Genomic DNA, 103,787 nt, shown 5'->3' with positions numbered 1-103,787 from the left:
GTCCTGACGGGCCTGACCGTGGTGGCGAACCTGGTGGCCTGCTCGCTGGCCGCCTACGCCTTCGCCCGGCTGAACTTCCCGTTGAAGAAGCTGTGGTTCGCGCTCATGCTCGGCTCGATCATGCTGCCCTACCACGTGACGGTCGTGCCGCAGTACATCGTGTTCTCCAAGCTCGACTGGATCAACACGATCTGGCCGCTGATCGTGCCGAAGTTCCTGGCCACGGACGCGTTCTTCATCTTCCTCATGGTGCAGTTCATCCGCACCCTGCCCAGGGAGCTGGACGAGGCCGCCTCCATCGACGGCGCGGGCTACTGGCGGATCTTCCTGCAGGTGATCCTTCCGCTCTGCACCCCGGCCCTCGCCACGACCGGCATCTTCACTTTTATCTGGACATGGAATGACTTCTTCAGTCAGAACCTTTACCTGACAAATTCCGACAATCTAACGGTGGCAGTAGCCCTCCGCTCCTTCCTAGACTCCAGTGGCGAGTCGTCGTGGGGCCCCATGTTCGCGATGTCGATCGTGTCACTGGGGCCGATCTTCGGCTTTTTTCTAGCCGGTCAGAAGTACCTGATCCGTGGTGTAGCGACCACAGGCCTGAAATAACACCCCCCGCAACTCTTGACCAGGAGGTAGAGCTGTGAAGCCTAGGAAGATGTGGACGGTCGCCTTGCTCTCGGCAACCGTGATGACGGCCGCGGCCGGCTGTGGCGGCGGCAAGGCGGGCGACGACAAGGTTCATCTCCGCTTCTCCTACTGGGGCAGCGACTCCCGGCAGAAGCTCACCGAGCAGGTGATCAAGAAGTTCGAGGAGAAGAACCCGACCATCGACGTCGAAGGCGACTTCTCCAACTGGGAGAGCTACTACGAGAAGCTCGCCACCAAGGTGGCCGCCAACGACGCGCCCGACGTGATCAGCATCGAGATCCGCGGCCTGAGCGAGTACGCGGGCCGCAGTGCCCTGGCCGACCTGTCGGGCAAGGTGCCCACGGCCGACCTCGACCAGCAGGTGCTCACCAGTGGCCAGATCGACGGCAAGCAGTACGCCATCCCGACCGGCGTCAACACCTTCTCGATGCTCGTCAACTCGGCGGCGCTGGAGAAGGCCAAGCAGAAGGTGCCCGACGACAAGTCCTGGACCTGGGACGACTGGGTGAACATGGCCAAGCAGGTCACCGTGGCCGGCGGCGGCCTAGTCGGAGCCGAGTACAACTACAACCCCGCCTGGCTGCAGATCTTCGCGGCCCAGCGTGGCGAGAAGTTCTACGACGGCAACAAGATCGGGATCACTGCCGACACGCTGAAGGCGTGGTGGGCCATCCACCAGCAGCTCATCCAGACGAAGGGGGCCAGGGACGCGGCGAAGAGCGCCGAGCTGATCTCCTTGGGGCCTGAGCAGTCGCTGCTGGCCACCAACGCGGGCGCGATGGGCATGTGGTGGAGCAACCAGCTCAACGCCCTGTCCAAGGCGTCGGGCCAGGAGATGACCCTGCTGCGGATGCCCAAGGCGCAGGGCGCGACCACCGGCGGCATGTTCCTGCAGCCCGCGATGTTCTACACGACCTCCGCCAAGTCCGAGCACGCCACGGAAGCCGGCAAGTTCATCGACTTCATGGTCAACGACCCGGACGCGGCCTCGATCCTGCTGAGCGACCGCGGCCTGCCGACCAACACCAAGGTGCTCGCCGCCGTCAAGGGCAAGCTGCCGCCGGTCGACCAGAAGACGCTGACCTTCATCGGTGACGTCAAGAGCGAGTTGAGCCCGATCAGCGCCCCGCCGAAGGGCGCGCTCCAGATGGAGGACATCCTCAAGCGCAGCAGCGAGGAGGTCCTCTTCGGCAAGACGACGCCGGACGCCGGCGCGCAGAAGTTCCTGACCGAGGCCAACGCCGCCATCGCCGGCTGAGGCCTGATCCAGGCTGGGGGCCTGACAGCCCCCAGCCGCCACTCCACGACTCGGGGAGAGAAGTTGAGCACCAGGTACGCCTTCGTCGGCCTCGGCCATCGCGCGCAGATGTACGTCGACGCCCTGCTGGGCGACTGGCGAGACACCGGTACGATCGCCGGCCTCTGTGACGTCAACCAGACGCGCATGGACTACTACGTCGAGCGGATCGGCCACCAGGTGCCGTGCTTCGGCCCCGACGAGTTCGGCAAGCTGCTGGAGCTGGCCGACGCCGTCGTGGTCACCACGGTGGACGCGACGCACGCCCGCTACGTCGTCGCCGCCCTCGACGCGGGGCTCGACGTCATCGTGGAGAAGCCCCTCACCATCGACGCCGCAGGGTGCGAGGCCATCGCCGCCGCCGCAGAGCGCAACCCGGGCAAACTGGTGGTGACCTTCAACTACCGCTACTCGCCGCGCAACTCGGCGGTCAAGAAGCTCATCAGCGAAGGCGCGATCGGCGACATCACCTCGGTCCACTTCGACTGGGCGCTCGACACCATCCACGGCGCCGACTACTTCCGCCGCTGGCACCGCGACAAGGTCAACTCGGGCGGCCTGCTCGTCCACAAGTCCACCCACCACTTCGACCTGGTCAACTGGTGGCTCGCGGCGGCGCCCGAACTCGTCTTCGCCCAGACCGACCTGCGCTTCTACGGCCAGGCCCTGCCCCGGGGCCCGCGCCCGTCCCGCGGCCAGGGCGCGCCGGGCCTGGGCACCGACCCGTTCATCCTGGACATCTCCACCGACGAGCGGCTCAAGCGCCTCTACCTGGACGCCGAGCACGAGGACGGCTACATCCGCGACCAGGACGTCTTCGGGCCGGGCGTGACGATCGACGACAACATGTCGGTCCTCGTCCGCTACGCGAACCGGGCCATGCTCACCTACTCCCTCACCGCGCACGCTCCGTACGAGGGCTACCGCGTGGTGTTCAACGGCACGGAGGGCCGGATCGAGCTGGACGTCGTCGAGCGGCCCTGGACCCCGGAGCACGCCGCGATCGACCCCAGCGCCGCGGGCAAGGAGCACATGGCCGGCGCCGGGGAGAAGCTCATCCTGCACCGGCACTGGCAGGAGCGCGAGGAGATCCCGATCGAACAGGGAGAGGGCGGCCACGGCGGCGGCGACCGGCTGCTGCTGAACGACGTCTTCCGCGGCCCCGGCGACGACCCGCTGGGCCGTCCTGCCGGGTACCGCGACGGCCTGCGCAGCGTGCTGGTCGGCGTGGCCGCCACCCGCTCGGCCGCCACGGGCACCCCCGTCCGCCTCGCCGCCGACGGCACCCGCCTCGTCGGCGCCTGAGCGGGGGTTGACCGGTGCGTGAGCTGCGCCATCTCGGGGCGTTCTCCGGGCTGGTAGAGCTCGCCGAGGGCCGGCGCGGACTGTTTCCCGACGCCGCGCCGGGCCCCGCGCTCAGGAAGGCCGCCCGCGAGGCGATCGGGACGCTCGACCTGGCGGTACGAGAGGTCCGGGTCGAGCGCTCGTGGACGACGCGGGACCTCAGCGGCGAGGAGCTCTCCTGGTCGGTGGGCTTCGGCCCGCGTACCCATGCCTACCTGCTCAAGCCTCGCGAGGCGGAGGGAAGGCTGCCCGGCGTGCTCGCGCTGCACTGCCACGCGGGCATGAAGTGGGCGGGCAAGGAGAAGATCGCGGACGGTCCCGAGCCGCCCACGCCCGAGGTGCGGCGGCTGCGCGAGCAGATCTACGGCGGCCGCGCCTACGCGGGCGAGCTCGCCAGGCGCGGCTTCGCCGTGCTCGTCCCTGACGTGATCGGCTGGGGCAGCCGCCGGTTCGACCGGGCGGACATGCCCGAGCGGGTGCTCGCCGAGGCGGACGACCCCGGCATGTCCGAGGCGGACCGCTATGACGTCGCGGCCGGGCACCACGAGCACGTCCTGGAGAAGTACTGCACGCTGCTCGGCACGTCGCTGGCCGGCGTGGTGGCGGGCGAGGACCTCGCCGCCGCGGCCTACCTGCGTTCTCGTCCCGATATCGGACAGGTCGGATGCGTGGGGTTGTCAGGGGGCGGGCTGCGCGCCGCGCTGCTCGGCGCCTTCGACCCCGGCGTCGCCGCGGTCGCCGTCGCCGCGATGGTCTCCGGCTACCGCGAACTCCTGGACGGCTACGTCTCCGGGCACACCTGGATGTTCTTCCCGCCCGGCCTGTCGCGCGTCTGCGACTGGCCGGCGCTGGTCGCCGCCCGCGCACCCGAACCGCTCCTGGTCCTGTACGGCGAGCGGGACCAGCTGTTCCCGCCGGCCGGCATGCGCGCGGCGCACGAGGCCATCGCGCGCCACCACCCGCACGGCGGCTACGAGGGCGCCTTCTTCGACGCCCCGCACGCCTTCGACGTCCCCATGCAGGAGCACGCCTTCACCTGGCTGGCCACCCACCTCAAGCGCTAGCGGCTAGCCGTCCGCCTCCAGCGCCAGCTCGGCCGCCTCGGAGGCGGACAGGCGGCCGTCGGCCACCACCACGGACACGTGCCGGATCAGCTCGTCCTCGAAGACCAGCGGCGTGTCCCAGGCCAGCGCGGTGCCCACACCGGGATATTCCGCCACCCGGACGAACCACGGATCGTCCCCCGCCCGGGCGAACACCAGCGTCCAGTCCTCGCCCGCCAGCGCCAGCCACGGCGCCCGGGAGCCGTGGACCAGCTCCTCACCCTCGGCCGCATCGGTGAACACCCGCAACCCCCGCGAGGCCGCCGGCGCCCGCCAGAAGAACCCGCCGTAGCCCGCCCCGGCCCGGCCCTTGGTGGCCGAGCTCTGGATCGTCAGCGGCGCGCCCGTGAGGTTGCGCAGCGTGAAGCCGAAGTCCAGCGCCCAGCCCCGCGACAGCGGGACGGCCCGCACGGACCGCTCCTCACGCACCACCGGCTCCTCGCCGGGCCGCTGCCACAGCAGCGTCTCGGCGAAGCCCGAGGAGTCGCGCCCGGTGAAGGACACATGCCGCTGTGTCCCGTGGTCGTCCAGCCACCGCGGCCCCTGGTCCCTGACGAACGTGCGCCCGCCCCAGAAGTTGCGCCCGCCGACGTCCGTGACGGCCACCCCGGCGCCGAGGTGGTGCGGATGGTCCGCGGGTTGTACCTCGGTCACCACCGTGCCGCCCAGCGTGCGCACCGGGTGGAGGTAGGGCCGCGGAGCCGCGGTGATCGGCAGGTCGGGCCGCGTGACGTACTCGGCCACCACCCGGTCCGCCACCATGAGCGGCACGGCCCAGCTCACGCCCAGCTCGGAGAAGAGCTCCAGCCGGTCCGCGCAGGTCTCGACCAAGTGGGCGATGCCGGGCAGCGCCGGGCCTTCGCCCGAAAGGTCCTGGTGGTCCTCGGCGATCGGCAGCGGGTCGGGCGCGACCCTGATGGCCTCCAGGACCTCCATGAACGCGCCGGTCCGGTGGATCGGCACGATCAGCGGGGCTCCGGAGCGTACGTGCTCGACGAGGTTCTCCAGCAGGTCGGCGCGGGGGAAGCGGTGCGTGGGGCCGTCGCCGACGCGGACCTCGTCCACCGTGTACGTGAACGTGATCTTGCCGCGTTCGCCGTGGACGACCACGTACGGCTCGTCGCGGCCGGTGGCGCAGAGCGTCACGGCGGCCACGATCGGCGGCCCGTCCGCCAGGTGGATCCGGATGGCCGAGGTGTCGTCGGACTCGATGGCGTTGGCGTGGAACAGCTCCGCCTCGACCGAGGTGACCGCGCCGCGTTCCTCGGCGCCCACCACGGCGAGGGCGGTGGCGACGGCGTGCGCGAACGGATTGGTGAGCGCGCCGTCCACGATGTCCACGCCGTCGAGCCGGCGCCGCCCCGACCAGGAGCTGCGGGTGAAGTAGGAGGCGGGCCGCGGCCACGCCCCCGCCACTCCGATGCCGGTCACGCGCCCGATCGTGTCCTCGGCGATCAGCCGGCGCACCTCCGGCAGGGCCGCTGACGCGAGGCTCTGGAAGCCCACCTGGCAGGCGAGACCGGCCTCGGCGGCGGCCCGCTCCATCCGCTCGAAGTCGGCGAGCGTGGCCGCCGTCGGCTTCTCCACCAGCACGTGCGCGCCCGCCGCCAGCGCCGCCAGCGCCAGGTCCGCGTGCGTCGGGATCGGGGTGGCCAGGATCGCGATCCGCGCCCCGGTCCGCTTGATCAGCTCGGGCAGGTCGGTGGAGAACTCCGGCGTGCCGAGCCCGTCGAGGTCTTCGGGGGAGACCGGCCGCACGTCGCAGATGCCGGCCAGCTCGACCTGGCCGGCGAGGCGCCGCAGCCGGTTCAGATAGTGGGCGCCGAATCCGTGCGCTCCGGCGAGTACGACTCGCATGATCATCTCCAGTGGAGGCCGAGCCCCCGGTGCTCACCGACGCGTACTTTCGCGTCACTCACATGGACGGGGTACGGCTCGGCCAGCAGCCCCAGCGCGGCGAAGGAGGCGTCCTCGACCTCCTCGGCCATGCACGGCAGCGGCAGGGCCAGCGCGAGCTGCGCCGACAGGTCGGGCAGCAGGTGCGGATAGACCGGCACGTCGAAGGCCCGTGCCAGCTCGGTGATGCGCAGGAACGGGGTGATGCCGCCCACCCTGACCACGTTGGGCTGCACGATGTCGCAGGCCCCGGCGGTCAGCAGGTCACGGAAGCCGTAGACGGTGTAGACGTTCTCGCCGACCGCGATGGGCACGTCCATGGACCGCCTCAGCTCCACGTGCGCCGCGACGTCGTCGGCGGGTAGCGGCTCCTCCAGCCAGTGCAGGTCGTACGGGGCCAGCGCCTCGACCGCGCGGCGGGCCCGATGCAGGTCCCAGCGCTGGTTGGCGTCGATCATCAGCAGCGTGCCGGGGCCGACGACCTCGCGGACCGCGGCCACCCGCTCGACGTCCTCGGCGAGGTCGGGCCGGCCCACCTTCATCTTGACCCCGGGATAGCCCGCGGCCTTCCACCGCCCGGCCTGGGCGACCAGCTCCTCCAGCGAGTAGTGCAGGTTCACGCCGCTGCCGTAGACCGGCACCGTGTCCCTGCGCCGCCCCAGCACGTCGGCCAGGCCGCGCTCGCCGCAGCGCAGATCCCACAGCGCCAGGTCCACTCCGGCCAGCGCGACCGTGGTGATCCCGCCGGGCCCCGCCTCGCGCAGGTGCCGCCAGAGCCGGTCCCACACGACTTCGGGGTGCGGGTCCAGGCCGATGACGGCTTCGCGGATGTCGTGCTCCAGCAGCGCCTGTACGGCCCGCGCGCCGATCTGCGGCGTCCAGGAGAACCCGGTGCCCGTCCGGCCGTCGGCCAGCGTGATCTCCACGACCATGACGTGGTTGGCGGGCACGTCGGGCCCCCACGGCCTGGGCAGTGGGGCCGTGTGAGCGCTCACTTTCAGGTCCTGGATCATGAGCTGCCCGCCAGCGACCGTCCGTGTTCGATCAGGGCCTTCAGCTCGGCCACGTGCTCGGGCGAGGCGTCGACCAGCGGCGGTCGCACCGAGCCCGCGTCCAGGCCGCCGAGGCGTACCCCGGCCTTGACCAGGGAGACGGCGTAGCCGGGGACCTTGGAGCGGAGCCGTACGAGCGGTTCGTAGAACTCGGTGAGCAGGTGGTCGGCGCCGTTCATGAACGCGGTGGCGATCTCCGGCGCGAAGGCGAAGACGGCGGAGGAGTAGAGCTCCACGCCGATCCCGCGGTAGGCGCCCATCGTCAGCTCGGCCGTCGGCAGCCCGTTGAAGAACCGGAAGTCGTCGCCGATCTCCCTGCGCACGGCCAGTACGGTGCGCTGGATGAGGTCGATGTCGCCCAGGCCGTCCTTCAGGCCGATCACGCCCGGGATCCTGGCCAGCGCCACGACCTGCTCGGGGGTCGGCGCCACCGTGCCGCGCTGGTAGATGATGACCGGCAGGATCGCCGCGACAGCGCGTACGTAGGCGGCGAAGCCCTCGACGGTACCCGTGGCCAGGTAAGGGGGCATGAGCAGGAGGCCGTCGGCGCCCGCGTCGCGGGCCGCGCGGGCCTGGCTGAGCGCCGATCCGAGCGGGCCGCCGGCGCCAGCGAACACCGGCACCTGGCCGGCCGTGGTCTCGACGGCCACCCGGACGGCCGCGGCGTGCTCCGACTCCGACAGCGCGGGGAACTCACCCGTGCCGCAGGCCGCGAACACCGCGCCGGGCCGGTGTTCGAGCCCGCGCCTGATGTGCTCGGCCAGCACCTCCTCGGCCAGCCCATGGGCGGGGTCGAAGGGGGTGACGGGGAAGAAGAGGACTCCGCTGAGGTTCATCCGGTCTCCAGTTCGGTATGCCAGGAACGCTTGGGGGTCCAGCCCAGCATCCGGCCGGCTTTGGCGGAGGTGAAGGCGGGAGAGGTCCCGGTCAGGTTCGCGGCCGCGGCGGCGGTCGAGGGCATGACGGCGGGGAGCACCTCCGCCAGTGGCTCGCGGGCCAGCGCGTCGGCCGCCCCCGCGAAGAACACCTCGCCGTTGGGCAGGTCGGGCAGGCGTTCGAGGAGCACGGCGATCAGGTCGGAGGCGTCCCGGGCGTCGAGGTAGTTGAACAGCGAGACCCCGGCGATGTCCGGCCGGTCCAGCCGTTCGACGATCGTGTGGCCCGACTGGGTCGGAGCGCCCGCCCAGTCCTCGGGGGCCACCACGAAGCACGGCCGCACCGCCGCGAACCGCGTCTTCGAGCCGCCGCGCGCGAACGCCGCCATCGTCTGCTCGGCCACGAGCTTGGACAGGTTGTAGGCGTTCCACGGCGCGACGGGGTGTTCTTCGTCGATGGGCAGGTAGCTGGGCGCCCAGCCGCCGGGCGAGCCGTAGCCGATGACGGTCGGGCTGCTGGCCACCACCACCTTGCCGACGCCGGTGCTGCTCGCGGCCTGGCACACGTTGAAGGCGAGCTGGGTGTTGGTACGGAAGGTCACGCCGTCGGTACGGCTGAACGGGGTCGCGATCGCGGCCAGGTGGATCACCGCGTCGGGCCGGAAGCGGGCCATGACGTCATACGCCTCACCCAGGTTCGTCAGGTCGGCGGGCAGGGTGACCGCTGCCTCGGCGGGAGTGCCCGGGACGGCGTCGACGCCGATCACCTCATGACCGGCCTGGGCCAAGGAGACGACCACGCTGCGCCCTAGCCGACCGGCGCTGCCGGTCACCAGTGTTCGTGTCATCGGTCGTTCACCACTCCTGCGTTGGATACGGCAACCGGTTGCAGAAAGTATCGAGGCGAGGCCGGGAGAACGTCAAGCGGCCGGTCCTCTTCCGGCCAGGCGGTCTGCCCATATGAAGAGATATGGTGGGGATTTAGCGGAAAAATCCGGCGACGATGGTTGATTGACAGCGATACAAACGATTGCACTAAAGTACTAAGCACGGTCGGAGGAGGCCAAGCGTGGCGGTGACGATTCGTGACGTGGCTGAGGCGTCGGGCGTGCATGTGTCCACGGTGTCCCGGGCGTTCTCCGCGCCCCACCTGGTCAATCCTGAGACACGCACCCGCGTGCTCGCCATCGCCGAGGATCTCGGCTACCGGCCCAACCGCGCCGCGCGGGCGCTGACCACGGGCCGCACCCACAACATCGGCCTCATCGTGGCCGACATCGCCAACCCCTTCTTCCCGCCGCTGATCAAGGCGGCCCAGGCGCAGGCCAGGCTCCGCGACTACCACGTGTTCGTGGCCGACACCGACGAGGACCCGCAGGTGGAGGAGGATCTGATCCAGACCCTCACCAAGCAGGTCGACGGCGTGCTGCTGTGCAGCCCGCGCCTGACGAACCGGACGATAGAGCGCCTGCGCGAGGAGGTGCCCTTCGTCGTGGTGAACCGCCGGGCCAAGGGCCTGCCGACCGTGCTCATGGACGTGGGCCGCGGCGCCAGGCTGGCCGTCGAGCACCTCACCGCGCTCGGGCATCGCCGCATCGCGCTGGTCACCGGGCCCAGCGGGTCGTGGACCAGTAAGGAAATGCAGGAGGCGGCGGCCACGATGAGCGACGTGGACGTCGTCTTCCTCGGCCCCAACCCGCCCACGGAGCTGGGCGGCCTGGCGGCGGCCACCGACGTCGTCGCCTCCGGCGCGACGGGCGTGCTGGCCTACAACGACCTGGTCGCCATCGGCCTCATCGAGGGACTCGCCGAGCGGGGGAAGAACGTCCCCGGCGACGTCAGCGTGATAGGTGTGGATGACATCGTGCCGGGCCGGCTGAGCCGCCCGAAGCTGACGACGATCGCCATGCCCACCGCCGCCGCCGGCCGGATCGCCGTCGACCTGCTGCTCCAGTCGGTCGACTCGGCGGCCACCGCCGCCGCCACGATGCTGGAGACCGCCCTGATCGTCCGCGAGTCCACGGGAAAGGCACACAGATGATCTTCGGAACGCTGCCGTCTGGTGAACAGGTCGAGCGTGTCGAGCTGTCCTCGGGACGGCTGCGCGCGAGCGTGCTCAGTTACGGCGCCATCCTGCAGTCGCTGGAGGTGTCGGGCGTCAATGTGGTGCTCGGGCTGACCACGCTGGAGGATTACCTGACCCGCAGCCGCTACTTCGGCGCCGTCGTCGGCAGGTACGGCAACCGCATCGCCGGCGGCCGCTTCACCCTCGACGGAGTCGAGCACCGCCTGCCGCTCAACAATGAGCCCAACAGCCTGCACGGCGGTGACCACGGCTTCGACCGCAAGGTGTGGACGATCTCCGAGGCCACCGGCTCCTCCGTGACGCTCACGGTGATCAGCCCCGACGGCGACCAGGGCTACCCGGGCACGCTGACCGCCTCGGTCACCTACACGCTCGAAGACGACGCCATCCGCCTCGACTACACAGCCGAGACCGACGCGCCGACCGTCGTCAACCTCACCAACCACTCCTACTTCAACCTCGCGGGCGGCGGCGACGTGCTCGGGCACGTGATCCAGATCGACGCCGAGCACTACCTGCCCGTCGACGAGCACAAGATCCCCACCGGCGAGCCGGCGCCGGTCAAGGGCACGGCGTTCGACTTCACCACGCCGCACGCGGTGGGCGACCGCTTCGACGGCGGCTACGACCACTGCTACGTGCTCGACGGCGGCATCCGGGTGACCGAGCCGGGCGGTGGCCTGACCATGGAGGTCACGACCACCGAGCCGGGCGTCCAGTTCTACGCGGGTGGCATGCTCGACGGCGTCGCCACGCCGTACGGGCCGCACGCGGGTCTGTGCCTGGAGACGCAGCACTTCCCCGACTCGCCCAACCAGCCGCAGTTCCCCTCGACCGTGCTCAGGCCGGGCGAGAGCCGCACCTCCACCACCGCCTACCGGTTCACCACCTGACCCGCGCGCAGCGCGGTCGTGGCCCGGAGTACCAGCAGCGCCACGTCGTCATGTGACGGCTCGGAGGCGAACGACTCGACCGCCTGCCGGATCCGCTCGGCCACGGCGTGCGCGCTCAGCCCCGAGCAGCCCGACAGGATCGCGGTCAGCCCGTCGTCGTCATCGAGCAGCCGGTTGCCGTCGCGCCGCTCGGTGACGCCGTCGGTGACGCACAGCAGCAACTCCTCGGGCAGCAGCTCGAACGACTCGGTGTAGAACCGCGCGCCGCCGTCGACGCCCAGCAGCAACTGCGAGGTGGCGACGGGCACCACCTCGCCGTTCGCGCGCAGCAGCAGGGGCACGGGATGGCCCGCGGAGGCCAGCGTGCACAGCGCGCCGCCCTGGGGCAGCGGCGTCAGCTGGCCGCAGAGCAGGCTGAGGAAGCGGCCGTCCTCGCCCTCGTCGAGCAGCGTCCGGTTGAGCCGGTCGAGGATGTCGGCCACCGTGTAGTGCTCCTTGGCCAGCAGCCGTACGGCGTGGCGGGCCAGCCCGGTCACCGCCGCGGCCTCCGGGCCGCTGCCGCACACGTCGCCGAGGGCGAAGCACCAGTGGTCGCCGACGGCGAACAGGTCGTAGAAGTCGCCGCCGACGTCCGCGCCCTCTTCCGCGGGCTCGTAGACGACCGCCGACTCCAGCCCCGGCATCGGCGCCGTCCGCATGGGCAGCAGGCTGCGCTGCAGCACCCGCGACGTGGTCGCCTGCCGCGAGTAGAGCATGGCCGTGTGGAGGTTGAGCGCCACCAGGCGGCACAGGTCGGCGAGCAGGTCGGCCAGCTCCAGGGGCAAGGTCGGCTCGATGCGCCCGATCACCAGCGCGCCGTGCGAGCGGCCCTGGGTCATCAGCGGGAACGACAGCACGCTCTCCGGCCCGACCGGCCAGGTCGCCTCGCCCAGCGTCGAACGCGGGATGACGGGCAGGGCCTTGCGCAGGTCGGCGTTGTGGTGCTCCTCGCTGTGCCACACGTGCGCGAGCCTGGTCATGCCCGCCAGGTCGGTCAGGTAGACCGCCGCCCAGGTGGCGATCTTGGGCACCACCAGCTGGGCCGTCAGAGCCGCGATCAGCTCCTCGTCGTGCACGCCCGCGAGCAGCTCGCCTGCCTCCGCGAGGAACGACAGCCGGCCCCGATGGGCCCGGTCCTGCTCGGCCGATCGCTCGCGTTGCACGGTCGCCGCCACCTGGTCCGCGATGTGCTGCAGGCTCGCGGTGAGCGCCTGGTCGAACCGGCCGGGCTCGGCGGCCGTCACCACGAGGTAGCCCGTCACCTCGCCCGCCACGATGAGCGGCGCGCACGCCAGCGACCGGGCCTGGAGCCGCTGGGCCAGCTCGACGTCGGCGGCCAGCAGGTCGACGACCATCGCGGGGGCCTTCTGCTCCGTGCTGAACACGCCGGCGGCCACCACGCCCACCAGCCCCGCCGTCGCCCCCGCGCCCGCCACGACGCCGAACCGGTTGCCGCCCTCGGCCCGCACCAGGACGTAGGCGGCGTCGCCCCCGCTGGACAGCTGGACGATCTGCGCGATCGTGTCGAGCAGTTCGTCGAGCGGCATCTCGCGGTCGAGCAGGTCCTTGATCCGCCCGCCCGGCTCTCGCTTGAACGAGGCGGGCGGGGCGGCCAGTACATACCGGTGGTCGTTCGACACCACCATCCAGATCGACCGGCGGTCCTGTGCGCGGCCGTCGGTGCGTAGGTGGGAGATGTAGACCGGGAGCAGGCCGCCGTCGAGGTGCCGCATCCTGGACTCGCCGCGCCAGCGGCCGAGGCCGAGCGTGTCCGACAGGGACAGCGCGCACGGGCCGTGCCTGCGCCAGGCGACCAGCTCCGCCAGCGGTCTGCCGGTGACCTCGGCGGCGGGCCAGCCGAGCAGCGCCTCGGCCTCGGCGTTCCAGGTGACGATCCGGCCCTCGGGGTCGCTCACGACGACCGCGACGTGCAGGCTCTCCGTGGACGTCGCGATCGCGGCGGGCGCCGGGGCGGGGATCCTGGAGGCGGTCTCGTGCCCGCACGCCTTGTCGAGCTCCATGCGGACCCAGACCCGCTTGGCGGTGCCCGTGTACGTGACGCCCCAGGCGTCGGCGAGCATGCCCGCCAGCACGAGGCCACGCCCCGAGGTGGCCATGCCGTCGGGCGGCGGCGACTCGGCGGCCGGCACGATCCGGGCCGGGTGGTGGTCGTCGACCTCGATCTCCAGCCTGGTCGGGATGGCGTTCGGGTCCAGCCGGCAGGTCAGCTCCAGCCCCGTGCCCGCATGGACCACGGCATTGGTGACCAGTTCGCTGGTCAGCAGCACGGCGTCTTCGGCCAGGTGGGTCAGTTGCCATTCGCCCAGCACCTGGCGTACGAAGCGTCGTGCGGCCGCGGGGGCCTGGGGGGTGCCGTCGAAGGCTGTGCTCGACACGCGGGTCGTGTCCACTGTGCGTCCTAGAACATCACTCGATGTGGCAGTTCGGTCACTCTCAGAGTGGCAGACTATGGGGCTCCATTACCCCCAGTTGCGAAGAAGGCCGCCATGGTCGCGCTGTTGGGCCCCGGAGGGCGCTGATGAATCGCCAGGTAAAGATCCTTTTGGTGGACGACAAAGACGAGAGCCTCGTCGCGCTGGAGGCGGTCTTACGCCCGCTCCAGCAGCAGCTGTTCAAGGCCAGGTCGGGGCAGGAGGCCATGAAGCTGATGCTCCGTCACGACTTCGCCGTGGTGCTGCTGGACGTGCTCATGCCCGGCATGGACGGCTTCGAGACGGCGACCCACATCAAGCGGTTCGACCAGGCGCGTGACGTGCCCATCATCTTCCTGACCAGCGCCGAGCCGGGATCCGACGTCGCCTTCCGCGGCTATGCCGTGGGGGCGGTCGACTACATCACCAAGCCGTTCGATCCGTGGGTGGTGCGCTCCAAGGTCGCGGTCTTCATCGAACTGTTCCGCAAGAACGCGATGCTGCGGGAGCGGACGGCCCTGCTGAGCGATCTCCTGCCGAACGACACGGCGCTGTCGAGGAACGCGCAGGCGCTGTCCGGCTTCGCCGACCGCCTCGGCGCCGTCGAGGCGCGGCTCGACGCGCTGGCGGACTCCTGCTCCGACGACGAGGGCTTGAGAGGCACCGTCCAGGATCTGGTCGACCTGGTGGCCGACATGCAGGCGGCCTTCGACTCGGTTCGGCTGTGACCGGCTTGGGGTAGGGGAGCTTTCGCGCACCTCGGCGAGCCTGTGTGCGTTGCGCGGTGTCTCCGTCGTACCTTTGGCATCATGGCCACCCGTACGCCGAAAAGCGCATCGAAGGGGCCGGCGAAGCGGTCGACCTCCGCCCGCTCGACCCCCGCCAAGCGCGGATCCAGCTCGACCGGGCGGCCGAGGGCGAAGGGGGCCACGTCGGCTCGCAAGCCGTCCTTGACTCACCCGGACCCGATCAGCTGGGTCTTCACGATGATCGGCAAATTGATCGTCGGACTCTGGATGCTGCTCGCCAACGGCATCGGCAGCACGGCGCGGGCACTCGGCAAGAACGCGCGCGACCTCGATCCCGCGCACCGGCGCGACGGGGTGGGTCTGTCCGTGCTCGCCGGCGCCATCGTGATGGCGGCGATGACCTGGCGCAGGGCCGACAGCGCGGTCTCCGGTGTGGTCAACGTCACCGTACACAGTGTGTTCGGGTCGCTGGCGTGGGCGATCCCGCTGCTGCTCGGCCTGCTCGCCTGGCGCTACCTGCGTCACCCCGACCAGAACGCCGACACCGGGCGCATGGTGATCGGGTGGAGCGCGCTGCTCATCGGCGTGCTCGGCGTCATCCACGTGGCCAACGACACGCCCTACCCGGCGGGCACCGCCAACGACGGCATGGACCGGGTGTCGCAGGCGGGCGGCATCATCGGGTTCATCGTGTCGGCGCCGCCGATGAGCATCCTGCCGGCCTGGATCACGATCCCGCTGCTGCTGATCATGTCGGGCTTCGGCGTGCTGGTCATCACGGCCACTCCCGTCCACCGCATCCCGGAGCGGCTGTCCGAGCTCAAGCACCTGCTGTTCGAACGGCACGCGCCCGCCGAGCAGGCGGCGGCGCCCGTCAGGAAGCGGCCCAGGCCCAAGAAGGGCGAGGTGGACGCGAACGGCGAGCTGGTCAAGCCGTTCGACACGCCGGTGCTCTCCGAGCAGGACAAGCGCGCCGACCACTCGCCCGAGATCGTGCCCGGGCTGGTGGACGAGGAGGAGCCGCCCGCGGCGGTCAGGAAGCCCGAGCCACCGGATCCCACCCCCGCGCCCCGCAAGGTCGAGCAGCTCGTGCTGTCCCCGCAGGCCGGGCCGTACAGCCTGCCTGATCTGCACTTCCTCAAGCCGGGCAGCGCGCCCAAGCCGCAGACCAAGGCCAACACCATCGTCGTCAACGCGCTGACCAGCGTCCTTGAGCAGTTCATCATCGACGCGCAGGTGATCGGGTTCACCCGCGGCCCGACCGTGACCCGCTATGAGATCGAGCTGGGGCCCGCGGTCAAGGTGGAGAAGGTCACGGCGCTCACCAAGAACATCGCTTATGCCGTTAAATCGGCAGATGTCAGGATCTTGTCGCCGATTCCGGGGAAGTCGGCGATCGGGGTGGAGATCCCGAACGCGGACAAGGACCTGGTCTCACTGGGTGACGTGCTGAACTCCAAGGTGGCCCAGAGCGACCACCACCCGATGATCGTGGGACTGGGCAAGGACGTCGAGGGCCGCACGATCGTGGCGAACCTCGCCAAGATGCCCCACCTGCTCATCGCGGGCGCCACCGGCGCCGGCAAGTCGGTCTGCGTCAACGGCCTGATCACCTCCATCCTGATGCGCGCCACGCCCGACGAGGTACGCATGGTGCTCGTCGACCCCAAGCGGGTGGAACTGTCGGTCTACGAAGGCATCCCGCACCTGATCACGCCCATCATCACCAACCCGAAGAAGGCCGCCGAAGCCCTCGAATGGGTGGTGGGGGAGATGGACCGCCGCTACGACGACCTGGCCGCCAGCGGGTTCCGGCACGTCGACGAGTTCAACAACGCCGTACGGGCCGGCAAGCTGCAGCCGCCGCCGGGCAGCGAGCGGGTCTACCAGCCCTACCCGTACCTCCTGGTGATCGTCGACGAGCTGGCCGACCTGATGATGGTCGCCCCGCGTGACGTCGAGGACTCCATCGTGCGCATCACGCAGCTCGCCCGCGCGGCCGGCATCCACCTGGTCATCGCCACGCAGCGGCCGTCCGTCGACGTGGTCACCGGCCTGATCAAGGCGAATGTGCCCTCGCGGCTGGCGTTCGCGGTGTCGAGCCTCACCGACTCGCGGGTCATCCTCGACCAGCCCGGCGCCGACAAGCTCATCGGCCAGGGTGACGCGCTGTTCCTGCCGATGGGCGCCAGCAAGCCCATCCGCATCCAGAACGCGTTCGTGTCGGAGAAGGAGATCGCCGGGATCGTCGCGCACTGCAAGACGCAGATGCAGGCCGAGTACCGCGAGGACGTCGCCGCGGCGCCGGCCAAGCGGGAGATCGACGGTGACATCGGTGACGACCTCGACCTGCTCGTCCAGGCGGCCGAGCTGATCGTGACGACGCAGTTCGGCTCGACCTCGATGCTGCAGCGCAAGCTCCGCGTCGGCTTCGCCAAGGCTGGCCGGCTCATGGACCTGCTGGAGAGCCGCAACGTGGTCGGCCCCAGCGAGGGTTCGAAGGCTCGCGAAGTGATCGTGAAGCCCGACGAGCTGCCCGGTTTGCTCGCCGACTTGCGTGGCGAATGACCCCAATGCAGGTTCGCCCGACGACTACTGATTGAATGTGAATCATTACAGAACGTCGTGGGGCGGAAGGCGCTTGCCATGCCGGAACAGAGCACAGGGGCCATGCTTGCTGAGGCCCGGCGGTCCGCCGGGCTGACAGTCACGCAACTGAGCGAGGCCACCCGCATTCGTGAGGCGATCATCTACGCGATCGAGCGTGACGACTTCTCGCAGTGCGGTGGCGACTTCTACGCGCGGGGACACGTCCGGGCCGTAGCCAAGGCGGTCGGACTCGATCCCGTGGCCACCGTCCACTTCTATGACGAAGAACACAGCGGGACGGCCACGCCCATCCGGGCGGCCGCCGTCTTCCAGGCCGAACGCAAGATCAGGATCAACGAGCGGCGCGGCCTCAACTGGACGATGGCGCTGGGCGTCGCGCTGGCCATCGTGATGGTGTTCGGGGCGGTCAGGGTGCTCGGCGGCGCGACGTCGGACGAGGTGCGCACCGCCGACTCGCGCCTCGTGCCGCCGAACGCCCCGATCGCCGAGCACGCTCCCAAGGCGTCGCACGCCAAGGGGAAGACGGCCAAGGACCAAAAGAGCAAAATGGTCGTCGTCAAGGTGAAGGCCAAGCGCGCGTCCTACCTGAACGTCCGCGACGGCAAGGGGCTCAACCTCTTCTCGGGAACGTTGGCGGCGGGCAAGAGCTCGACCTGGAAGTCCGAGACCGGCGTCCATCTCGTGATCGGTGACGCGGGCGCCGTGTCGTTGCAGGTCAACGGCAAGGATCTGGGTCGTGCGGGGGCTCGCGGGGAGATGGTGACCCGCTCGTTCGTGCCTTCGGAAGCCAGACCGAGGTAGCCCGTGCGCTCGGTGGTGGCCAACTCCCGATACCGTAGTGTTCACCATGTCATCCCGCCGAACCGCATCGCTGATCACTCTGGGCTGCGCGCGCAACGAGGTCGACTCCGAGGAGCTCGCCGCGCGTCTTGAGGCTGCCGGCTGGCAGCTAGGCGACGACGACCCCGATGTCGTCGTCGTCAACACGTGTGGCTTCATCGACTCGGCGAAGAAGGACTCCATCGACACGCTGCTGGCCGCGGCCGACACCGGCGCCAAGGTGGTCGCCGCGGGCTGCATGGCCGAGCGCTACGGCAACGAGCTCGCCGACGCTCTGCCCGAGGCCAGCGCGGTCATCTCCTTCGACGACTACACCGAGATCGGTGGCCGCCTCGACGACGTGCTCGCCGGCCGACCGCTCAAGCCGCACACACCGCGAGACCGCCGCACCCTGCTGCCCATCTCGCCGGTGGATCGTGCCAGCGCGCCCAAGACCGCCATCCCCGGCCACGGCGACCTGCCCGACGGGCTGGCACCCGCCAGCGGGCCGCGTGTGCTGCGCAAACGGCTCGACGAGAGCCCGGTGGCCTCGCTCAAGCTGGCCTCCGGCTGCGACCGGCGCTGTACGTTCTGCGCCATTCCGGCCTTCCGTGGCGCCTACGTCTCGCGCGATCCCGAGGAGCTCCTGGCCGAGGCCGACTGGCTGGGCCACCGGGGCGTGCGCGAGCTCGTCCTCGTCAGTGAAAACTCCACGTCCTACGGCAAGGACCTGGGCGACCTGCGGGCGCTGGAGAAGCTGCTGCCGCGGCTGGCGGCCGTCGAGGGCATCGAGCGGGTGCGGGCCAGCTACCTGCAGCCGGCCGAGCTGCGCCCGGGGCTGATCGACGTGCTGGCCGGCACCGAGGGCATCGCCCCCTACTTCGACCTGTCCTTCCAGCACGCCAGCGGCACCGTCCTGCGCCGGATGCGCCGCTTCGGCGACCCTGAGCGCTTCCTGGGGCTGCTGGAGACCATCCGCGCGGGCGCGCCGGAGGCAGGCGTGCGCTCCAACTTCATCGTCGGCTTCCCCGGTGAGACCGAGGAGGAGTTCGGCGAGCTGGTCGGGTTCCTGGAGCAGGCCAGGCTCGACGTGATCGGCGTGTTCGGCTACTCCGACGAGGACGGCACCGAGGCGGCCGGCTTCGCGGACAAGCTCGACCAGGACGTCGTCGACGAGCGCGTGCGTGTCCTGACCGAGCTCGCGGAGGAGCTGACCGCGCAGCGCGCGGAGGAGCGCATCGGCACGGAGGTGGACGTGCTCATCGACGACGACCTGGGCGACGGCGGCTATGAGGGCAGGGCCGCCCACCAGGGTCCCGAGGTCGACGGGTCCGTCACGGTCCAGGGCATCGGCCTGGTCCGCGGTCAGATCGTGCGTGCGGTGGTGGTCGACGCCGAGGGGGTTGACCTGATCGCGCGCATCAAGGCCGGTCCATGACCAAGGACGAGCGCCGCGTGGTGAGCCCGTGGAACATCGCCAACGTCCTCACGGTCCTGCGGTTGGTGCTCGTCCCCTTCTTCGTCATCTGCCTCTTCCTGCCCGGCATGGGCTGGCGCCTGGGCGCGCTGGCGGTGTTCGGCGTGGCCTCGCTCACCGACCATCTGGACGGTGAGCTGGCCAGGCGCTACGGGCTGATCACCGACTTCGGGAAGATCGCCGACCCGATCGCCGACAAGGCGCTGACCGGCGCGGCCCTGGTGTCCCTGTCGATCCTCGGCGAGCTGCCGTGGTGGGTGACGGGCACCATCGTGGGCCGCGAGGTGGGCATCACCGCGCTGCGGTTCGTCCTGCTCAGGCACGCGGTCATCCCGGCCAGCTATGGCGGCAAGGTCAAGACCGTGCTGCAGATCGCGGCCATCGTTCTCTACATCCTGCCCGGTGAGTTCGACCCGGTCCGCTGGGTGGTGATGGGCGCGGCCCTGGTCGTCACGGTGGCCACGGGCGTCGACTACGTGGTGCGCGCGATCAAGCTACGGCAGGTGGCCAGGCGGGCGCGCGGGGAGTGATCATGGTTGGGGCTGCTGAGGTTCTCTCCTTGCTCGTACGGCAGGCCGCCACGGTCGCCGTGGCCGAGTCGTTGACCGGGGGGCTCATCGGGGCGACGTTCACCTCGGTCTCGGGGGCTTCCCAGTCGTTCAGGGGCGGGGTCATCTCCTACGCCACTGATTTGAAGCACCGATTGCTGGCCGTGCCGGAGGATTTGCTGCGGCGTGAAGGGGCCGTGCACCCGGAGGTGGCGGCGGCGATGGCGGCGGGGGTCGCGCGGCTGTGTGAGGCGACATATGGCCTGGCGGTGACCGGTGTGGCCGGTCCCGAGCCGCAGGACGGAAAGCCCGTCGGCACCGTGCATGTGGCCGTCAGCGGACCAGGAAACCAGATTTGGCAGAGACGGTTGAGGCTTGAGGGGTCTCGCGAACGTATCAGGGTAGAGACGGTGGACGAGGCTATCGATCTACTGGCAAGTGTGCTGAAGGGGAACAATGGGGAACATACCGGGTGATTACCGTGTTACGTCCCGAGCGAACATCCAAGGCACGGTCTGACGCGGTGTCGGTTGATACGGGTACGGTGGAGCTGTGAGTGAGGTCCGTGAGCCATCTGCAAGCACCGAGCGCCCGGCAGGCGGGCCTAACGAGTCACGTGACGAACCTTCACGTAATGGGCTTTCGCGAAGTGAGTCTTCGCGAAGTGAGCCATTGCGTAATGAAGCGGCGGGGCAGGGGCGGAGACGCCCGATGATGACGGCGAGGAGCATGTACGAGCCGAAGAAGAAAACTGGACGGCACGATCCGACCGCGCGGGGCGTGGTGAAGCCATCCACGCCGGGGAGGGAGCGACAGATGATTCTGCTGCGTCAGCTGCTCGGCGACGTGCTGAGGCGGTTGAGGGTGCGGCAGGGACGCACTCTTCGTGAGGTGTCCACGCTGGCGCGTGTCTCGCTCGGCTACTTGTCCGAGGTTGAGCGTGGTCAGAAGGAGGCGTCATCGGAGCTGCTGGCGTCCATCTGTGGCGCCCTCGGGGTTCCGTTGTCGCAGGTGTTGCGTGAGGTGTCCGACCAGTTCGCGCTGGCGGAGCTCCAGGCCACTCCTGTGCTGGCCGACGCGCCGGAGCACGAGCGCATCCCCCTTGCCGAGACGGTGCCCGGGTCGATCTCCGACTCCGTGTTCCCCGAAGTCAAGGACATGGTGGCCGCCTAACGCGGTTGGCAGTCACCACACCACAGGACGAGTCGTTCCTGTGGCTGTGCTCCCATCTCCCCGCGACTGATGCGCGTTCCGCATCGGCGGCAGGGGCGGCCTGCCCTGCCGTACACCCACGTCTGGCCGCCCGGACGGCGGTCGCCGGTGGTCACTGTGGCAGCGTGTGTCTTGTTCGCTGCCAGGAGCCGCTGGGCGAGCCTGACGAGCCCGTCCAGGTCCTCGATGTCGCCGACCTTCCGCCATGGCCAGAGGCCGCGCAGGAAGAGTGTCTCGGCGCGATAGATGGTGCCGAGGCCCGCGAGATTGCGCTGATCGAGCAGCGCCTCCCCGATCGTCCGGTCCGGCGCCTCACGCAGGCGGCGCACGGCCTCGTCCGGATCCCAGTCGTCGCCGAGCAGGTCGGGCCCCAGGTGTCCCACGACGCGGTCCTCGTCGGCGGTCTTCAGCAGGTCCACCACCCCCAGCCGCACGCCTACCGCCTGCCACTGTTCGTTGGCCAGCACCAGCCGCACCTGGTCGCCGGGGGCGGTGCGACGGCCCGCGGGCAGCACCCGCCAGCTCCCGTCCATCCGCAGGTGCGTGTGCACGGTCAGGCCGCCCTCTACGCGGGTGAGCAGGTGCTTGCCGCGTGACAGGCTCGCAAGGACCGTCCGGCCGCTGAGATCGGCCGTGGCGTGCCGGGGCACGCGGAAGTCCGAACGGGTGAGAACCCGGCCGTCGAGGGCGCCCCGGAGTCGCGCGGCCGTACGGTAGACGGCATCTCCTTCGGGCATGCCCCCAGTCTAGGAACCGGGCGCGTCGCGCGTCGGGTCAGTCCCAGGCGGCGGGGTCGGCGGCGAGCTGGCGGACGCGGTCGGGGAGCGCGCCGCTGGCCACCTGGTCCAGCGTGACCTCCTCGAGGATGGCGCGTTCGGTGGCCCGCAGGGCGATCCACACCTGCTGCAGCGACTCCGCCGGTCCCCGGTAGCCCACGTGCTCGGGACGCTCGCCGCGGACGTTCGCCAGGGGCCCGTCCACGGCTCTGATGACGTCGGCGAGTGAGATCTCGGCGGCGGCCCTGGCCAGGACGTAGCCGCCTTCCGGGCCGCGCTGACCACGGACGAGACCGGCGCGGCGCATCTGCAGCAGAATGTTCTCTAGGTATTTGGGGGGCATGTCCTGCTCTTTGGCGAGCTCGCCCACGGTGGTCGGGCCGGCGCCGGCCGCGGCGAGTTCGGCGGCAGCACGGAGGGCGTAGTCGACACGAGCGGAAAGGCGCATGTAGTTGATTATCCCTCCTGGTCAACAGTGGTTATGCGCAAGGTCGCCAGAATGGGCAGGTCATCCGAGCGCGGCAGGCGCGGTGCCTGCGCGGACACCACAGACAGTCCTTTACCGTTTCAGTACGTGATCACTCCGCCCGACCGGCGCTGTCGTGAGGCATCCTCGGGTTCACCTGCGGTGATAAGCAAGGTCCAGGGCGCTAAACTTCCAACAACCTTTTCGATTTGACGGTGGGATTCAGCGTGGAGCGACGCCCTGGTGTGCCCAGACTGCTCAGGGAGATCAACGACCGGGCCGCGTTGGAGTTGTTGCTGGCCACCGGTCCGATGACGCGGGGACAGATCGGCGATCGGACCGGGTTGTCCAAGGTCACCGCCTCCCAGACGCTGTCCAGGCTGGAGGAGCGCGGGCTGGTCGAGGTCGTCGGCACGCAGGCCGGCGGGCGCGGCCCCAACGCGGCGCTCTACTCCGTGATCCCCTCCAGCGCGTACGTGGCCGGGCTCGAAGTGGGGCCCGAGCTGATCTCCGCGGCCGTCGCCGACATCCACGGCCAGACGATCGCCGAGGTCACGGTCGATCCTGCCGATCTCGACGACCCGGTCTCGGTGGTGCACGGCGCCATCATGAAGGCCTGCCGCAGCGCCAAGATCAGCATCGGCCGGCTGCGCGGCGTGGTCATCGGCACCCCCGGCGTGGTCGATCCGCGCAGCGGCGACGTGCGCTTCTCGTTCGACCTGCCCGGCTGGCACGAGGGCATCCACGAGGCACTGGCCGGTGACCTCAAACGCGAGGTGACGATCGAGAACGACGTCAACCTGGCCGCGATCGCCGAACGTGCCGACGGCGCCGCCCAGGGGCTCGACGACTTCGTGCTGCTCTGGTCCAGCCGTGGCCTCGGTCTCGCGGTGATGCTCGGCGGCAAGCTGCACCGGGGGCGTGCGGGCAGCGCGGGTGAGATCGGCTATCTGCCGGTGCCCGGCGTGCCGCTGCCCGAGGACATCCGCACCGAGCCGGGCCGGCTGCCCTCGCTCGCGGGCGGTCTGCAGTCGCTCGTCAGCGCCGAGGCCGTGTGCGAGCTCGCGAGGGGCTACGGGTTCGCGGCCGAGAGCGCCGGGCAGTGCGTGAAGCTCGCCGTGGCGGCCGGAGCCGAGGGCGAGCCGTTGCTCGACGAGGTCGCGCACCGGCTCGCGCTCGGCGTGGCCGCGGTCTGCGTGATCCTCGACCCCGGCCTGGTCGTGCTGGCGGGCGAGGTGGGCCAGGCCGGCGGCACCGCGCTCACCACCCGGGTGGAGGAGGCCGTGGCCCGCATCTGCCCGGTCCGCCCCCAGGTCGTCACCACCACGATCACGGACAAGAACCCGGTGCTGCGCGGCGCCGTCCTCGCGGCCCTGGACCAGGCCCGCGAGGCACTCCTCAAGCCGTGAGCAGCTCGATGGCCGCCTGGGCGTTCGCCCGGGCCGCGCCGTACGTCGCGATGTAGGCGGCGCTGTCGGGCCGCCAGATCGGCAGCCCCATCTCGATCACCGTCGTGTCGGGCCGGGCCGTCACCAGGGCCGAGACCAGCTCGCGGCTGGCCTCGTTGCGGTGCGCGTCCTTGACCACCACGACCAGCGACCGGTCCGTGGCCTTGGCCAGCAGCACCGGCACGTCCGCGTCCGCGGGCTTCACCCGGATGATCTCGGCCTGGGGCAGCCACGGCCCCACGCCCCAGGGCACGTCGCCGACGGCGATCGTCGGCGGGGTGTCCACCTCGATCACCAGCGGCTCGACCAGCGGCTCCATCGCGCCCGTGAGCCGCACCGCGCGCCTGGCGGCGTGCAGGCCGACCCCGTTCTGCTCGACCGAGGGCGAAGCGGCCGAGCCGAACCACGCGCGCAGCGCCGCCAGCCTGGCCGCCGCCTCCTCCAGCCGGGCCGCGGGCAGCCGCCCATCCCGTACGGCGGCGACGATCTCGTCGATGATGTGCCGCACGTCGTCGTAGGTGGGCAGCGGCCCGAGGCAGATCAGGTCCGAGCCCGCGGCCAGCGAGAGCACGGCGCCACCGGCCAGCCCGACGCTCTTGGTGATCGCGTGCATGTCCATCGCGTCGGTGATGACCGCGCCGTCGTACCCGAGCTCGCCCCTGAGCAGCTCGGTCAGCGCGGCGGGCGACAGCGTGGCCGGCGTCCGGCCGGTCAGGGAGGGCACGGCCACGTGCGCGGTCATGATCGACTTGGTCCCCGCGCCGATCGCCGCCCGGAACGGCACCAGCTCGCGAGCGCGCAGCACGTCGAGCGTGACGTCCACGACGGGTATGGCCAGGTGCGAGTCGACCCGGGTGGCGCCGTGGCCGGGGAAGTGCTTGACGCAGGCGGCCACGTTCACCGACTGCAGGCCCTGAACGGCGGCCACCGTGTGCCTGGCCACCAGCGCGGGGTCGTCGCCGAACGACCTGGTGCCGATAACCGGGTTGTCGGCCTCGGTGTTGACGTCGGCGTCGGGCGCCATGTCCAGGTTGATGCCGCAGGCGGCCAGCTCCGAGCCGATCGCCCGGTAGACCCGGTGCGTCAGCTCGGCGTCGTCCACCGCGCCCAGCGCCGCGTTGCCCGGGTACGGGCTGCCGACGTGGTAGGCCAGGCGGGTCACGTCGCCGCCCTCCTCATCCAGCGAGATGACCGGCTCGCCGGCCGCGCGGAGGGAGGCGGTCAGCGACCGCAACCGGTCAGGGTCAGCGACGTTGAAGCCGAAGAAGGTGACACCTCCCAGGCCGTTCTCGAGCTCGCGCAGCACCCAGTCGGGCGCGGTGGTGCCCTGGAAGGCGACGAGCAGCGTGCCGGCCGCGAGGCGGCGCAGCCCCCGATCACTCTGACTCATGGCTCCTCATCACAGAAAAGTTGGGCACGGTCAGGACGGCACGCGCCTACGCGAGCCGTACGAGATCCGTGGTCGTCAGCCCTTCACGGCCCCGGCCACCAGGCCGGAGACCATGCGGCGCTGAACCAGCAGGAAGAAGACGACGACCGGGATGGTCATCATCGTGGAGCTGGCCATGATGGCGCCCCAGTCGGTGCCCTTCTGCCCGAAGAAGTACTGCAGGGCGACGGGCATCGTGTAGCCGGCCGAGCTGTTCATCAGGACCAGTGCGAAGATCAGCTCGTTCCACGCGGTGATGAACGAGAAGATGCTGGTGGCCACCAGACCGGGCGCGACCAGGGGGAAGAGCACCTTCCAGAACGTGGTCAACCGCCCGGCGCCGTCGATCCAGGCCGCCTCCTCCAGCGACTTGGGCACGGCGGCGACGAACGTACGCAGCATCCAGATGCCGAACGGCAGCGTGAGACCCACGTTCACCACGATCAGACCGGCGAGCTGGTCGTACAGGCCCAGCCGCTTGACGCTCAGGAACAGCGGGATGAGCAGCGCCTCCGACGGGATCATCTGCACGATGAGCAGCAGGATCAGGAACGTGTTGCGCCCCTTGAACCGGAAGCGGGCCACCGCGGTCGCCGCGAGCAGCGAGAACACCGCCCCGATGAGCACCGTGCCGATTGCCACGATCGCGCTGTTGCGCATGTAGAGCCAGATCGAGTGCCCGGCCACCCCCTCGCTCAGCACCCGGTCGACGTGCTCGAAGGTGAAATGGGTGGGGAACGGGATGAAGTCGGTGGTGAAGATCTGGTCGTTGGCCTTGAACGAGGTCGAGGCCATCCAGTACACCGGGAAGATCGCGAACAGGAACACCAGGAGTCCGGCCGCGTTCAGCGCGATCTTACCGAGCCGCTTGCGCGCGAGCGGGGTCACATGTCCTCCTGCTTGACGAGCTGCCTGACGTACACCGCGGTGATGGCCAGCAGGATCACGGTCAGCACCAGGGCGATCGCCGCGCCGGACCCCATCTTGGGCGGCGGGCGGAACGCTTCGGCGTAGGAGTAGATCGACAGGTTGAACGCCTCACGGTTCGACGGTCCGCCCATGAGCACGTACAGCTGGGAGAAGACCTTGAAGTCCCAGATGATCGACAGTACGGTCAGCACCGCGAAGACCGGCTTGAGCAGCGGGAAGGTGATCTTCCTGAACGTGCGCCAGGCCGACGACCCGTCCACTCTCGCGGCCTCGTACAACTCCGCCGGGATGCCCTTGAGCCCCGCCAGCACCGAGACGGCCACGAACGGGAAGCTCGCCCAGACGACGCAGATGATCAGCACCATGTAGATGGACCACGCGTCGTTCAGCCAGGGCTCGCCGGTCCAGTCGGCCCGGCCGAAGAGCAGGTTCGACAGCCAGTCGGGCAGCATGTTCAGCGCCCAGTTGATGACGCCCGCCTCGGCGTCGAACAGCCACCGCCAGATGATGCCCTGCGCCACCGGAGGCACGGCCCAGGCGAACATGATGCCGACCACCACGAACGTGGACATCTTCCGGCCGAGCTTGTTGAGCAGGGTGCCCACGGCCGTTCCGACGATCAGCGTCAGCGACACCGCGATGACGGCGAAGAGGAGCGTGTTGCGGAGTGAGGACCAGAAGATGTCGTTGGCGAAGATGCGGGTGAAGTTCTCCCAGCCCACCCAGGTGGCCGGCTTCTTGCCGCTGATCTGGACCAGGCCCACCTTCTGGAAGGCGATGACCCCGACCTGGAACAGCGGGTAGAGCAGCAGCGCCCCGATCACCAGCAGGCCGGGGATCAGCAGTACGTACGGCACCGACCAGGCGGGCAGCCCGCTGGCCCGGGCCGGGCGGTGAGAGTTCGGCCGGCGCGGGGTGGCGGACTGGCCGTCACCCCGGGCGAGCGTCGAGATGTTCGTCATAAGGCTAGGAGGTGGCGTTGAGGATGTCTTCGAGTTCCTTGTTGGCCTTGGCCAGCGCGTCGTCGGCCGACGACTTGCCCTCGATGACGGTGCGGGCCGCGTTCTGCAGCACCGCCTTGGTCTCGTTGGCCTCGGTCCAGTGCGGGCTGGCCGGGAAGGCCTTGGCCTTGGCGAAGGCGGCGGCGAACGGCGCCTGGGCGGGGTCGCTGGACAGCGCGGCCAGGGCGTCGGGGTAGACGGGGAGCAGGCCGCCGTCCTTGGCGTACTTGTCGCCCCACTCCTTGCCGGAGGCCAGCTTCACGAACTCCTTGGCCGCGTCCTTCTCCTTGGCGGAGCCCCAGACGGCGATGTCGTTGCCGCCGAGGAAGGACTGCGCCTCGCCGCCGTCCTTGGACGGGAGCGGGAAGAAGGCCAGCTTGTCACCCTTGAGCTTGCCCTTGCTGTCCTCGTCGATGCCCGGCAGGTCCCACGACGCGGTGAGGTACATGCCCACCTTGTTGTTGGCGAAGCGGGTGCGGATGTCCGTGGTGTTCTGGGTGAGCCGCGACTTGCTCGACAGGCCGTCGGTGACCAGGCCGGTGTACTGGGCGAAGCCGGCCTTGAAGGCGGGGTCGGTCAGCTTGCCGACCCACTTGTCGCCCTCCTTGACGGCGTACTCGCCGCCGGCGGTCCAGGCGAGGGCGCCCAGCAGGTGGTTGGCGTCGGAGCCGCCGTTGAAGGCGAACCCGTCGACGTCCTTGCCCTTCTTGGTCTGGATCTTCTTGGCCGCGGCGATCAGGTCGTCCCAGGTCTTCGGGACGTCGATCTTGAGCTCCTTGAACCAGTCGGCGCGGTACAGCACCGCGCGGCTGCCGCCGCCCCACGGCACGGCGTACGTCTCGCCGTCGATCGTCTCCAGGCCCATCAGGTTCTTCGGGATCTGCGTCTGGTCGCCCGAGCCGACGATGTCGGTGACGGGCTCGAGGGCCTCCTGGCTCTGCCAGAGCGGCACCTGGTCGTTGCCGATCTCGGTGACATCGGGACCGGTGCCACCGGCCGCCGCGGCGGTGAACTTGTCGTTCACCTGCGGCCACGGGATCCACTCGACCTTGACCTTGGCGCCGGTCTGCTGCTCGAAGGCGGCCACCAGTTCATCGGTGTACTTCTGCGCGGCCGGGTTGCTGTCGCCCAGGCGCCAGAAGGTCAGCTCCTTGCCCGCGTACTTGGGGCCGGACGCGGGGGCGGAGGCCGCCGCGCTCGGCGAGGCCGAAGGCGTCTCGCCGGAACCACAGGCGGCCAGGCCCAGGGCCAGAGCGGCCGTGGTGACCGTAGTGGCGGTGATCTGCGCGATCCTCACAGGGTTCTCCCTTCCCGGGTGCTCGCTTGCGGTCCGCACCAGGCTGATCGTCAATGTCCGAACGACTGCTGATAAACTAACAAGAAACTTTCTTAAAAAAAACGCCTGTTAGCCATTCGTGACGAGAGGGAGCGTGTCGATGAGCCGAAACCCCGGGACCCCTCGGCTGCTCCGCCGGTTGAACGACCGCACGGCACTCGAACTCCTCCTGGAGGGCGGGCCGCTGACCCGCGCGGAGCTGGGGGAGCGGACCGGACTGTCTAAGGTAACCGCAGGTCAGCTACTCGCCCGCCTGGAGGAGCGGGGGCTCGTGCGGGTGGCGGGGGAGCGGGCGGGAGGCAGGGGTCCGCACGCGGCCCTGTACGCGGTCAACCCGTCCAGCGCGTACGTGGCCGGGCTCGAAGTGCTGCCCGACAGCCTCACCGTGGGTGTGGCGGACATCACAGGCCAGATCGTGGTCGAGGTGACCGTCAACCCGGCGGACGGAGATCCGGTCAAGTCCGTGCACTCAGCGGTCCAGCGGGCCTGCGCCTCGGCCCGCGTCAGCCTGTCGCAACTGCGCGCTTTCGTGATCGGCACCAGGGGCGTGGTCGATCCGGGCAGCGGCGACGTGCGCTTCTCCTGCGACCTGCCGGCCTGGCACGTCGGCGTGCTGGCCAGCCTGCGCCAGACGCTGGGCGTCCCGGTGATCATCGAGAACGACGTGAACCTGGTCGCGCTGGCCGAGCACCGCTACGGCGCCGCCATCGGGCACGACGACTTCGTGGTCATCTGGGCGGGGGTCGGCCAGGGGCTCGGCGTCATGCTCGGCGGGCGGCTGCACCGGGGCATCACCGGGACCGCGGGCGAGATCGGCTGGCTGCCCGTGCCGGGCGAGCCGCTGCCCGCCGACGTGTCGCAGCCGACGTCGGGCTCGTTCCAGCGGCTGGTGGGGCACCCGGCGCTGAGCGGGCTCGCCACCGCGCACGGCGTGCTCGGCGGCACGGTCCCCGACCAGGTACGCAACGGCTGCGACGGCTACCTGGACGAGGTGGCCGCCCGCCTGGCGGTGGGGGCCGCGGCGGTGACGGTCGTGCTCGACCCCGGGCTGATCGTGCTCAGCGGCGACATCGGCCGGGCCGGCGGCGAACGTCTGGCCGCCAAGGTCGAGGAGGCCGTCGCCCGGGTCTGCCCGACCCGGCCCAAGGTCGTCACGACCGGGGTGGCGGGCAACCCGGTGCTGCGCGGCGCGCTGGTCGCGGCTCTGGAGCAGGCCCGAGATCAGGTTTTCTCCGACACTGTGTGAGAATTTCTGCCCATGTGGCAGCAGACGAGCGACATCGTGCTGATCTCTGATCCCCGCGTCGCCGCTATCCCGGTGCGCGACAACGGCGAGGAGCTGGTGGACGTACGCGGCCGCCTGCGCGTGGACGAGCGGATGGCCGACCGGAGCGGTGCCTACGCGCACCTGCGCTCCGGGTTGCTGGCCCGGCTGGAGCGGGCCGAGCGGCGGCTGCCCGACGGCTTCCACCTGCTGATCGTCGAGGGTTACCGGCCGATCGACACGCAGCTCCGGATCTTCGAGGAGTACCGCGACGGGCTGCGCGCCGCTTTCCCCGAAATGTCGCCCGACGAGGCACATATCGCGGCAAGTCGGTATGTGTCGCCGGTGGACGTGGCCCCGCACACGGCCGGCGCCGCCGTCGACCTGACGCTGTGCGCGCCCGACGGCACGGAGTACGACATGGGTACCCAGGTCGACGACAACCCGGAGGAGAGCGACGGCGGCTGCTACACGGACGCCACGAACATCTCGGTCGACGCCCGCGTCCATCGCAAGATCCTCGCCGCCGCCCTGGAGCCGGTCGGCCTGGTCAACTACCCGACGGAGTGGTGGCACTGGTCCTTCGGCGACCGGTATTGGGCGCTCGCCGAGGGAAGGCCGTACGCGGTCTATGGCCCACACCGCTTTGCCTAGCGGAAAAATGGGCATAAAAGGGGTGTGACTCCTCTTATCGGGATCGAGGAGGAGTACCTCATCGTCGATCCCTGGTCGCGCCACGTGGCTCCCCGGGCGGCAGAGGTGTTGGCCGCCGCGACGGACGTCCTAGACGTCGTTCACGAGATCACTCGTTTCCAGGTCGAGGCCCGTACCGCCCCTTCGGCCGACCTCGGCGAGTTAGGCACGCGGCTGCGGGCCGCGCGCAAGGAGGTGGCCCAGGCGGCCCGCTCGTGCGGCCTGGCCGTGGTCGCCAGCGGCCTCCCCGTCCTCGGTGACGTCGTGCCGAGCCCGCTCACCGACGACATCCGCTACGAGCAGAGCCGGGTGCTCTACCGGGCGCTGCAGGACGAGCTCACCATCTGCGCCCTGCACGTGCATGTGGACGTGCCCGACGAGGAACACGCCGTCTACGTCGGCAACCACCTGCGTCCGTGGCTGCCCACGTTGATCGCGCTGGCCGCGAACTCGCCGTTCTTCGTCGGCCGCGACACCGGCTACGCGTCCTGGCGGGTGATCAGCTGGGGTCGCTGGCCGGTCTCGGGCGCCCCGCCCTACTTCCCGTCGTTCGCCGCCTACGAGCTGGCGCTGCGGGCGCTGTCGCAGTCGGGCGCGCTGATGGACCCGAAGACGGTGTACTGGGACGCGCGGCCGTCTCCCACGCTGCCGACCGTCGAGGTGCGCGTCGCCGACGTGCCGCTGGACGTCAGCGACAGCCTCACCATCATCGGGCTGATCCGCGGCCTGGTCGTGACCGCGCTGGCCGACGTGGCGCGCGGTGACCGCGGGCTGCCGATCCCGTCGGAGGTCATGCGGGCCGCCTACTGGCGCGCCGCCCGCGACGGCCTGCGCGGTGACAGCCTCGACGTGCGTGAGGGGGTGCTGGTGTCGGCGCCGGTGATGGTGGGCCGCCTGCTGGAGCACGTACGGGATGCCACGGACGAGGCGGGTGACCTGCCGTTCGTCGAGGAGGGGCTGGATCTGCTGCTCGGCAGGGGTTCCGGAGCGGAACGGCAGCGCAGGGCACACGACCGCACCGGGCACCTGGCGGCGGTCGTGGACGACCTGATCGAGGCCACGGTCGCCTGACCGGTTCAGCGCAGGGCGAGCAGCGTGGCGACGCCCAGCCCGAAGACGACCACGACGCCGCGCAGCACCGCGGGCGGCATCAGCCGGGCGACGCGGGTGCCGAGGAAGCCACCCGCCAGGCTGGCCGGCGCGACCACCGCCACCGCCTCCCACCGCACCGGCCCGAACAGCGAGAACGCCACCACCGACACCGTGCTGACCACCAGCGACAGCATGGCCCGCACGGCGTTGACCCGATGCAGGTTGTCATGCAGGAACAGCCCGAGCACCGCCAGCAGCAGCACCCCCATGCCGCCGTTGAAGTAGGCGCCGTAACAGCCGCCGAGAAACACCCCGACGTAGATCAGCCTGCTGGTGCCCTGCCGCCCGTCGCCCTCGAAGCGCTTACGCAGCCAAGGCTGGACCAGCAGCGCCAGGCTGGCGAAGGCCACCAGCCACGGCACCAGCGAGTCGAACAGCCGTCCCGGCGTGAGCAGCAGCAGCGAGCTGCCCGCGATCGCGCCGAGCACGGCGGTGGCCGACAGGACCGTGGCCCGGCGCCGCTGCCCGCGCAGCTCGGCCCGGTAGCCCAGGACGCCGCCCAGGTAGCCGGGCCACAGCGCCACCGCGTTCGTCACCGAGGCGGTGATGCTCGGATAACCGAGCGCCAGCAACGCGGGGAAGGAGATGAGGGTGCCGCCGCCGGCCAGGGCGTTGACCGCCCCGGCCAGCAGCCCCGCCCCCGCCAGGAAGGCGATCTCGGAGAGCTCGATCATCGGCCGGCCGCGTAGCCCTGGGCCCCGCGCGGGTTGGCGGCGGCCTTGAGGAAGTCGCCGTCACGCGCGACCGCGCTGAGCCTGCCGAGCGTCCAGGGTCCCTGGACCTCCACCCGGTGGCCACGCCGCCGTAGCTCGGCGACCACCGCTGGGTCCACCCGCTCCTCGACGTGCATGACGCCAGGCCGTGAGCCGCGCGGGTAGAACGAGCTGGGGAAGTGCTCGGAGTGGAACATGGGGGCGTCGACGGCCTCCTGCAGGTTCAGCCCGCCGTGGACGAGGGACAGGAAGAAGTTCACGCTCCACTGGTCCTGCTGGTCGCCGCCGGGCGTGCCGAACGCCAGCCACGGCTTGCCGTCGCGCAGCGCGAACGACGGCGACAGCGTGGTGCGCGGACGCGTCCCCGGCCGCAGCGAGGCGGGCAGCCCCTCCTGCAGCCAGAACATCTGCGCCCGGCTGCCCAGGCAGAAGCCCAGCTCGGGAATGGTCGGCGAGCTCTGTAGCCAGCCGCCGCTCGGCGTGGCGGAGACCATGTTGCCGTGCCGGTCCACCACGTCCACGTGACAGGTGTCGCCACGGGTGGAACCGTCGGAGCCGACCGTGGGCTCGCCCACCCCGGACCGTACGCCCGAGATGCCCGGCGCGGCGCTGACCGTGCCGGGGGCCGGGAACGCGGGCAGCCGCGGCGTGCGCCCACCGGGCGCGCCCGGTCGCAGTTCCGCACTGGCCTCGGCGCCGATGAGGGCGCGCCGCTTCGTGTTGTACTCCTCGTCGAGCAGGTCGGCCATCGGCACCTCGGTGTCGCCGTACCAGGCTTCACGGTCGGCGAAGGCGAGCTTGGCGCTCTCGATCACGGTGTGCACGTAGTCGGCGCTGAGCTGCCCCATCCCGTCCAGGTCGAACCCGGACAGCAGGGCGAGCTGCTGCAGGAAGACCGGCCCCTGCCCCCACGGCCCGGTCTTGCACACCGTGTGCCCGTGGTAGTCGAAGGTGACCGGGTCCTCGACCGACGCCGACCAGCCCGCCAGGTCGTCGCCGGTGAGCAGGCCGCTGTGCGCCTCGCCCGAGCTGTCGCGCCAGGCGGTGCCGGTGCTGAACGCGGCGATCGCCTCGGCGACGAACCCCTGGTACCAGGCGTCGCGGGCGGCCGCGATCTGCCCCTCGCGGGTGCTCGACGCCGCTCCCGCCTCGGCGACGAGCCTGCGGTAGGTGGCGGCGAGCACGGGATTGGTCAGCTTGGCGCCCGGCACCTTGCCCTGAGGCAGCCAGGTCGCCGCCGACGTCGGCCAGTCCTCGAGGAAGAGCCGCTCGACCGACGAGACCGTGGCGGCGATCCGGTCGAGCACCGGGACGCCGTGCGTGGCGTAGTGGATGGCGGGTTCGAGCACGTCGGCCAGCGTCCAGGTGCCCCAGCGCTCCAGCATGGCCATCCAGCCGCCGAACGCCCCGGGCACGGTGGCCGCCAGCAGCCCGGTGCCGGGCACCACGTCGAGCCCGAGGCCGGTGAAGCGGTCGATCGTGGCGGCGGCGGGGGCGACGCCCTGCCCGCACACGACCGACACCCGCTCCTCTTCCTGGCTCCACAGCAGGATCGGCACCTCGCCGCCGGGCCCGTTCAGGTGCGGCTCCGCCACCTGAAGGACGAACCCGGCGGCGACGGCCGCGTCGAAGGCGTTGCCGCCGCGTTCGAGTACGCCCATGCCGGTAGCGGAGGCCAGCCAGTGCGTGCTGGCCACCATGCCGAAGTCTCCGGTCAGCTCGGGCCTGGTGGTGAACAAGGTGCGTCCTCTCATCGGGTGGCGGCCGCGTCGGGCACGTGGTCCGCCGTGACCAGGTGGCAGGCGACCGGGTGGCCGCTCGTACGCGGGTCTGTCAGCGCGGGCTCGCTCGTACGGCAGGCGTCGTACGCCAGCGGGCACCGGGTGTGGAAGCGGCAGCCGGACGGCGGATCGACCGGGCTCGGCACGTCGCCGCCCAGCACGATCCGGCGCCGCTCGCGCTGCCTGACCGGGTCGGCCACCGGCGCCGCCGACAGCAGCGCCTGCGTGTAGGGGTGGCGGGGTTCGGCGAAGATCTGGGCCGTCGGCCCCGACTCCACGATCTTGCCCAGGTACATGACCGCGATCCGGTCGGCCAGGAACTCCACCACCGACAGGTCATGGGTGATGAACAGGCAGGAGAAGCCCATCTCCCGCTGCAGATCGGTGATCAGGTTGAGCACCGAGGCCTGCACCGACACGTCCAGCGCGGACACCGGCTCGTCGGCCACCACCAGCTTGGGCGCGAGGATCAGCGCGCGGGCGAGTCCTACCCGCTGCCGCTGCCCGCCGGACAGCTCGTGCGGGAAGCGCGAGCGCATCTCGGGGCGGAGCCCGACCTGCTCCAGCATGGCGGCGACCCGCCCGCCCGCCGCGCGCCGGCTCGCGATCCCGTGGTGCAGCAGCGGCTCGCCGACGATCTGCTCGATCGTGAAGCGCGGGTTGAGCGAGGAGTACGGGTCCTGGAAGACGATGTGGACATCCCTGCGCAGCGGGCGCATGGCCCGGCGCGACAGGTGGGTGATGTCGCGGCCGTCGAGGCGGATGCCGCCCGAGGTGGGCTCGGTCAGCCGCAGCACGCACTTGCCCACGGTCGACTTGCCGCTGCCCGACTCGCCGACGAGACCGAGCACCTCGCCCTCACCGATGCTCAGCGACAGGCCGTCCACGGCGCGGACCTGGCCGTAGTGCTTGACCAGATTGTCGATCTCCAGGATCACGACTGCCCTCCCGGGTGGAAGCAGGCCGCCAGATGAGCGTCCAGCAGTTGAGGCTCGAGCGTGGGCCGTCGCAGCCGGCAGTCGGGCTGCGCGCGGCCGCAGCGCGCCTGGAAGGCGCATTCGTCGGGATCCGTCAGCGGCGAGGGCACCATGCCGGGGATCTCGGCGAGCCGGCCGTTCACGGCGGCCGACGGCAGGGCGTTCATCAGGCCGAGGGTGTACGGATGGCGCGGCCGGGCGAACAGCTCCGCGACGGGCGCCTGCTCCACGGCCCGGCCCGCGTACATGACCACGGCCCGGTCGGCGATGTCGGCGACCACGCCCAGGTCATGGGTGATCAGGATGACCGCGGTGCCGAGCCGGTCGCGCAGGTCGCGGAACACGTCGAGCACGCCCGCCTGGATCGTCACGTCCAGCGCGGTCGTGGGCTCGTCGGCGATCAGCACCCGCGGCGAGCAGGCCACCGCGATCGCGATCATCACCCGCTGGCGCATGCCGCCCGAGAGCTGGTGCGGGTACTCCTTGACCCGGCGGGCGGGCAGCGGGATGCCGACCAGTTCGAGCAGCTCCACCGCGCGGGCCCCGGCGGCCTTGCGGGAGAGCCCCTCGTGCCTGCGCAGCACCTCGGTGATCTGGTAGCCGACCGTGAACGACGGGTTGAGCGAGGTCATCGGCTCCTGGAAGACGACCGAGACGTCCTTGCCCCTGATCTGCCGCATCCGCGACTCGGGCAGCGTGGTCAGCTCGCGGCCGTCGAGCTTGACCGAGCCCGACAGCCTGGTCGTGTCCGGCGGCAGCAGCCTCGGCACGGACATCGCGGTGACCGACTTGCCGCAGCCCGACTCGCCGCAGAGCGCCAGGATCTCGCCCTCGCCCAGGTCGAGCGAGATGCCCCTGACCGCCTGCACCAGGCCGTCCTCGGTGTCGAAGTCGACGGTCAGGTCGGTGATCTCGAGCAGGCTCATCGGCCACTCCTCGGGTCGAGAACGTCACGCAGCCCGTCGCCCAGCAGGTTGAAGCCGAGCGTGGCCAGCGCGATCATCAGCCCCGGCCAGATCGCCAGCCACGGCGCGACGTCGAGGTACTGCTGGGCGGTGGTGAGCATCACGCCCCACGACGGCGTCGGCGGCTGGACCCCCAGGCCCAGGAACGACAGGGTCGACTCGCCGATGATCGCCGCCGGGATCGCCACCGTGGCCTGCACGATGAGCGGGCTGGAGCAGTTCGGCAGCACGTAGCGGAGCAGGATGTGACGGTCGCTGGCGCCGTCGGCGATGGCCGCGGCCACGTAGTCCATCTCCCTGATCGCCAGCACCTCGCCGCGGGTGATCCGGACGACCGCCGGCAACTGGGAGAAGCCGAGCGCCAGCACCACGCCCTTCAGCGAGGGCCCGATGATCGCCGCCAGCCCCACCGCGAACACCAGGAACGGGAAGGCCAGCGTCACGTCGACCAGCCGCATCACGACCGGGTCCAGCCAGCGCCGGTAGAACCCGGCGACCAGCCCGATCGGGATGCCCACCACCATGGCCAGCAGCGTCGACAGCACCCCGGCCTGGAGCGAGACCTGCGCGCCGTGCGCGATCCTGGCCAGGGCGTCCCGGCCCAGGTCGTCGGTGCCGAGCGGGTGCGTCCCCGACGGCGGCGCGAGCGTCGCGTTGTAGTCCTGCGCCGACGGATCGCCCGTGAGCACCGGCCCGAGCAGCGCCAGCAGCAGGAACCCGGCGACGAGCACCAGCCCCGCCATCGGCATCGGGCGCCGCCTGAAGCGCCGCCACAGCCTGCGGCGCCGATCGGCGCGGCCCGTGGTCACCGGTGCGGCCGACACGTCAGTCATGCCTGCCCCCCGACAGCCGGATGCGTGGATTGAGGAAGGCGTACGCGATGTCGACCAGCAGGTTGACCAGCACGTATCCGATCACCGTGACCAGCACCACGGCCTGGATGACGGGGTAGTTCCTGGTGAGCACCGCGTCCACGGTCAGCTTGCCGAAACCGGGGATGACGAAGATCTGCTCCGTCACCACCGCGCCGCTGATCAGCGCGCCGAGTTGCAGGCCGAGGACCGTCACCACGGTCGTGAGGCTGTTGCGCAGCGCGTGCGCGCCCACCACCTTGGTCTCCGACAGGCCCTTGGACCGGGCGGTCCGCACGTAGTCGGCCGACAGCGCGCCCAGCATGGCCGAGCGCGTCTGCCGCATCAGGATCGCCGCGAACCCGGTGCCGAGCACCAGCGCGGGCAGGATCATGCGCTGGAGGTTCTGGCCGGGGTCCTGGGTGAACGGGACGTATCCGGAGGCGGGCAGCCAGCGCAGCGTCACCGCGAACAGCAGGATGCTGAGCAGGCCCAGCCAGAAGTGCGGCACGGACAGCCCGGCCAGGCCGAAGCCGGTGGCCACGTAGTCGGGCAGCCGGCCCCGCTTCACCGCGGCCACGATGCCCGCGCCCACACCCACGACGATCGCCACCAGCAGCGCCAGAGCCGACAGCTCCAGCGTCACCGGCAGCCGCTCGGCGAGGATGCCGGCCACCGGTAGCTGGTCCTGGGTGGAGCGGCCGAGGTTGCCGGACAGGGTCTGGCCCACGTAGTCGACGTATTGCGCCGGCAACGGCTTGTCCAGGCCGAACTCGTGCCGGATCGCCTCGACCACCGCGGGCGAGGCCTCCTCGCCCGCCATCACCACGGCCGGGTCCCCGGGCAGCGCCCTGATCCCGAGGAAGATCAGGATGCTGGCCAGGAACAGCACGATCACCGCCGACCCCGCCCTGCGGAGGATGAACCAGACCATCAGCCGGCGAACCCAGCGGTGACGAAGCGGGGCAGGCCATCCTTGAAGTACTGGACACCGGCGACGGTCTTGTTCATGCCCAGGTAGTACTTGTTGTGGTAGAGGTACACGACCCCGCGCACCTCGGCGGCCCGCTGCAGCGCCTTGGCGTACAGCTCGGCGCGCTTGGCCGGCTCCGTGGCCGCCGCGGCCTCCTTGATCGGGTCGTCGATGCCGGGGTCGGACATGCCGCTGTAGTTGTTGCTGCCGCGGCTGGTGATCAGGTTCGACAGGTTGCCGTCCGGGTCCACCCGGCCCGACCAGCCGTTGAGCACGGTGTCGAACTTGCCGGCCTTGCCCTGCTCCAGCGTGCTGACGAACTCGGCCGTCTGCACGGTGACGTTGAAGCCCGCCTCCTTGGTCATCTGCTGGATGACCTGGGCCAGGCGCTGGTTGGTGGCGTCGTTGGGCGTGGTCATCGTGACCGGGATCGGCGTGGGCACACCGGAGGCCTGCACCAGTTGCTTGGCCTTGGCCAGGTCGCGCTTGGCGCACTGCAGCGAGGGCGAGCGGTAGGGGCTGTCGGCGGGGAGCGGGAAGCAGTCGGGCTCGTACAGGCCGTTGTAGACGGTCTTGTTGATCTGGTCGCGGTCCAGCGCCAGCTCGAACGCCTCGCGTAGCTGCGGGCTCTTGGCCAGCGGGGTGTTGACCGGGCCCGGCTTCTCGGTGGAGCCGTTGGCGTTGCCGGTGTTGATCGTGAGGCCGTAGTAGCCGAGCCCGCCGCCGGACACGACGGTGAGGTTCGGGTCGGCCTGCACGCCCTTGACCGTGGTGGTGGCGAGCTGGTCGGCCACCTGGACGTCGCCGGACTTCAGGTTCGCGGCCCGTACGTTCGGGTCGACGATGATTTTGTATACGAGCTTGTCCAGCTTCACCTTGGCGGCGTCGTAGTAGTCGGGCGCCTTGTCCAGCACGATCTGGCTGCCGGAGGTGCGGCTGGCGAACTTGAACGGCCCGATGCACACGGGGCTCGCGCCGAAGTTGTCGCCGCCCGTCTCCAGCGCCTTGGGCGACATGATCATCCCGGCGCGGTCGGCGAGCTGCGCCGTCAGCGGCGTGAAAGCGCGCGCCAGGGTGAGCTTGACGGTGGCCGGATCGACCACGCTCACCTTCGACACGGCGGCCAGGTCGGCCTGGCGGGCCGACTTCTCCCAGGTACGGTGCCGGTCCAGCGACTTCTTGACCGCCTCCGCGTCGAACGCGGTGCCGTCGTTGAACTTCAGCCCCGCGCGCAGCTTGATCGTCACCTCCTTGCCGTCGTCCGAGACGGTGGGCAGGGCGGCCGCCAGCTGCGGCACCAGCGTGGCCTGCGCGTCGATGTCGAAGAGCTTCTCGCACATGCTCGCGAACACCTCGCGGCCCACCAGCGTGGTGGACACGCTCGGGTCGAGCGCGTCGGGGTCGGCGTTGAGCGCGATGTTCAGCGTGCCGCCGCTCTTGACCGCGCGGTTGTCGGCCGTGGCGTCGGCTACCGACGGGGCGACGGGGGTGCCGCTCGAACCGCCTCCACCGCACGCGGCCAGAGCTATGGGGAGTACGGCGAGCGTCAAGACCAACCTGGGTCTCATGATGCCTCCGGGGGAGCGAACTTTAGGAGACTGTATACAAGATCTCGGATTTCAATAGTGTTTCGGCAAGCCTGTTGTTATATGAGCATTTTCTAATCGTTAGGGAACTTGTCCGGGCGTACTGCGGCCAGAAACGACCGCCTGGCCGCGGCGACGTGCGCGACCGCCCTGGCCTGGGCCTCGTCCTCGTCGCCCGCCGCGATGGCCTCGCACAGGCTCAGGTGCTCCGACCAGGAATGCGGTCCGCGTGCGGCGGCGGTCTGGCGGAACACCCACTGCGCCCGCAGCAGCATCGGCGCCATCATCAGGTTGAGGTACGAATTGCCCGCCACCTCGCCCACGGCCAGGTGGAAGGCGGTATTGAGGTCGGCCACGCGTTCGAGCCGGCCGCCCTCGACGGCCTCCTTGGCCGAGTCGAGCACCATGCGCAGCCGCGCGGCCGTCTCCGGGGTCCGTTTGCGCGCCGCCAGCCGGGCCGCCAGCCCTTCGATGGCCATCCGCACGTCGAAGAGCTCCTCGGCCTCCGCCGGCGACAGCCGCGCCACGGTGGCGCCGATCCGGGGGATGACCAGCACGAACCCCTCGGCGGCGAGCACCCGGATGGACTCGCGTACCGGGTTGCGCGACACGCCCAGCCGCGCGGCCAGCCGGTCCTCGACCAGGCGTTCACCCTGGGCGAGCTCGCCGGAGATGATGAGCCGGCGGATCTCCGCGGTCACTTGATCGCGAAGGGGGAGATGGGCGCCGCCCAGTGTCAGATCAGTCATTTGACGGCCAATCGTATACAACTTGCGGCCGTTTCCGGTGCCCTCTGGGCGTCTCGCGCCCGGCAGTGCCGCGTTCCGCGCCAGACCGCGCGGCGTCTCGTGCCCGGTCGTGCGGCCTCTTGTGGTCAGGCGCGCAGGCGAAGACCTCGCGGCGTCGGGTGGAAACCGGCCTCCTCCAGCGCCGCTGCCATCGGCGACTCGCCGATCGAGGTGCCGTCCGCCCGCTCGACGGTCAGCTTGCCGAGCGCCCCATCCCGTACGGCCAGCGCCAGCGCGTCCACGGCCGGCCGCAGCCGCTCGTCGTCGGCGAACGACAGCAGCGTCTTGCCGCCCCGCTCGACGTACAGCACGAGGAACCCGTCCACCAGCACCACCAGCGCGCCCGCCTTCCTGCCGGGCTTGTGCCCCACCTCGCCGGGATGCGCCGGCCACGGCAGCGCCGCTCCATAGGGGTTGGCCGGATCGGCCGAGGCCAGCACGACCGCCCTGCGCGCCGTACTCCCGTCGCCGCCGCCCGTCCGCCCGAAGGTCCCCGTGGGAGCGCTCGAGGCCGGGCTGGTCGGCGCGATGCCCGGGGCCATGGCCCGCATCCGGTCCACCGCTCCCGGCAGCGCGAACTGCGCGCCCCCGAGCCCCTCGACGAAGTAGCCCCGGCGGCACCGCCCGCTCTCCTCGTAGGCCCGCAACACCTGATAGACCGGGGTGAACCCGCCAGGCAGCCGCTCCGACGTCACCGCGCCCCGCGTCACCACCCCGTGCCGTTCGAGGAGCACCTCGGCCTGTGCCTGCGCCCGCTGGGTGGCGTCCTCGGCGGGTGAGGGAAGCAGCCACCACCGCCCGCCCACCGTGGGCGGCCCGCTCCTGCTCGGCAGCACGGCTCGGCGCCGGCGCGTGGTGGCGGGCCGGTGCGCGGGCCGTCCCGACCCGAGCGTGGCGCGCAGCGGCGCCAGCGTGTCACCGGACACCCGCCCCGACCACGCCAGGTCCCACAGCGCCGACACCAAAGCCGCGTCGTCGAGCGAGCCGAGCTGGTCGGAGATGCCCCGGAAGAACAGTGCCCCGCCGCCGCCCAGCACGTCGAGCACCTGCTCGTGCACCGGCGTCATCGTGATCTGGCCGGGCTCGGGCAGCAGCAGCGGCGCGGTGTCGGCGAAGTAGAGCGACACCCATCCGTCCCCGCCGGGCAGCGACCCCTGGCCCGCCCACATCACCTCACCTGAGGCGGTCAGCTCGTCGAGCAGTGCCGGGTGGTAGCCGGGCACCCGCGAGGGCAGCACCAGCGTCTCCAGCGCCGAGGCGGGCACGGCGGCCCCCTGAAGCTGCTCGACGCTGTGGATCAATGCGTCCATGGCCCGAGCCGCCCCAGCCGCACCGCGTGGCGCCTGGGTCGAGCCGGTGATGCCGTGCCAGGCCGGCATGAACAGCGCGAGCGTCTCGGGCGCGACCGGCTCGACCTCTTTGCGGAGCCGCGCCAGAGACCTGCGCCGCAACATCCGCAGCACACCGGCGTCGCACCACTCCTCGCCCCTGCCGCCCGGCCGGAACTCCCCGCTGACCACCCGCCCGGCCGCCGCCAGCCGCCGCAGGGCGTCGGTCACCACGGCCACGCCGAGCCCGAACCTGGCGGCGGCCGTACCGGCGTGGAAGGGCCCGCGCGTACGGGCATGACGGGCCACGAGGTCGGCCAGCGGGTCGGCGACCGGCTCCAGGAACGCGTGCGGGATCCCCACCGGCAGCGGCGCGCCCAGCGCGTCGCGCAGCCTGGCCGCGTCCTCGATCGCCGCCCACTGCTCCTCGCCCGCGATGCGCACCCGGATCGCCCGGCGGGCGTGTTCGAGCTCCGTCAGCCAGGTGGGATCGCCGCCGCGTACGCTCACGTCGGGCACGAGCAGCGGCCCGTGCGAGCGCAGCAGGTCGGCCAGGTCCTCGGCGTCGCGCAACGGCCGGTCGAGCCTGGCCAGCTCGCGTTCGCTGTCGGAGATGACGTCGGGGTCGAGCAACTCGCGCAGGTCGGCCTGGCCGAGCAGCTCGGCCAGCAGCGTCGTGTCGAGCGCCAGCGCCTGGGCCCGGCGTTCGGCCAGCGGCGCGTCGCCCTCGTACATGAACGCGCCGATGTAGTGGAACAGCAGCGACGCGGCGAACGGCGACGCCTGCGACGTCTCCACCTCCACCACCCGCACCCGGCGCGCGGCGATGTCACGCATCAGCCGCACCAGCCCGGGCACGTCGAACACGTCCTGGAGGCACTCGCGCATCGTCTCCAGCACGATCGGGAACGACGCGTACTGCGAGGCCACCCCCAGCAGGTGGGCGGCCCGCTGCCGCTGCTGCCAGAGGGGGCTGCGCCGGCCGGGCACGCGGCGCGGCAGCAGCAGGGCCCGGCCCGCGCACTCCCTGAACCGGGAGGCGAACATCGCCGAGCCGCCCAGCTCCTCGGTGACGATCTGCTCGATCTCCTCGGCGTCGAAGGCCGCCACGTCGGTGGGCGGCTCGGCCAGCGTGTCGGGGATCCGCAGCACGATGCCGTCGTCGGAGTGCACGGCCTGCACGTCGAGGCCGTAACGCTCGCGCAGCCGCCGGTTGATCGCCAGGGCCCACGGGGCGTGGACCCGCGCGCCGTAGGGGGAGTGGATGACCACGCGCCAGTCGCCGAGCTCGTCGTGGAAGCGTTCGACCAGGAGGGTGCGGTCGTCGGGGACGTAGCCGGTGGCTTCGCGCTGCTCGTCGAGGTAGGCGCGCAGGTTGCCGGCGGCGTACGCGTCGAGCCCGGCCGCCCGCATGCGGTCGGTCGAGGTGTTTCCGGCGTGTTCGCGGAGGAACGCGCCGATCGCCTGGCCCAGCTCAGCGGGTCTTCCCGGGGTGTCGCCGTGCCAGAACGGCAACTTGCCCGGCTGGCCGGGCGCGGGGGAGACGAGCACCCGGTCGGTGGTGATGTCCTCGATCCGCCAGGATGTGGCGCCCAGCACGAACACGTCGCCGACCCGTGACTCGTAGACCATCTCCTCGTCCAGCTCGCCCACCCGCGACGCCTTCTCTCCCACCAGGAAGACGCCGAACAGCCCGCGGTCGGGGATCGTGCCGCCGTTGGTCACCGCCAGCCGCTGCGTGCCCGGACGGCCCCGCAGCGTGCCCGTCACCCGGTCCCAGACGACGCGCGGTCGCAGCTCGGCGAACTCCTCGCTCGGGTAGCGGCCCGCGAGCATGTCGAGCGTGGCCTCCAGCGCGGTGCGCGGCAGCGTCGCGTAGGGGGCGGCCCGCTTGACCACGGCCTCCAGCTCGTCGACCGTCCACTCCTCCAGCGCGGTCATCGCCACGATCTGCTGGGCCAGCACGTCGAGCGGGTTGCGCGGGTAGCGCAGCTCCTCGATCTGGCCGCTCTTCATGCGTTCGGCCACCACGGCGGTCTGGATCAGGTCGCCGCGGTATTTCGGGAAGATCACTCCCCTGGACACCGCGCCCACCTGGTGACCCGCCCGGCCGATGCGCTGGAGCCCGCTCGCCACGCTCGGCGGCGCCTCCACGCAGGCGACCAGGTCGACCGCGCCCATGTCGATGCCCAGCTCCAGGCTGGACGTCGCGACCACGGCGGGCAGGCGGCCCGACTTGAGCGCCTCCTCGATCTGCGCCCGCTCCTCCTTGGACACCGATCCGTGGTGCGCGCGGACGATCTCGGTGACCACGCCCCTGCTCGCCCCGGCCTGCGCCATCATCTCCGCGGGTGCCCGCCGGGGCGGCTCTCCCGGCAGCGGCGTCTCGGCGGGCGTCCGCCGCGGCGGGTCTCCGGGCAGCGGCGTCTCCCAGATCGACAGATCGACGGCCTCGGGCCCCTGCGCCCGCTCATAGGCCAGCTCGTTGAGCCTGGTGCAGAGGCGTTCGGCCAGCCGTCTGGAGTTGGCGAACACGATCGTCGACGAGTGGGCCTCGATCAGGTCGAACAGCCGCTCCTCGACGTGCGGCCAGATCGACCGGCTGGACGGCTCGGGCTCCTCGCCGTCGGCAGGCCCCGGCCTGCCCTCCATCTCGGTCATGTCCTCGACCGGGACGATCACCTTGACCTCGATGCGCTTGTCGGAGGGCGGCTGCACGACCGTCGCGGGACGGGAGCCGCCCAGGAACGCCGCGACCTCGCTCACCGGCCGCACCGTCGCCGACAGCCCGATCCGCTGCGCGGGCCGCTCGAGCAGGGCGTCGAGCCGCTCCAGGCTGAGCGCCAGGTGCGCGCCGCGCTTGGTGGCGGCCACCGCGTGCACCTCGTCGACGATCACCGTCTCGACGCCGCGCAACGCCTCGCGCGCCTGGCTGGTGAGCAGCAGGAACAGCGACTCCGGCGTGGTGATGAGGATGTCGGACGGCTTGGCGGCGAACCGCCTGCGGTCCTGGGCCGGGGTGTCGCCGGAGCGGATCGCCACCGAGATGTCCGGCACCGGCAGGCCCAGCCGGCGCGCGGTCTGCTTGAGCCCGGCCAGCGGGGCGCGCAGGTTGCGCTCCACGTCGACGGCCAGGGCCTTGAGCGGCGAGACGTACAGGACCCTGGTCCCCTTGTGAGCCTGTTTCGGATCTGCCCGGGTGGGGTCGGCGGCCAGCCGGTCGAGCGACCACAGGAAAGCCGCCAGGGTCTTGCCCGACCCGGTGGGCGCCACCACGAGCGTGTTGTCGCCGCGCGCGATGGACTCCCACGCGCCTTCCTGCGCGCTCGTGGGCGCCTCGAACGCTCCGGCGAACCACTGCCTGGTCCCGTGGGTGAAATGGTCTAGCGAGCTCACCTGCACATAGTGCCTCGTAGCACCGACAGAAAACTCATTGTGGCGGCGGTAGGCGATTGAGGCGGGGGCGCTGCGGACATAGAGCGATCGTGGGCATCGACTACGCAGCCATCAAGACCCGCCGCGAGGACATCAGGGAGCGCTATCTATTAGCGCACCGACCGTCGAGCAGCGCGCGCGGCCTGCATCACCTCGCTCTACTGTCGTCGGACGTGGAGCGGACGGTCAAGTTCTACCAGGAGCTGCTTGAGTTCCCCTTGACGGAGATCTTCGAGAACCGGGACTACAAGGGCTCCAACCACTTCTTCTTCGACATCGGCAACGGGAACCTACTGGCCTTCTTCGACTTCCCAGGGCTCGACCTCGGCCCCTATCAGGAGGTGCTCGGCGGCCTGCACCACATCGCGATCTCCGTCGACCCCGCCACCTGGGAACGGCTGCGCGGCAAACTGGAGATGGCCGGCGTGCCGCACCAGATCGAGAGCGGCGCCTCCATCTACTTCCGGGACCCCGACGGCGCCCGGCTGGAGCTGCTCGCCGACCATCTGGGGGAGATGTACGGCTCGCGCGTGATGTGAACTACCGTCGCGACGCTCTACGCGTCCGCGGTGTGCCCGCCCGAGGTTCCTGCCTGATGCCTGCGTGCCTTTCGGCTCGTTCGGATTTTTCCTGTTGTACGGCTGAGCGCTGGGCTAAGCGGAGCTGACGGCGCTTCGTCCGGTTGGCTTTGCACCGGGCGGACTTGGACGGGGAGGACTTGGGGGTCTTTGCCATGGGGGTGTCCTACCACTCTGGCGGCGGTTCCATACTTGGGTGATGCGCCTGACCGAGTTCTGGAGAAGGATGCGTGCCCACTTCGGCGAGTCATACGCCGACTCGTGGGCCCGCGACTACGTGATCGCCCCGCTCGACGGGCGCACGGTCGACCAGGCGCTGGCCGACGGCGAGAGCGCCAAGACCGTCTGGCGCGCGGTCTGCCAGGTCGAAAACGTCTCCTCCCGGCTCCGCTAGCTCCCCGGATCCATACTCTCCTTCAGCGCGCGGACCGTCTGGGGCAGGTCGTCGGCGGTGCCCTGACCGCCGGGCGACCACAGGAACTCCCACCCACGACGCCCGGGGGTGGCGAAGACGAGCGTCTGCCTGCCGGTGCGGGGATGCCACGCCCACAGCACCGGCTCCGCACCGCCGACCATGCGGCTCGCCAGCCCGTGACCGGGCAACAACGCGGCGAGTGCTTCCAGATGGGCGCGTCGTTCTCCGGTGTACGTGCTGCTCGTCACGTCGCCGCCTCCAAACCTCTGGTTCAGAGTCTCCCCAGCTCAGGGTGTGTGACAACACGTACGGCGTATTGCCTATGAATGTCAGGTGTGCGGAACGCGCCGGGCTGTTGCCGGCCCTCGGCTCCTTGAATACGCCTTGTCGGCCAAAGTGGCATCTGGCATCTTTTGCGCTTCCAGCACATGCCCGGCGAGTATCACGAGACCCTGAAGACGTGAAGATCATGTTGGTTGTCTGTGTGCTCGCGCTGGCGGCCTGCACGGCGAACCCGGCGGCCCCCACATCGGAGGTGCCGACAGCGAGCACGACACCGCGGCCGTCGGAGGAGCGCCCTTCGGCGTCTCCCTCGGAGGACGAGCTCGGGGTGGAGGTCGACCCGCATGGCGGCACCGTGTTGTTCGACGCCGCGACGGCGGGCCAGGACACGGCCTGGGCGGCCGGCTACTACACCAGCGCGGAGGACGAGCCGTCCTACGGCCTGCTCCTGCGGAGGGACGGCACCCGATGGCATGTGGAGGTGCAAGCGTCGCAACGATTCCCCGATGCGCTCGACTCCTTCGTTCGGGGAGTGGACGCCGACGGGCCGGACAATGTCTGGGCAGTGGGCGACATCGGCGACCTCACCGAGGATTACGAGGACGTTCGGCGTCCCTTCGCCCTGCGTTGGGACGGCCGTGACTGGGAGACGCTCAGGCCCTCCGACCTGCCGAAACTCGATTCGCTGAACGACGTTGCCGTGGACGGCTCACGGGCCTTCCTGGTCGGCCGGCGCGGGGACGACAAGACGTCCATCCCGGTCTTCCTGACCTGGAACGGCAGAGGCTTCGGCAGGCGGGAGTTCCCGGGCGGAAGCCGATTCCACGCCGTGGACGCCGGATCCGGGCATGTGTGGATCGCGGGGAGTTCCTCCCGAGGGCGGTGCGCCGACTCACGCCCGGCGATCTGGCGCAGCACGTCCCCCCGCAGCGCGCCGGTGGAGATGCGGCTGCCCCCGCTGGGCCGTGGCACCCTGCTGCACATCCAGGAGAACGGCCCGTCCGATGTGTGGGCGGTGGGCGAGCGCGGCACCTCCCGGGACTGTGAGGGGTACGGGTCAGACAGATCGATGGTCCTGCACTGGAACGGAACCTCCTGGAAAGAGGTCACGTTGCCCCGATGGGAAGGCTCGCTGCGTGGCATCGCCGTCATCGGCGAGGACGACGTATGGGTAGCGGGCGACGAAAAGGACAACTCCTCCTATGTCACGTTGATGCATTACGACGGGCGGCGTTGGAAGCGCCAGACAGCACTCTCCGAGGGCGGCAGCAACGCCTTCGGCCTCGTCGATGTTCCTGGCACCCCCAACCGCCTGCTGGCCATCGGAGACCCGGACTGACAAGCAGTGAGCAGTTTCATCCCAGGTGGCTCATGTTCCCGTCCTGCCTTGATTTGCCATATAAGAACGAACGATCGTACGTTTACCTTATGACTGCCACAGCGGCCTCTCGCACCGAAGAGTCCGACCCCTTCTGCCTGTCGCCGGCGCGCGCCGCGGAGCTCCTCGCCGACGCGCCCTGGCGCCGGTTCTCGGTGATCGGCGACAGCCTCTCGGCGGGCACCGGAGACCCGAGCCCGGCTACGCCAACCTGGGATGGGCCGAGCGTGTCGCGGACCTCCTTCGCCGGGTCCATCCCGATCTGGCCTACCTGAACATCGCGGAGATCGGGGCGACGACCGCCAGAACACTGGCGACGCAGGCGGACCGGATGCTCGCGTTCGGCCCCGACCTGGTCCATGTGCCGTGCGGGGCGAACGACCTTTTTCATCCGGAGCCCGACTTCACGACCATCGAGCAGACACTGCGGCGCGTGTTCGAACTCGCCGCAGGCACCGGCGCCCAACTGACGACGTTCACGTTGGGCAAGGCCTTCGTGGTGCCGAAATTCCCGGACTGGCCGGACCGGGTACGCAAACTCAACGCCATCACCCGCGTACTGGCCGCAGACCACGATGCCGTGCTCGTCGACATGTGGGACCACCCGCTCAATTCCCGGCCGGACCTGCTGAGCGCCGACCGCATTCACTTCTCGACCTCAGGCCAGGCCGTGATGGCCGCCGAGGTTGTCAAAGGACTCGCAGCCGTGCTCAACACGAACCAAGGAAATATCGCGTGAGCACGTGCTCCTCGCACCGTCGGAGTGGCCGCCGGGCGGCGAGGTGCGGCTGAACGGCGTGGTGTACCGGCCCGTGGTCCTCACGGCACGGATGCTCGCCTCCCCGGACGACGAGCGCTGGGCTCCGGTGTGGAAGGCGATGCGGGATCTGGCCGCCGAGTACGGGGACGAGAACGTACGCCTGATCGTCTGGTTCGGCTGAGGCTGTCCGCGTACACAGCTTGCCAACCCCAGAGCGACCTCGTCGAACACCTGCTTGCCGGATCGCAGTTTTGGCCGGCCCACCCGGCTGAGCTCCGCCGGCGACGGCCTCGCGGCATTGCTCGTCCGAGGCCTCGCGGAGATCGGCGCCGATGATGACCGCGAGCTCGACCTCCCAGTCCATGGTGGTCGAGTGGGCCGGCAGCACGATGTCGTCGTACGGGCCGATCGATGCGATGCGCGGGCCGTTCTCGGTCCGGACCCTGGCCAGCCTCACGGGGGTCTCCTCTTGCTATGCCGGGGCCCTGGCGGGTCGTCCCGCCAGGCTGATGATGTGCTCCAAAAGGAGGTGAGCAGCGGGATTGTCAGAGTCTCGACGGACGACGTAACAGATCGGCAAGGTGAGGTCGTCATCGAGGGGGACGATGACCACGCCGTTTCCGGGATGCGTGCCCATCTGCGCGGGCACGAGCCCGACTTCTAGCTCGTCCCATAATGACAAATAATGTTCTTCAGTCGATCTATCATGAGGATTTATCGGGACCAGATGTCCGTCGGGTACGGCGGGCGGCGCACTCTTCCTTCCACGGCGGCGAGCAGAGCGATCTCCTGCGACCGTTCTCCGTCCCCGTGAGCGGTCATCAACCTTCAGCGACGATGCTCAACCTTCAGTGACACGGGATGCCGGTGGGACTTCCTCCCCGAGTACCGCGTGTTCCGCATGTGATCGAACAGCCGTTCGGCTACGATGGAACCTGCCAGGCCACGCCCTCCCACCCACGACTCCGCAAAACTGTCGGTGGCAGGCCGTAGCTTTCACTCGACTGATCGGACCACAACCCTCCAGGGGGAGTTCCCATGGCTATCAACGACCGCGAGAAGGCCCTCGAGACCGCCCTCGCTCAGATCGAGAGGCAGTTCGGCAAGGGCTCCGTCATGCGCCTCGGCGACGAAGTCCGAGCCCCTATCGAAGTGATTCCCACGGGTTCGATCTCCCTGGACGTCGCGCTGGGCATCGGAGGGTTGCCGCGCGGCAGGATCGTCGAGATCTACGGCCCGGAGTCCTCGGGTAAGACCACGATCGCCCTGCACGCGGTGGCCAATGCCCAGCGCGCGGGCGGCATCGCCGCGTTCATCGACGCCGAGCACGCCCTCGACCCCGAATACGCCAAGAAGCTCGGCGTCGACACCGACGCCCTGCTCGTCTCCCAGCCCGACACGGGTGAGCAGGCACTTGAGATCGCCGACATGCTGATCAGGTCGGGCGCCGTCGACGTCATCGTCATCGACTCGGTGGCCGCGCTGGTGCCCAAGGCCGAAATCGAGGGCGAGATGGGCGACAGCCACGTCGGCCTCCAGGCTCGCCTGATGTCCCAGGCCCTGCGCAAGGTCGCCGGCGCGCTCAGCAACACCGGCACCACCGCCATCTTCATCAACCAGCTCCGCGAGAAGATCGGTGTCATGTTCGGCTCGCCCGAGACCACGACCGGTGGCAAGGCGCTCAAGTTCTACGCCTCGGTCCGCCTCGACATCCGCCGCATCGAGACGCTCAAGGACGGCACGGAGGCGGTCGGCAACCGCACGAGGATCAAGGTCGTCAAGAACAAGATGGCCCCGCCCTTCCGGGTCGCCGACTTCGACATCCTCTACGGCGTGGGCATCTCCCGCGAGGGCGGCCTCATCGACATGGGCGTCGAGCACGGCTTCGTCCGCAAGTCCGGCGCCTGGTACACCTACGAGGGCGAGCAGCTCGGCCAGGGCAAGGAGAACGCCCGCAACTTCCTGAAGAACCACCCCGACATGTCCAACGAGATCGAGAAGAAGATCAAGGACAAGCTCGGCGTCGGCCCCCGCCTCGATGCTCCCGCCGAGGCACCCCCGGCAGCCCCCGCCCCGGCCGCCGCCGCTCCCTCGGGACGCGGCGCCAAGGCCGCCACGCCGAAGCCCGGTGACGTCTGATCGGTCGCCGCATGAGTGACACGGACCCGCCGCAGGCGCCCCACTCCCACGACTGGGGCGCCTGGCCCGACCTCCCCACCCCACCCCCGGGCCGCCGCCGCAACCGCCGCAGCCCCAGCGACAACCCCCCACCGCAGCCCCCGGCCCCGGAGGCCTCCTGGCCCTCCCGCTCCTCAGACACCTCAGCCCGGGGCGGACAGCCGTCCGGCCAGGCTAGATCGGTCCTGCCTAGATCTAGCCAGGACCGATCTAGCCAAGACCGATCCGGCCGGGACCGGTCCGGTGGCGCGCCGTCGGGGGGCTGGCCGTCGCTCAGCGAGTGGCGCGAGCGTCCCCGCCCACCAGCCGACCCGCCACCCGCCCAACCCACTCGCCCGCCCTCTGAGCCGGCCTTCGAGTCACGCCCCGACTCGGCTCCCGAGCCGATCCACAAGCCGAGCTCTGAGCTGGGCGGTGGGCAGGACGAGGGGCGCCTCTCAACCCCGTCCCGGGAAACCGCTTCGCCGCCTGCCCAAGGCGACTCACCGTCCACCGAAGGCAGTCGGTCCCCTCGAAGTGACGTGCCATTCCCAGGCGATCTGTCGTCCGGGCTGGGCACCGAAAGCGGCCAGCTTGAGGACGGTCCCAGCCTGGGCGGCCAGCCTGAGGACGGCCCCTATCAGGGCGGTCAGTTCCAGGCCGACTCCCACTCCGGCGCCCTGTCCGGGGACGGTCAGCCGGATGACGGCCCTCGCCTGGATGGTCAGCCTGAGGACAGCCTCCGCCTGGGGGGTCAGCCTGGGGACAGTCCCTATCCGGGAGGTCAGTCCGGGGCGGATTCCTACTCCGGCGGCCAGTCCGAGGATGGGTCCTTCCAGGGCGGTCACCCTGATGACGCTCCCTTCGACGGACCATCCGGAGATGGTTCCTACCAGGGCGGGCGGCGTGGGGAAAAGCGCTCCGGTAGAGGGCGTCGATCAGGTGGGTGGGGTGGGAAAGGAGCACGTTCGGGGGGGTCTCGAGGGCGGGGTGGGCGGCTTTCCGGTGGGCCTGATGAGGAGTCGGCCGCTGGGGCCACTCCCCACGCTGACCCCGAGTCGGTGGCTCGGGCCATCTGTCTCCGGCTGCTCACGATGGCCCCCAAGACGCGAGCCCAGCTGGCCGAGGCGCTGCGTAAGCGTGATGTGCCGGACGAAGCCGCGGAGACGGTCCTCGACCGCTTCTCCGAGCTGGGCCTGATCAACGACGAGGCGTTCGCCGAAGCGTGGGTCGACTCCCGCCACCACGGTCGCGGGCTGGCCAAGCGCGCCCTGGCCGCGGAGCTTCGCCACCGGGGTGTCGACTCCGAGACCGTCAACGAGGCCGTGGACCGCCTCGACCCCGACCAGGAGCTCGAAACGGCGCGGCGCCTCGTGGAACGCAAGCTGTCCTCCACCCGCGGCCTCGACCCCCAGGTCCGCACTCGCCGCCTTGCCGGAATGCTGGCCAGAAAGGGGTACGCCCCCGGGCTGGCCTTCCGGGTCATCCGCGAGGTTCTGGAGGCGGAGGGCGTCGAAATAGAAGACGACTTCTCCTGATCCTGCACAACCGGCCCGCCATCGGATCACTCGCGGTCCGTGTCCGGGTCGTCACCGGGTCACTTCGGTCGGCGTCCGGGTCGCCACTGGATCACTCCCGGTCCGTGTCCGGGGCGCCATCGGGTCACTTCGGTCTGTGTGCGGTCCGACGCCGGATCAATGCCTGCCTGCGTCCATAGGTGTGTGCGGAGGGGTATTTCGGGTCAGAAGCTGGAAATCTGCCTGAATGGCGAGATGCACGCCTGTAAGACACGCTTGATGACTCGTTTGCTTGCTCGTGACTTGTTCGACGCATAACCTCGACGGCAGTGAGGAGTTACTCCGCGCAGTGCGGATTGCCATACCGGTGATTGACGGACGAACGAGCTCGAAGGATCGAGGCAGGCGAGGTGTCGGCTATCCCAGTCGACGCCCGGTCAGTCTTGGTTGGATATCGGTCGTGGTGAAGGTGCCGTTTGGGCGATCAGCGCCGCGCATGTGACCCCTCCCGTTTTGAGGGCGCGTTACGAGTCTTGACGACGCGAGGAGGGCGGGGAGCACATGGGGCCGCTTGTCGTGGTGCTGTCGGTGGCGGTGCTCCTGCTGGCGTTCGGGATGATCGCCGCGTTGCTCATCGTCGTCCGCCGCACGTCGGGCAGCGGTTCGCGAGTGCTCAAGCCGAGCCCCGAGCAGTTGCAGGCCGTACACGAGGAGATCGAACAGGCTCGTGAAGAGGCCGGGGAGATCCGTGGCAAGGCCGAGTCCGACGCGGGGGAGATCCTGCGCAGGTCGGCGGCCGCCGCTGAGAGTGCGGCGCAGTTGCGGCGCGAGGTCGAAGAAGAGGGCCGGATACTCAAGGCGGAGCTCAAGGAGCTCCGGGCCGACCTCGAACGCAGGGAAGGACGGCTGGCCGAGCGCGAGCAGCGGCTCGACGAGGAGGCCAGGCGGCAGGCCGAACGCGATCGCAAGCTGACCGAGACCGAGGTCGAGCTGGCCGACAGGCGCGCGGAGTTGCTGCAGGTCGAGAACGAGCGGCGGGTGATTCTCGAGCGCGTCGCCGGGCTCACCGGCGAGCAGGCCAAGAGCGAGCTGGTACGCGATATCGAGAACCAGGCCAAGCGCGAGGCCGCCCTGATCATCAGGGAGATCGAGGGCGACGCCCGCAAGGAGGGCGAGAAGCGCGCTACCAAGATCGTGACGCTGGCGGTGCAGCGGATGGCGGCGGAGCAGACGGCCGAGTCCGTGGTCAGCGTGCTGCACCTGCCCGGTGACGAGATGAAGGGCCGGATCATCGGCCGTGAGGGGCGCAACATCCGGGCGTTCGAGTCGACGACCGGCGTGAACCTGATCATCGATGACACCCCGGAAGCGGTGTTGCTGTCGTGTTTTGACCCGGTGCGCCGGGAAACTGCCCGGCTCACGCTGGAGAAGCTGGTGCTCGACGGCCGCATCCACCCGCAGCGCATCGAGGAGGCGCACGACCGTAGCCGCGCGGAGGTGCAGGACCTGTGCGCGCGGGCGGGCGAGGACGCGCTGGTCGAGCTGGGCATCACGGACATGCACCCCGAGCTGACGCTGCTGCTCGGCCAACTCCGATACCGCACCTCCTACGGCCAGAACGTCCTCAAACACCTCATCGAGTCCGCGCACATCGCCGGGATCATGGCCGCCGAGCTCAAGATGGACCAGCCGCTGATGAAGCGCTGCGCCCTGCTGCACGACATCGGCAAGGCGCTGACGCACGAGGTCGAGGGCAGTCACGCGCTGATCGGGGCGGAGATCGCCCGCAGATACGGCGAGGAGGAGGACGTGGTGCACGCCATCGAGGCGCACCACAACGAGGTCGAGGTCCGCACGGTCGAGGCCGTGCTCACGCAGGCGGCCGACGCGATCAGCGGCAGCCGTCCGGGGGCGCGGCGGGAGTCGTTGGAGGCGTACGTCAAGCGGCTGGAGCGGCTGGAGGAGATCGCGCAGTCGTATGAGGGGGTGGAGAAGGTGTTCGCCATGCAGGCGGGGCGGGAGATCCGGGTCATGGTGAAGCCTGACGCCATCGACGACATCCAGGCGCAGGTGATCGCGCGGGATGTGGCGAAGCAGGTCGAGGAGGAGCTGACCTATCCGGGTCAGATTCGTATCACTGTTGTTCGTGAGTCCCGCGCGACCGAGTTCGCCCGCTGAAAATCCCTTTTGGGCCCCCTCCGCCCGGGGTCGGGGTCTAGGGGCTTCTTTTTACTATTTTTTTACGGCCAGCCCGGTGAGCCCCATCCGCCGCACGGGGCCGGGGTCTGTCCAGGGGCACGCTCCTCCGGTGGAGGTGGCCGGGCGTCGTTACGTGCGCCTTCTTGGCCCCGGTCCGTGGATGGCGCTGGACACCGGACGAAGGGGGGCGGTGTGGCCGAGGTGGGAGGGAGGTTCCACCCCGGCCACACCCCCTGTCAGGGGTCAGGCCAGGCGGATGCGGGGGTCCAGGAGGCCGTAGGCGAGGTCCACCAGGAGGTTGGCCAGGACGACGGCGGTGGTGGCGAGGACGACGACGCCCATGATGACCGGCAGGTCGCCGCTGACGAACGCCTGAACCACCGCCTGCCCGATGCCGCCGAGCCCGAAGACCGACTCCGTCACCACCACCCCGCCGATCAGCGTGCCCACGTCGACGCCGAGTTGCGTCACCACCGGCGTGAGGGCGGCGCGTAAGCCGTGCCGGTAGATGACCTGGCCTTCGGGGACGCCCTTGGCGCGGGCCGTGCGGATGTAGTCCTCGCCGAGGGTGTCCAGCATCGACCCGCGCGTCAGCCGTACGTAGGAGGCGGCCTGGACCATGGCGAGGGTGATCCAGGGCAGGATCAGGTGGCGGGCCCATTCGCCGGGGCTGTCGGTGAACGCCACGTACGAGTCCGGCGGCAGCACCGGCGCCCCGGCCATGGAGAGCTGGAAGAACAGGAAGTACAGCAGCAGCAGGCCGACCACGAAGGTAGGCATGGACACGGCGGCCAGGGCCAGGAACGTCACGACGCGGTCCAGGAGGGAGCGCGCCCGGGTGGCGCTGATGACTCCGGCGCCGACGCCGATGACGACCCAGAGGATCGCGCCGCCGATCACGAGCGAGGCCGTCGGCGGGAAGTCCTCGGAGAGGATCTTGCCGATGGATTCGCCGGAGAAGTAGGACTGGCCGAGGTCGCCGTGGATGAGGCGGTTCAGGTAGTCGAGGTACTGGACGAGGGTCGGGCGGTCCAGGCCGAGGTTGTGGCGGATGAGCTCCACCTGCTCGGGCGTGGCCTGGCGACCGGCCAGCGTCCTGGCGGGATCGCTGGGGGCGACGAAGAACAGCAGGAAGGTGCCCAGCGTGACGAGCCACAGGACGAGCACGCCGAGCAGCGCCCGCCGGAGGAGGAATCTGCGGAGCATCAGGCCCCCTTACGGCGAGAGCGAGACAGAGAGCGAGAGCGAGAACGGCGGCGACGGCGGCTGAACAGGCGTTCCGTGCGCGGGTCGATGGCATCCCTGATGCCGTCGCCGACCAGGTTGAAGGCGAGCGTGGTGAGCAGCAGGGTGGCCGCGGGGAAACCGAGATACCAGTAGGCGACCCGGTAGAAGCCCTGCGCCTCGCTGAGCAGGTTGCCCCACGAGGGGGTGGGCGGCACGATGCCGAGCCCCAGGTACGACAGCGTCGACTCGAAGACGATGGCCGCCGGCACGAGCAGCGTGGTCAGGACGATGACCGGAGCGAGCAGGTTCGGCAGGATGTCGACGAACATGATCCGCAGGTCGCCGCAGCCGATGGACCGGGCGGCCTCGACGTACTCGCGTTCCTTCAGGGAGAGTGTCTGGCCGCGTACGACCCGCGCGATGGCCGCCCACGAGTAGAAGGCGATCACCCCGATCGTCGCGGTCAGCGACGGCCCGGCGATCGACACCACCGCGATGGCGAAGATCAGGTATGGGAACGACAGCACCACGTCCATGAGCCGGGACAGCACGGTGTCGATGACGCCGCCGTAGTAGCCGGCCAGCAGGCCGACGACGACGCCCACCAGCGCCGCCAGCCCGGTGGCGACCACGCCGACCAGCAGCGAGACCCGCGCGCCGTACAGGACCCTGATGAACAGGTCACGCCCGAGGCGGTCGGTGCCGAACCAGAACGTGCCGTTCGGCGCGATCGGGAGCCCCTGGGCGGTGATGCCGGTGTCGCGGAACTGCTCATCCGGGTCGTGGCCGTTCCACGCGGCGATGAGCGGGGCCGCCAGCGCCAGCGCGCAGAGCAGGACCACGGTCAGGCCGGAGACCAGCGCGACCTTGTCGGTCCTGATCCTGGCCCAGGCGAGCTGCAACGGGCTGCGGCCGGCGATCGTCCGGTCGGTGACCGCGTCGGGCCTGATCTCAGTGAGCGTCATGCGGGCCTCCTCCCAGAAGCGGTCAGGTCCTCGCCCGCCTCGACGGGGAAGTGGCAGGCCACCAGGTGGTCCCGGGGCACCAGCAGGGGTTCCTCCGCCGAGCAGCGGTCCCGCGCCTTCGGGCAGCGGGGATGGAAGTGGCAGCCGGACGGGGGATCGATCGGCGAGGGGACGTCGCCCGTGAGGATGATGCGCCGCCGCCGTCCGGCCTCGTCCGGGTCGGCCACCGCCGTGGCGGAGAGGAGGGCGTTCGTGTACGGATGTCTGGGATGTTCGTGCAGCTCGTCGGCCCCCGCGAGTTCGACGACCTTGCCCAGGTACATGACCGCGATCCGGTCGCTGATGTGCCGCACCACCGACAGGTCGTGCGCGATGAACAGGTACGTCAGCCCGAAGTCGTCCTGCAGGTCCTTCAGCAGGTTGAGGATCTGCGCCTGGATGGACACGTCCAGCGCCGACACCGGCTCGTCGCAGATGATCAGCCGGGGCCGCAGCGCCAGCGCCCTGGCCACCCCGATCCGCTGCCGCTGCCCGCCGGAGAACTCCGCGGGGAACCGGTTGTAGTGCTCGGGATTGAGCCCCACCCGTTCCATCAGCTCCTGCACGGTACGGCGGAGCTCGGCGCCGCGGCTCACCCGGTGGACCACGAGCGGGTCGGCGATGATCGAGCCGACGCGCCTGCGCGGGTTCAGCGAGCCGTAGGGGTCCTGGAAGATGACCTGGATGTCGCGCCGGTAGGCCCGCATCCTGGCCCTGGGCAGGTTCGTGATGTCGTCGCCGTCGAAGCGGACCCGGCCCGAGGTGACGGGGTGCAGGCCCGCGACGCATCGGGCGAGCGTCGACTTGCCGCAGCCGGTCTCGCCGACCAGCCCGAGCGTCTCGCCCGGCGACAGGTCGAAGCTCACCCCGTCGACGGCCCGTACGTGCCCGACCGTCTGCTTGACCAGCATGCCGGTGGTGATGGGGAAGTGTTTGACGACGTTCTCGACTTCGAGGAGCATCAGGCCTCCTTGGCTCGCAGCCGCAGCGCGTCGGCCTCCGGGCCGAGCCCGACCGCCTCGTGGGGCAGCCAGCAGGCCGAGGCGTGCCCGCCGCCGCCCGTGACTGTGGCCAGCGGTGGCCGCTCGGCCGCGCAGACCGGCATGGCGTACGGGCAGCGCGGGTGGAAGGCGCAGCCCGAGGGGATGTCGATCAGCGACGGCGGAGAGCCGGGGATGGGCCGCAGCCGCCCGCCGCGGGCCCCCGTGCTGCCCGGGATCGACTCCAGCAGGCCCTTGGTGTAGGGGTGGTGCGGGCGGTAATAGAGGGTGCGCCGGTCGGCCCGCTCCGCCACCAGCCCCGCGTACATGACCAGCACCTCGTCGGCGATGCCCGCCACGACGCCGAGGTCGTGCGTGATGAGGATGAGCGCGATGTCGAACTCGGCCTGGACCCGGCCGATGAGTTCGAGGATCTGCGCCTGGACGGTCGCGTCGAGCGCGGTGGTCGGCTCGTCGGCGACGATGAGCTTCGGGTTCAGCGCCAGCGACATGGCGATCATCGCCCGCTGCCGCATGCCCCCGGAGAACTGGTGCGGGTAGTCGTCCACCCGCCGGTCCGGTCGGGGGATGCCGACCAGGCCGAGCAGCTCGATCGCGCGCTTGCGGGCCTCGGCGCGGCCGGTGCCGGGCTGATGGACCCGGAACAGCTCCTCGATCTGCCAGCCGACCTTGTAGAGCGGATGCAGGCTGGTCAGCGGGTCCTGGAAGACGACGCTGATCTCCGCCCCGCGGATGCGGCGTAGCTGCTCGCGGTCGAGCTGGAGCAGGTTCACGCCTTCGAACAGGGCGGTGCCGGAAATGTCGGCCCTGGGGGAGAGGCCGAGTATGGCCTGGGTGCTCACGGTCTTGCCGCTCCCGGACTCGCCGACGATCGCCAGCGTCCGGCCGCGATCGACGGTGAACGACAGCCCCCGTACCGCCTGTACCAGGCCGTCGGAGGTGGGGAAGGTCACCTTCAGGTCGGTCACCTCTAGCAGGCTCATGTTTCTCCCTCACAGCGCCCCGCGGGACTCCCGCGGGGCGCCGCACCGTCATGGCGAGTTGGGGTCAAGCCAGAGGTTGGTGATGTCGTAGAGCTGGAAGGCGGGCAGGTACAGCGCGTTTCGCACCCGCTTGCTCTTGTAGATCGGCGTGTTCTGGTTGTTGAACGGCACGATCACCGCGTCGCCCATCACCGTCTCGTCGACCTGGTGCCAGAGTCCGGCCGCCTTGCTCGCGTCGGGCTCGGCCAGTGCCTGCTTGATGAGGTCGTCCACCTTGGGGTTGCTGTAGCAGCCGTAGTTGCTCGTGCCCGCGGCGCAGTTGGTCTGGAACAGCGGCTGGGAAACGGCGCGGCCGTTGTTGCCGTACCAGTCGGGCACCCAGCCGGGCGCCGAGATGTCCCACTTGCTGTCCTTGGCGATCGTCGGGTTCTGCAGGAACGCGCCGTAGTAGTCGCCCTGCCGTACGGGCAGGCCCTTGACGTTGATCCCGCACTTCTGCAGGTCGGCCGAGTAGGACTGGAAGTTGGCCGGGTGGTTGCCCGCGTTGCGGAAGGCGCCGATGAGCGTCAACCCGTTCGGGTAGCCCGCCTCGGTGAGCAACTGCTTGCACTTGACCGGGTCGCCCTGGTCGCCGGGTGTCGGGTACGGGTTGTACTCCTGGTAGCCGATGTTGCCCGGCGGGATGGCCGTGTGCAGCGAGGTCGCCACGTCGGCACCGCCGTAGATCTTGGCGATGGCCACCTTGTTGATGGCGTACTCGATGGCCTGGCGCACCTTGATCTTGCCCATGGCGCCGTTCTCGTTCTTGCTCTGCAGGTTGAACACGAGATACGGGTTCGTCACGGCGCCCGGGAAGATCTTGAAGTCGGCGTCGCCGCTCTTCAGCCGGGGGATCTGGGCGGTCGGCACCGGCAGGTCCCAGGACAGGTCCGCGCTGCCCGCCTCGAGCTGCTGCTGCACCGCGTCGGGCTCGGTGACGCCCATCTTGACCTCGACGGTGTTGACGTACTGGTGCCTGATCGGGTCGGACTCCTGCGTCCAGGCGGGGTTCTTCTCCAGCTTGATCGACTTGGTCGCCACATACTGGGTGATCTTGTACGGGCCGTCGGAGATCACGTGCTGGCGGAAGGTGGCGTCGTCGGGCACGTACTGGTCGTACTCCTGGGGCGCGGCCGAGGAGAAGTTCAGCGTCAGGATGTTGAGGAAGTCGGCCGCCGGCTGGACCAGCGTGAACACGACCGTCTTGTCATCCTTGGCCCGGACGCCGGCGATGTCGTGCGCGTTCTGGAAGGCCGCCAGCGCCGCCGCCGTGGGCTTGGCCGTCTCGAACGCCTTGGCGTAGGCCGCGCAGTAGGCCGCCATGCCCTTGATCGTGCTGGTGTAGTAGCCGGGCGCGCCCGCTCCGGCCACCGGGTTGCAGATCCGCTTGAAGCCGCGGACGAAGTCGCCCGCGGTCACCGCTCGCGGCGGCTGGGTGTCCCACTGGACGCCGTCCCGCAGCTTGATCGTGTAGGTGAGGTTGTCGGCGCTGATGCCGCCGTTCGCGGTCGTCGGCAGCTCGGCGGCGACGTCGGGGACGACGGCGAAGCCTTTGGTGGTCTCGGCCTCCTTGGCCACGCCGTTCAGGTTGAACAACTGGCGTGCGTAACCGCGCAGGAGGCCGCTGGTGACCGTGTAGTAGGCGCTGGTGGGATCGAGGTGGTCGACGTCGCCGCCGCCCACCAGCCTGAGCGTGCCGCCCGGTAACGGATTGCCGGTGTTCTGGGCGGCTGTCGGGGGCGCGGAACCGTTCGTACCGGTGTCCGTGGCGCATGCGGCGGCGAGCAGACTTGCCGCCGTCACCACGGCAATGCTGAGATAGCGCAAGCTGGCCATCTGGCCCTCCCTCGTGCCGAGATGGGATGTGTGGCTGGCCAGTGGGGTGCGCCTCGTGGCCGCGAGGCGTGCCCCACGTTCGCTCTTTCACTTGCTCTTTCGAGCAACCCACCTGGGAGGGCCCGGTGTCGAGGACGGTTATTCAACCGTTGGCGAGTAGCGACCGCCGAGTGATGCCGGTTCTGTCAAGGAACCGTGAGAGATGACGACGAGAGCGAGATTCAGCTGAAAACCTGCTGGTAGAACGCCAGCTCGGCGGCCAGCGCGGTGGCCCGCGTCTCGGTGCGGCGGAAACCATGGGACTCGCCCTCGAACGCCAGATAGGTGCACGAGACGCCGCGCTCGGCCAGCGCGTCGGCGAAGGCCGCCGACTGCTCGGGCGGCACCGCGGGATCGTCGAGCCCTTGGAGCAGCAGCATCGGGCAGGACACGCCGCCGACCAGCGCCAGCGGCTCGCGCTCGGCGTACAGCCGCGGGTCCTCCGGGCCGACCAGCCACTCCACGTAACGTGACTCGAAATCGTGCGTGTGGGCGTTGAGCGGGGCGAGCGCGCTGACGCCGTAGTAGGACACACCCCCCGCGAACACGTCCGAACGGCAGCAGGCCGCCATCACGGTCCAGCCGCCCGCGCTGCGGCCGCGCACCGCGATGCGCCCGGGGTCGGCCAGCCCCTCGGCCGCCAGCCATTCGGCGGCCATGATCGTGTCCTCGACGTCGACGACGCCCCACTGCCCCTTCAGCCGATCGCGGTAGGCCCGGCCGTAGCCGGTGGACCCGCCGTAGTTGACGTCCAGCACGCCGATGCCGCGCGAGGTGAGGTATGCCTTCTCCAGGTCGAGCGCCGTGTCCGCGTGCGCCGTCGGGCCGCCGTGCACGAAGACCACGTAAGGAGGGGCGTCCTCCGAGTCCTCGGCGGCCGGGTTGGACGGCGGGTAGAGGAAGCCGTGCACCCGGTGCCCCACCTCCACCGGCCGTGGCGTCGGCAGGCAGGCGAGGTCGGGCAGCTCCTCGATGTCGAGTCTGAGGCCCTCGGCCCGGCCGGTCACGGTGTCGACGCGCAGCACCGATTTCGGCACCGCGGCGCCGTACGCGATGCCGGTCACGCAGGTGCCGTCGGCGGTCAGCGCCGGATCCCACCCCTCGCACGGCAGGTCGAGGTCGGTGAGCTCGCCCGTCTCGGGGTCGAGCACCCCGAGCCGCAGGTCGCCGCGCCCGTGCAGCACCGCGAGCCGGCCGTCGCCGAGCACGAGGTAGGGCAGGCCGCCCAGCGTCCACGGCGGCCAGGCGAACTCCTCCTCCAGGGGATGGAGCGGCTGGGGCGAGGCGTCGTGGAGGCCGCTCTGGTAGAGGTTCCACCAGCCGGAGCGGTCGGAGATCAGGTAGAGGTGCTCGTCGTCCTTCCAGCTGGGAGCCAGCACGGACTCGGACGGGCCGCCCCGCACGGTCCACGAGCTGCCGTCGGACAGACGGGTGACACGGAGCTCGGTGCCGATCCACGGCATGAGCGGATGGTTCCAGGTGATGTAAGCGAGATGCCGCCCATCAGGGGAGATGGCGGGGGCGGCGTAGAAGTCGCCGCCGGTGACCCATTCGCGGGTCTCGCCACCGCCGACCGGGACGGAGACGACGGCCCTGGTCACCTTCCCGTCGTCGGTGTGCCGTTCGCGTACGCACCAGACCTGGCCGTCGCGGATCAGCAGGTCGGCGTAGCGGTCGCCGTCGGGGGTGAGCGGGACGGGCTCGCCGGCGAGCTGGTCGAGCAGGTAGAGGCGCTGGTCGGCGAAGCAGGCGAAGATCACGTTGCCCTCGGGGGTCACCGCGTAGGGGCGTCCGCCGTACTCGTGCACGCGGGTGCGGGCGCTCCACGGCGCGGGCAGCAGCTCGCGGCAGGCGCCGTCGGCGGCGCGATGCATGATCGTGGTGCGTCCGACCTGGTCAGGACGGTCCTCCGTCCACCACACCTGGCCGTCGAGCGCGGTCGGCCAGCCGAGCCGCCGGCCGGACCGGGCGACGTCGGTGGTCGAGATGGGGGAGCGCCAGAAGGGCATAGACGCATCCTGCCGGAAGATCAGCAAGAGTGCGGGGTGATCACCTCACTCCGGTGACCACCCCGCTCGATCACCGTAGCCCGGTGACCACCCCACTCCCGCCACCCGTCCAACCGCGGTGACCGGCTTTGCTGACCTCAGCCCTAGGCCACCACGGCTCCGTCGGGAGTCGGCTGGCCCGACGGCAGGCCCGCCACCGCACCCGGCGGCTCGATCGGCTTGGCCGTGGTCTTGCGGCTGCGGCGGCTGCGCTTCTCCAGCCAGGTGGCGAACGCGCTGAGCGCCATGGCCATGATGATGTAGATGACGCCGATGACGATCGCCGACACCAGCTTCGTGCCGGGGTAGACCGACGGCAGGGTCTTGAAGCCCATGTTCAGGAGGTCGACGTAGACGATGAAGTAGCCCAGCGCGGTGTCCTTGAGCAGGACCACGAGCTGGCTGACCACCGCGGGCATCATCACCGTGAGGCCCTGCGGCAGCAGGATCAACCGCATCACGCCGCCCTTGCGCAGCCCGACCGCGTACGCCGCCTCCGACTGGCCCTTCGGGATCGAGTTGATGCCCGCCCTGACCACCTCGGCCAGCACCGAGCCGTTGTAGAGGGTGAGCCCGAGCACGATCGCGAACAGCGCGTAGTCCCCGCCGCCGAACAGGTCGGGCGACAGGAACCAGATGAAGAAGATCAGCAGGAGCAGCGGGATCGCCCGGAAGAGCTCCACGATCCAGGCGGCCGGAATCCTGATCCACCGGTGGTCGGAGAGCCTGGCGATGCCGAAGACCGCGCCGAACAGCAGCGCGAAGACCGCGCCCAGCGCGGCGGCCGTGAGCGTGCCCACCAGTCCGGGCAGGATGAAGTCCACCCAGACGACCTGGGTGGTGAACGGCGCCCAGATCTTGCCGTCGAACTGGCCCTTCTCGTTGAACTTCAGCAGCACCCAGGCGAGGGCCGCCAGCAGGACCAGCGCGGAGATCCCGGTGATCAGGTGGTTGCGCACCCGCCCGCGCGGGCCCGGCGTGTCGAAGAGGACGGACGAGCTCATCGGGCCACCGCCAATTTCCTGGCCAGCCGGCCGGTGTACCAGCCGATCGGCAGGATGAGTATCAGGAACGAGACCACGATGCCGAGGAAGATGGGAATCGAGGTGCCGGTGGTGTCGAAGATCGTCCGCATGGTGTTGGAGGATTCCACGGTGTAACCCGCAGCCGCCACCACGGTCGTGTTCTTGATCATGGCGATCAGGACGCTGCCCAGCGGGGCGATGACCGCCCTGAATGCCTGCGGGAAGATGACGAGCGTGATCGACTGGCTGAAGGTGAGCCCGATCGCGCGGGCCGCTTCCGCCTGTCCCAACGGCACCGTGTTGATGCCGGACCGCAGGGCCTCGCAGACGAACGCCGCGGTGTAGGCCGACATGCCCAGCACGGCCAGCCAGAACGAGTTCATCAGCGGATCCTCGGTGGAGAAGATCAGCCCGAGGGTGTCGCTGAGCCCGAGGTAGCAGAAGGCCAGCACTAGCGTCAGCGGGGTGTTGCGCACCACGTTGACGTACGCCGTGCCCGCGGCCCGCAGGACCGGGGTGGGGGAGACCCGCATGGCGGCCAGGACCGTGCCGACGATCAGCGAGAACACCGCGATGACCAACGAGAGCTTAATGTTGTTCAGGAACCCGACGGCCAGGTCAGGGCCGTACTGAATTAGTTCGTCCATCGTGCTCCACCAGTGAGAACGGCCGCGGCGGCCGGGTCACCGGCCGCCGCGAGGTTGAGGATCAGGCGCAACCCTCGGCCGGTGGGGCCTCCTTGGGCAGGTCCAGGCCGGTCTTGCCGAACCACTTCGTGAGGAGCTGGGTGGCCGTGCCGTCCTGCCACATCTTGGTGACGGCCTTGTTGACGGCCTCGCAGGTCGTCTTGTCGCCCTTCTTCAGGCCGATGCCGTACTTCTCATCCGTGAAGGGGTCGTTGAGCAGCTTGTACTTGCCCGGGTCCTGGCTGGCGAAGCCGGCGAGGATCAGGTTGTCGGTGGTGACCGCGTCCAGGTTGCCACCACTGAGCTTCTGCACGCACTCGGAGTAGTTGCTGGCTCCGACGAGCTTGGCGGGCAGGTTGAGCTTGCCGTCCGGCGGCGGGTCGGTGATCCGCTTGTAGGAGTTGGAGCCCTGCGCCTGACAGATGCGCTTGTCCTTCAGGTCCGTCGCCTTGGTGATGTCCGCGGCGTCCGCACGGACCATGGTGTCCTGGTGGACGACGACGTACGGGCCACCGAAGGTGACCTTCGGCTTGCGCGCGTCGGTGATGGAGTAAGTGGCGAAGATGATGTCCACGGTGCCGTTGGCGAGCAGCGCCTCGCGGTTGGACGAGGGCGACTCCTTCCACGTGATCTTCACATCCTGGCCGCCGGCCAGCTCCTTCACGATGTACTTGGCCACATCGACGTCGAAGCCCTCAGGGTCGCCGCCACCCTTTTTCAGACCCAGGCTGGGCTGGTCCCATTTGGTGCCGATGGTGATTTCCTTGGCACCCTTGAGCTTGTCCATGACGTTGGTGTAGCTGTCTCCACCGCCACACGCGGCAAGACCGGCCGCCATGGCCGTGACGGCGAGCACGGCCCCAGTTCGACGCATCTGCATAGTGGTTACCTCAATCTTCCTGCTGCGGACTGGGATCAATGCGTGAGGATCTTCGAGAGGAAGTCCTTGGCCCGGTCTGTCTGGGCGTTGGTGAAGAACTCATCCGGTGTGTTCTCTTCGACGATCTGGCCGTCGGCCATGAACACCACCCGGTTCGCGGCCCTTCGGGCGAACCCCATCTCGTGCGTGACGACCATCATCGTCATACCGTCGCGAGCGAGCCCGATCATGACGTCGAGCACCTCCTGGACCATCTCCGGGTCCAGCGCCGACGTCGGCTCGTCGAACAGGATCATCTTTGGATCCATGGCCAGTGCCCTGGCGATCGCGACGCGCTGCTGCTGACCGCCGGAGAGCTGCGCCGGGTATTTGTCCGCCTGCGCGGCGATGCCCACCCGTTCGAGCAGCTCCATGGCGCGCGTGTCCGCGGCGTCACGGGCCTTCTTGCGTACCTTGATCGGTCCCAGTGTGACGTTCTCGCGAATCGTCTTGTGGGCGAACAGGTTGAACGACTGGAAGACCATGCCCACTTCGGAGCGGAGCTTGGCCAGTGCCTTGCCCTCTTCGGGCAACGGCTGACCGTCGAAGATGATCTGCCCGCCGTCGATGGTCTCCAGCCGGTTGACCGCCCGGCACAGGGTGGACTTGCCACCACCCGAAGGGCCGATCACGACCAGGACCTCGCCACGGGAAACGGTCAGGTTGATGTCCTTCAGGACGTGCAATGCCCCAAAGTGCTTGTTGACGTTCTCCAACTTCACTAGTGGAGTGACGTCCCCGTTCTCCGTCATGGTCAAAACCTAGGGGTCTATAGGACGCTGGTCACTAACCGAGCGGTACCGATCCGATCACATCGTGCCGTCAAGCTGGTGTTTTAGATCCTACGACCGTCGCAAGCCGGACAAGGACTACCCTTGGACGTGCGATGACTGTGACCCAGGAGAGCGCCCGCACCTATGAAGTGCGCACATACGGGTGCCAGATGAATGTGCACGATTCCGAGCGCCTTTCCGGCCTGCTTGAGGACGCCGGTTACGTGGCCGCGGCCGACGGCGAGACCGCCGACGTGGTGGTGTTCAACACGTGCGCCGTGCGCGAGAACGCCGACAACCGCCTTTACGGCAACCTCGGCCACCTACGGCCGGCCAAGGTGAGCAACCCGCGCATGCAGATCGCCGTGGGCGGCTGCCTGGCGCAGAAGGACCAGGGCGAGATCGTCCGCAAGGCGCCGTGGGTCGACGTGGTGTTCGGCACCCACAACCTCGGGGCGCTGCCGGTGCTGCTGGAGCGGGCCCGCATCCAGGGCGAGGCGCAGGTCGAGCTCAAGGAGTCGCTCGAGGTCTTCCCCTCGACGCTGCCCACCAAGCGCGAGTCCGCCTACGCCGCCTGGGTCGCGATCTCGGTCGGGTGCAACAACACCTGCACGTTCTGCATCGTGCCGTCGCTGCGGGGCAAGGAGAAGGACCGGCGGCCCGGCGACGTTCTCGCCGAAGTCCAGACATTGGTGGATCAGGGCGTTCTTGAGGTCACGCTGCTCGGCCAGAACGTCAACACCTACGGCGTCGAGTTCGGCGACCGGCTGGCGTTCGGCAAGCTCCTACGCGCCTGCGGCGACATCGACGGGCTGGAGCGGGTCCGCTTCACCTCGCCGCACCCGGCCGCCTTCACCGACGACGTGATCGCCGCCATGGCCGAGACGCCCAACGTCATGCACCAACTCCACATGCCGCTGCAGTCGGGCTCCTCGCGGCTGCTGAAGGCGATGCGCCGCTCCTACCGGGCCGAACGCTACCTCGGCATCATCGAGCGGGTCCGCGCCGCCATGCCGGACGCGGCCATCTCCACCGACATCATCGTCGGCTTCCCCGGCGAGACGGAGGAGGACTTCCAGGCCACCCTCGACGTCGTACGACAGAGCCGCTTCGCCAACGCCTTCACCTTCCAGTACTCCATCCGGCCCGGCACGCCCGCGGCGACCATGGACGACCAGATCCCCAAGAAGGTGGTCCAGGAGCGTTACGAGCGCCTGGTCGCCCTCCAGGAGGAGATCTCCTGGGAGGAGAACCGCAAGCAGGTGGGCCGGACGCTGGAGGTGCTGGTCGCCGAGGGCGAGGGCCGCAAGGACGACGTCACGCGCCGGCTGTCCGGGCGCGCCGCCGACAACCGGCTGGTGCACTTCGCGGTCGGTGACCACGTGCCGCGGCCCGGTGACATGGTCACGGTCGAGGTCACGTACGCGGCTCCGCACCACCTGGTGGCCGACGGGCCGGTCTCCGTCCGCCGCACCCGGGCGGGCGACGCCTGGGAGGCACGGCAGGGCGCCCCGGCTCCGGCCAAGGGCGTCTCGCTCGGCATGCCCACCATCGGCCGCCCGCCGTCCGTACCGACGGCCGGGGCGTGCTCCGCTTCCTAGCCCACCTGATCACTGGCCCCCTTGTTATGGGGCCGCTCGCCGGGGGGCTGGCTTGCCGGGGAGCCGCCCTGGCGCGGCCCCCTGACATGGGGCCGCGTGTCACGGGGCTGTCTGCCCAGGGGTCATCTGCCGAGGCGGTCGAGCACCCGGTAGCAGTAGTCGCGGCGGAAGTCGAGGAAGGTCGCGCACGGGTCGGTCGCCAGGGGTATCGGAGGCTCTTGCCTTTCGGAGCGGTCGTCGGGCTCGGTGGCCTGGGTCGCCGGTGCGTCCGGCGAGGGGTCCGTGGGTTTCCGCGGGGTCGGCAAGGGTCGGGGTGCCCGCGACCTTTCCGGCGGTCCGCTCGGCGTGGGACTGTCCCGCAGCGGCGGCGGCAGCGCTTCGCCCACTCCCGGGCGCGGTGAGGGCACGGGCTTTGGGCGCGCCTCGATCTCCTTGGGCGTCAGGTCCTTCTCGGGAGTCGGGCCGTTCTCCGGGGGCGGGCCGCTGTCGGGGTCTGGATCGTCACCGTCGTCGCCGTTGTTGGCGGCCTGGTTGTCGTCTGAGGTCGGGTACGACGGCCACGACATCGGGGGCGTCGTCGAAGTCAGCGTCGGAGGCGGGCTCGGGCTCGGCGAAGGAACGCCTGATTGATCGGAAAGCCCGCTTTCCTGATCATTTTCCGGCCCCTTTTTCGGCTCGGGACTTTGAGATCCCATGAGCGACAGGAAAACACCGAGCGCGGCGACGACGATCACCCCGGCCACACCTGCCGCGGCTGCCAGGCGGTCACGACGACCTGGGCGAATGGCTTTATGCGGTGACAAGTCGTGATTCCTTTGTGATTGGTGCGCGAGCATTCGACTCCTGCGGCTAGTGTGGTCCATCACCCGCGGAAGCCGGCGAGCTTTCCCGATACGACCGCAGGGAGTCGCACCACCATGCAAGATCCGATGGAGCCGGATCGCCAGGAGATCCTCACGGGGCCGGGCGATATGCCGAGACCTGCCAGAAATGGCAGATCCGCCACCAAGAAGAAGACCGTCATCGTCGCCGCGTCGGCCCTCGTCGCCGTGCTCGCGGCGGGCGGAATCGGCTTCGCGCTGGCGGGTGGCCCCGGAGGTCCCGCCCAGCCCGCGCCCTCCACCGGCCAGGCCGGCCAGGCGAGCCCCACTCAGACCGCCGCCGACGAACCGCTGGATGAAGAGGCGTCCATGGGCGACGCCAAGACGGACGCCCCCGACGAAGGACTCTCGTCCGACGAACCCGCCGCCGACATGGGCGACGCGGTCACGGACCCGGATACGAGCACGGATACGGACAAGGGGGCGGCGGGCACCGATTCACGCACTACGGCCACGCCTCCGGCCAAGAACGGCAAGAAGCCCACGTCCTCGCCGACCAAACCGGCGCAGGAGCCAGCGGGCGACAACCCGGCGGACGGCCCGGCGGGCGAGGTCATCGGGCAGTGCGCGAAGACCGGTTGCTGACGGCTGAGTGGGTGAGCTGCCAAGTGGATTGGCGGTTCCCCGCGGTATTGGCCCTTTGGCGGGAGCCACTTCCTTCCTAGGCTGCCCGGTATGACCACTGACAAGGCCGCCCTGCTCCGGGCTCTCCACGTGCCCGGGAACCCGTTGGTGCTGCCCAACGCCTGGGACGCGGCGTCCGCGCGGGCCGTACAGGAGGCCGGGTTTCCGGTGATCGCCACCGGAAGCGCGGCTGTCTCCCAGGTGCTGGGCTACGAGGACGGCGAGGGGACCCCCGTCGCCGAGATGATGGCCGCCGTGGCCCGCATCACGCGCGCCGTGGACGTGCCCGTGACGGCGGACGTCGAGCGCGGGTACGGCCTGAAGCCGGCCGAGCTGGTCGAACGCCTGCTCACGGCCGGTGCCGTCGGCTGCAACCTGGAGGACTCCGACCCCCGCACCGACCTGCTCGTCGACGTGGAGGCGCAGGCCGAGTTCCTGGCGGACGTGCGGGCCGCCGCCGGATCGGGGCTCGTGATCAACGCCAGGGTCGACACCTATCTGCACGGCGACCGGACACGGGAGGCGGCCGTGACGCGGGCACGGCGCTACCTGGAGGCCGGGGCCGACTGTGTCTACCCGATCGTCCTCGGCGACGCGGAGGAGATCCGGGCCCTGGTGAGCGAGGTCGGCGGCCCGGTGAACGTGCTGTTCAGGCCCGGCGTCCCCGATCTGGCCCGGCTGGCCGAGTTGGGCGTGGCCAGGGTCAGCTACGGGGGCGGGTTGCACCGGGCCACGTACGAGTACGCTCGCGGCCTGATCCAGGCGATCGACGAGGGCCGCAGCCCGTACGAGTGACCGCGTTCACGAGGAGCCTTCCTTTCGAATCCACGAGGGCGGAGGGAAAGTTTCGCGTTACTCGGTCAGCTCGGTGCTGAGCTGGTCATCCTTGGCTGCCGCGGCAGGGTGGAAGGCCTTGCCGCATTCGAGGTCGTCGAGCGCCGCCTTGATCTCTCGGTTCAGAAGGGCCCGCTTCTCGCCCTCCGTGAGGTGCGTCGGGATGTAGCCTGTGCCGGACTCCGGGTCGAAGTCGGGAATGTTCTTGTCTTCTTTCTTCGCGAGCCCGTGCAATTCCCTGGTGAACGTCGTATATCCCCAGTCACGCATGGCTATCGGGCTGTGCGACGTGACCTGGTAGCCCTTGGCGGTCATGCAATCGGCCATGCCCGCAGCCAGTTCGGTGAGCCGGGCGTCGCCGTTGAGTTCGCGCTTCCTGCGCTCTACGTATGCCTGGTCACGGAACTGGCTCCACTCATCAGCCGACTTCACGTCCTTGCCCGTGGCCTGCTTGATCGCAGTGATCTGACATTTTTCGAACTTGACCCCGTACGAATGGCGCTGAGCAGACGAGAGAGCCTTGACGAGGGCGACGTTAGGGTTCTTGGGCTCGTGGGCCTGCCCCGCGGTCTCGCCGCTCGGCGGGTAGACGAGCGTGGCGGACACCCCGAAGCCGTATTTGGCGCGGTATGACTTCATGCCCTCGTAGTCGCGGGCGGAGGCCATCCTGGATTGTTCCGTCTCGGGCAGCGCAGGAGGGATCCACGCTACGTATTTGAAGCCGTTCGCCTTCATGCAGTCGGCTTTGGCCAGCTCGATCCGCTGGTTCTCGCCAAGCCCCTGACTGGCCGTGGCGGCCGATGGAGACGGCTGTGCAGTGCTGGTCGTCCCGCAGCCGGAGACGATGACAGCGAGCGCCGCCAGCGCTAATGATCTCTTGGGCATGACCTCGGACCATAATTCGTTAAACGTAGTATTGTCAATCATCGAGCTCAGTAGGACTGGAACTCCACCAGATTGCCTTCCGGGTCACGGACGTGAGCGGCCCGCAGGCCCCAGCCGGGCCGGTCCGCGGGCTCCGTGACGGACCGGCCGCCGTGGGCCAGGCAGACGGCGTACGCCCGGTCGACGTCGGCCACCCGGCTGACGAGCATGACGCGATCCTGTGCGGCGGCGTCCGCAGGCAGGGCGCCGGTGCCCGCGACCTCGGTCATGAAGCCGCGGTCGAGCATCGACAGCACCCCCTCCGACCCCACGTCCCAGTGCGCGTAGGGACCGTCCGGGCCGCCCTTCGCGAGGCTCGCCCCGAGCACCTCTGGCAGGACCGCGTCATAGAAGGCGAAACACTCCGCGAACGCCGAAACCAGCAGCCGAGGATGCAGCACGTCCATCCGGAAATCTCCTGAAATAGTGGGTGAAGACCTATTATTGGGTCAGACCCTACAATATCTAGGATGGAAGCGCTGCCGCCGAGCCTGCTCGGACTCACCACGTACCTGCTGTCGAAGACCGGGAAGGCGGCCAGAGGCCGGCTGGCCGCGCGGCTGGCGGCAGATGGGCTGCGTATGTGGCACATGGCCGTGCTGGCGGCGTTGGCGGACTTCGGGCCGCACGCCCAGCGCGACCTTTCGGCCCGGCTCGGCATCGACCCCAGCGACGTGGTCAAGGTCCTGGACGAGCTCTCGGCGCCCGGCTTCGTCGACCGCGCCCGCGACCCCGCCGACCGCCGCAGGGTCACCGCCACCATCACCGCCGGGGGACGGCGCGAACTCACCCGCCTGACGCGGGAGGCGCGAGCCATCCAGGACGAGCTCCTCGCCCCCCTCGACGTCGCCGAACGCGACCAGCTCCACGCCCTGCTCACCCGGATCCTGGTCTAGCTCCTGTTGTCCATCCGGCTGCGGAGCAGGTAGGACAGACCTCATGACTACTCTCGGCGCCGTGTTCCGGCCTCAGCTCCCTCCCGAACGGATGCGCGGCGTGGCCCACGCGGCGGAGGAGGCGGGGCTGGACGAACTCTGGCTCTGGGAGGACTGCTTCTCCCAGAGCGGCATCGCCAGCGCGGCCGCGGCCCTTGCCTGGACCGAACGGCTGCGCATCGGCGTCGGCCTGCTCCCGGTGCCCCTGCGCAACGTCGCCCTGACCGCGATGGAGGTGGCCACGCTGCACCGGCTGTTCCCGGGGCGGGTTGTCCTGGGCGTCGGCCACGGCGTACAGGAGTGGATGGCCCAGGCCGGCGCGCGGGTGGACTCGCCCCTGACGCTGCTGCGCGAGCACCTCGCGGCGCTACGGGCGCTGCTGCGCGGCGAGCGGGTCACCGTGGACGGCCGTTACGTACGGCTCGACGACGTCGCCCTCGACTGGCCGCCGGAGACGGCGCCACCGGTGCTCGCCGGGGCGGTCGGGCCGCGGTCGCTGCGGCTGTCCGGCGAGGCCGCCGACGGCACCATCCTTGTCGCCGGTACCCCGCCCGACCAGGTACGACAGGCTCGGACGCTCATCGACGAAGGGCGTGCGGCGGCCGGGCGTACCGACCGGCACGAGCTGATCGTCGGCCTCCACACGGCGATCGGTCCGGACGGACCCGCACGACTCAAGGCCGAACTCGAGGGCTGGGGCGACGCCGGCAAACCGGACGCCGGAGTCGCCGGGGACGCGGGCACGGTCGCCAAGGCCGTCCAGCGGCTGGCGGACGCCGGGGCCGACACCGTGGTGCTCCAGCCGACGGCCGACGAGCCCGACCTCGAGGGCTTCGTACGGTTCGTGGCCGAAGAGATCCGGCCGCTCGTTCCCTGACGTACGAGGCAGGCCGACTGGCCGGGAGAGCGGGTCGGCCGGCCTACGAAGCAGGCCGACTGACCCGGAAAGCGGGTCGGCCGACCTAGGAAGCAAGCCGACTGGCCTGGAAAGCGGGCTGGCCGGCCTAGGAAATCGGCCGGCGGCGGAGGAAGCGGGCCCATCGCCCGGCCGGTGGGGGGTTCAGCGGCAGGCCGAGCCAATCGGCGAAGGCCTTGGCGTCGCCCAGGGAGCCGCCGGGGGGCTTGGGGCGCCGCTCGGCGTACTCGGTGAAGAGCGCGGCGAATCGGGGGCCGAGCCGGATCACCAGGTCCGGAGCAGACCTCGCCACGAGGCCGCGCCTCTTGGCGATCAGCCCGGCCGCCTCGATCCGGAGCCGTACCGGGTCGAAGCCGTCAGGGAGCGGCCCACCGGCGACGAGCGCCGCCAGAAGCCCCCGCTGCGCGTCCGCCAGCCGCTGCCGCCGCTGGTCGGCGGCGTGCTCATCGGGCGCGGGCCGTTCCTCCGTAACGCGGTCATCAGGCGCGCGCCGCTCGTCCAAGGCGCGGTCATCCGGTCCGCGGGGTTCGTCCACAGCGTGGTCATCGGGCATGTGACGCCGCCCTGATCCGGTCGAGTTCGGCGGTGAGTACGGCGTCGCTCGGGTAGTCCGCGTCCCACTCCAGCAGCACACCGGGCGGTTCCGCGCGGGCGGACAGCTCGGCGAGCAGGTCGAGGACGTCCGGCGGTATGACGGTCGTGTGCGTGTCGTGCCATACGCCGTCGCGCGCGTACCCTCCAGCGACGTGGACGTAGGCCAGCTCCTCCAGGGGCAGCGTGTCGAGGGCCGCGCGGGCGTCGAGGCCCAGGTTGACCTGGCTGGTGTAGAGATTGGCCACATCGATGAGCAGCCCGACACCGGTCCGCTCGACCAGCTCACGCAGGAACTCGGCCTCGGTCAGCTCGTCCTCCGGCCAGCCGAACAGCGCCGCCACGTTCTCCAGGGCGAGGGGCACCGGCAGGGACTCCTGCGCCTGCCGTACGTTCTGGACGATCACCGACAGTGCCTCACGCGTGCGCGGTACCGGGAGCAGGTGGCCGGCTTCCAGGTCTCCGGCCCTGACGAAGGCGAGGTGCTCGCTGACCAGCGGTGATGCGAGAGCCTGGGCGCAGGCGGCGAGATGGGCGAGGCGCCGGTGATCGGGCGGTTCGGCGCCGCCGATGCCGAGGCTCACGCCGTGCGGGATCACGGGCGTGCCCCGGGAACGGAGCACGCGCAGCGACTCGGGCAGCGCCGACGGGCGGATGTTCTCCGCGATGACCTCCACGAAGTCCACCCCCGGGAGCCTTTCCACGGTCAGGTCGAGCTCGGCCCGCCAGCCGATGCCCACGCCCAGCCGCTCCGGGCTGGGGTTCACGGGCTGCCTCCCCCGCAGCTCGAACCACCGCCGCAGCCGGCCGTGTAAAGCACTTCCTCCATAGGGGCCTCCCCGTGTCGAGGGGTGTTCTCGCCTGAATGACGAACGCGGTCGTCGCGGAGTTTCCTACGGGTGCCGTCGTCTTGGTACGGGGATTTTCATCAGGTCGCGGGCCAGGATGATCTCGCCGTCGTAGCCGCGCCGTGCCTCGCCGAGGAAGGCGGGTTCGTCGGCGAAGCCGTAGCGTTCGGAGAAGTGGGTCAGCACCAGGCGGCGCACTCCGGCCTCGGCCGCCACCTGGCCGGCCTCGGCCGCGGTGAGGTGGCCGTACTCCTTGGCCAGAGCGCTCTCGGCGGACAGGAACGTCGACTCGATCACCAGCAGGTCGGTGCCAGCGGCGAGTTCGAAGACGGCGTCGCACAGGCGGGTGTCCATGATGACGGCGGCGCTCTGCCCGGCTTTGGGGACGCTGCACTGGTCGAGCGTGATGCCGCGGACGGACCCGGTGCGCTGGAGCTCGCTGATCTCGGGCCCGCGGATCCCGAACGACGCGAGCTTGTCGGGCAGCATGCGGCGACTGGACGCCTCCTGGAGGCGGTAGCCGTAGGACTCGACGGGGTGGGACAGGCGGCGCGCGGTCAGCGGGCCGATGGTGACGTGATCGCCGCTGATCGGCTGCTCTTCGATGACGGTGGTGTCGGCGAAGACGGCGGCGTGACGTAGCCGCTGCCAGTATTCGGCGCCGGAGGCGGGGTAGACGGCTCGTACGGGATGCCGGACCTTGTCGCGCGCGATGCGCTGCACCACGCCCGGCACGCCCAGGCAGTGGTCGCCGTGGAAGTGCGTCAGGCACAGCCAGTGAATGTCGTTGGCGCTGACCCCGGCGTGCACCATCTGCCGCTGTGTGCCCTCACCTGGGTCGAACAGATACCCCTGGCCGTCCCAGCGCAGCAGGTATCCGTTGTGATTACGGTGTCGGGTTGGAACCGCGCTGGAGGTGCCGAGCACCACGAGCTCACGTGAGGACATGATGGCCACGGTCGCGTTGGTTGAGCTGCCGACGCCGATCGGTCCGCTCGTCTAGGCCGTCACGGACGGCCTGGCCACGTCGGGCAGGGGGCGCCGGGAGCGCCCGGGTGAACGCCTCGGCCTGGCTGAGGTTCATGACCCGGATCGTACGGCTTTCGCCGTCGCCGAGCGGAACGCTTAACGGCTCAGTTGTCCCCTTCATGTAGTGATCTGGGAACACGTCTGGGAGAAGACCCGCCGAACCCCTTCACCAGAGAATTTGCACGGACGTGACGCAAGGACGCGGCAGAAATCTTGTGGACAGTGGTAAGACCGGCCCGCCTTCGACCACTACCTGGTGAAGTGTCAGTGAAGGAGCCTGGGTGCTGAACCAAGAGGGGTTCGCCGCGTTGTTCGATGCGTGCCATCCCCGCGTGTACGCGTATGCGGTGAGCAGATGTGGCCGCCGGCTCTCCGAGGAGGTGGTCAGTGAGACGTTCGTGGTCGCCTGGCGGCGGCGAGACGACATTCCGGCCAAGGCCGCGCTGCCGTGGCTGCTGGGCGTCGCGCGCAACGTGATCCGTGACGTCCACCGGGAGGAGCTTCGGCGGGTGGCGCTGGACGACGCGTTACACGGCTGGGCCGACGAGACCGGGCCCGATGTGGCCGAAGAGGTGGCGGAGCGCGCGGCCGTGTTGAGGGCGCTGGCCACGTTGAGCGACGAGGACAAGGAGGTGCTGATGCTGGTTTCGTGGCACGGGCTGAGCTCCGTGGAGGCGGCCAAGGTGGTTGGGAGCTCCCCGGTCGGCCTTCTTCGTGCGGCTGCATCGCGCCAGGCGGCGTCTGGCGGCGGCCATGGACGGCTTGACGGCGGTACGGGGTCAGCGCGCGCTGGTATCGGAGGAGGAGCAGTGAAGCGGAAGAACGTCCTGGACGTCCTCGCGGCCGCCCGCCCCGCCGACCTCGACCCGCCCGGGACACCTCGCGCACAGGTCGTGGAGTTGGGCGCGCCGGTCAGAGGGCGGCAGGTCAGATGGGTTGGAGCGGTCGTGGCCTCCCTCGCGATGGCGTCAGTGATCGCCGTGCTGGGGGTTCCCCGGCTGTTGGGTCACGACACCGTCACCGGGCAGGTGACGGGCCGATCCGCCGCAAACGTCCTGGACGTGGCTGCGGACCGTGCGTCCGGGCAGCAACAGGTGCCCGGACGCTACTGGCACACCGTGGGCCTGATTCTCGGGGAGCAGGTCATCGGCTCACCGGACAACCGGTATCGGATCAAGACCCGTGTCCAGACGAGCCGGTGGGTGCCGCGCGGCCCGGAGGCATACATGCTGTTCACCGAGCGAGGCATGCCCACCGTACGGGCCTCGGCGGCGAACGAGCAGGCATGGCGGCGGGCGGGCGCGCCCAAGCTCTGCGGCGTCGACTCCGACTGCGGGAACGACACGGCGCCGCTCGGACGTACCAGATTCATGTTCAGACCCAGTACGTGGCCGATTCAAGATCAGGGCCTCACCCTTTCGGCCAGCGAACTGCTCGATCTACCTCGCGATCAGGACGCGCTGAAGGAGCGGCTGCTGTCGTTCTGGCCCGCCTACGGGAAGACCATGGCCGCCTGGCCGTCACCACCCCCGGGGGCCTCGCTGCCCACCAAGGAGTCCTGGCTCCTGAGCCTGTCGCTGGACTTGCTCCAGAACTCCCCGATCTCGGCGGGCACCCGCCTGCCCTCTACCGGATGGTGGCGAGTCTGCCCGGCACCCGCGCCCTGGGCCAGGTCCGGGACGCCGAGGGGCGGCTGGGGATCGGCATCGGATGGCGAGGGACGATGGGGGACGGGCGGAGCGAGGAGCAGCTCATTGTGGACGAGTCGAGCGGCAGGCTGCTGGCACTCCAGCAGGTCGTAGTCGAGCAGGCGTCGCGGAATCCGCCCGGTGACGAGGGGCTTGCCGGTCTGCCCGCGGGGACGATCTACCACGCGCTCGTCTACCAGAAGGCCACCTGGACGGACACCCCTCCCACTCTCCCCGCCGATGGCCCCGCCCCGAAGAATGGCGGCAGGAACGAATGCCTCGGATGAGGGTATGAACTGCTGCTCATATTCGCTATGAAGACCTGAACATCGGCCATGATCTGTCGAGGTTTCCTCTTGGTCGGCGGTGTCGGTCGGGCCGAGCAGGATCATGCCGCAGGGCGGGCCATGGTTTGGCGAGGCGCTCGCCGAACCGGTTGCCTGCGGCGCCGCTGAGCCTGCACGCCCGCAACACGGCGGGCTGCGGCCGGCCTTGGCCATGCAGGCAGATCGGAACGTTGTCGTTCATATGTTCTACCCGTTGAGGTCAACCAATGGTAATCTTTCGGCTACCGATCGTGAGGTTGTGTTTCGGAGGGGCGGGGGTGCAGGCATGCGGGTGTACCGGCTCCTCTCCGATCGCGACGCGCTGACCGCGTGGTGCACCTGTTGCCACGACCGCCGCCCGGCTGGCACCCTCGTGCCCGCACGAAGTCGCCGGCCGTCGGCCGTCGGGCAGTGCCCAGAGGGCGGCGATCCAAGCGCGGTTCGTCCTCTTCGGCCCAACCTCCGAGACGGGAGCGGTGCATGAGTGAACTCATCGCGACCGCCTCCTGCACCGCCTATGCGGCGGTGGCGGAGGTGAGCGGCGAGGTCGTTCCGGGGGGCCTGCTGGTGCGGCGGGTGGCATGGCTGAGCGGCCTGGCACGCGACCTGACCGCCCACCTGGTCGCCGCCCGGTGGAATGCTGCTGATCTGGACGCTTTGGCGTCCGGGGTGGGGCTGGACGGGCGGGTGTTGCCATCGAAGGGCTGGATGGCCCTGCGCCGGCTCGGCTGGGGCGTGAGCCCGCCCGCGGTCGTTCATGTGTGCGATCGGGTGATGCGGTGCGCGCAGGAGCAGGCCGCTCGTGCCTTGCGGCTGGCACTGCACCGGCGCCGCCTGGTGGCGGCGATCGTGGCGACTTGGCCGCAGAAGCCGGGTGCGCGGACCGGCGCCGAGTGGGACGCGCTGCGCAAGGTGCTGCCGGACGGGGTGACGGCGGCGGACGTCCGCAACCGGACCCGGCAGATCCGCGCCTACCTCGACGAGCATGCGGTGTTGCCGGCTGATCTGATCGAGTTGGAGGAGCCGCCGAACGTTGCGGCGCAGGTGGTGCTGGCGGCGGCCGACCGGCAACTGCTCACCCTGCAGCGCATCGGTCACCGCAGCGCCCGGCTGCGGGTGCGGCTTCCGCTGGTCGAATCGCCCGCGTCCGCCAGGGACTGGGCGTGGCATGTGCTGCCGGTCGCGTTGCCGCCGACGGTGCCGCCGCAGGCAGCGTTGTGCGCCCCCACCGTGCGGGTGAGCAAGGGCCGGGTGCGCGTCGATCTGCCGTTCCAGATCCCGGTCGGCTTCGCGCCCGCTACCGGTCATCGGGTCGGGTGCGGGTTCGACTGGGGCCTGAACGGGCTGCTGGTCGGCGTGGTCGGGGAGTTGGCCGGTGGCCGGGTGATCAGTGATGGGCGGCCGTTCGCCTACGATGCGAGCGGTGTGTCGGCCAAGCTGCACCGGCTGCGGGCCGAGCGTGAGCACCTGGCCGCCAAGCACCGGCACCTGGAAAGGCTGCTGGCGAGGATCACGCCTGCTGATTCCCGTTACGTCGCGTTGAGTACGGCCTGGCAGCGCATCGGGGTTGAGCATGAGCGGCTGTGTGCGCGCATCCGGCATCTGAACAGGGCACTGGCCTGGTCTGCAGCGCGATGGGCGGTCGATCAGGCCGTGGCCGCGGGGGCGACGGTCCTCTATGTGGAAGATCTGGCCACCTTGGAGGCGCGCGGGCGGCGAGGAAGCTGGAACGCGCGCCTGTCGGGGCAGGTGCGCGGGCTGATCGTCGAGGCGATCCGGCACTTGGCGGCCAAGCACGCCATCGCGGTGGTCACCGTCCCGGCGCGCGGCACCTCCCGGTACTGTCCCCGGTGCGGGGAGGGCACATCGGTACTCAAGCATTGCCCGGCCCCGGACCGGGTGGCCGAGCGGGGGTGGAGGTGGGCCTGGTGCTCGGCCTGCGGCCTGTCGTGTGATCGGGACTGGGCAGCGGCCGAGCGGATCGTCTCCCGCGGCCTGCTCGGCCAGAACGCCACCCGCACCCACCGTTCCACCGGGGTGCGCACCATCGCCACCGTCGTAGAGGGCAACGTCGCCCGCGCCCGCCGAACCCGCAAGCCCACCCGGGCGGCCCGGCGCGCCCGAGCAGACCTGCACCCCCGACCGGCAGCACGGGACAGAGCCAAGAACCGTCCCACCCCGAAACGGCCCACCCGCACCTCGGCCAACTCAGGAAACAACTCGATGACTTTCAGCCGTGTGCCTGACCGGCGTACGGTGCCCGCCCCACCGCCCACCGGCGGTGGACAGCGTCCGGCGGGCCATGCACCCAAGCCGGGACGGCGCGAGCCGTACCGGACAGGGCATGTCAGGAACTCTCACCACCGGATCGGCTTCCACCATGCCAAAGCCACCCCCGTGCTCACGTTCACCGAGCACGGGAGCCGCCCAGGCCAGGCCACGCCTGTCCGAGTTACCTGATTCCTTCAGGGAACCACAGAGAATTCAAGACGCTGATCTCCCTGGTGGCGGTCTTCAGGGCATGGACGGCGGTACGGGATTCCGCCGCGGTCTTCTTCAGGTCCGCCGCCGTGCGCCGCGGCTCGGCGGTGAGCCGGCCAGCTCGCCAAGATCGCCGGCCGGTGCGGGCTTCATACGCTGGTTGACGCGGACGAGTCCCCGTTCACCGAGCACGTCCGTGGTGTGCCAGAGCCCGGGGGTGGCGGATTCCCGGCCCTGAAGGGGCTTTGCCACATGGCCATCCGGGAGTCGCCTAGTGTTTAGGCCGGGAGCAATTCCCCCAGGGGAGGACATGATGGGTACGGTCGCGTTCGCCGAGGTGCCGACGCCGGTAGGGCCGTTCGTGCTGGCCGTGACCGAGGTCGGCCTGGCGGCCACGGGGTGGGGTTCCAGGACGCATCCGGGTGAGCGGCTCTCGGATCTGACCGAGGTGGACGACCCCGAGCGCACGGCCTTCGCCGTCGCCGAGCTGAACGCCTACTTCGCCGGCGACCTGCGGACGTTCGAGACCCCGATCGACTGGCGGCTGACCTCGGGGTCGCGGCGGCAGGTGCTGAAGACCCTGCACGGCATCCCGTACGGCACCGCCGTCACCTACGGCGAGCTGGCCGAGCGGAGCGGATCGCGGGTGCCGGCCCGCGGCATCGGTTCGATCATGGGCTCCAACCCGATCCCGATCGTGGTGCCCTGCCACCGGGTCGTTGCGGGCAACGGGCTGGGCGGATTCAGCGGCGGCGAGGGCGTGGAGACCAAGCGCTGGCTGCTGACCCACGAGGGATACCTACAGCCAACGCTGCTCGATCTCTAAACGCTCGATCTCTAAACGCTCGATCTCTAAGCGCTCACCGGTCCGTCCATACCCAGACAGTTGACACACTTGTCGGTGTGCGTCAGCAGCCAGTCATCGCCGTCGTGGGTCCCACGGCAGCCGGAAAGTCCGATCTCGCCGTGGATCTCGCGCTCCGGCTGGGGGGCGAATGCATCAATGCCGACTCGATGCAGCTTTATCGAGGAATGGACATAGGCACGGCAAAGCTTTCCCCGGCCGAGCAGCGGGGGGTGCCCCATCACCTGCTCGACATCTGGGACGTCACGGTGACCGCCAGCGTGGCCGAGTACCAGAAGCTGGCCAGGTCGCTCATCGAGTCGCTGGCGGCACCCGTGCTGGTCGGCGGCAGCGGACTGTACGTACGCGCGGCCATCGACGACCTGGACTTCCCCGGCACCGACCCGGAGATCAGGGCCAGGTTGGAGGCCGAGCTGGCCGAACGCGGCCCGGCACCGCTGTACGAGCGGCTGCGAGAGGCCGATCCGGCCGCCGCGGCGGCGATCCTGCCGAGTAACGGCCGCCGGATCGTCCGCGCGCTGGAGGTGATCGAGCACTCGGGGCGCCCGTTCTCCGCGACCATGCCGTCGTTCGAGGCGATCTACCCGAGTGTGCAGATCGGGCTGGTGGTGCCCCGGCCGGAGCTCGACGAGCGGATCGAGATCAGGGTCGGGCGCATGTGGGCGGCGGGCCTGGTCGACGAGGTGCGGGGCCTGCTCGGGCAGGGCTTGGCCGAGGGACGTACGGCGAGCCGCGCGCTGGGGTACGCCCAGGTGGCGCGCTACCTCGACGGCGAGTGGACCGAGGAGCAGGCGTTCGCCGAGACCGTCAGGGCGACCAGGCGTTTCGCCCGGCGCCAGGAGTCGTGGTTCCGCCGCGATCCGAGGGTTCAGTGGCTGCCCTATGACGCCCCCGACCTGCTGGAGCGATCCCTGGCGCGAATCGCCGGCCTAGGCTCCGGATAAAATCGTCACATGCGTTTTCTCAAGGGGCACGGCACCGAGAACGATTTCGTCATCCTCCCCGACCCCGATGGCGAGATCGACTTGTCCGCCGCGCTGGTCGCCACGATCTGCGACCGGCGGTCCGGGATCGGCGCCGACGGCGTCCTGCGCGTGGTGCGCACCAAGCTCAGCCCCGAGGTGGCCGACCAGGCCACCACGGCCGAGTGGTTCATGGACTACCGCAACGCTGACGGCAGCATGGCCGAGATGTGCGGCAACGGCGCGCGCGTCTTCGGCCGCTACCTCGTCGAGACGGGGCTGGCCGGTGAAGGCGAGTTCGACGTGGCGACCAGGGGCGGCGTCCGGAGGATCCGCATCGAGGACAACGGCGACGTCAGCGTCGACATGGGCAAGCCCGTCATCCGCGGCACGAGCGTCACCACCGTCACCGGGCAGGAGTACGAAGGCGTCCACGTCGACATAGGCAACCCGCACCTGGCCTGTGCCATCGGCGACCCCGTCGCGCAGCTCGACCTGACCCACCAGCCCGGCTTCGACCCGGGTGTCTTCCCCCGGGGCGTCAACATTGAGCTGTTCAACGCGGTGGGCCCCAGCCGCGCGGTCATGCGCGTCTACGAGCGCGGCTCGGGCGAGACCCGCTCCTGCGGCACCGGCACGGTCGCCACCGCCGTCGCGGCCGCGGCGCTGGCCGGCGAGACCACCGGAAGCTGGACGATCGAGGTGCCCGGCGGCACCGTCGTCGTCACGCTCGACGAAGAGACCAGCTACCTGACCGGCCCCGCCGTCATCATCGCGAGCGGCAACCTGACGCTTGCAGAATGATGTTCTCCTGAGGGATGCTGAGTCCACTCCCTGAACCGAGAAGGGGCTGGACATGGCGGACCCTAGAACCACGGCCGTGCTGGTCAAGGCCCCGATCGGCCAGTACGGCGGCGGATTCATGATCTCCAGGGAGGCCAAGACCCGCTGCGAGGAGTACGGCCTCGGCCCGCGTGAGTTCTACTTCCGCGGGCGCTGCGGAGTCCTCGGCGAGTGCGAGGCCGACGTGGTCACCTCCGTCGCGGTCTTCTTCCCCGCCGCCCACGTCGAGGAGAGCTGGTACGGCGGGCGCAAGCTGAGCGTCGAGCGGGCCGTCGAGATCTACACGGAAGCCTGCCACGAATGGGGACGCCGCCGGCTCGGCGACTTCGACGGCTGCGCCAGGCTCGCCGAACTCCTCGAACCGGTCGTCGCCCAGGCCCCGGTCGCCGGGGCGCCGCTGTTCGCCGGCTGGCGGGCCGTGCCCCTGCCCGCTGACCCGCCCGCGCGGGCCACGCAGCTCATGCACGTCGTACGGGAGCTGAGAGGGGCGCTGCACGCCAACGCGGTGATCGCGGCGGGCCTCCACCCGCTGGAGGCGATGCTGGCGGCCGACCACGACGCACCTTTCGGACATACCTCCGGTGAGGCGATGGCGCAGTTCTTCAACTGGCCGGAGCCGTACGAGAAGCCCGGTCCCGACGTGGTCGCGAAGCGGGCCGCGGTCGAGGACACGACCGATGATCTGCTGGCATCGGTGTTTTCGGTATTGAACAACGACGAATCGGACGAGCTCATCGAGCTTCTGCGTTTTGGGCACGGTCATTGACCTGGCAGACTGACTGCTCATGGACGTGGACATCTGGGCCTGGGTCGGTGAAACCCAGCAGCAGCTTTCTGAGGCGGGCAACGTGGGCCTCGCCATGGCGCTGGGAGACCTGCCCGCACAGGCCTATGAGGGGCGATACCCCCAGCTAGACGTGATGGCTCCGGCCATCGCACAGCAGGCGGAGGCCCTGGAGCTCCCGTGGCTCGAGTTCTACGCCCGCTACTGGCACCTGCTCGGCCGCGTGGGCGACCGCGCGCAGGGTGCCGTCGCGATCGGTGACGCGGAGCAGTTGCTGTCGTTCGCTCAGCGCGAAGAGGTGCGCGACTGCCCGGCCACCCCGGCCGCGGTCGAGGCGCTCGCGCTGGCGTGGGCCAACGCAGACGGCCCCGGCTACGCGGCCGAACGCCTGGAGACGCTCGACGCGGTCATCCAGGACCTCCAGCCGGCCAACCCCGCCTACACCGGGCTGGTGACGCAGTACATCGCCGCGCTCATCGATGCGGGCCGGGCCGGCGAGGCCGTGACCTACGCCGAGTCCGCCGTCGAGCGGCTGCGCGCCGCCGACCGCGAGGCGAGCTGGGAGCTCGGCGCCGAGAGCGCCCGCGCGCTGCTGGCCGCCGGACGCGGAGAGGACGCGCTGGCCGCGCTCCAGGCCGCGACCGACTTCCCGGCCGACGACCCGGTGGCCAAGGAGCACCGCGACGGCGTACGCCGCGCGCTGATCCTGGCCACGCTCGGCCGCATCGCCGAGGCCGTCGACGCGCTGCCCGACCTCGACGTGGTCGGCGAGCACCCGCGCTCGTGGGTGGAGTGGACGCAGGCGGTCGCCAAGCTGGCCGGCTCCTCGCAGATCACCAACACCTGGCAGCTCGGCCGCGTGCTGCGCCAGTGGATCGACTACTTCGGCATGATGGGCGGCTACCGCGCCCGCTTCGAGCTCTCGCTGATCGCGGGCGAGCTGGCCATCGGCAGGCAGGGCGTCTGGCAGGCGAGGCTGCTGGCCGACCTGGCCCAGTCGGCCGCCGCCGAGCTGCGCGAGAGCGCGGGCGTGGCCGAGCGGATCGCCGCCCTGCGCGCCGCCGCCGACGCGACGACCGAGCCGCCCGCGCCGTGCCCGGTCGAGGAGCGGGTGGCCTACTTCGACGCCGCGGACGGTCACAACGCCGACCCCGAGCGGTGGACCGGCTGGCTGGCCCCGCGCTCCGGCGAGGACCTGGAGACCACCCGCCGCCACACCACCACCCTCGGCTTCCTCGGCTACCCGGCGACGGGCGCCGACATCTACTGGAAGCTGCTGGTCGACTCCGGCGACCTCGCCGCCGCCGATCCCGAAGACGTCTCCACCCTGAGTACGCTGCTCGTCGAGGCCCGCCAGGACGAGCGGCTCGAGCAGATGGCGGCGCTGCTGCCGCACGACACCCAATACCTTGCGCTGGCGCGGCTCCACAGCGCCCGCGAGCGCTGGCCGGAGGCGCTGGAGGCGGCCGAGCACGCCGTGGCGGCCGGAGCCGGCGTCGAAGCGCGCCGTCTGCTGGCCACCGCGGCCCAGCAGCTCGACGACAACGCCAAGGGCGCCCGGGCGCTGCTCGAAGTGATCGACGAGATCACCGAGGAGGACACCTGGCGCATGATCGTCATGGCCACCTCGAGCGAGGACTGGGACATCGTCCGCAAGGGCACCGCCAAGATCGGCATGCCGGTCAAGTCGACCGAGGGGCCGATCGAGGAGGAGATGGGCCTGATCCGGGTCATCCTCCCCGCGCCCGACGGCGGCCAGCGGCAGATCCTGTCCATCCGCACCGGCCCGGCCACCGCCCGGCTCGCTCTGCCGCAGCCCCGCGGCATGGACTACAACGCCGGCGACCTGGTCGTGTTCGACCCGCAACTGCTGGAGCCGGTCCCCGACGACCCCGAAGAGCAGCAGAACTTCGTGCCGCCCTTCGCCGCGGTGCGCATCCTGCGGCCCGGCGGCTACACCAGCTACTTCTTCGACGGCGCCGCGCCGAACGAAGAGGACTGGGCGGAGTTCACCGAGGTCATGGCCGAGCGCGGCTGGCCGATGTGGGTCTACAGCGACGAGAACTACACGGTCACCCATCCGACCGGCGGCGAGGCGCTGCCCGGGGTGTTCGGCTGGGTCGCGGTGCCGCCGGACGTCTCGGCGACCGAGGTCGACGCGCTGCTCGACGACGCCACCGAGCGGTGGTCGCACCCGCTGGCCTGGCTCGACCTGGCCAAGGAGGTCGACGTGGAAGTCGAGCGCCACGAGCGGATCGTCAAGGAGTACGGTCTCTAGCATGCTTCAGCGGTTCAGCCTCGAGGGGAAGGTCGCCGTCGTCACCGGCGCGTCGTCGGGACTGGGAGTGGCCTTCGCCCGCGGGCTGGCCGAGGCCGGGGCCGACATCGTGATCGGCGCCCGGCGGCAGGATCGGCTGGATGAGACGCGGCGGCTGGTCGAGGAGACCGGCCGCCGGTGCCTGGCCGTCAAGACCGACGTGACGCTGGTCGAGGACTGCCAGGCCCTGGTCGCCGCGGCCGTGGAGACCATGGGCTCGGTCGACGTGCTGATCAACAACGCCGGGGTCGGCACCGCCGTGCCCGCGCTGCGGGAGACCCCGGAGGAGTTCCGGCAGGTGGTCGACATCAACCTGCACGGCACCTACTGGATGGCGCAGGCGTGCGCGCGGGTGATGCGGCCCGGCTCGTCGATCGTCAACATCGGCAGCATCCTGGGCGAGACGACGGCGGGGCTGCCGCAGGCCGCCTACAGCGCGTCGAAGGCGGCGGTGATCGGGCTGACCCGGGATCTGGCGCAGCAGTGGACGGGGCGGCGGGGGATCCGGGTCAACTGCCTGGAGCCCGGCTTCTTCGCCTCGGAGATGACGGAGCAGTACAACCCCGCATATCTGGAGCGGATGCTGGCGCAGCGGGTGGTGATGGGGCGGGTGGGGGATCCGGCGGAGTTGGTGGCCGCGGCGGTTTTTCTGGCGAGTGACGCGTCCTCGTACATCACCGGCGTTGTCCTGCCCGTCGACGGCGGCATCCTCATCACCTGAGCGATGCTTGCTGATAGCACCGCCTGACCTGGAGGTCCGTGGTGCCTGGTAGTTTGAGCGCTGATTGATGGCGTGATTTTTCGGGACCCTGGAGGGGCGATGCAGGACATCGACAGGCTGGCGGCTGTGATCCGTGACGAGCGGCCGTGGGGTGGGTTCGAGCGGTTCACCCTCAACGAGGTGTCCACCGTCAAGATCATCGAGGTCTCGCCGGGGCAGCGGCTGAGCCTGCAGCGTCATGAGCACCGCTCCGAGCTGTGGGTGGCGCTCGACCCCGGGTGCGTGTTCGAGGTGGACGGGAAGCGGATCGAGCCCGCGGTGGGGGATCGGGTGCTGATTCAGCAGGGCCAGACGCACCGGCTCAGCTCGTCCGGGCCCGCTACGCGGATTCTCGAGATCGCCTTCGGCCACTTCGACGAGGACGACATCGAGCGCCTGGAGGACAGTTACGGGCGGTCGTAGTCGATCGGCTTTCCCGTCGTGAGCGTTCCCGCCCCTAGGGGCGGGATTTTTTATGGTCGGTTTTACGGCCAGCCCGGTGGGCCCCACCCGCCATACGGGGACGGGGTCTGTCCAGGGGCACGCTCCTCCGGTGGAGCGCGCTGGGCGCCGTGACGTGCGCATTCTTGGCCCCGTCCGTGGGATGGCCGAGCGCCGGTGGGCCCCAGTGCTTGTTGCGTATTCGGGGCTGCGGCCGTGAGCTATGGCGAGGCGCAGTTGCTTGACCTTCTTGGGGGATAAATCGTGCCTTAGGGGTAATTGCTCTACCTAGACTTTGCTAAAACTTGAGTCAAGGGGTAGAGCGTGCGGTTTCGTGTGGTTTTGGCCGGTTTGGCCACAGTGGGATTGCTCGCCGGATGTGGGCAACTGGAAGCGCAGGCACCTCAGGCCGACTCGGGCAAGGCTCCATCGGCTGACGTGGGGGACGCCCGCAAGAAGCTGGCCAAACTCGCCGTCAAAGGCCGTGCGCCGAAGACCGGGTTCGAGCGGGAGAAGTTCGGGCCGGCCTGGTCGGATGTCGACCACAACGGCTGTGACACGCGCAACGACATATTGAAGCGTGACCTGCACGACGAGAAGTTCAAGTCGGGCACCCACGACTGCATCATCCTCAGCGGCGTCCTCGACGACCCGTACAGCGGCAAGACCATCACCTTCAAGCGCGGCCAGGACACCAGCACCGCCGTGCAGATCGACCACCTCATCCCGCTGTCCGACGCCTGGCAGAAGGGCGCGCAGCAGTGGACGGCGGACAAGCGCAAGGAGTTCGCCAACGACCCGATCAACCTGATGGCCGTGGACGGGCCGCTCAACGGCCAGAAGAGCGACTCCGACGCGGCGACCTGGCTGCCGCCGCGCAAGGCGTACCGCTGCACCTACATCGTCAAGCAGATCGACGTGAAGGCGAAGTACGGCCTGTGGCTGACCACAGGTGAGAAGGACGCCATGGACGGCATCCTGGACTCCTGCTGACGACCGGCCCCGCCGGTCACGCTTCCGCGCTGAGCGCCGCCTTCGTGAGCTCGGCCTGCCGCCTGATCTGCCCCATGACGATCTGGTTGACCCCCTTGGACTGGAACAGGGCGACCATCTTGTCCATCACCGCGTTGGCCCGTTCCAGGTCGCCCTGCCGGGCCTCGGCTCTGGCCAGGCGGCGCATCACCATGTTCAGGGTGATGTTGTCGACGCTGGCGTCACGGGCCACCGCGGTGAGCTGCTCGATGCCCTGCTTGAGGTCCGGTGGCCGGACCTGTACCTGCTTGTCGGTGGCGATCGCCTTGAACTCCCGCTCGGCGTTGAGCCCCTTGACCATGCGGGCGTAGACGGCCAGAGGGTGGCCGCCGTACCTGCCGATCACCTCGTCCAGCGCCCGGTTGCCCGAGCTCAGCGTCGGCGAGTCGGAGCCGAGCAGCGAGAACAGCTTGCCCTGCTCGTCGCCCAGCATCAGCTCGGCCACCCGGTGGTCGTCCGCGCCGACCGGGTAACGGACCTTGACCAGGCAGGCGGGGGAGACGATGCGCGAGCCGTCGGCGGCGATGTACTGGCCGCGCACCTGGTACTCGCCGGGCTGCTGGAAGTAGTGCCCGTCGCGGCCGTGCCCGATGTACGCGCTCCGGTACATGGCCGGGTTGCCCGAGTCGAGCCGGATGTCGGGTGAGGTGTCGACGCAGTGCCGCATCATCGGCCGGTACAGCACGGTCCGGCCGGTCGGCTGGGTGATGGTGATCTGGGTGAACTCGGTGTCGGGATGAAGGTGGCCGTGCGTGGTGCGCGGCTCGCCGGTCGTGGACAGCTTCAGCTCCACCACGACGGGCTCGCCGAAGCCGAACGACTCCTTGGCCCGCAGTTCGAGCAGCAGCCCCGACCGGTCCACGATCGGCTGTTCGAAGGGCGCGATGTCGGCGGCGCCCGTGCCGAAGGCGTTCGCGCCCATGGCCACCTCCCGGTAGAAAGCGTGACGGAGGTGGACGAGCTCGGAGTCGGTGAACTGGAAGGGGAAGGCGGCCCAGTAGCCCTGCTCGCCGCCGGGTTGGTAGTTCTGTACGTAGTTCATCCAGGACAGGTCGCCGAAGCCGCCGTTCGGGCCGAGCGGCTGGGGTGGGTTGGCCAGGTTCTTCTGCCACGAGTGCAGCAGGTTGAAGGCGTGGCCGAGTTCGTGCACGTACGTGCGCAGTTGCGCGCGCTGCGCCTGCGGGGTGTCGCCCTTGATCGCGTCGTAGAAGACCGCGGACCCCTGCCGCTGGTGCGCGTCGTCGTAGTCGAACATGATGCCCCGGTAACCGCCCACGTGCTTGCTGGCCACCAGCAGCCACACCCGCCAGGCCGGAGCCTGCCCGAACGCGCTGAACTGCTGCGTCATCGCGTGATGCAGCTCGGCGTCGTCCCACGCCAGGTCCGCGCCCGACCCGTCGACCGGGATCACCCCCGGCGGGTTGACGGTCAGGCGGATCCCCGCCTCGTCGTAGGCGGCGGCCACGCTCAGCTCCCTCGTCGGCGAGCCCGTCGGGCCGGGCAGCGTCCCGGTGGAATACTTGTCGAACGGTCGGGTGCCCGCCACCGAGTCCTGCTCCAGGAGCACGGTACGGAAGTGGCGACCGGAGAACGTCAGCTGGTAGGTCTGGCCGGCGATCTTGGCGCTGCCCACCGTGCCGCTGATCGTGACCGTCACGTCCTTCGCCGGGGTGTCGAACGAGAACGCCCCGCGCCCCGTGATCTTCGTCCCGGCGCCCTCGGCCCTCACCGAGGCCGCGTTCACCACGAACGAGCCGGCGTAGGACATGGTCGCACCGGCCACGGAGAACAGATCTCCGCTCACCCTCCCGGTGGGCCGCGCCCCGTCGACGTCCACCCGGAGTTCGAGGCGCGAGTCCCCGTCCGTACCCTGATACAGCCCACTGATCATGGGATGCCCCCTGGCGATCGATGCGGTTACACCGGGGACACTTCTCCCACCGGGGGATCGTGTCAACGCCCTCCGCGCACCTGTAGCGCAGCCAGCAACTCCTCCGACGCCCGGGTGATCGTCTCGACCGCCCGGTCGAACGCCTCGGCGTTGTGCGCGGCGGGCGCGCGGAAGCCGGAGATCTTGCGTACGTACTGCAGCGCCGCCGCCCGTACGTCGTCTTCCGTCACGTCCTCGGTGTACGGCGGGCGCAGGGTCTTGATGCTTCTACACATGCGGTCAACGGTAATCGCCGATGCGGGCAGTGGCGGCTTCTTCAGCCTGCGCCGGCCACCGGGCTGAGCTCGGCACCGAAGTCGAAGGCGAGCTTCCGCATGGCCGCGGCCAGCTCGTCGCGGTCGAGGGCGTCGATCCGCTCCGCCGGGCCCGACACCGACATGGCCGCCACCACCCGGTTCCCGTCGTGCACGGGCACGGCCAGGCAGTGCACGCCGAGCTCCTCCTCGCCCAGGTCCATCGCATAACCCCGGTCTCTGACCCGGCCGAGCTCGGTGAGCATGCCCTCGGTGTCGGTGATCGTGTTCGGGGTGCGGCGCGGCATGCCGGTCCGTACGAACACCGCGACCGCCTCATCGGCCGGCCGCCCCGCCAGCAGCACCTTGCCCACGGCCGTGCTGTGCGGCAGCACCCGCCTGCCGACCTCCGCGAACATCCGCAGCCTGCGCGGCGAGGGCACCTGCGCTACATAGACGATGAAGTCGCCCTCCAGCACCGCCAGGTTCGCCGTCTCTCCCGACAGCGACACCAGCTTCGACAGGTACGGTCGCGCCCACACGCCGACCATGCTCTCGGCGATGCCACCCAGCCGCACCAGGCCGCCGCCCAGCGCGTAGCGCCGATCCGACTCCTGGCGTACGTAGCCACGGGCCAGAAGCGTCTGCAACAGCCGGTGGATCGTCCCGAACGGCAGCCCGGTCTTGGCCGCGATCTCCGACAGCCCCGCCTCACCACCGTGCTCGGCCAGCGCCTCCAGCACGTCGAGCGCCCGCTCGACCGACTGCACGCTCACCCGCCCAACCCCCGTCCGGTCAAAGGGACACCCCGCGCAGCGACGCGTCCAGCACCTCGGCCGTGTGCGCCACCCTGATCTCCGCGCCACCCCGCCGCATCGCGGCGGCTATCTGCATCGTGCAGCCCGGATTGGCCGACACCAGCAGCTCCGCGCCCGTCGAGGCCACCGACTTGGCCTTCCTGTCGCCCAGGTCGCGGGCCGCCTCGGGCTGGAAGATGTTGTACGTGCCCGCCGAGCCGCAGCAGATGGCCGACTCCGGCACCTCGCGCAGGTCCAGCCCCGGGATCGCCTTCAGCAGCTCGCGCGGCTGGGCCCGGATCCCCTGCGCGTGGGCCAGGTGGCAGGCGTCGTGATAGGCCACCGTGACGGGCAGCGGATGCCGGTCCGCCACCGGTCCCAGCTCGGCGAGGTATTCGGACAGGTCCAGCACCCGGAACCCCGGCTCCCTGCCCAGCAGCCGGCCGTACTCCTTCATCGACGACCCGCACCCGGCCGCGTTGACCACGACCGTGTCCACGCCGGCCCGGGTGAACGTCCTGATCGTGCGCCGCGCGAGTCTCCTGGCCTGCTCCTCACGCCCCGAGTGCACGCTCAGCGCCCCACAGCAGCCCTGTCCTGGCGGGATGACCACGTCGCAGCCCTCCAGCGCGAGCACCCGCGCGGTGGCCGCGTTGACCTGCGGGAAGAACTCGCCCTGCACGCACCCGGTGAGCATGCCGACCACGGCCCGGCGCGGCCCCCTGGCCCGGACCAGCCGCGGCAGCCGCTGCCTGCGCCCGACCCTGGGCGCCAGCCCGGCCATCGCCCCGAGACTGGGATGCACCCGCTCCAGGAACGGCGCCATCCGCTCGGCCAGCCACATCCCGGGGCGCAGCAGCCGCAGCCTGCGCGGGTAGGGGAACAGGCTGAACACGATCTCCCTGACCGCCCGCTCGCGCGGGTCGCGCACATGGACCCGTTCGACCTCGGCCCGCGTCTGCTCGATGAGCTGGTCGTACTGGACGCCCGACGGGCAGGCGGTGACGCACGCCATGCAGCCGAGGCAGGCGTCGAAATGTCCGGCCATCTCCGGCGTCACCGGGGTGCCCTCGACGTGCTGCTTCATCAGGTGGATCCGGCCGCGCGGCGAGTCCATCTCCTCGCCCCACAGCACGTACGTCGGGCAGGTCGGCAGGCAGAACCCGCAGTGCACACAGTCGTTGATCAGCTCAGGGTCCATCTTCAGATGCCTCCCACGAACCGGCCGGGAGACATTCTGCGCCCCGGGTCGAACCGTTCCTTGACCCGCCGCATCAGCGGCAGCGCGCTCACCGGTCCCCACCGGTCCACACTCTCGTCCGGCGCGGCCAGCACGGTCACCCGGCCGCCCAGCGGCGCCAAGCGCTCCCGCAGACCGGACACGACACCCGCGAAACCGGTGGCGGTCATGGCGCCTGAGAGCTGTGCCCCGAGCTCCAGCCGGACCCGGCCCGCGACAGGCGAGCCGCGCAGCGCGAACCCGGTGCCGCGTACCGCCTCCAAGACCTCACCCGCCCGCGCCGGCGGAAACCGCAGCTCAAGCAGGACCTCGTCGTCCGTGATCAGCCCCCACCAGGCCGGCGCCTCGTCCGTGACGGTGCCCGCGCCCATCGCCTCACGCAGCGCCTCCGCCCGCTGCCCGGCGGCCGAGCCCTCGACCAGCACGGCCAGCGTGAACGGCGCGTCCCCGCCGGGCCAGTCGAGCTCGACCGCGCTCGGCTCGGCCTGTGACGCGGCGAGCATCGCGGCCGCCTCCTGGACGCGCTCGTGCGACGCGAACCCGGCCACGACATAGCGCCGGTCGGCGGGCAACGGGTGCAGCCGGAACGTGGCCTCGGCGATGACGCCCAGCGTGCCGTACGAGCCGGTGAACAGCTTGCCCAGGTCGTAGCCCGCGACGTTCTTGACCACCCGGCCGCCCGACTTGGCCACGGTCCCGTCCGGCAGTACGACGGTGATGCCGATGAGCAGGTCGCGAGCCGTACCGTAGCGGAAGGCACGCGGCCCGGCCGTCGCGGCGGCCAGCGTGCCGCCGACCGTCGCGCCCTCGGCGAACGGCACGTCCAGCGCCAGCTCCTGGCCCTGCGCGGCGAGCGCGTCCGCCAGCGCGTCCATCGTCAGCCCGGCCTGGGCCTTCACCACGAGGTCGCCCGCGGCGTGCTCGATGACCTCGTTCAGGCAGCACAGGTCGAGCAGCACGTCACACCGTTCGGGCGGCGGCCCCCAGTGCAGCTTGGTGCCGCCGCCCGCGGGCACGACCGCCAGGTCGTGCTCGGCGCAGGCCCGCAGCACGGCCGAGATCTCCTCGACCGACTCGGGCAGCGCCACCACGCTCGGGCGCACCCCGCCCACGGCGTCGTCCGGCCCGGCCTCCCTGACCGTCACACCGGTTTTCTCCAGCCCTTCCATCAGAACTGCTCCGCCTGCCCCGAGGCGACCAGCGGATGGACGCCCTTGCGCACCCCGGGCACCTCCCCGCACAGCCGCGGCGTGGGGAAGATCTTGCCCGGGTTCGACAGGTTCTTCGGGTCGAAGGCGCAGCGGACGAGCTGCATGGTGTCGAGATCGTCCGCCGAGAACATCTTCGGCATGTACTTCGCCTTGTCCGCGCCCACCCCGTGCTCCCCGGTGATCGACCCGCCGTGCTCGATGCACAGGTCGAGGATCGCGCCGGAGACCGCCTCGGCCCGCTCGCCCGCCCCCGGCTCCGCGTCGTCGAACAGCACCAGCGGATGCAGGTTGCCGTCGCCCGCGTGGAAGACGTTGGCCACCCTGATCCCGTACTCCTGCGACAGCCGGTCGATGGCGGCCAGCACCTTGGGCAGCGAGGTGCGGGGCACCACGCCGTCCTGCACGATGTAGGCCGGGCTGATCCGGCCGACGGCCGCGAACGCCGACTTGCGGCCCCGCCAGATCGCCGCCCGCTCGGCCGGGTCGTCGGCCACCCGCAGCTCGAACGCCCCCGAGCAGATCTCCTGAAGCCGCTCGAACTGCCGGACGACCTCCTGCACCGGCCCGTCGAGCTCGACGATCAGCACCGCGCCCGCGCCCTCGGGATAGGAGCAGGACACCGCCGCCTCGGCCGCCTCGATGGACAGCGCGTCCATCATCTCGATCGCGGCCGGCACGATGCCCGCGCCGATGATCGCCGACACGGCCTGCCCGCCCTGCTCGATGCTCTCGTAGGCGGCCAGCACGGTGATGACGGACTCGGGGGTACGGCTCAGCCGTACCGTGATCTTGGTCGCGATGCCCAGCGTGCCCTCGGAGCCGATGAACGCGCCGAGCAGGTCGTAGCCGGGGTCCATGCGGTCGAGCGTGACCAGGTCGCCGTCGGGGGTGACGATTTCGCAGGCTTCGATGTGGTTGACCGTGAAGCCGTATTTGAGGCAGTGGGCGCCGCCGGAGTTCTCCGCCACGTTGCCGCCGATCGAGCAGATCTGCTGGCTGGACGGGTCGGGGGCGTAGTAGTAGCCCTGGTCGCGGACGGCCTCGGTGATCGCCAGGTTCGTGACGCCCGGCTCGACGACGGCCCTGTGGTTGGGCAGGTCGATCTCCAGGACGCGGCGCATCTTGGAGGTGACGATCAGCACGCCGTCCTCGCGGGGGAGCGCCCCGCCCGACAGCCCGGTGCCGGAGCCGCGGGCCACGAACGGCACCCCGAAGTCGTTGCAGGCGCGGACCACCCCGGAGATCTGCTCGGCGGTCTCCGGCAACACGACCACGCCCGGCGTGGCCCGGTGGTAGGTCAGGCCGTCGCACTCGTAGGTGCGCAGGCGTACCGGGTCAGTGATCACCGAGTCGGCGGGCAGCAGCGCGTGCAGCGCGGCCGTCAGCTCGTCGAGCGGCTTGCCGACCATGGCGCCCCCCCTTCTTTCGGCTGCCCTCTATACGCCATCCTTGGTCATATCTGGATGATCGCACTACCTTTCCGGTTATATCCGGCGCTGACGCACCAGATATAACCGGAAATATCATCATCCTTTACGGCATACGGGCGTACGCGGGGAGTGTCAGGAACTCGGCGAAGTCGTCGTCCAGCGCGACCTCCTTGAACAGCGCCGTGGCCTGCTCGTACAGCCGCTCGTCGTAGCCGGGCTCGGCCGCGATCTTCGCGAGCTCCTCCGAGATGATCTGCTCGACCAGCTCCTTCGTCACCGTCGCGCCCGTGTCGGACAGCGTGATGTCGTTGTGGATCCACTGCCAGATCTGCGAGCGGGAGATCTCCGCTGTGGCCGCGTCCTCCATGAGGTTGTGGATCGCCACCGCCCCGAGCCCGCCCATCCAGGCGGCCAGGTAGCGCAGCGCCACGTCTACATTGCCGCGCAGCCCGGCCTCGGTGATCACGCCCGGCGTCTCGGAGACCGCCAGCAGGTCGGCGGCCGAGACCGAGACCTCCTCGCGCGTCCTGTCGAGCTGGTTGGGCCGCGAACCCAGCACGCCGTCGAACACCTCGCGGCAGATCGGCACCAGGTCGGGATGCGCCACCCAGGAGCCGTCGAAGCCGTCGCCCGACTCGCGCGTCTTGTCGGCGCGCACCTTCTCCAGCGCCGTGGCGTTCACCTCAGGATCGCGCCGCGAGGGGATGAACGCCGCCATCCCCCCGATCGCGTGCGCGCCGCGCTTGTGGCAGGTGCGCACCAGCAGCTCGGTGTAGGCGCGCATGAACGGCGCGGTCATCGTGACCGCGTTGCGCTCGGGCAGCAGGAACTCCCGGCCCCTGGTGCGGAACTTCTTGATCACGCTGAACAGGTAGTCCCAGCGGCCCGCGTTGAGCCCCGCCGAGTGCTCGCGCAGCTCGTAGAGGATCTCCTCCATCTCGAACGCCGCCGGGTACGTCTCGATCAGCACCGTCGCCCTGATCGTCCCCTGCGGGATGCCCAGCAGGTCCTGCGCGCGGACGAACACCTCGTTCCAGAGCCGCGCCTCCAGGTGCGACTCCATCTTCGGCAGGTAGAAGTAGGGGCCGCGGCCCTTGTCCAGTTGCCGCTGGGCGCAGTGGAAGAAGTAGAGCGCGAAGTCGAACAGCGAGGCCGACACCGGCCGCCCGTCGACCAGGGCGTGCTTCTCGTCGAGGTGCCAGCCGCGCGGCCGGACCACGATCGTGGCCAGCTCGGCGTCGGGCTTGAGCGCGTAGGACTTGCCGCCGGTCTCGAAGTCGATCGTCCGGTCGAGCGCGGCGCGCAGGTTGAGATGACCGCTGACGCAGTTCTCCCACAGTGGAGAGTTGGCGTCCTCGAAGTCGGCGAGCCAGACCTTGGCGCCGGAGTTGAGCGCGTTGATCGTCATCTTGCGGTCGACCGGGCCGGTGATCTCGACGCGGCGGTCCTCGAGGCCCGGAGCCGGGGGAGCGACGCTCCAGTCGCCCTCCCTGATCGCCTTGGTCTCCGGCAGGAAGTCGAGCCGGCCGCCCGCCGACAGCTCCGCCTGCCGTACCTGCCGGGCTTCCAGCAGCTCCTGGCGCGTCGCGTCGTACTCCCGCTGGAGGGTCTCCACGAAGGCGAGCGCCTCCGGGGTGAGGACCTCGTCGAACCGGTCGAGCATCGGGCCGGTGATCTCCATGAGCCCCTTCTTCCATGATGTGGAAAATCAGTTCTGGATTATGGAAGCGAAGCTACTTCATGGGTGGTCCCGGGTCAAAGGTGGGGGTTCCCCTGGGAGGGGTTCGGGGGGAAACCCCGATGTGCGCCAAGGCCTGCGCACGCGAGGATTTGCGGCATGAAGACAATCGTGATCGCGGGTGGCCTCCTCGCCTCGGCGCTGCTGCTGACGGGCTGCGGGCTCAAGAGCCTGGCCGGCCCGACCAACCAGGACACCGTCACGTACCAGGTCACGGACAAGGTGGCCAAGCTGCACGTCAGGAATGAGTCCGGCGACACTGTGATCACGGAGTACGACGGGGCGGCCGTGCGGGTCACCGAGACCCTCCAGTGGCGCAACGAGAAGCCGAAGGCCCAGCACAAGGTCGACGGCGACACGCTCTCCGTGTACTACGACTGCGCCAAGGACCGGGGCAGTTGCAGCGTCGACTACAAGATCGAGGTCCCCAAGGGTCTCCAGATCGGCGCCGACGCGGGCTCGGGCAACATCACGATGAGGCAGCTGACCGGGCAGATCGAGGCGTCCGCCGGCTCGGGCGACGTGGACGCCACCGGCCTCGGGGGCAAGAAGATCTTCGCTGAGGCCGGCTCCGGCGACGTCGAGGTGAAGTTCGCCGTCGTGCCCGACAGCGTCGAGCTGGAGAGCGGCTCCGGCGAGGCCATCCTGCACGTTCCGGACGGTGCTTATGATGTGAAGACCGAGGTCGGATCGGGCGAGGCGACGGTTTCGGTCAAGAAGGACCCGTCCTCCCCGCACAAGGTGTCGCTGACCACGGGCTCGGGAGACGCCAGCGTGTTGCCGGGATAACCAGGTGATGGCGCGAGGGATGTCATGTCACCATCGGGGAAGACACTCCGGTGTTCAGACGTTGCCTATTAGAGATGACACGAATGCACGAATACTCCGCGCGCGACGAGTTCGAGACCGGCGAGATGGACCTCGAGGAGCGCCAGGCGCTACGCCGCGTGGCGGGCCTCTCTACCGAACTCCAAGACGTCTCCGAGGTCGAATACCGCCAGCTGCGGCTTGAGCGGGTCGTCCTGGTCGGCGTCTGGACCTCAGGCACGGCCGAAGACGCCGAAAACTCCCTGCTGGAGCTCAAGCTCCTGGCCGAGACGGCCGGCTCCGAGGTCCTCGAGGGCCTCATCCAGCGCCGCCAGAAACCCGACCCGGCGACGTACATCGGCTCGGGCAAGGCGCTCGAACTCCGCGACGTGGTCGACTCGACCGGCGCCGACACCGTGATCTGCGACGGCGAGCTGGCCCCCGGCCAGCTCCGCCAGTTGGAGGAGACGGTCAAGGTGAAGGTCATCGACCGCACCGCGCTGATCCTCGACATCTTCGCGCAGCACGCCAAGAGCCGTGAGGGCAAGGCTCAGGTCGAGCTGGCCCAGCTCCAATACCTGCTGCCCCGCCTGCGTGGCTGGGGTGGCAACCTGTCCAGGCAGGTAGGCGGACGCGCCGCGGGCGGCGTCGGCATCGGCGGCCGCGGCCCCGGTGAGACCAAGATCGAGCTGGACCGGCGCCGCATCCGCGAGCGCATGGCCAAGCTGCGGCGCCAGATCAGCGGCATGTCCACCTCGCGCGACACGATGCGCCACCGGCGCTCCCGGCGCGAGGTCCCGGCCGTGGCGATCGCGGGTTACACCAACGCCGGCAAGTCCTCCCTGCTCAACCGCATCACCGGTGCGGGAGTGCTGGTGGAGGACGCCCTGTTCGCCACCCTCGACCCGACCGTACGCCGGGCGCACACGCCTGACGGCAGGCTGTTCACGATCGCCGACACCGTCGGCTTCGTCCGCCACCTGCCGCACCAGCTCATCGAGGCGTTCCGCTCCACGCTGGAGGAGGTCGCCGACGCCGACCTGATCCTGCACGTGGTCGACGGAGCCCACCCTGACCCGGAAGGTCAGCTCGCCGCCGTACGCGAGGTCTTCGCCGACATCGAGGGCGCCTCCGACGTTCCCGAGATCGTGGTGATCAACAAGGCCGACGCGGCCGACCAGGAAGTGCTGGACCGCATCGCCAGGCGCGAGCGCGACAGCATCGTGGTATCGGCGCGCACCGGTGCCGGCATAGCCGACCTGATGGCGCTCATCGAACGCGAGCTGCCCAGGCTCGACCACGAGTTCGTGCTGCTGGTGCCGTACGACAGGAGCGACCTGATCTCGCGGGCCCACAAGGAGGGCGAAGTGCTCTCGGTGGACCACGTGGCGGACGGCACGATCCTGCACGCACGCGTGCTCCCGAGCCTGTTCCAGGAGCTGGAGCGGGCCGGCAAGCCGGTCGAACGCGTCTCTTAGCGATCGTAGCGGGCAGCTCCGCCAAAATCCCTGCAGAGCTGCCCAAAGGCGGCAGTGGTCCCTGAACGCTGGGATTGCTAGGATAAGCCGAGTCTTACGACACTAATGGCGCGGGTTTCGGATGATCGCTGCTGTGAGCGAGATCGTGTGCGGGGGCCACAGGGGATCGATGGGGCTGAGTGGCGGTTGGGATGAGTGGGCTTTCTTCCGAATAACCCTGTACAGCAAGCCCACCTGTGAAATAACGTAACTGAACTGAAATCGCCGGATCATGAGTCCGACGATACGGTCACCGCACAGCCATAGCGGATGAGAGCAGGAGACCCCCCATGTCGTCCGGACCCGGAGCCGACTCAGTGGGCGCGGCGCGAGCCGTGCGCTGCTGGGTGCTGTGCTCACCTGGGGGATCCCGCGGGGCGGTGATGCGGTGACCGTTCGGCTTCTGACCAATATCGGCCGCCTCTGGACCGGCAACGAGGTTCTCAGCAACGCGGCCATCCTCGTACACAACGACCGGATCGCGTGGGTCGGGCGGGCGCCCGATCTGCCGCAGAGCGTTCCCGGTGTCGTTGACGACATCGTCGACGTGGACCACGTCGAAAACCTGGGTGGCGCACTCGTCACGCCCGGCCTCATCGACGCGCACACCCACCCGGTCTACGCGGGCAACCGCTACGCCGAGCTGGCGATCCGCACCGGCGGCTCCACCTCGTCGGCGATCACCGCGGCGGGCGGCGGCGTGGGCTCGACCGTCACCGTGACCCGCGGCACCGACCCATGGACCCTGTGCAACGGCGTGCGCGAGCGGCTGCGCGGCTGGCTGCTCAGCGGCACCACGACCGTCGAGGCCAAGACCGGCTACCACCTCACCCGCGACGGCGAGCTCGCCGACGTGCGGCTCCTGCGCGAGCTGGAGAAGGAGCCGATGATGCCGCGGGTGCACGTCACCTTCCTCGCGGCGCACGTGGTGCCGCCGGAATACTTCGGCCGTCAGCGCGAATACGTCGAGGCCGTGGGCGCCTGGTGCGCCGACGCGGCCGCCGCCGGTGCCGACCGCGTGGACGTCTACTGCGACGAGGGCCACTTCACCACCGAGGAGTCCCGCTGGGTGCTCGCCTCGGGCCGCAACGTCGGCTTGCTGCCGCGCATCCACGCCGGCCTCTTCAGCCGCCGCGGCGCCGTCCAGCTGGCCGCCGAGCTCGGCTGCGCCTCCGCCGACGGGCTGCACCACATGTCCGAAGAGGACATCGCGATCATGTCCCGCTACGGCGTGCCCGCCGTGGTCTGCCCCGCGACGGCGCTCCAGCGCGGCCACCTGCCGCCGGTCCGCCAGATGATCAAGCACGGTGTGCAGATCGCGCTCGGCAGCGACCACAACCCCGGCTACTGCGGCATCACCTCGATGTCCCTGGTCATCGCGATGGCGGTGTCGGCGTTCGGGATGAGCGTCAACGACGCGCTGCGGGCGGCCACGCTCGGCGGCGCCACCGTGCTGGGCGCGCCTGACCGCGGCGTCCTGGCTCCCGGCCGCCTGGCCGACATCGTCCAGTGGGACGCCGACCACGAGGGCGCCTTCGCCTGGTCCTTCGGCCTCAAGCCGCGCCGGGTCTGGCGGGGTGGAACCCCCGTTCAGTAGTTAATCTCGGACTATGCCGCCATCGGTGCTCGTGGTCACGGATTCAACCGCTTACCTACCTCCGGTGCCTGGTGTCGCTTTTGTACCTGTTCAGGTGACTTCCGGTGGTTTGTCGTACGACGAAGGCTTATTCACCGGCGACCTGTCGTCGGCGACCACCTCCAGACCCGCACCCGCGCGCTTCGCCTCGTGCTACTCATCGCTGGCGGCCGGCGGCGCTTCGGGCGTGGTCTCGATCCACCTGTCGGGCGAGTTCTCCGGTACGGCCTCCGCCGCGCTGCTGGCCGCTGCAGAGTGCCCGGTGCCGGTCGAGGTCATCGACAGCCGGTCGATCGCCATGGGGCTGGGCTACCCGGTGCTCGCCGCCGCCCGTACGGCCGCGGCGGGCGGATCGCTCGCGGAGGTGGCGGCCGCCGCCCGGCGGTGCGCCGCGCGGACCCGCACGTACTTCTACGCCGACACGCTGGAATACCTGCGGCGAGGCGGGCGCATCGGCACGGCGGCCTCGCTGGTGGGGTCGGCGCTGATGATCAAGCCCCTGCTGCACCTTGTGGACGGGCGGGTGTCGCTGCTGGAGAAGGTACGGACCGCGGGCCGGGCCATCGCACGGCTGGAGGACCTGGCGGTGGCGGCCGCGGAGGGCGAGGCGGGGGTGCGGGTGGCGGTGCAGCACCTGGGGGCGCTGGGACGGGCGGAGGGGCTGGCGGAACGACTGGCCAAGCGGCTGCCTGGGATCGTGGAGATGCGGGTGGTGGAGGTTGGGGCGGTTATCGGGGTACATGTGGGGCCGGGAATGCTGGGACTGACGGTCACCTCGGCCGACTAGCCGTACTGACCACGGACGTCTGACCGCTCGCTTACTTCGGGGCACGACGGAGGTCTGACCATCCGCTCACTTCGAGGGCCGACGGACGTCTGACCGCTCGCCCACTTCGAGGTTTGACGGACGTCTGACTGCTCGCCCACTTCGAGGCCCGATGGGCGTCTGACTGCTCGCCCACTTCGACGTCCACGTGAGTGGTCCGCGACCTCGCACGACTGCTCCAAGCCCTCACCGACCTGCCCGCACTGGCGGAGGTCCACGTCCGCGGACGACCCAGAACCCATACCGACCGCGACCCCCGACTTCGTCCAGACCGCTGCCTCACCATGTTGTCCACAGGCTGGCTCACGATGCCTCGGCTATCCCCAGAACCTCGTTCACCGCTCCGCGAGCCCCAGCCGGTCTCGTACCTTCGCTGCCGTGCGCAACCACGATGCGACAGCCGAGCGGACCATCGCCGAGTCCCGCCTACGGTCGATCACAAGCTCCAGCCTGCCCGGCGGCGCACTCCAAGACCCGCATGCCCCGCCCAGGGGGGTCGGCCGGCCTACGCTCCCGCCTGAGTCGCCCCTGGGGTCAGGTCGCCCGCTGCCCCCGCAAGCCGCGCCTCTGGGACCCGGCTCACCCCCGCTCCCACACGACCCGTCCCTGGGGTCAGGTCGCCCGCTGCCCCCGCACGCCGCGCCCCTGGAACCCGGCCCACCCCCGCTCCCGCATGACCCGACCTTGAGGCCAGGTTGGGCTCCGATCCCACCCTCGTTCGAAGCCTTTCGCCAGGCCGTCACCGCCAGGCCCCCCGCCTCCCTAGACCCCGGCAAGCCAGGTCTGCGCATCCTGATAGCCCTGGGCGTCCTGGCCGCGGTGGTGGCAGGCGTGATCGCGTGGCGTTCCCAACCCACCCCGGAGCCCCTCCCCGCCCCGATCCCCAGCCCAGCGGTGCCCTCCAGCCCATCTCCCACGGCCAAGGTGACCGTCCACATCACCGGCAAGGTCCACAAGCCGGGCCTCTACACCCTTGCCATGGGAGCAAGGGTGGCCGACGCCGTGACAGCCGCCGGCGGACCCCTTCGCGGCACTGCCACATCCTCGATCAACCTGGCCAGACGCCTGGTAGACGGCGAACAGATCGTCATAGGCGCCCCATCCGGCCCCACCCAGGCCGACCCCGCCACCACGACACTCGACCTCAATTCGGCCACCCCCGACCAACTGGAGCAGCTCCCAGGGGTGGGCGAGGTCCTGGCGGCCCGCATCGCCGACTTCCGTACCACGCACGGCGGCTTCACCAGCATCGACCAGCTGCGCGAGGTCAGCGGCATCGGCGCGAAGAAGTACGAGGAGATCAAGGGAAAGGTCCGCATCTGACATGCCCCACGACCTTCCCGCCTCCTCCCACTCCTGGTCCCTGGCTCTCCCCGCTCTGGCCGCCTGGGCCACCGCACTCACCCTCCTGAACTTCTCCCCGACGACGGGCTTGATCGTCTCCACCCTGGCCACTGGGTCCGCGGCGGCCCTCCTGGCAGTCCCCAGGTTCGCGCGCGTACACAGACACTCCTCGCTCACCCGCCCGCTACTGACACCTTCCGCACCCACCCATGCGCCCACGACGCCTTCCGCACCCACCCGCGCGCCCACGACACACTCCTCGCCTGCTTGTACGCGCTCACCGCTTACCCGCACGGCTCTAACGTGCTTCTCACCTACCCGCGCCCTCACGCGCTTCTGGCCTACCCGCGCCGTATCATGCTTCTGGCCTGGACACCCGCTTCCTGCACGCTTCCGAGGCGCCTGCTTCCGGGACGCCTGCTTCCGAGCCGCACGCTTCCGAGGCGTCCGCTTCCTCTCCGTGCTCAGGCGGATTGTGTCAGTTCGTACGTCCTCGGGACCGGTTCCCGGCGCCGCTCGACGGCTCTGGCGCAACGTGGGGATCGCGACTCTCACCTGTGTCGCCGCGACCTCGGCTTCGGTAGCCCTCCGCGTCCACGCTGTGAGCACAGGCCCGGTGGTCGCCCTTGCGACTCGCGGGGCACAGGTCACCGCACAGATCACCCTCACCGACGACCCGAAGGTCAGACGCCACCGAGGCGGACGCTTCACCCAAGACCGAATAGTCGTCCCCGCCACCCTGACCCTGCTCCAAACCCCGGCAACCCGGCTGGCCGTGGACACCCCCGTGATCGTCTTCGCCCAAGGCCCCGAATGGACCCGCCTCCTCCCAAGCCAGCGCCTGGAAGTAACCGCCCGCCTCGCCCAGGCAACCCCAGGCGACCTGATAAGCGCCGTCCTCCTTGTCCGAGGCCCACCACATGTCCTCACAGCCCCGTCATGGATCCAAGCCACGGCAGGCACCCTCCGAGCGGGTCTACGGACGGCCGCAGACGTACTCCCGGCAGACCAGCGCGGCCTCCTGCCAGGCTTGGTCGTAGGCGACGTCTCCCGCATGGACCGACAACTCACCGCCGACCTCACCGAAGCAGGCTTGAGCCACTTGAACGCGGTGAGCGGCGCGAACCTGGCCATCGTCGCAAGCGCCGTCCTGGCCGTCTCCCGCCTGGCAGGACTCCCGCTCGCCCTGAGAGCCGTCCTCGCCGCCGTCGCCATGATCGCGTTCGCCGTGGTGGCGAGGCCCTCGCCGAGTGTCCTCCGGGCCCTGCTCATGGGCTTGACCGCCGCCGTAGCCCTCGGCACAGGCCGGACAAAGGATGGCGTTGCGGCCCTGTCGGTGTCGATCCTGCTGCTCATCCTGTTCGACCCCGAACTGGCCCACTCGTACGGCTTCGCCCTGTCGGTATCCGCCACCGCCGGCATTCTCCTCCTCGCTCCCCGCTGGCGAGCCCGCCTCACCGGCCCCGACCTGGTGGAGACCCCGGCCAATGCCGCCATCCACGCCGACTCGAACGACGAGAGGCCCGTTTCCACC

General features: G+C 70.0%; 95 protein-coding genes and 1 pseudogene (1 of these 96 only partly in view). 48 read left to right on the top strand and 48 right to left on the bottom strand.

The window, feature by feature from the left end:
* The 4 genes from KLK06_RS27715 to KLK06_RS27700 form a co-directional block, all read left to right on the top strand.
* The coding region (locus KLK06_RS27715) for a carbohydrate ABC transporter permease (RefSeq protein WP_214638545.1) at positions 1–609 on the top strand (609 nt) is incomplete at its 5' end.
* A gap of 34 nt (positions 610–643) precedes the next feature.
* Complete coding sequence (locus tag KLK06_RS27710) at positions 644–1,909, top strand: ABC transporter substrate-binding protein (RefSeq protein WP_214638544.1); 1,266 nt, start codon at positions 644–646, stop codon at positions 1,907–1,909.
* A gap of 63 nt (positions 1,910–1,972) precedes the next feature.
* Positions 1,973–3,253, top strand: coding sequence for a Gfo/Idh/MocA family protein (locus KLK06_RS27705; protein ID WP_284735126.1), 1,281 nt, complete (start codon positions 1,973–1,975; stop codon positions 3,251–3,253).
* A gap of 14 nt (positions 3,254–3,267) precedes the next feature.
* Positions 3,268–4,356 carry a dienelactone hydrolase family protein gene (locus KLK06_RS27700; RefSeq protein ID WP_214638543.1) on the top strand — a complete coding sequence of 363 codons (1,089 nt, stop codon included), beginning with the start codon at positions 3,268–3,270 and terminating at the stop codon, positions 4,354–4,356.
* 3 nt (positions 4,357–4,359) lie between these two features.
* Here KLK06_RS27700 and KLK06_RS27695 read toward each other — a convergent pair whose 3' ends face one another.
* Genes KLK06_RS27695 through KLK06_RS27680 form a run of 4 tightly spaced genes read right to left on the bottom strand, consistent with a single transcriptional unit; the run spans position 4,360 to position 9,066 of the window.
* A complete protein-coding gene (locus tag KLK06_RS27695; RefSeq protein ID WP_250906057.1) occupies positions 4,360–6,252 on the bottom strand; it encodes a DUF6807 family protein in 1,893 nt (630 codons plus the stop codon).
* 2 nt (positions 6,253–6,254) lie between these two features.
* Positions 6,255–7,304, bottom strand: a complete 1,050-nt coding sequence (locus tag KLK06_RS27690; RefSeq protein WP_214638541.1) for a mandelate racemase/muconate lactonizing enzyme family protein — start codon at positions 7,302–7,304, stop codon at positions 6,255–6,257.
* The gene (locus KLK06_RS27685; RefSeq protein ID WP_214638540.1) at positions 7,301–8,179 is read right to left on the bottom strand and encodes a 5-dehydro-4-deoxyglucarate dehydratase; all 879 of its coding nucleotides are present in this window, start codon (positions 8,177–8,179) and stop codon (positions 7,301–7,303) included. Before KLK06_RS27685 ends, KLK06_RS27690 begins: the two co-directional genes overlap by 4 nt.
* Complete coding sequence (locus KLK06_RS27680) at positions 8,176–9,066, bottom strand: NAD(P)-dependent oxidoreductase (RefSeq protein ID WP_214638539.1); 891 nt, start codon at positions 9,064–9,066, stop codon at positions 8,176–8,178. The genes KLK06_RS27685 and KLK06_RS27680 overlap by 4 nt, the downstream gene beginning before the upstream one ends.
* Positions 9,067–9,287: 221 nt before the next feature.
* Between KLK06_RS27680 and KLK06_RS27675 the strand changes: the two genes are divergently transcribed.
* Both KLK06_RS27675 and KLK06_RS27670 read left to right on the top strand, forming a co-directional pair.
* A complete protein-coding gene (locus tag KLK06_RS27675) occupies positions 9,288–10,259 on the top strand; it encodes a LacI family DNA-binding transcriptional regulator (protein ID WP_214638538.1) in 972 nt (323 codons plus the stop codon).
* Positions 10,256–11,197: an aldose epimerase family protein gene (locus KLK06_RS27670; RefSeq protein WP_214638537.1), complete on the top strand. Its 942-nt coding sequence runs from the start codon at positions 10,256–10,258 to the stop codon at positions 11,195–11,197. The genes KLK06_RS27675 and KLK06_RS27670 overlap by 4 nt, the downstream gene beginning before the upstream one ends.
* Here the strand turns inward: KLK06_RS27670 and KLK06_RS62500 are convergent.
* Complete coding sequence (locus tag KLK06_RS62500; protein WP_214638536.1) at positions 11,179–13,647, bottom strand: SpoIIE family protein phosphatase; 2,469 nt, start codon at positions 13,645–13,647, stop codon at positions 11,179–11,181. The two genes, KLK06_RS27670 and KLK06_RS62500, sit on opposite strands and share 19 nt — an antisense overlap.
* A 155-nt stretch (positions 13,648–13,802) precedes the next feature.
* Here KLK06_RS62500 and KLK06_RS27660 point away from each other — a divergent pair, with 155 nt between their 5' ends.
* The 7 genes from KLK06_RS27660 (at position 13,803) to KLK06_RS27630 (ending at position 21,044) form a co-directional block, all read left to right on the top strand.
* A complete protein-coding gene (locus KLK06_RS27660) occupies positions 13,803–14,396 on the top strand; it encodes a response regulator (protein WP_308168467.1) in 594 nt (197 codons plus the stop codon).
* 81 nt (positions 14,397–14,477) lie between these two features.
* Positions 14,478–16,985, top strand: a complete 2,508-nt coding sequence (locus KLK06_RS27655) for a DNA translocase FtsK (protein WP_214638534.1) — start codon at positions 14,478–14,480, stop codon at positions 16,983–16,985.
* 78 nt (positions 16,986–17,063) lie between these two features.
* A complete protein-coding gene (locus KLK06_RS27650; RefSeq protein WP_214638533.1) occupies positions 17,064–17,828 on the top strand; it encodes a helix-turn-helix domain-containing protein in 765 nt (254 codons plus the stop codon).
* Positions 17,829–17,874: 46 nt separating this feature from the next.
* Entirely contained in the window at positions 17,875–19,284 is a 1,410-nt protein-coding gene (gene rimO, locus KLK06_RS27645; RefSeq protein WP_214638532.1) for a 30S ribosomal protein S12 methylthiotransferase RimO, read from the top strand.
* Complete coding sequence (gene pgsA / locus KLK06_RS27640; RefSeq protein ID WP_214638531.1) at positions 19,281–19,853, top strand: CDP-diacylglycerol--glycerol-3-phosphate 3-phosphatidyltransferase; 573 nt, start codon at positions 19,281–19,283, stop codon at positions 19,851–19,853. The genes rimO and pgsA overlap by 4 nt, the downstream gene beginning before the upstream one ends.
* Positions 19,854–19,855: 2 nt before the next feature.
* Complete coding sequence (locus KLK06_RS27635; protein WP_214638530.1) at positions 19,856–20,347, top strand: CinA family protein; 492 nt, start codon at positions 19,856–19,858, stop codon at positions 20,345–20,347.
* A gap of 340 nt (positions 20,348–20,687) precedes the next feature.
* Positions 20,688–21,044 carry a helix-turn-helix domain-containing protein gene (locus tag KLK06_RS27630; protein WP_214638529.1) on the top strand — a complete coding sequence of 119 codons (357 nt, stop codon included), beginning with the start codon at positions 20,688–20,690 and terminating at the stop codon, positions 21,042–21,044.
* Here KLK06_RS27630 and KLK06_RS27625 read toward each other — a convergent pair.
* Together KLK06_RS27625 and KLK06_RS27620 are read right to left on the bottom strand one after the other, a co-directional pair.
* Positions 21,041–21,820, bottom strand: coding sequence for a DNA-formamidopyrimidine glycosylase family protein (locus tag KLK06_RS27625; RefSeq protein WP_214638528.1), 780 nt, complete (start codon positions 21,818–21,820; stop codon positions 21,041–21,043). The genes KLK06_RS27630 and KLK06_RS27625 overlap by 4 nt on opposite strands.
* 37 nt (positions 21,821–21,857) lie before the next feature.
* Positions 21,858–22,307 carry an Rrf2 family transcriptional regulator gene (locus KLK06_RS27620; RefSeq protein ID WP_214638527.1) on the bottom strand — a complete coding sequence of 150 codons (450 nt, stop codon included), beginning with the start codon at positions 22,305–22,307 and terminating at the stop codon, positions 21,858–21,860.
* A 245-nt stretch (positions 22,308–22,552) separates the two neighbouring features.
* On the opposite strand from KLK06_RS27620, the gene KLK06_RS27615 reads away from it, so the two are divergent.
* Positions 22,553–23,734, top strand: a complete 1,182-nt coding sequence (locus tag KLK06_RS27615; RefSeq protein WP_214638526.1) for an ROK family transcriptional regulator — start codon at positions 22,553–22,555, stop codon at positions 23,732–23,734.
* On the opposite strand, the gene KLK06_RS27610 is transcribed toward KLK06_RS27615, so the two are convergent.
* From KLK06_RS27610 to KLK06_RS27595, 4 genes are all read right to left on the bottom strand, one after another.
* A complete protein-coding gene (locus tag KLK06_RS27610; protein ID WP_214638525.1) occupies positions 23,724–25,163 on the bottom strand; it encodes a glycoside hydrolase family 3 protein in 1,440 nt (479 codons plus the stop codon). The two genes, KLK06_RS27615 and KLK06_RS27610, sit on opposite strands and share 11 nt — an antisense overlap.
* A gap of 75 nt (positions 25,164–25,238) precedes the next feature.
* Positions 25,239–26,090: a carbohydrate ABC transporter permease gene (locus KLK06_RS27605; protein WP_214638524.1), complete on the bottom strand. Its 852-nt coding sequence runs from the start codon at positions 26,088–26,090 to the stop codon at positions 25,239–25,241.
* The gene (locus KLK06_RS27600; protein ID WP_214638523.1) at positions 26,087–27,094 is read right to left on the bottom strand and encodes a carbohydrate ABC transporter permease; all 1,008 of its coding nucleotides are present in this window, start codon (positions 27,092–27,094) and stop codon (positions 26,087–26,089) included. The genes KLK06_RS27605 and KLK06_RS27600 overlap by 4 nt, the downstream gene beginning before the upstream one ends.
* A gap of 4 nt (positions 27,095–27,098) precedes the next feature.
* Positions 27,099–28,430, bottom strand: a complete 1,332-nt coding sequence (locus KLK06_RS27595) for an extracellular solute-binding protein (protein WP_214638522.1) — start codon at positions 28,428–28,430, stop codon at positions 27,099–27,101.
* 139 nt (positions 28,431–28,569) lie between these two features.
* On the opposite strand from KLK06_RS27595, the gene KLK06_RS27590 reads away from it, so the two are divergent.
* From KLK06_RS27590 to KLK06_RS27580, 3 genes are read left to right on the top strand one after another with little or no spacing between them, the layout of a single operon-like run.
* Positions 28,570–29,715, top strand: a complete 1,146-nt coding sequence (locus KLK06_RS27590; RefSeq protein ID WP_214638521.1) for an ROK family transcriptional regulator — start codon at positions 28,570–28,572, stop codon at positions 29,713–29,715.
* Between the two features lie 12 nt (positions 29,716–29,727).
* On the top strand, positions 29,728–30,387 hold the full coding sequence (locus tag KLK06_RS27585; protein ID WP_214638520.1) for a M15 family metallopeptidase: 660 nt from the start codon (positions 29,728–29,730) through the stop codon (positions 30,385–30,387).
* A gap of 24 nt (positions 30,388–30,411) precedes the next feature.
* On the top strand, positions 30,412–31,497 hold the full coding sequence (locus KLK06_RS27580; protein WP_214638519.1) for a glutamate--cysteine ligase: 1,086 nt from the start codon (positions 30,412–30,414) through the stop codon (positions 31,495–31,497).
* A gap of 5 nt (positions 31,498–31,502) precedes the next feature.
* Here the strand turns inward: KLK06_RS27580 and KLK06_RS27575 are convergent, their stop codons facing one another.
* From KLK06_RS27575 to KLK06_RS27540, 9 genes are all read right to left on the bottom strand, one after another.
* Complete coding sequence (locus KLK06_RS27575) at positions 31,503–32,252, bottom strand: sulfite exporter TauE/SafE family protein (RefSeq protein WP_214638518.1); 750 nt, start codon at positions 32,250–32,252, stop codon at positions 31,503–31,505.
* Complete coding sequence (locus tag KLK06_RS27570; protein WP_214638517.1) at positions 32,249–34,045, bottom strand: gamma-glutamyltransferase family protein; 1,797 nt, start codon at positions 34,043–34,045, stop codon at positions 32,249–32,251. The genes KLK06_RS27575 and KLK06_RS27570 overlap by 4 nt, the downstream gene beginning before the upstream one ends.
* Positions 34,042–35,010 carry an oligopeptide/dipeptide ABC transporter ATP-binding protein gene (locus tag KLK06_RS62495; RefSeq protein ID WP_308168466.1) on the bottom strand — a complete coding sequence of 323 codons (969 nt, stop codon included), beginning with the start codon at positions 35,008–35,010 and terminating at the stop codon, positions 34,042–34,044. The genes KLK06_RS27570 and KLK06_RS62495 overlap by 4 nt, the downstream gene beginning before the upstream one ends.
* Positions 35,007–35,975, bottom strand: a complete 969-nt coding sequence (locus KLK06_RS62490) for an ABC transporter ATP-binding protein (RefSeq protein ID WP_308168465.1) — start codon at positions 35,973–35,975, stop codon at positions 35,007–35,009. The genes KLK06_RS62495 and KLK06_RS62490 overlap by 4 nt, the downstream gene beginning before the upstream one ends.
* Complete coding sequence (locus KLK06_RS27560) at positions 35,972–36,847, bottom strand: ABC transporter permease (RefSeq protein WP_214638516.1); 876 nt, start codon at positions 36,845–36,847, stop codon at positions 35,972–35,974. The genes KLK06_RS62490 and KLK06_RS27560 overlap by 4 nt, the downstream gene beginning before the upstream one ends.
* Positions 36,840–37,799, bottom strand: a complete 960-nt coding sequence (locus KLK06_RS27555) for an ABC transporter permease (protein ID WP_214638515.1) — start codon at positions 37,797–37,799, stop codon at positions 36,840–36,842. Before KLK06_RS27555 ends, KLK06_RS27560 begins: the two co-directional genes overlap by 8 nt.
* Entirely contained in the window at positions 37,799–39,406 is a 1,608-nt protein-coding gene (locus KLK06_RS27550) for an ABC transporter substrate-binding protein (protein WP_214638514.1), read from the bottom strand. Before KLK06_RS27550 ends, KLK06_RS27555 begins: the two co-directional genes overlap by 1 nt.
* A 92-nt stretch (positions 39,407–39,498) precedes the next feature.
* Positions 39,499–40,173 carry a GntR family transcriptional regulator gene (locus KLK06_RS27545; protein WP_214638513.1) on the bottom strand — a complete coding sequence of 225 codons (675 nt, stop codon included), beginning with the start codon at positions 40,171–40,173 and terminating at the stop codon, positions 39,499–39,501.
* A gap of 125 nt (positions 40,174–40,298) precedes the next feature.
* Positions 40,299–44,936 (bottom strand): ATP-dependent helicase, encoded by a 4,638-nt coding sequence (locus tag KLK06_RS27540; RefSeq protein WP_214638512.1) that lies wholly within the window; start codon positions 44,934–44,936, stop codon positions 40,299–40,301.
* A gap of 89 nt (positions 44,937–45,025) precedes the next feature.
* Here KLK06_RS27540 and KLK06_RS27535 point away from each other — a divergent pair, with 89 nt between their 5' ends.
* Positions 45,026–45,514 carry a VOC family protein gene (locus KLK06_RS27535; protein WP_214638511.1) on the top strand — a complete coding sequence of 163 codons (489 nt, stop codon included), beginning with the start codon at positions 45,026–45,028 and terminating at the stop codon, positions 45,512–45,514.
* Positions 45,515–45,752: 238 nt separating this feature from the next.
* Positions 45,753–45,947, top strand: a complete 195-nt coding sequence (locus KLK06_RS27530) for a DUF3046 domain-containing protein (protein ID WP_214638510.1) — start codon at positions 45,753–45,755, stop codon at positions 45,945–45,947.
* Here KLK06_RS27530 and KLK06_RS27525 read toward each other — a convergent pair.
* On the bottom strand, positions 45,944–46,216 hold the full coding sequence (locus tag KLK06_RS27525; RefSeq protein WP_214638509.1) for a hypothetical protein: 273 nt from the start codon (positions 46,214–46,216) through the stop codon (positions 45,944–45,946). The genes KLK06_RS27530 and KLK06_RS27525 overlap by 4 nt on opposite strands.
* Positions 46,217–46,428: 212 nt before the next feature.
* Here KLK06_RS27525 and KLK06_RS27520 point away from each other — a divergent pair, with 212 nt between their 5' ends.
* The 4 genes from KLK06_RS27520 to KLK06_RS60180 all read left to right on the top strand — a co-directional run bounded on the left by KLK06_RS27520 (position 46,429) and on the right by KLK06_RS60180 (position 48,569).
* Entirely contained in the window at positions 46,429–47,589 is a 1,161-nt protein-coding gene (locus tag KLK06_RS27520) for a hypothetical protein (RefSeq protein WP_214638508.1), read from the top strand.
* Positions 47,590–47,678: 89 nt separating this feature from the next.
* Entirely contained in the window at positions 47,679–47,903 is a 225-nt protein-coding gene (locus KLK06_RS60185) for a hypothetical protein (RefSeq protein WP_250906055.1), read from the top strand.
* Positions 47,840–48,367, top strand: a complete 528-nt coding sequence (locus KLK06_RS27515) for an SGNH/GDSL hydrolase family protein (protein WP_308168471.1) — start codon at positions 47,840–47,842, stop codon at positions 48,365–48,367. The genes KLK06_RS60185 and KLK06_RS27515 overlap by 64 nt, the downstream gene beginning before the upstream one ends.
* Before the next feature lie 4 nt (positions 48,368–48,371).
* The gene (locus tag KLK06_RS60180) at positions 48,372–48,569 is read left to right on the top strand and encodes a hypothetical protein (protein WP_250906054.1); all 198 of its coding nucleotides are present in this window, start codon (positions 48,372–48,374) and stop codon (positions 48,567–48,569) included.
* A gap of 108 nt (positions 48,570–48,677) precedes the next feature.
* Here the strand turns inward: KLK06_RS60180 and KLK06_RS63140 are convergent.
* Positions 48,678–48,845, bottom strand: a pseudogene (locus tag KLK06_RS63140) (fumarylacetoacetate hydrolase family protein); the annotation flags it as partial.
* A 581-nt stretch (positions 48,846–49,426) separates the two neighbouring features.
* Here KLK06_RS63140 and recA point away from each other — a divergent pair.
* Positions 49,427–50,527 carry a recombinase RecA gene (gene recA, locus KLK06_RS27505; RefSeq protein ID WP_214638506.1) on the top strand — a complete coding sequence of 367 codons (1,101 nt, stop codon included), beginning with the start codon at positions 49,427–49,429 and terminating at the stop codon, positions 50,525–50,527.
* 521 nt (positions 50,528–51,048) lie between these two features.
* Here recA and KLK06_RS60175 read toward each other — a convergent pair.
* Positions 51,049–51,393: a hypothetical protein gene (locus tag KLK06_RS60175; RefSeq protein ID WP_250906140.1), complete on the bottom strand. Its 345-nt coding sequence runs from the start codon at positions 51,391–51,393 to the stop codon at positions 51,049–51,051.
* On the opposite strand from KLK06_RS60175, the gene recX reads away from it, so the two are divergent.
* Entirely contained in the window at positions 51,292–52,083 is a 792-nt protein-coding gene (recX, locus tag KLK06_RS60170; RefSeq protein ID WP_250906131.1) for a recombination regulator RecX, read from the top strand. The two genes, KLK06_RS60175 and recX, sit on opposite strands and share 102 nt — an antisense overlap.
* 540 nt (positions 52,084–52,623) lie before the next feature.
* The gene (rny, locus tag KLK06_RS27495) at positions 52,624–54,240 is read left to right on the top strand and encodes a ribonuclease Y (protein WP_250906053.1); all 1,617 of its coding nucleotides are present in this window, start codon (positions 52,624–52,626) and stop codon (positions 54,238–54,240) included.
* Between the two features lie 264 nt (positions 54,241–54,504).
* On the opposite strand, the gene KLK06_RS27490 is transcribed toward rny, so the two are convergent.
* The 10 genes from KLK06_RS27490 to KLK06_RS27445 form a co-directional block, all read right to left on the bottom strand.
* A complete protein-coding gene (locus KLK06_RS27490) occupies positions 54,505–55,467 on the bottom strand; it encodes an ABC transporter permease (protein ID WP_214638504.1) in 963 nt (320 codons plus the stop codon).
* Entirely contained in the window at positions 55,467–56,453 is a 987-nt protein-coding gene (locus KLK06_RS27485; RefSeq protein ID WP_214638503.1) for an ABC transporter permease, read from the bottom strand. The genes KLK06_RS27490 and KLK06_RS27485 overlap by 1 nt, the downstream gene beginning before the upstream one ends.
* Positions 56,450–57,454: an ABC transporter ATP-binding protein gene (locus KLK06_RS27480; RefSeq protein WP_214638502.1), complete on the bottom strand. Its 1,005-nt coding sequence runs from the start codon at positions 57,452–57,454 to the stop codon at positions 56,450–56,452. Before KLK06_RS27480 ends, KLK06_RS27485 begins: the two co-directional genes overlap by 4 nt.
* Entirely contained in the window at positions 57,454–58,476 is a 1,023-nt protein-coding gene (locus KLK06_RS27475) for an ABC transporter ATP-binding protein (protein ID WP_214638501.1), read from the bottom strand. Before KLK06_RS27475 ends, KLK06_RS27480 begins: the two co-directional genes overlap by 1 nt.
* 48 nt (positions 58,477–58,524) lie before the next feature.
* On the bottom strand, positions 58,525–60,351 hold the full coding sequence (locus tag KLK06_RS27470; protein ID WP_214638500.1) for an ABC transporter substrate-binding protein: 1,827 nt from the start codon (positions 60,349–60,351) through the stop codon (positions 58,525–58,527).
* Between the two features lie 221 nt (positions 60,352–60,572).
* Positions 60,573–62,399, bottom strand: a complete 1,827-nt coding sequence (locus tag KLK06_RS27465; protein ID WP_214638499.1) for a prolyl oligopeptidase family serine peptidase — start codon at positions 62,397–62,399, stop codon at positions 60,573–60,575.
* Between the two features lie 143 nt (positions 62,400–62,542).
* On the bottom strand, positions 62,543–63,442 hold the full coding sequence (locus KLK06_RS27460) for an amino acid ABC transporter permease (RefSeq protein ID WP_214638498.1): 900 nt from the start codon (positions 63,440–63,442) through the stop codon (positions 62,543–62,545).
* Positions 63,439–64,110: an amino acid ABC transporter permease gene (locus KLK06_RS27455; protein ID WP_214638497.1), complete on the bottom strand. Its 672-nt coding sequence runs from the start codon at positions 64,108–64,110 to the stop codon at positions 63,439–63,441. Before KLK06_RS27455 ends, KLK06_RS27460 begins: the two co-directional genes overlap by 4 nt.
* A gap of 61 nt (positions 64,111–64,171) precedes the next feature.
* Positions 64,172–65,023: a glutamate ABC transporter substrate-binding protein gene (locus tag KLK06_RS27450; protein ID WP_308168464.1), complete on the bottom strand. Its 852-nt coding sequence runs from the start codon at positions 65,021–65,023 to the stop codon at positions 64,172–64,174.
* 41 nt (positions 65,024–65,064) lie between these two features.
* On the bottom strand, positions 65,065–65,820 hold the full coding sequence (locus KLK06_RS27445) for an amino acid ABC transporter ATP-binding protein (protein ID WP_214638495.1): 756 nt from the start codon (positions 65,818–65,820) through the stop codon (positions 65,065–65,067).
* 134 nt (positions 65,821–65,954) lie between these two features.
* On the opposite strand from KLK06_RS27445, the gene miaB reads away from it, so the two are divergent.
* The gene (miaB, locus tag KLK06_RS27440; RefSeq protein ID WP_214638494.1) at positions 65,955–67,442 is read left to right on the top strand and encodes a tRNA (N6-isopentenyl adenosine(37)-C2)-methylthiotransferase MiaB; all 1,488 of its coding nucleotides are present in this window, start codon (positions 65,955–65,957) and stop codon (positions 67,440–67,442) included.
* Between the two features lie 122 nt (positions 67,443–67,564).
* Here miaB and KLK06_RS27435 read toward each other — a convergent pair whose 3' ends face one another.
* Positions 67,565–68,008 carry a hypothetical protein gene (locus KLK06_RS27435; protein ID WP_214638493.1) on the bottom strand — a complete coding sequence of 148 codons (444 nt, stop codon included), beginning with the start codon at positions 68,006–68,008 and terminating at the stop codon, positions 67,565–67,567.
* Between the two features lie 351 nt (positions 68,009–68,359).
* On the opposite strand from KLK06_RS27435, the gene KLK06_RS27430 reads away from it, so the two are divergent.
* Together KLK06_RS27430 and KLK06_RS27425 are read left to right on the top strand one after the other, a co-directional pair.
* Positions 68,360–68,908: a hypothetical protein gene (locus KLK06_RS27430; RefSeq protein ID WP_214638492.1), complete on the top strand. Its 549-nt coding sequence runs from the start codon at positions 68,360–68,362 to the stop codon at positions 68,906–68,908.
* Between the two features lie 90 nt (positions 68,909–68,998).
* Entirely contained in the window at positions 68,999–69,742 is a 744-nt protein-coding gene (locus tag KLK06_RS27425) for an isocitrate lyase/phosphoenolpyruvate mutase family protein (RefSeq protein WP_214638491.1), read from the top strand.
* Positions 69,743–69,799: 57 nt separating this feature from the next.
* On the opposite strand, the gene KLK06_RS27420 is transcribed toward KLK06_RS27425, so the two are convergent.
* A complete protein-coding gene (locus tag KLK06_RS27420; RefSeq protein ID WP_214638490.1) occupies positions 69,800–70,666 on the bottom strand; it encodes a hypothetical protein in 867 nt (288 codons plus the stop codon).
* Positions 70,667–70,713: 47 nt separating this feature from the next.
* Positions 70,714–71,112 (bottom strand): VOC family protein, encoded by a 399-nt coding sequence (locus KLK06_RS27415; RefSeq protein ID WP_214638489.1) that lies wholly within the window; start codon positions 71,110–71,112, stop codon positions 70,714–70,716.
* A 63-nt stretch (positions 71,113–71,175) separates the two neighbouring features.
* On the opposite strand from KLK06_RS27415, the gene KLK06_RS27410 reads away from it, so the two are divergent.
* Positions 71,176–71,601 carry a MarR family winged helix-turn-helix transcriptional regulator gene (locus KLK06_RS27410; RefSeq protein ID WP_214638488.1) on the top strand — a complete coding sequence of 142 codons (426 nt, stop codon included), beginning with the start codon at positions 71,176–71,178 and terminating at the stop codon, positions 71,599–71,601.
* Between the two features lie 43 nt (positions 71,602–71,644).
* Entirely contained in the window at positions 71,645–72,517 is an 873-nt protein-coding gene (locus tag KLK06_RS27405) for an LLM class flavin-dependent oxidoreductase (RefSeq protein ID WP_214638487.1), read from the top strand.
* 127 nt (positions 72,518–72,644) lie between these two features.
* Here the strand turns inward: KLK06_RS27405 and KLK06_RS27400 are convergent, their stop codons facing one another.
* The 4 genes from KLK06_RS27400 to KLK06_RS27385 form a co-directional block, all read right to left on the bottom strand.
* The gene (locus KLK06_RS27400; protein WP_214638486.1) at positions 72,645–73,109 is read right to left on the bottom strand and encodes a hypothetical protein; all 465 of its coding nucleotides are present in this window, start codon (positions 73,107–73,109) and stop codon (positions 72,645–72,647) included.
* Positions 73,099–73,914, bottom strand: coding sequence for a DUF692 domain-containing protein (locus KLK06_RS27395; protein WP_308168463.1), 816 nt, complete (start codon positions 73,912–73,914; stop codon positions 73,099–73,101). Before KLK06_RS27395 ends, KLK06_RS27400 begins: the two co-directional genes overlap by 11 nt.
* A gap of 126 nt (positions 73,915–74,040) precedes the next feature.
* The gene (locus KLK06_RS27390) at positions 74,041–74,943 is read right to left on the bottom strand and encodes a ribonuclease Z (protein ID WP_214638485.1); all 903 of its coding nucleotides are present in this window, start codon (positions 74,941–74,943) and stop codon (positions 74,041–74,043) included.
* The gene (locus tag KLK06_RS27385; RefSeq protein WP_214638484.1) at positions 74,930–75,079 is read right to left on the bottom strand and encodes a hypothetical protein; all 150 of its coding nucleotides are present in this window, start codon (positions 75,077–75,079) and stop codon (positions 74,930–74,932) included. The genes KLK06_RS27390 and KLK06_RS27385 overlap by 14 nt, the downstream gene beginning before the upstream one ends.
* A 226-nt stretch (positions 75,080–75,305) precedes the next feature.
* On the opposite strand from KLK06_RS27385, the gene KLK06_RS27380 reads away from it, so the two are divergent.
* From KLK06_RS27380 to KLK06_RS27370, 3 genes are all read left to right on the top strand, one after another.
* Positions 75,306–76,826 carry an RNA polymerase sigma factor gene (locus KLK06_RS27380; protein ID WP_214638483.1) on the top strand — a complete coding sequence of 507 codons (1,521 nt, stop codon included), beginning with the start codon at positions 75,306–75,308 and terminating at the stop codon, positions 76,824–76,826.
* Positions 76,781–76,999: a hypothetical protein gene (locus KLK06_RS27375; protein WP_214638482.1), complete on the top strand. Its 219-nt coding sequence runs from the start codon at positions 76,781–76,783 to the stop codon at positions 76,997–76,999. Before KLK06_RS27380 ends, KLK06_RS27375 begins: the two co-directional genes overlap by 46 nt.
* 519 nt (positions 77,000–77,518) lie before the next feature.
* Positions 77,519–79,498 carry a zinc ribbon domain-containing protein gene (locus KLK06_RS27370; RefSeq protein WP_214638481.1) on the top strand — a complete coding sequence of 660 codons (1,980 nt, stop codon included), beginning with the start codon at positions 77,519–77,521 and terminating at the stop codon, positions 79,496–79,498.
* A gap of 96 nt (positions 79,499–79,594) precedes the next feature.
* Here the strand turns inward: KLK06_RS27370 and KLK06_RS27365 are convergent, their stop codons facing one another.
* Complete coding sequence (locus KLK06_RS27365) at positions 79,595–79,771, bottom strand: hypothetical protein (RefSeq protein ID WP_214638480.1); 177 nt, start codon at positions 79,769–79,771, stop codon at positions 79,595–79,597.
* 58 nt (positions 79,772–79,829) lie between these two features.
* On the opposite strand from KLK06_RS27365, the gene KLK06_RS27360 reads away from it, so the two are divergent.
* The 8 genes from KLK06_RS27360 (at position 79,830) to KLK06_RS27325 (ending at position 87,484) form a co-directional block, all read left to right on the top strand.
* Positions 79,830–80,345: a methylated-DNA--[protein]-cysteine S-methyltransferase gene (locus KLK06_RS27360; RefSeq protein WP_214638479.1), complete on the top strand. Its 516-nt coding sequence runs from the start codon at positions 79,830–79,832 to the stop codon at positions 80,343–80,345.
* Between the two features lie 77 nt (positions 80,346–80,422).
* Positions 80,423–81,328: a tRNA (adenosine(37)-N6)-dimethylallyltransferase MiaA gene (gene miaA / locus KLK06_RS27355; protein ID WP_214638478.1), complete on the top strand. Its 906-nt coding sequence runs from the start codon at positions 80,423–80,425 to the stop codon at positions 81,326–81,328.
* A 9-nt stretch (positions 81,329–81,337) separates the two neighbouring features.
* On the top strand, positions 81,338–82,150 hold the full coding sequence (dapF, locus tag KLK06_RS27350; protein WP_214638477.1) for a diaminopimelate epimerase: 813 nt from the start codon (positions 81,338–81,340) through the stop codon (positions 82,148–82,150).
* Positions 82,151–82,202: 52 nt separating this feature from the next.
* A complete protein-coding gene (locus KLK06_RS27345) occupies positions 82,203–82,955 on the top strand; it encodes a hypothetical protein (RefSeq protein WP_250906052.1) in 753 nt (250 codons plus the stop codon).
* Between the two features lie 19 nt (positions 82,956–82,974).
* Positions 82,975–85,251 carry a tetratricopeptide repeat protein gene (locus tag KLK06_RS27340; RefSeq protein WP_214638476.1) on the top strand — a complete coding sequence of 759 codons (2,277 nt, stop codon included), beginning with the start codon at positions 82,975–82,977 and terminating at the stop codon, positions 85,249–85,251.
* Between the two features lies 1 nt (position 85,252).
* The gene (locus tag KLK06_RS27335; RefSeq protein ID WP_214638475.1) at positions 85,253–86,011 is read left to right on the top strand and encodes an SDR family NAD(P)-dependent oxidoreductase; all 759 of its coding nucleotides are present in this window, start codon (positions 85,253–85,255) and stop codon (positions 86,009–86,011) included.
* A gap of 99 nt (positions 86,012–86,110) precedes the next feature.
* Entirely contained in the window at positions 86,111–86,473 is a 363-nt protein-coding gene (locus KLK06_RS27330) for a phosphomannose isomerase type II C-terminal cupin domain (RefSeq protein ID WP_214638474.1), read from the top strand.
* A 342-nt stretch (positions 86,474–86,815) separates the two neighbouring features.
* A complete protein-coding gene (locus tag KLK06_RS27325; RefSeq protein ID WP_308168462.1) occupies positions 86,816–87,484 on the top strand; it encodes an HNH endonuclease family protein in 669 nt (222 codons plus the stop codon).
* Between the two features lie 16 nt (positions 87,485–87,500).
* Here the strand turns inward: KLK06_RS27325 and KLK06_RS27320 are convergent, their stop codons facing one another.
* The 7 genes from KLK06_RS27320 to aceB form a co-directional block, all read right to left on the bottom strand.
* Positions 87,501–89,414: a hypothetical protein gene (locus KLK06_RS27320; protein WP_214638473.1), complete on the bottom strand. Its 1,914-nt coding sequence runs from the start codon at positions 89,412–89,414 to the stop codon at positions 87,501–87,503.
* 62 nt (positions 89,415–89,476) lie between these two features.
* Positions 89,477–89,689 carry a DUF2277 domain-containing protein gene (locus KLK06_RS27315; protein WP_214638472.1) on the bottom strand — a complete coding sequence of 71 codons (213 nt, stop codon included), beginning with the start codon at positions 89,687–89,689 and terminating at the stop codon, positions 89,477–89,479.
* Positions 89,690–89,730: 41 nt separating this feature from the next.
* Positions 89,731–90,477: an IclR family transcriptional regulator gene (locus tag KLK06_RS62485; RefSeq protein ID WP_374197153.1), complete on the bottom strand. Its 747-nt coding sequence runs from the start codon at positions 90,475–90,477 to the stop codon at positions 89,731–89,733.
* A 25-nt stretch (positions 90,478–90,502) separates the two neighbouring features.
* Entirely contained in the window at positions 90,503–91,705 is a 1,203-nt protein-coding gene (locus KLK06_RS27305) for a (Fe-S)-binding protein (protein WP_214638470.1), read from the bottom strand.
* 2 nt (positions 91,706–91,707) lie between these two features.
* Complete coding sequence (locus tag KLK06_RS27300; protein ID WP_214638469.1) at positions 91,708–92,913, bottom strand: FAD-binding oxidoreductase; 1,206 nt, start codon at positions 92,911–92,913, stop codon at positions 91,708–91,710.
* Complete coding sequence (locus KLK06_RS27295; RefSeq protein ID WP_214638468.1) at positions 92,913–94,364, bottom strand: FAD-linked oxidase C-terminal domain-containing protein; 1,452 nt, start codon at positions 94,362–94,364, stop codon at positions 92,913–92,915. Before KLK06_RS27295 ends, KLK06_RS27300 begins: the two co-directional genes overlap by 1 nt.
* Positions 94,365–94,488: 124 nt before the next feature.
* Positions 94,489–96,066 (bottom strand): malate synthase A, encoded by a 1,578-nt coding sequence (gene aceB, locus KLK06_RS27290; RefSeq protein WP_214638467.1) that lies wholly within the window; start codon positions 96,064–96,066, stop codon positions 94,489–94,491.
* Between the two features lie 156 nt (positions 96,067–96,222).
* Here aceB and KLK06_RS27285 point away from each other — a divergent pair, with 156 nt between their 5' ends.
* From KLK06_RS27285 to KLK06_RS61640, 6 genes are all read left to right on the top strand, one after another.
* Positions 96,223–96,912, top strand: coding sequence for a DUF4097 family beta strand repeat-containing protein (locus tag KLK06_RS27285; RefSeq protein ID WP_214638466.1), 690 nt, complete (start codon positions 96,223–96,225; stop codon positions 96,910–96,912).
* 83 nt (positions 96,913–96,995) lie between these two features.
* Positions 96,996–98,408, top strand: a complete 1,413-nt coding sequence (gene hflX / locus KLK06_RS27280; RefSeq protein WP_214638574.1) for a GTPase HflX — start codon at positions 96,996–96,998, stop codon at positions 98,406–98,408.
* A 427-nt stretch (positions 98,409–98,835) separates the two neighbouring features.
* Positions 98,836–100,044 carry an imidazolonepropionase gene (gene hutI / locus KLK06_RS27275; RefSeq protein WP_214638465.1) on the top strand — a complete coding sequence of 403 codons (1,209 nt, stop codon included), beginning with the start codon at positions 98,836–98,838 and terminating at the stop codon, positions 100,042–100,044.
* Between the two features lie 13 nt (positions 100,045–100,057).
* The gene (locus KLK06_RS27270) at positions 100,058–100,870 is read left to right on the top strand and encodes a DegV family protein (protein WP_214638464.1); all 813 of its coding nucleotides are present in this window, start codon (positions 100,058–100,060) and stop codon (positions 100,868–100,870) included.
* Positions 100,871–101,740: 870 nt separating this feature from the next.
* Positions 101,741–102,232, top strand: coding sequence for a ComEA family DNA-binding protein (locus KLK06_RS61645; protein WP_214638463.1), 492 nt, complete (start codon positions 101,741–101,743; stop codon positions 102,230–102,232).
* A 481-nt stretch (positions 102,233–102,713) separates the two neighbouring features.
* Positions 102,714–103,787, top strand: the start of a protein-coding gene (locus KLK06_RS61640; RefSeq protein WP_374197152.1) for a ComEC/Rec2 family competence protein. 1,470 nt of this gene lie beyond the right edge of the window; the window shows 1,074 of its 2,544 coding nt (coding positions 1–1,074); the start codon lies at positions 102,714–102,716; its stop codon lies off the right edge, out of view.

Origin of the sequence: Nonomuraea sp. NEAU-A123, from assembly GCF_018603905.1 — a bacterium.
Taxonomy (GTDB): Bacteria; Actinomycetota; Actinomycetes; order Streptosporangiales; family Streptosporangiaceae; genus Nonomuraea.
This window is presented reverse-complemented; position numbering and strand designations above follow the sequence as displayed.

What these genes read in the sequence shown, in the direction of transcription:
- KLK06_RS27405 (WP_214638487.1), top strand. Translation starts at nt 71,645, where the DNA reads ATGACTACTCTCGGCGCCGTGTTCCGGCCTCAGCTCCCTCCCGAACGG.
- KLK06_RS27330 (WP_214638474.1), top strand. Translation starts at nt 86,111, where the DNA reads ATGCAGGACATCGACAGGCTGGCGGCTGTGATCCGTGACGAGCGGCCG.
- KLK06_RS27340 (WP_214638476.1), top strand. Translation starts at nt 82,975, where the DNA reads ATGGACGTGGACATCTGGGCCTGGGTCGGTGAAACCCAGCAGCAGCTT.
- hflX (WP_214638574.1), top strand. Translation starts at nt 96,996, where the DNA reads ATGCACGAATACTCCGCGCGCGACGAGTTCGAGACCGGCGAGATGGAC.
- KLK06_RS27345 (WP_250906052.1), top strand. Translation starts at nt 82,203, where the DNA reads ATGGCGGACCCTAGAACCACGGCCGTGCTGGTCAAGGCCCCGATCGGC.
- KLK06_RS27570 (WP_214638517.1), bottom strand. Translation starts at nt 34,045, where the DNA reads ATGAGAGGACGCACCTTGTTCACCACCAGGCCCGAGCTGACCGGAGAC.
- KLK06_RS27485 (WP_214638503.1), bottom strand. Translation starts at nt 56,453, where the DNA reads ATGACGCTCACTGAGATCAGGCCCGACGCGGTCACCGACCGGACGATC.
- KLK06_RS27300 (WP_214638469.1), bottom strand. Translation starts at nt 92,913, where the DNA reads ATGGAAGGGCTGGAGAAAACCGGTGTGACGGTCAGGGAGGCCGGGCCG.
- KLK06_RS27465 (WP_214638499.1), bottom strand. Translation starts at nt 62,399, where the DNA reads ATGCCCTTCTGGCGCTCCCCCATCTCGACCACCGACGTCGCCCGGTCC.
- KLK06_RS27470 (WP_214638500.1), bottom strand. Translation starts at nt 60,351, where the DNA reads ATGGCCAGCTTGCGCTATCTCAGCATTGCCGTGGTGACGGCGGCAAGT.
- KLK06_RS27370 (WP_214638481.1), top strand. Translation starts at nt 77,519, where the DNA reads ATGAGTGAACTCATCGCGACCGCCTCCTGCACCGCCTATGCGGCGGTG.
- miaB (WP_214638494.1), top strand. Translation starts at nt 65,955, where the DNA reads ATGACTGTGACCCAGGAGAGCGCCCGCACCTATGAAGTGCGCACATAC.
- KLK06_RS27530 (WP_214638510.1), top strand. Translation starts at nt 45,753, where the DNA reads ATGCGCCTGACCGAGTTCTGGAGAAGGATGCGTGCCCACTTCGGCGAG.
- KLK06_RS27450 (WP_308168464.1), bottom strand. Translation starts at nt 65,023, where the DNA reads ATGCGTCGAACTGGGGCCGTGCTCGCCGTCACGGCCATGGCGGCCGGT.
- KLK06_RS27435 (WP_214638493.1), bottom strand. Translation starts at nt 68,008, where the DNA reads ATGTCGTGGCCGTCGTACCCGACCTCAGACGACAACCAGGCCGCCAAC.
- KLK06_RS27650 (WP_214638533.1), top strand. Translation starts at nt 17,064, where the DNA reads ATGCCGGAACAGAGCACAGGGGCCATGCTTGCTGAGGCCCGGCGGTCC.
- KLK06_RS27490 (WP_214638504.1), bottom strand. Translation starts at nt 55,467, where the DNA reads ATGCTCCGCAGATTCCTCCTCCGGCGGGCGCTGCTCGGCGTGCTCGTC.
- KLK06_RS27430 (WP_214638492.1), top strand. Translation starts at nt 68,360, where the DNA reads ATGCAAGATCCGATGGAGCCGGATCGCCAGGAGATCCTCACGGGGCCG.
- KLK06_RS27630 (WP_214638529.1), top strand. Translation starts at nt 20,688, where the DNA reads ATGATTCTGCTGCGTCAGCTGCTCGGCGACGTGCTGAGGCGGTTGAGG.
- KLK06_RS27425 (WP_214638491.1), top strand. Translation starts at nt 68,999, where the DNA reads ATGACCACTGACAAGGCCGCCCTGCTCCGGGCTCTCCACGTGCCCGGG.
- KLK06_RS27360 (WP_214638479.1), top strand. Translation starts at nt 79,830, where the DNA reads ATGATGGGTACGGTCGCGTTCGCCGAGGTGCCGACGCCGGTAGGGCCG.
- KLK06_RS27550 (WP_214638514.1), bottom strand. Translation starts at nt 39,406, where the DNA reads ATGAGACCCAGGTTGGTCTTGACGCTCGCCGTACTCCCCATAGCTCTG.
- KLK06_RS27655 (WP_214638534.1), top strand. Translation starts at nt 14,478, where the DNA reads ATGGCCACCCGTACGCCGAAAAGCGCATCGAAGGGGCCGGCGAAGCGG.
- KLK06_RS27335 (WP_214638475.1), top strand. Translation starts at nt 85,253, where the DNA reads ATGCTTCAGCGGTTCAGCCTCGAGGGGAAGGTCGCCGTCGTCACCGGC.
- KLK06_RS62490 (WP_308168465.1), bottom strand. Translation starts at nt 35,975, where the DNA reads ATGAGCCTGCTCGAGATCACCGACCTGACCGTCGACTTCGACACCGAG.
- rimO (WP_214638532.1), top strand. Translation starts at nt 17,875, where the DNA reads ATGTCATCCCGCCGAACCGCATCGCTGATCACTCTGGGCTGCGCGCGC.
- KLK06_RS27445 (WP_214638495.1), bottom strand. Translation starts at nt 65,820, where the DNA reads ATGACGGAGAACGGGGACGTCACTCCACTAGTGAAGTTGGAGAACGTC.
- KLK06_RS27295 (WP_214638468.1), bottom strand. Translation starts at nt 94,364, where the DNA reads ATGGTCGGCAAGCCGCTCGACGAGCTGACGGCCGCGCTGCACGCGCTG.
- KLK06_RS27545 (WP_214638513.1), bottom strand. Translation starts at nt 40,173, where the DNA reads ATGACTGATCTGACACTGGGCGGCGCCCATCTCCCCCTTCGCGATCAA.
- KLK06_RS27420 (WP_214638490.1), bottom strand. Translation starts at nt 70,666, where the DNA reads ATGCCCAAGAGATCATTAGCGCTGGCGGCGCTCGCTGTCATCGTCTCC.
- KLK06_RS27460 (WP_214638498.1), bottom strand. Translation starts at nt 63,442, where the DNA reads ATGAGCTCGTCCGTCCTCTTCGACACGCCGGGCCCGCGCGGGCGGGTG.
- KLK06_RS27585 (WP_214638520.1), top strand. Translation starts at nt 29,728, where the DNA reads ATGTGGCAGCAGACGAGCGACATCGTGCTGATCTCTGATCCCCGCGTC.
- recA (WP_214638506.1), top strand. Translation starts at nt 49,427, where the DNA reads ATGGCTATCAACGACCGCGAGAAGGCCCTCGAGACCGCCCTCGCTCAG.
- KLK06_RS27610 (WP_214638525.1), bottom strand. Translation starts at nt 25,163, where the DNA reads ATGAGTCAGAGTGATCGGGGGCTGCGCCGCCTCGCGGCCGGCACGCTG.
- KLK06_RS27385 (WP_214638484.1), bottom strand. Translation starts at nt 75,079, where the DNA reads ATGAACCTCAGCCAGGCCGAGGCGTTCACCCGGGCGCTCCCGGCGCCC.
- KLK06_RS27305 (WP_214638470.1), bottom strand. Translation starts at nt 91,705, where the DNA reads ATGGACCCTGAGCTGATCAACGACTGTGTGCACTGCGGGTTCTGCCTG.
- KLK06_RS27635 (WP_214638530.1), top strand. Translation starts at nt 19,856, where the DNA reads ATGGTTGGGGCTGCTGAGGTTCTCTCCTTGCTCGTACGGCAGGCCGCC.
- KLK06_RS27285 (WP_214638466.1), top strand. Translation starts at nt 96,223, where the DNA reads ATGAAGACAATCGTGATCGCGGGTGGCCTCCTCGCCTCGGCGCTGCTG.
- KLK06_RS27555 (WP_214638515.1), bottom strand. Translation starts at nt 37,799, where the DNA reads ATGGTCTGGTTCATCCTCCGCAGGGCGGGGTCGGCGGTGATCGTGCTG.
- KLK06_RS27695 (WP_250906057.1), bottom strand. Translation starts at nt 6,252, where the DNA reads ATGCGAGTCGTACTCGCCGGAGCGCACGGATTCGGCGCCCACTATCTG.
- KLK06_RS27680 (WP_214638539.1), bottom strand. Translation starts at nt 9,066, where the DNA reads ATGACACGAACACTGGTGACCGGCAGCGCCGGTCGGCTAGGGCGCAGC.
- KLK06_RS27315 (WP_214638472.1), bottom strand. Translation starts at nt 89,689, where the DNA reads ATGTGTAGAAGCATCAAGACCCTGCGCCCGCCGTACACCGAGGACGTG.
- rny (WP_250906053.1), top strand. Translation starts at nt 52,624, where the DNA reads ATGGGGCCGCTTGTCGTGGTGCTGTCGGTGGCGGTGCTCCTGCTGGCG.
- dapF (WP_214638477.1), top strand. Translation starts at nt 81,338, where the DNA reads ATGCGTTTTCTCAAGGGGCACGGCACCGAGAACGATTTCGTCATCCTC.
- pgsA (WP_214638531.1), top strand. Translation starts at nt 19,281, where the DNA reads ATGACCAAGGACGAGCGCCGCGTGGTGAGCCCGTGGAACATCGCCAAC.
- KLK06_RS27590 (WP_214638521.1), top strand. Translation starts at nt 28,570, where the DNA reads ATGAGCCGAAACCCCGGGACCCCTCGGCTGCTCCGCCGGTTGAACGAC.
- aceB (WP_214638467.1), bottom strand. Translation starts at nt 96,066, where the DNA reads ATGGAGATCACCGGCCCGATGCTCGACCGGTTCGACGAGGTCCTCACC.
- KLK06_RS27410 (WP_214638488.1), top strand. Translation starts at nt 71,176, where the DNA reads ATGGAAGCGCTGCCGCCGAGCCTGCTCGGACTCACCACGTACCTGCTG.
- KLK06_RS27685 (WP_214638540.1), bottom strand. Translation starts at nt 8,179, where the DNA reads ATGAACCTCAGCGGAGTCCTCTTCTTCCCCGTCACCCCCTTCGACCCC.
- KLK06_RS27620 (WP_214638527.1), bottom strand. Translation starts at nt 22,307, where the DNA reads ATGCGCCTTTCCGCTCGTGTCGACTACGCCCTCCGTGCTGCCGCCGAA.
- KLK06_RS60185 (WP_250906055.1), top strand. Translation starts at nt 47,679, where the DNA reads ATGACTGCCACAGCGGCCTCTCGCACCGAAGAGTCCGACCCCTTCTGC.
- KLK06_RS27415 (WP_214638489.1), bottom strand. Translation starts at nt 71,112, where the DNA reads ATGGACGTGCTGCATCCTCGGCTGCTGGTTTCGGCGTTCGCGGAGTGT.
- KLK06_RS27320 (WP_214638473.1), bottom strand. Translation starts at nt 89,414, where the DNA reads ATGATCAGTGGGCTGTATCAGGGTACGGACGGGGACTCGCGCCTCGAA.
- KLK06_RS27575 (WP_214638518.1), bottom strand. Translation starts at nt 32,252, where the DNA reads ATGATCGAGCTCTCCGAGATCGCCTTCCTGGCGGGGGCGGGGCTGCTG.
- KLK06_RS27600 (WP_214638523.1), bottom strand. Translation starts at nt 27,094, where the DNA reads ATGACGAACATCTCGACGCTCGCCCGGGGTGACGGCCAGTCCGCCACC.
- KLK06_RS27455 (WP_214638497.1), bottom strand. Translation starts at nt 64,110, where the DNA reads ATGGACGAACTAATTCAGTACGGCCCTGACCTGGCCGTCGGGTTCCTG.
- KLK06_RS27400 (WP_214638486.1), bottom strand. Translation starts at nt 73,109, where the DNA reads ATGCCCGATGACCACGCTGTGGACGAACCCCGCGGACCGGATGACCGC.
- KLK06_RS27625 (WP_214638528.1), bottom strand. Translation starts at nt 21,820, where the DNA reads ATGCCCGAAGGAGATGCCGTCTACCGTACGGCCGCGCGACTCCGGGGC.
- KLK06_RS27475 (WP_214638501.1), bottom strand. Translation starts at nt 58,476, where the DNA reads ATGAGCCTGCTAGAGGTGACCGACCTGAAGGTGACCTTCCCCACCTCC.
- KLK06_RS27560 (WP_214638516.1), bottom strand. Translation starts at nt 36,847, where the DNA reads ATGACTGACGTGTCGGCCGCACCGGTGACCACGGGCCGCGCCGATCGG.
- KLK06_RS27390 (WP_214638485.1), bottom strand. Translation starts at nt 74,943, where the DNA reads ATGTCCTCACGTGAGCTCGTGGTGCTCGGCACCTCCAGCGCGGTTCCA.
- KLK06_RS27270 (WP_214638464.1), top strand. Translation starts at nt 100,058, where the DNA reads ATGCCGCCATCGGTGCTCGTGGTCACGGATTCAACCGCTTACCTACCT.
- KLK06_RS27480 (WP_214638502.1), bottom strand. Translation starts at nt 57,454, where the DNA reads ATGCTCCTCGAAGTCGAGAACGTCGTCAAACACTTCCCCATCACCACC.
- KLK06_RS27670 (WP_214638537.1), top strand. Translation starts at nt 10,256, where the DNA reads ATGATCTTCGGAACGCTGCCGTCTGGTGAACAGGTCGAGCGTGTCGAG.
- KLK06_RS27690 (WP_214638541.1), bottom strand. Translation starts at nt 7,304, where the DNA reads ATGATCCAGGACCTGAAAGTGAGCGCTCACACGGCCCCACTGCCCAGG.